The sequence below is a fragment of the Nocardia sputi genome (assembly GCF_023501985.1).
The window spans coordinates 340,381-455,723 of record NZ_JAMFLC010000003.1 but is presented as its reverse complement, the minus strand read 5'-3'; the positions used below and the strand labels follow the sequence as shown (position 1 = coordinate 455,723).

Here is a 115,343-nt window from a genome sequence, read left to right as displayed (position 1 = left end):
CGGCGAACAGCGGCAGGTGCAGCGACACCGACTGCTCACCGCCCGACAGCGCGCTGTGCCTGGCCACGGTGAGCTTGTCCTCGCTGCCGTCGGCGGAGACCAAGGTGAACGAGAACACCCGCCAGGCGCGGTAATCCAGGGTCGCGGCGAGAATCTCGGGATAGGACCGTTCCGGATGCGCGGCCCGCGCCGCACGGATCTCCGACGCGAAGTGCGCCCGGATGGCCGACAGGTCCTCCGGCGTGAGCGCCGAGGTATCCCGGTCGAGCAGCTTGCACGTCGCCCGCGCCGCGTCGGACAGGCTGTCGGCGAGCACCCAGTGCACGCCGATGGTGTTGCCCGAGGACATCCGCCGCTGCTTCATCTCCGCGCCCATCCTGGCGATGAGATCGCGGGCGTCGCTCGTGCGTTCGTGGATCTGCTGGGCCAGGCCGGTCAGCAGAGCATCTTCCAGAATGCGCCGTTCGGCATCGGTGAGTAGCAGTTCCTGGTCACGGCGCGCGCCGTCGATGCGGGTGGCGAAGTCGGCAAGCGCGGAGACGCCGTGCTCGTCGTGCACTTGCACGACGGTGAGGCCGTCGGCGGCGTCCCATTGCAGCCGGTAGTCACGGCCGCAACCGGCGAGCGCGGCGTCGAATTCCTGCAGCGCCGCGGTCACCGCCGTGCGCGTGGACTTGCGCGTCGCCTCGCTCGCGCGCACCGACGCCGTGGCGGCGGCGAGGCTGTCGAACAGCACGGCGACTTCGTCGGGCAGAACGCGCGGCAGCGCCTGCGGTCCCGCCGCGGCGATCCGGTACAGCAGTTGCTCAGGTGTAGACCACGCGGCCTCGCTGCTGGGCCAGCGCTCGTCGGCCTGGGCGCCGAGCAGCCTGAGCAGATCCGGTTGGGCGTACGGCGCAAGGGCTTTGACCTCCGCGAGCACCTCGGTGAGCGCGGTGGCGAGGGACTCGTGCGCGGTGCGGTAGGCGGCTTCGGCGTCGCCGACCGCCTCGATGGCCTCGTTGGCGGCCTTGCGCGCGGCTTTCTGCTCGGCTTTGGTCGCCTCGATCCGGTGTCGGGCCTGCTCCAATTCGCGATCGATGTCGGCCGCGCCCGCGCCGAGCGCCTCACGCAAGGTCTCGAGCTTGCGCACCTGTTCCTGATAGCCCGATCGCGCGGCCTCGGCCTCTTCCGCGAACGCCTCGGCCAAGTCGGCGGCCTCGGTCAATCGGTCCTCGGCTTCGCGTTCGCGCTCGCGTTCCCGCTCGTGATCGCCTCGCAGCCGCAGCAGTCCCGTGCCGATGTTCTCGAAGTGCCGCACGGCGGCGGCGAGGGCGTCGATCTCGGCAGCGGTGCGCGGTGTGGCGTGGGCGGTGGCGGCGGCCCGCAACTTCTTCTCCGCGGCCGACACCTGCGCGACCGCCTGGTCGAGATCCCGCTCGGCGTGGGCGGCGGCTTCCGCACGCGACCGCATCACGCCCGCGGCCTCCGACACCGCCCGCAAGGCGGTGGTCACCGCGGTCGGACGCGGAAGGGCCTTGACGGCTGCGGAGATTCGCGCGAGGTCGGCGGTGGCTTCGGCCTCCTGTTGCTCGGCGGCGCGCAGGTCCTCCTCGGCGGCGGCCGCGGCGGCGGTCAGCTCGGCCGAGCGGATCTCGCGGCGCTTGGCTCGCGCGGTGGTGCCGATGAACTCGGCGTCCGGCTTGCGGTGCCTGCCGATCTGCACGCCTTGCCGGAACGCGCCGTCCGCTCCGATCGCCACCGTGCCGCCCGGCTCGCCCGCGCCCTCGTGCAGCGCGATGGAGGCCAGCACGTCGGCCACGACCTGCCGGGGCACGATCGAGCAGTCCGAATCGTCCTCCACGACGAGCACGTCGGCGAGTGTGCGACCGCTCGGGCGGTCCGGCGGGGGCAACGGCGCCAGGAACTGATCGGATTCGTAGTCCGGCGGCAGCTCGCCGCCCGGGCACACCCAGCCGTCGAGCAGATTCGCCGCCTGCAGCGCGGCCTCGATGCCTGCCGCGGTCTCGGGCGGCACGCCGTCGGCGAAACGGACCAGTCGCCACAGTGCGGCGCCGGGCCGATCGCCGGTCCGGCCGCGGCGCCCGGCGAATGCCGGTGGCGCGTCGTCGCGCTGGGCTGTGACCCGATCACGTTCGGCGACCAGCTCACCGATGCGCGCCGTCGCCGTGGCCGCGTGGGCGCGCGCCTCTTGGCGGCGGGACCGGATCTGTTCGAGCAAGGGTTCCGCGCGCTCGGTCAGCACCTCCGCGACGGTGGGCGCGTCCGAACCGGCCTCGGCCAGAGCCGAGTTCAGCGCCTCGAACAGACCGGCGCGCACCGGGGCGTAGGCCTCGCGGTGTTCGTCCCACCAGGCCCGCAACGCGGCCGCCGCCTCGGAGCGGGACAAGCTGACCGCCGCCTCGGCATGCGCGACCTCCGCCGCGGCCGCGTCGCGCAGTTCCCTGGCGCGCTCGGCGAGCCGCTCGGCCCTGGTGCGTTCGGCGGCGGCGGTGTCCACCGCTCCCACCGCCTTGCGCACGGCGCGCACGTCGGCGTCACGCTCCTCGGCGTGCCCGCGCACCGTGGCGGTGAGCTGCTCGGTTCGCGTCGACTCCGGCAGCGGCGTCCACGCGATCCCCGCCTGTTCGGCCGCGTCGCGCAGCTCTTGCTCGCCGCGGGCCAGCGCGGCGGCGGCGGTACGCACCGCGGTGCGGGCGCGCTCGGCCTCCTGGGTCCGCTGGTCCAGAGTCTGGCGCGCCTTGAGCGCTTTGTCGGCGTGCACGCCCGCCGAGGTCTCCAGTCGCCGCACCGCGTCGGCCAGATCCTCGAGTTGCTGTTTGCCCTCATAGGCGCTGGAACGCTGAAGATTCTCCCGATCGGCCAAGGCCTGTTCGTAGGCGCGGTCGGCATCCTCCGCCCTGGTCTCCGCGGCGGCGCGCTCGCCGTCCCTGCGCTCGCGCAGAGCCGTGGCGGCGAACAGCGCGGTGCTCGCGTGGGTCACCGCGTCGAGCCGCGCACGCACCTGGTCGACGTCCGTCTTCGCCTGCACCGCGAGATATCTGCGGTACACCTCGACGAACGCCCTCGTCGCGGTGTCGGCGTGCACCAAACCCTCCAGGGTGCGGCCGACTTCCTCCATATCGCTGAACGACCGGGCGGCGTCGAGGATCAGTTGCTCGTCGAGCGGGCGCAGACCGTCGGTGAGCGCCTGGGACAGGCCGCGCGGGTCCAGGTTCTTGGCCAGCTGCGGTCTGCGGAGCGTGAGAATCAGGTTGATCAACTGGTCGTAGCGTTGTGCGCCGAGACCGAACATCCGCGCGTCGATGGCGTTGCGGTAGTCCACCGGCCGGTCGACGATCGAATCGGTGCCGATCTGCTCGGCGAGCTGTTTGCGGGTGAACGGACGATCGTCCCGGCCGATGAGGGAGAAGTCCACCCCGACCCGGCCGTCGGCGACGAAGTACCAGCGGGTCACCTTGTCCGAGGAACGGGTGGCGCGCATGCCGATGCCGACGGTGACCGCCTCGGGATCCTCCCAGCGACCCCGTGCGAACTCCATCCACACATAGGAGTAGGCCGAGTCCTGCTTGCGGTAGAGCAGGTTCGACTTCATCGTGCGTTCCTCGCCGGCGAACGGGTTGAGCCTGCGCGGCTCGATTCGTCCGTCCAGGACGAAAGGGAACAGCACCTCCAGCGCTTTGGTCTTGCCCGACCCGTTCGGCCCGCGCAGCACCAATCTGCCGTCGGCGAAGCAGAACTCCTGGTCACGGTAGTCCCACAGGTTGACGATCCCGGCGCGGGTCGGGGTGAACCGCACTCCGCCGTGAATGAGCGACATACGTCAGTTCCCTTCCGTGCCGGTGCCGTCGGGTCCGTAGGTGTCGGCCGCGGTGACGAACAGTTCCGCGGCCCGCTTGGCGCGGACCGTGACCACCGCGCCACGGTAGCGGGCCAGCGCGGGCAGCACGAGCAGCCCCTCGTCGACCACCCGCACCAGCCGCAGCCGCTCGAGCAGGGCCACCACCTCGGTGGTCAGGCGCGGAACGTCGGCCTGCCACTGCGCGGCGAAGGTCGCGCCGTAGCGGTCGGCCAGCGCCCGCACGGTCTCGCGCAGCCAGTCCCGGTCGATGAGCGGATAGGCGGGCGGAGCCGGCCGGTCCCGCTGTTCGTGGGTGTCGTCCAGCGGATCCGTCTCGTCAGCGGGCGAATCCACCGCACGCAGTTCCGCCAGCGGGGCGAACACGGTGGATTCGGGGATGGCTCGGTCGAGCTGGTCGGCCAGGGCCGCGCTGGGGTCCTGGGTGGGGCGCAGCCGCGGCAGCGGGTTGTCGATATCCAGCACCCGGTCGGCGATCTCGCCCGCCAGCAGCAGAGCGACCTGCGCGAGCGTGCCGGTCCCCGGGAAGCGGACGTCCGACAGTCGCCCCGAAGTGTCGATCAGTGCGACGCCCTCGGCTCGGCGCTCGGCGCGCAGCCCGGTGAACAGCTCGACATCCGCGACGACACGGTCCTGGACGAGCACGGGGCGCTCTTCGGGCGCGAGGTCCTCGGCATACACCACCGGCTGCTCGACCAGCGCCCTGCGCACCCGGCGCGCGGTCTCGGCGATGGTCGCCGGGTGCGCGGAACCGCCGGCGGCCGTGGGCTCGTCGGCGAGCAGCCCGCGAACGCTGTGCAGATGTTGCAGCGCCCGCGGCGGCCGGAACAGGGCGAAGACCACCGGCCGGTCGATATCGTAGAGCGCCTCACCGGCCTCCGGATCGCTGGCCCAGCCGCCCGCGTCGCCGTCGGCCAAGGTGAGCGCGCCGCGCACGGTCAGCCAGGCCACCGCGTCGACGAACGCGTCGCGGTCGGCGGCCCGGTCGGTGGCGAGCTCGAGGCCGTCCACCCGGCCTGCGTAGGCGGCGACCTGATCGGCTAGCTCGGACAGTGTGATCTGATCCCCGGCGCGCCCCAGCGCGGCGAGCGCCAAGGCGAGGTAGGCGTAGCGGCGGCGGTCGAAGACGCGCTCGCCGGGTGTACGCGCGGGCCTGCCCGCGTCGAGGCGGTCGGAGACCGGGAACACCCGTGCGGTGGTCTCGGTGACTTCCAGCCGGTAACCGAACAATTCGGCGAGATCTTCGCGGAGTTCGGTGGCCCAGCGGCGGATCAGCGGCAGCGCGATCCGGTCCGGGTAGGTGCGGGTCACCAAGTGATTGGCCAGGATGACTCGGGCGGCGCGCTGATAATTGTCCAGCGCCAGCGCATCGATCGTGCGTCCGTGCATCAGCCGCGCCCCCCGAGCGGCCGGGTCCGGGTCGTCTGCTCTATCTTCAGCGCCCTGTTGTTCAGATGCAGCAGCCCACGGGCGGTGCGCACGACGGTCGGACCTTCGTGCTCGGACACCGTCAGGGTGACGCCGCTGTCGGAGCCGGTGGTGCCCGCCACCCGGCCGCGCACCGGAACCCAGGCGGTGGACGCGGCGTCCAGCAGCCGCAGCAGCACTTCGGTTTCCCGTTCGTCCAGGACCCGGTCGTGCACGTCGCCGGAGGCCAGCGATCTCGCGGCCTCGGCGCGGGCCCGCTGCGCGTCCAGCTGTGCCTCCCGCAGGCGCCGGATGCCCGCGTCGTTGCGGTGGATGCGCGCGGGCGCACCCGCAGAGGGTGGGCGCCCGGTCTCGGCGAGCGTGCGCGAGATCTCCAACGGCGGTGCGTCCCACCAGGATCGGATCGCCGGAATCACGTCGGCGTCCGGATGCTCCATCGCCAGGTGCCGCGGCTTGCCCAGTCCGAACACCGCGTCGAACAGCGCGTGGGCGCCCTCCACCGTCGGCGCCGCGGTGAACCAGCCGGCCAGATGCCGCAGGGCCGACTCGCGGCTGACTCCGCCGCGCCGCGTCTCGGTGACCCGCCGCAGCAGCGACAGCACCGCGGCGATGGCGCTCATGGTGGCCTCGCGCAGCCGCTCGGCTTCCGTCGTCGCCTCCGGCTCCGCGCCTCCGGACGCGACGAACCAGATCCGCAGCCCGTCCCACCTGGCCTGCCAATCCGCCTGACGTTCATCGATACTCAGCAGCACCCGTTCGTCGCAGCGCGCCGCCCGCACGATCAGGTCCTCGACTCCGGTCTCCTCGATCTCGGCGATCGCCGCCGCCAGCCGGGGGGTGAACCTGGCCAGATCGAGGCTGAACTCCCGCATGTGCGCCAGCAGCGCGTCCTTGTGCGCTAGAAACGATTCCGGGGTGATCTCGGTGGTGCGGACCAGGTCGCCGAGTCCCAGGTAGAAGTGCGCGGCGCGGGCGGCGAGGTCGGACAGCGCGGTATCGAGGCGGCGCAGGGTGCGGTAGACACGTTCGGCGTCGCCCGCCCGGTTGGCCTCGGCCAGGGTGTGCAGATCGGCCAGCAACTCGGGCAGGACCAGGCGCGACAACGAGGCTTCGTCGAGGCGGGCGCTGAGCACACCGGCGACCGCCCGGTATGCCTGGAATCCCGCCTGGGAGAACTGGTAGACGTAGTGCCGGTTGCGGTATTCGGCCAGCGTCGCGGCGCGGGTTCCGTCGTAACTGCGTTCCAGCACGCCCCATTGATGGAGCTGGTCGAGCAGCGGGCCGGCCTCGGCGGCGGACAGCCGTGGCGCCGTGGCCGGTTGGTTCGCGGTGTCCGGATCGAGGCTGCGCGGTGTGTTCCTGTCGCGTTCGATCCACTCCGCGACGTCGTCCGCGTGCAGCAACACCACGTACGCCGCCCGCGCACTGTCGAACGCGCGCAGTACCCAGAGGTAATCGGCGCGCCGTTCGGCGGTGGCGAAGGAGAACAGCCGCAGCCGGTCGTCCCAGCGCGGGTCGGCACGGCCGTCATCGGAGTCGGTCACCGGGAACAGGGTAGTAGCGGGCCGGTCGCCGCCTGCGCGACGTTCCGGGGTCGGGCGTGGCCGCGTCCGGTTCGTCATCGTTCGCCGGCGCCGCGCCGCAGGTCGGCTCACTCGGCGGACAACGAACGCAACTGGTCCAGGTACGCGCGGGTGCGCGGGTCACCGGGGTAGCACTCGATGAGCTCGCGCGCGACTTCACCCGCGATCCACAGCAGCGACGGCAGCGAGCGCCTGCTTCCCGCGAACGCGCGTGTGCCCTCGGCCACCGCCAGTTCCAGGTCACGGTTGCGCACCGCGACCACGGCAAGGGTCAGGTGTGCCTCGGCGACCCGCATCGGGTGGCGCAGCGTGCCGTCGGGGCGGGTGGCGTGGCGGATCACCTCGCGCGCGTAGGTCTCGGCGAGCCGATCCTCGCCCGCCACCCGGCAGCAGTCCATCGCGTAGAAGTCGAACTTGTTCGCGTCGATGACGAAATGGTTGTCCAAATTGGCCGGATGGTCGAGTCGCTCCAAGATAGCTCGACCGTCGTCGAGTGCGGCATCCACCTCGCGCGGGTTACCCAGCCTGGCCCAGGCTTTGGCGCGCTGGGCAGCCAGCTGGACGCCGACGCGCAGGTTCTGGCTTACTTCCAGCGTCGGCTGCACGGCCTCGATGACGCCGCGGTAGTTACCCTCGGTGAGCGCGAACCACGCGGTCATTTCCGCTGCCCACGCGGAGATCTCGATGTTCTCCGCCTCCTGGCCCAGCGATTGGGCGGCGCGGCGGGTCGCCTCGGCGGCGGTGCGCCGGCCCAGGTCGTAGTCGACGCAGCCGACCAGCAGCGCGACCCATCCGGCGAGAACGAGGATTTCGCGGTGCTGCGCCAGGGTCAGGCGACCGTCCAGCAACGAGGTGATCCTGCGCAGCCACGCGGTGCCCTCGGCGTGCAGGTCGTGCGGGTCGGCGTAGGAGTATTCGCAGCACAGGCGTTCCGCGGTGATCCGGATTGCCTCCAGCGTCACCGAGGACACATCGGACATGCGCAGTCGTCCGATGAACTCGAGGGTGTCCATGCCCGTCGCCGAGAGCAATTCGTCGTCGCGGTTGGGCCTGGCTTTGGGGAAGAACGCCGCGGTCACCGTGTCGAAGGTGGCGGCGATGATGGGCGCGTAGAAGTCGTCGGGGCGCGATTCGCCCGATTCCCAACGGCGCCAGTTGCGTAGGAGAGTACTGTCGGTCGGCAGATTGTGCGAAGACTTTCCTCGCATCACGCGAACAGCGTCGGCTTGCGACCACCCCCTCGCGTCACGCTCGGAACGCATTCGGACTGCCCAGACGGGTCGATCGTCGGTAGCGGCCACATCTGTAGTATCGCACCAGTTAACGCTCGGTGGCCCCAATAGGGCAGAGGGATGTCCGTGTGTTGACAGCTACATTCGCTCGGCGATGCTGTGCATGCTGGACATGGCGCCGAAAGTTTGCCAGGCCCTCGTGTAAGAGCAACTGCAAGTACATCTGCTCTTGCATGAAGCGCAAATACCCCGTAAAACGGGTGGATCCACATAAGAGAACAGCGATCCCAATCCAACGGAGGTTCGGGTGGAAGCGTTGATCTATGGATACTTGCGTGACGATCTGGCCGATGGCCATGGCAAGGAGCTCGAGGCCGCGATGAGCAGCCTCGCCCGCGAGGAAGGGCTGTGCTTCGCCGCAACGTTCCATGAATCGACCGGAGGTGACGGGACGGCTTTCGCCGAACTCACGGCGGAACTCAAGCGCGCCGACGCGCATCACGTGGTGGTTCCGTCACTCGATCACTTTGCCGGTCAGACGATTCCGCGCGACATCCTGATCGCGAAACTGGCTCAGGAGGCGGCGGCGCGGGTATGGACCGTGGAGAGCTGACCGCCGCGACCGAATTGCCCGGTACCGCACCGGCCCCCAGCGTCGCAACACGGTCGCCGTCCCGGTCACGGCCAGGCCCGCTACCAGGGAAGCGAACAGCCCCGCGAGCCGGTGCTGTTCGAACAGCGGGTACACCTGCCAGTGCAGCAGATAGGCGAACAGCGAGCTGTCGGCCAGCGCCGCAGCACAGACGGCGACCGCGGCGGGAACCCTGATCGTGGACAGCCACACCAGTGCGAGAAGGCCCACCACGATCAATCGTTCCCGATCGGTGACACCGAAATAGCCAGGTACGGCGATCAGTACGACGGCGCTGACCGTCATCCGCTGCCACATCGACGTCGCCTTCGCCGCCGCCCAGCCGAGCGCGAACAGCCACACCGCAAGCGGAGAGAACGGAATGTCCTTCGCCGAATACAGACCGAACGCCTGGTATCGGAAGACGAGGCTCAGCGCGACCAGCGCCATCGCGAACCAGAACGGCTCGGCGCGTTGCCACCGGTCCACCGAGGGAACCCGGATCAGCAGCGCGGCGGCCAGCATGAAGTACACGAGCACCTCGAGAAACCACAGGTGCCCGGCGGTGGCGCTGTCGTGCGGGCCGAGAATCTTGTTCAGCAACAGGACATTTTGCCAGCCGTAGTAGTCGGTGAACGTCAATGTCACCGCCACCCAGAGCGCCGTCGGCGCCGCTATGGAGCCCACGGTACGCAGGGTGTGGCGCAAACGCTCGGCCGGCGGCGCCGTGGTCACGGCGAACCGCCCGAAGTTGAAGCCCGCCACGCCGAGCAGCACGTGCGCCGCGCCCCACAGCACGAACACTCCGGCGTGCGAGCCGATGATGAGCACGATGCCGACAGCGCGTAGCAGCGTCGCGGTGTCGAGCGTCCGCCCGACGCCCCCCGGACTCCCGGGGGTCCGCTCCAGCTCCGCCACGGGCGTATTCGGCCAGTCGGTGGGCAGGCGCCCGAGTGCGCGCTCCAGCCGTGCCGCGGTGGTCACGTAGGTGAGTGAGTTCCCACCGAGATCGACGAACGTGCTGTGCGCGTGGATGCGCGCGGGGTCGATGCCGAGGGCGGAGGCGAACAGGGCGCGGATGTCACGCACCTGCGGCGCGCTACCGGCCAACCGGTGGATGGCCGGATAGTCGGGTTTGCCGTTGGGCAGCCGTGGCATCCGCTCGACCTGGCAGCTCCGGACCGCCGCGGCGGGCAGGCCGGACAGTCGCGCGGCCAGCTCGGTCGGATCGGACCGCGAGGTCTCCACCGCGACGACCAGGTGGGTGTCGTCTGCGGCGCAGCACGCGGTGCAGCCGGCCTCGGCCAGGCGGGATTCCAGACGTTCCAGATCGATGCGCAATCCGAAGATCTTCGCGAATCGGCTGCGTCTGCCGACCACCTGATAGAGGCCCTCGGGCGTACGCCGGGCCAGATCGCCGGTGCGCAGAGCCTCGATCGTGTGACCGAGTGCCAGGCCGTCGGCGGACGTCGCGTACCCCATCATCACGTTGGGCCCGTGATAGACCAGCTCGCGGGGCGCGTCGTCACCGTCATCGTCATCGGCTTCCTCGACCGGTTCGAGGGTGAATTCGCCGCCGGGGATCGGTATCCCGATACAGTCGGGGTGGGCGTCGGCCAGATGCGCGGGCAGATAGGCCATCCGGGCGGTGGCCTCGGTCTGGCCGTACATGACCACGAAGTCCCAGCCGCGTTCGCGGCCGAGTTCGGCGTATGCGCGCACGCGCTCGGGCGCGAGCCTGCCGCCCGCCTGGGTGACGTAACGCAGGTGCGGCAGCGTCATATCGGCGAAACCGATCCGGTCGAGCAGATCGATGGTGTAGGGCACCGCGGCGAAAGACGTTGCGCGGCAATCCCGGAATTCGCGCCAGAATTCCTCGTCCAGTACCGACCGGTCGGTGAGTAGGAGGCTCGCCCCGCGCCATAGGTGGCTGTGCACCACCGACAGCCCGTAGCAGTAGAACATCGGCAAGGTGGTGGCCGCGCGGTCGTCCGGGCCGATGGCCAAGTACTCGGCGATGGCCGCGGCGTTGGAGCGCAGGTTCGTCGTCGAGAGCCGCACCAGCTTCGGCGACCCGGTGGATCCCGACGTGCTCAGCAGCAGCGCCAGATCCGGATGCAGGCGATGCGCCGAGTTCTCCCGGACCACGCGGGTGCGGCCCGCTTCGACGAGGACGTCTGGGTCGTAGGTGTCCCGCAATTCCGCAGTGATCTTCTCGGCCAGCAACACGACGCACCCGGCGCTGAGCGCGCCGAGATAAGCGACGAGCGAGGCGAGGTCATTGCGCGCGGCGAGCGCGACGAGGCGACGGGCCGGCCCCAGCTCGGTCGCGTAGTTCTCGACGAGCGTGGCAAGCCGTGCGTAGGTCACCTGCCGCGCGGAGCGCGCCCGGGCGGCGCCGTCCACGCCCGCGAAGCCGGGGCAATGGACGGCGATTCGGTCGTCGAAGCCGCGCAGACGCTCGACGATCGGATGCACGGTCACCGGCGAAGTGTAGGAGGCGGTCGTTTCCCGGTCCGAAGGTGCCCCCAGCGAACTTCCGGTGAACTCGGCGGCGTCCGGTCGCGGAAGCGAAGGCCCCGCCGCGCAACCGATCAGAGACCGAAGCTGCCCGGACCCCGTCTGCGCAGGTATTTCTCGAATTCGGCCGCGATGGCGTCGCCATCGATCTTGGCCATCGCCTCGTTCACGTCGACGGCGGCGTCGCCGCGCTCCTCCAGCGAGCGCACGTACTCGCTGATCTCCTCGTCACCCACGGTCATCTCGTTCACCGCGATTTCCCAGTCCTCGGCCTGCTTGGGCAGCTCACCCAACGGCACCTCGATGTCGAGCACGTCCTCGACCCGGTGCAGCAGTGCGATGGTCGCCTTCGGGTTCGGCGGCTGGGAGACATAATGCGGGACGGCGGCCCAGAACGACACCGCGGGGACGCCCGCCTTCACGCACTGGTCCTGCAGTACGCCGGTGATCCCGGTGGGCCCCTCGTAGCGCGTCTGTTCCAGGTTGAACCGCTCGGCCGCCTCTTTGCTGTAGGCCGAGCCGGTGACCGGCACCGGTCTGGTGTGCGGAGTGTCGGCGAGCAGCGCGCCGAGGATGACCACGGTCTGCACTCCGAGCTGCTCGATGAACTCCAGCAGGTCGCCGCAGAAGCTGCGCCAGCGCATATTCGGTTCGATACCGCGCAGCAGCACCACGTCGCGGTCGCTGCCGGGCGGCGAGCAGACCGACAGCATGGTCGACGGCCACTGGATTTCCCTGGTCACACCGTCCACCTGACGCACGGTGGGCCGGTTGACCTGATAGTCGTAGTAGTCCTCGGAGTCGAGTTCGGCCAACGGTTCGGCGTCCCAGATCAGTTCCAGATGCTCGACGGCGCCGCTGGCCGCGTCACCGGCGTCGTTCCACCCCTCGAAGGCGGCGACCAGTACCGGATCCCGCAACGTCGGCAGTTCCGGATCGGGAGTTTCACTGGCGTTCACTCGGTCAGCCTACGGTGTGCGGCGATATGGCGTGTCGTATGACGGCCGGAGAGGGTGGCGTGTTTCCGCCCGCGCCCACGGCGGTGTGGCGCCGGACATGTGGTCCAGGCCACCGAGCCTCGATGTGGGGGCCGGATCGTCCGCCCCGCCCACTACGCTGGAACGCATGTCTGCGTCCATCCCCGCCGAGTTCGATACCACGCTACTCGACACGCTGCGCCGCCGTGTCGTCATCGGCGACGGTGCGATGGCCACCATGCTGCAAGCCGCCGATCTGACCCTGGACGATTTCCGCGGGCTGGAGGGCTGCAACGAGATCCTCAACGACACCCGCCCCGACGTCCTGCGCGGCATCCACCGGGCTTATTTCGAGGCGGGCGCCGACGCGGTCGAGACCAACACCTTCGGCTGCAACCTCCCCAACCTCGCCGACTACGACATCGCCGACCGGATCCGCGACCTCTCCGAGCGGGGCACCCGGCTGGCCCGCGAGGTCGCCGACGAGATGGGTCCGTCCTCCGACGGTACGCCACGGTACGTGCTCGCTTCGATGGGACCGGGCACGAAGCTGCCCACGCTGGGTCACGCTTCCTTCGCCGCGCTGCGCGACGCCTACACCGAGGCCGCCCTCGGCATGCTCGACGGCGGCGCCGACGCGATCCTCATCGAGACCTGCCAAGACCTGCTGCAGGTGAAGGCGGCGGTAACCGGCAGCAGGCGCGCGATGGCGAAGCTCGGCCGCCGGATCCCGGTCATCACGCACGTCACCGTCGAGACCACCGGCACAATGCTGGTCGGCAGCGAGATCGGCGCGGCGCTCACCGCGCTGGAGCCGCTCGGCATCGACATGATCGGCCTGAACTGCGCGACCGGCCCGGACGAGATGAGCGAGCATCTGCGCCATCTGTCCAAGCACGCGCAGGTGCCGGTCTCGGTGATGCCGAACGCCGGGTTGCCGGTACTCGGCGCGGGCGGGGCGGTGTACCCGCTCACGCCCGAGGAACTGGCGGTCGCGCTGCGCGGATTCGTCTCCGAATTCGGGCTGGCCCTGGTCGGCGGCTGCTGCGGGACCACGCCCGAACACATTCGCCAGGTCACCGCCGCGGTGCGTGAGGTAGAGGCCGCCCTGCCGCCGATCGCCGAGCGGCGCGCGCCGGTGCACGAGCCGAGCGTGTCCAGCATGTACACCGCGGTGCCGTTCGAACAGGACGCCTCGGTTCTGATGATCGGCGAGCGCACGAACGCCAACGGCTCCAAAGCCTTCCGCGAGGCCATGCTGGCCGAGGACTGGCAGAAGTGCCTGGACATCGCCAAGGACCAGACCCGCGACGGCGCGCACATGCTCGACCTGTGCGTCGACTACGTCGGCCGCGACGGCACCCGCGACATGGCGGAGCTGGCCGCGCGGCTGGCCACCGCCTCGACGCTGCCGATCATGCTCGACTCCACCGAGACCCCGGTGCTGCAGGCCGGGCTGGAACACCTCGGCGGACGCTGCGCGGTCAATTCGGTGAACTACGAGGACGGCGACGGTCCCGATTCGCGTTTCCAGCAGACCATGCGGCTGGTCGCCGAGCACGGGGCGGCGGTGGTCGCGCTGACCATCGACGAGGAGGGCCAGGCCCGCACCGCGGCGAAGAAGGTGGAGATCGCCGAACGGCTGATCGCCGACATCACCGGCAACTGGGGATTGTCGGAGAGCGACATCATCATCGACACGCTCACCTTCACCCTCGGCACCGGCCAGGAGGAGTCCCGTCGTGACGGCCTGGAGACCATCGAGGCCATCCGCGAGCTCAAGCGCCGCCACCCTCGGGTGCAGACGACGCTGGGTCTGTCCAATATCTCCTTCGGTCTCAACCCGGCGGCCCGGCAGGTGCTCAACTCGGTCTTCATGCACGAATGCGTGGAGGCCGGTCTGGATTCCGCGATCGTGCACGCCTCGAAGATCGTCCCGATCAGCCGGATTCCGGACGAGCAGCGCGAGGCCGCGCTGGATCTGGTGTACGACCGCCGCTCCGAGGACTACGACCCGCTGCAGAAGCTGATGGCGCTGTTCGAGGGCGTGTCCACCTCATCGTCGAGGGCGTCGCGGGCCGAGGAGTTGGCCGCGCTGCCGCTGTTCGAGCGGCTGGAGCGGCGGATCGTGGATGGCGAGCGGGCGGGGATCGAGGACGATCTGGACGCGGCCATGGCCGAGGTGCCGCCGCTGCAGATCATCAACGAGACCCTGCTGGCGGGGATGAAGACGGTCGGCGAGCTGTTCGGCTCCGGCCAGATGCAGCTGCCGTTCGTGCTGCAGTCCGCCGAGGTGATGAAGACCGCTGTCGCCTACCTGGAACCGCACATGGAAGCCACCGACGACAGCGGCAAAGGCCGCATCGTGCTGGCCACCGTCAAGGGCGACGTGCACGACATCGGCAAGAACCTGGTCGACATCATCCTGTCCAACAACGGCTACGAGGTGGTCAACCTCGGCATCAAGCAGCCGATTTCCACCATCCTCGACGCGGCGGTGGACAAGAAGGCCGACGTCATCGGCATGTCCGGCCTGCTGGTGAAGTCGACCGTGGTGATGAGGGAGAACCTCGAGGAGCTCAACGCCAAGGGCGTGGCCGAGCAATTCCCGGTGTTGCTGGGTGGTGCGGCGCTCACCCGCTCGTACGTGGAGAACGACCTGACCGAGGTCTACGAGGGCGACGTGCACTACGCGCGCGACGCGTTCGAGGGTTTGCGGCTGATGGGCGACATCATGACCCGCAAGCGCGGCGGCGGGCTCGATCCGGACAGTCCGGAGGCCATCGCCGAGCGCGAGAAGGCCGCCGAGCGCAAGGCGCGTCACGAGCGCTCGAAGCGGATCGCCGCTGAGCGCCGGGCGGCGGAGGTGCCCGTCGTGGTGCCCGAGCGCTCCGACGTCGCGGCGGACCTGCCGGTGCCGGTGCCGCCGTTCTGGGGCACGCGGGTGGTGAAAGGCCTCGCCCTGCACGAGTACTCGGGCTTGCTCGACGAACGGGCGTTGTTCCTGGGGCAGTGGGGGCTGCGCGGGCAGCGGGCCGGCGACGGCCCCAGCTACGAGGAACTGGTGGAGACGGAGGGCAGGCCGCGGCTGCGCGCCTGGCTGGACCGGCTGAGCACGGAAGGCGTGTTGCAGCACGCCGCGGTGGTCTACGGCTACTTCCCGGCGGTTTCCGAAGGCGACGATGTCGTCGTGCTCACCGAACCCGATCCCGATGCGCCGCAACGGTATCGGTTCACCTTCCCGCGCCAGCAGCGCGACCGATTCCTGTGCATCGCCGACTTCATCCGTTCGCGGGAGTACGCCAGGACGACCGGTCAGGTCGACGTCTTGCCGTTCCAGCTGGTCACCATGGGGCAGCCGATCGCGGACTTCGCCAACGAGCTGTTCGCGGGCGACAGCTACCGCGATTACCTCGAGGTGCACGGCATCGGCGTCCAGCTCACCGAGGCGCTCGCCGAGTACTGGCACCGCCGCATTCGCGAGGAACTCGTCCTCGACGGCCACGCCGTCGCCGACTCCGACCCCGACGACGTGCAGGAGTACTTCAAACTCGGCTATCGCGGCGCCCGCTACTCCTTCGGCTACGGCGCCTGTCCCGAGCTGGAGGACCGCGCCAAACTGGTCGACCTGCTCGAGGCCGATCGCCTCGGCGTCGTTCTCTCCGAAGAGCTGCAGCTGCATCCGGAGCAGTCCACCGACGCCTTCGTCCTGCTGCATCCGGAGGCGAAGTACTTCAACGCGTAAGCGTCCGCGGGAAGGCGGTGCGGCATCGCGCCAAGGGCCTTTGCTACCTGCCCGGATGCCGTATCGCACACGGAACGCGGCGCTCATCGGCGCGTCACGGTGCGCGGGCGCGCGGTGTTGACCTGGGCGATCGTCCGTCCCGGGACCGGGAGGTGGATGTGTGTCGGGTGGATGTGCCATTGTCGAAGGCGTTGTAACTGCATCCGGGGCAGTCGGCGGATGCGTTCGCGTCCCTGCTCAGTGGTGCAAAGCAGCTCGGCGCGTACGCCTTCGGAGACCTTCCGGGCTTGCGCGCGGAATGCGGGAACGGCTAGGCGCGCAAGTAGGAGAGGCACACCACCATGACGGCGGATCGATTGATCGCGGGACGGTACCGGCTCACGGATCCGATCGGCACCGGCGCCATGGGTGTGGTCTGGCGGGCCACCGATGTCCGGCTGCAGCGCACCGTCGCGGTCAAGCAGGTGCTGCTCGGTCCCGGACTGTCCGGGTCGGCGAAGCTGGAGGCCAAGCGGCGCGCCATGCGTGAGGGCCGGATCGCGGCGCGGCTGCACCATCCGAACGCCATCACCGTGTTCGACGTGGCCGAGGAGGACGGCCAGCCCTGGTTGGTCATGGAGTACATGGACGCCCCGAGCCTGGCGACCAAACTGTCGGGCGGTCGCACGCTGCCGCCGCTCGAGGTCGCCCGGATCGGCGCGCAGGCTGCGAGCGCCCTGACCGCCGCGCACGCCGCGGGGATCATGCACCGGGATGTGAAGCCGGCGAACCTGCTCGTCGCCGACGACGGCACGGTCAAGATCACCGACTTCGGCATCTCCCGCGCGGTCGGCGACGTGACAGTCACGGCCACAGGCTTTCTCGCCGGTACGCCGGCCTATCTGTCGCCCGAGGTCGCGCGCGGCGAGGATCCGGAACCCGCTTCCGACGTCTTCGCCCTCGGTTCGACGCTGTACGCGGCGGTGCAGGGTACTCCGCCGTTCGGCGAGGGCGACAACCCGCTCGCCCTGCTACACGCGGTCGCGCGGGCCGAGATCCCGCCACCCGAGTCCGCCGGCCCGCTGGGGCCGGCGCTGATGTACCTGCTCGCTCCGGCCGTCGCCGACCGCCCGAGCATGCCGGAGGCTCAGGCGGTCCTCGAAGCCGTTGCGACGGGCCGGGATCCACAATTGCCCGCGCCGGTGACGAAGGTGATTCCCACCTCCGCCACGGCCGCCGCCGAGACGACAGTGCTGCCGAGCCGCGCCGCTGCCGCATCGCCGGAGCAGCCGGGCGACTCCGGCGTCACCGCCGTCGTGCCCGCCGCTGTGCCGGGGCCGCCCGCGCCGCAAGCGGTGACGTCACCGCCGGTGCCGAGGCGCGGGGCCGCGGCGACGTTGCCGGGCGTTCTGAGTGGCCGACGGCGCGGCCGACTGATCGCCGTGGAAGTTGCCGCCGTGGTCGGGGTGTTGATTCTGGTCGGCATCATCGCGATGCTGGCCAGAGGAGACGGCGAGGGTGGCGCCGCGCCGACGTCGTCGATCGTCCCTCCGGCCGCCGTAGGTCCCGAGAACGCGCCGTCACCGGCGGACGCGGCCGGAACCGAGCCGCGACAGGCTCCTGCCCAAGCCCCGGCGCAAGCCCCCGCCTCTGCGGCACCAGTGCCCACTTCCGTGCCCGTGCCGGGGCCCGCGACCACTTCAGCGGTTGCCCCGCCGCCTCCGCCCGCCCCGGGAACCACCGCTCCGGCGCCGACGACGAACCCCGCCCCGAGCGCCACCACCGCGCCTCCCAGCCCCACGCCCCAGCCCACCACGTCGAGCCATGCCCCGACCACCACCGGCCCGGCTACCACCGCGACGACCACTCCGTCCGGTCCGCCGACGCCCGACCGGATCGCCTCGTTCATCCAGGGTTACTACGGCATGCTGCCCGCCAACGTGTCCGGCGCTTGGACGCAGCTGGCCCCCGGATACCAGGCCAGGACCGGTTACGACTCCTACGTGAACTTCTGGGGCACGATCCGCTCGGTAAGCGTGGGCCCGGTCACACAGAACGGTGCGAATCGGGCGGTGGTCGCGCTCACCTATACCCTGAAGAACGGCACGACGACCTCTGAGAACCGATGGATCGAGGTCGTCGGGGACAACGCCAAGCTGCAGATCGCCGCCTCGGGAACATAGGTGCTGCTCGCCTCTGCCGCGGCCCGCGGTGGTGCCGCTCGCCCGGCCGAGCGCGGGATGGTGGCCGCACGTTGTCGCGCGGTGCCGGTCCCGCCGACTGGTCAGCGCCGTCCGTTCCGGCGCGATGGGCGCCGGGCCGCGCTGTTCGATACGGCCGCATCAGCTGGGCGGCGCTACAGCCGGTCTTCGTCCGGCGACACGGTTCGTGCGGCCGTCTCGGACGGGTGATCGGGTTCGCGCCGGGCAGTACGCATGACATGAACGAGATCGAGGAGACGCACCGAACGTGACAGCGCGATTGGCCGGAGTGCTCTGGGACATGGACGGCACGCTGCTCGACTCCGAGAAGCTCTGGGACGTAGCGGTGCGCGAACTGGCGCGTGAGCACGGCCACGAGATGACCGACGCGATCCGGCACGCGCTGATCGGTGCATCGGGTCCGGACGCTCTGCGGATCATGTTCACCGGCCTGGGGATCGAGCCCACCCCCGACTCGCTGCGGGCGGCGGGGGAGTACTTGGAACGGCGGGTGACCGAGTTGATGACCGGCCCCATCCCGTGGCGCCCTGGGGCGAAGGACGCGCTGGCGATGGTGCGCGCGGCGGGGCTGCCGAGCGCGCTCGTCACCAATACCAAGCGGTCGCTCGCGGAGTTCGGGCTCGACACGCTGGGGCGCGACTTCTTCGATGTCTCGGTCTGCGGCGACGAGGTGGCGCACGGTAAGCCGGAGCCGGATGTCTACCTGCGCGCCGCCGAACTGCTCGGGCTCGACCCGCAATGCTGTGTGGCGGTGGAGGACTCGCCCACCGGTGCCCGCGCCGCTGAGGCGGCGGGCTGCGCACTGGTGGTCGTACCGTGCGAGATCCCGGTGCCGCGCACACCGCGACGAGTGTTCCGGGATTCGCTCATCGGCTTGGCCGTCACGGATCTCGAACGCGCTCTGCGCGTGCGCGGTTGAGTCGTCCGGCCCACGTCATCGCGCGACACACCCGACTCCCGTACACCGAGAGTTACTGTGCCGCAAAAGGAGTGCGCGCAGATAGTATGTGTGACCGTGATCACCGGCAATCTCGCCGAATCCCGGGCGTGTCGGCGGGCGCTCCACCAAAATGACGCCATGGCAGCGTTGGGCGTACTCGACGAGATCGTAGATACGGCACGGTATCCTCTCGGGGATCAGGACGGACCAGGGCTGCGGGAAGCGGTGCGACGCGCCCGTGCGGAACTGGCCGACACCGGCTGCACCGTCCTACGGGGTTTCATCCGGCCGGAGCTGACCGAGACACTGCGGGCGCAAGGGGAGCTGATGGCTCCACACGCGCACTACGAGGTCGAACAGGTCAACGCCTACAACATTCCACTGGACGCCGAACTGCCGGAGGATCATCCCGGCCGGATCGTCTTGGAGCGGGGTAACGCCTTCGTGCCCCGCGACCGCATCCCCGCCGACGCGCTGATCCACCGGCTCTACACCGACGAGCTGTTCCAGCGGTTCGTCGCCGACTGCTTCGGCCTGCCCGAACTGCACGAGTTCGCCGATCCCCTCGCCGGACTGTGCCTCAACGTCGTCGCGCCGGGTATGTCGCATCCCTGGCATTTCGACACCAACGAATTCACCGTCTCGATGCTGACCCAGCCCGCCGAGGACGGTGGCGTCTTCGAGTACTGCCCGAACATCCGCACACCCGAGGCGGAACACCTCGACGACGTCCGCGCCGTGCTGACCGGCACCGGCGATCGTTTCGTCCAGCGGCTCGAACTGCGTCCTGGCGACCTGCAGCTGTTCCAGGGTCGCTTCTCGTTGCACCGCGTCTCACCCGTCGGCGGTGCGCGTCAGCGCCATTCGGCCATCTTCGCCTATACCGATCGTCCCGGAATGGTCGGCACGGTGGAACGCACTCGGCAGTTGTTCGGCCGCGTGCTACCCGACCACCTGGCCGCCGCGGCCGCCGCCGTCCGGGGCGATCGACTGCTCGACTGAGCCGAACGGCTCGACTGACCGAGCTCGACCCGAGAGGACCGACAGTGCCAGTGCCGTTACACACGACCGGGAAAGCGTCTTTCGACGACATCTACGACCGCCCCGATCCGCGTGCGTATTACGCGCGCATGTCCGATCTGGACTACCGCATACCGGAACTGGCGAAACCGTTCTTCCAGCAGCAGATCCGGGAGTTCCGTGCCTCCGCGCGGATCGCCGTGCCGACCGTGCTCGACATCGGCTGTTCCTACGGCGTGAACGCCGCGCTGTTGCGTTTCGACACGACGATCGGCGAACTGGCCGGGCACTACGCCGTCACCGACATCGATCGAGCCGGTCTGATCCAGCGCGACCGGGCACGCGTCGCGGCGCGGGCCGGAGCCGACGACGTCCGGTTCCTCGGCATGGACGCCTCCCGCCCCGCCCTCGACTACGCGCGGGAAGCCGGTCTCCTGCACGAGGTCGTGCACGCCGACCTGGAGTCCGGCGAACCGACCGACGAGCAGCGCGCCCTGCTGGCGAGCGCCGATCTCGTCGTCTCGACCGGCTGCATCGGCTACGTCACCGAAAAAACTCTGACTCGCGTGGCCACCGCGCATCCGCGCAGGCGGCCGTGGATGGCACACTTCGTACTGCGCATGTTCGACTTCGCACCGATCGAGGCGGAACTCGCCGCGCTCGGCTACCGGACCGAGCAGGCGCCGGGGTTGTACGAGCAACGCAGGTTCGCCTCCGCGACCGAGCAAGCGCAGGTGCTGAACACCCTGTCCGCCAACGGAATCGACACCACCGGCCGGGAAGACCAGGGATGGCTGTATGCCAACCTGTACGTATCCAGGCCGCTGCCGAAACATCACGCCGACACCGAGGACTCGCATTGACCGAACGCACCTTCGCCGCCGACGACCACCTACCCCGGGTGCCCCTGCCGACGCTGGAGGACAGCTGTGGCCGGTTCCTGCAGTGGTGCGAGCCGCTGCTGACCGCCGACGAACTCGCCGCCACCCGGGGGGCGGTCGAGGACCTGTTGCGACCCGACGGGCCGGGACGCAGGTTGCACGCGGCGCTCGCGGAATACGACGCGACGCCGGGTGTAGGCAGCTGGCTGGACTTGTTCTGGCCGTCGCGATACCTGGGCAGGCGGGACCGGATCGCCCTGAACGCGAACTTCTTCTTCCTGTTCCGGGACGACACCCCGCTGGCCACCTCCACTGCCGCTACCCAGGTGGACCGCGCCGCCGGCATCATCTCCGCCGCGGTCGACTACAAACTGGCCCTCGACCAGGAGGCCGTCCCGCCGGTGACCCAGCGGGGACAGAAGCTGTCGATGTGGCAGAACAAGTATCTGTTCTCCGAGACCAGGATCCCGGGCGAGGAACAGGACTCGGTGCGGGTCCCTTACAGCGAGGAGTGGCCGGGCCCCTCGCAGGCCCGGCACATCGTGGTGTTCTTCCGGGGTAGCACGTTCAGGATGGACGTTCTGGGCCCGGAAGGGGCGCCGTACTCGCCGGAGGATCTCGCCGACGGGTTGCGCGCGGTCTTGAAGGCGGGCGCACGCCCGGCCCGCGCCGACAGCGCAGTCGGACACCTCACCACCAAGCCCCGCGCGGAATGGGCGCGCAGCAGGCAGCGGCTGCTGGACGAGCCTGCCAACGCCGCGGCGCTCGACGCCATCGAGACCGCGCTGTTCGCCGTCTGCCTGGAGGACTTCGCTCCGCGCGACGAACTGCACGCCTGCGATCAGCTGCTGCACGGCGACAGTGCGAACCGGTGGTTCGACAAGTCGGTGTCCTTCATCGTCTTCGGTGACGGACAGGCGGGCATCAATGTCGAACACTGCGGCCTGGACGGCACCACCATCCTCTCGTTCGTGGACAACCTGCTGGAAACCCCGGTGCGGGAGCACGCCACCCGCTCCGGCGCCCAGGCGCAGGGGCTGCCCGCGGTCGAGCCGATCGAGTTCGTGCTGGACGAGGCGCAGCGCGGCGATATCGCCGCGGCGGGCGCGGCCTTCGCCGACTACGCCGCCGCGAACGCCACCCAGACGGTGTCGTTCCCGGACTTCGGCACCACCGAAGCCAAGCAGCTGGGCATCTCGCCGGACGCGTTCGCGCAGCTGAGCTACCAGTTGGCCCATCGGCGCAGCAAGGGGCTCACCGGCGCCACCTACGAGTCCATCGCGACCAGGCAGTACCGCAACGGCCGCACCGAGGCCATGCGGGTGGTCACCCCGGAGATGATCGCGTTCGTGGACACGATGCAGGACCCGGACGCGGGCGTCGAGGCCCGGCTCGCCGCGGCGCGGACGGCTGCGGCCGCGCACGTGGAACGGGCCAAGCAATGTCAGGCCGGAGACGCGCCGGAGCAGCACCTGTGGGAGCTGCAGTGGATCCAGCGCCGTCGCGGGGCGGAGCTGGGTCTCACCGACCCGATCCCGCTCTACGACAGCCCTGGCTGGACGATCATGCGCGACGACTACTTGAGCACCAGCTCGGCGCCCTCGGTGAACATCCGCTACTTCGGTTTCGGCTCCACCAGCTCCAAGTGCATCGGCATCGCCTACGTCCTGCTTCCGGACCGCTGGAATCTCTACCTGGCCACGCCGAAGCCGGTCGCCGACCAGATGTACGCCTTCGCCGACCACCTCCGCACGGCGGTCGCCGACCTGCGGGCGCTGCTCGCCGGAAACTAGGCGCAACCCGCCCGGTTCTTCCGTACCCGGCCGGGTACGGAAGAACCGGGCGGTCGCCGTTCAGGGCCATCGTGGGCCGGAGCAACGGGTCCTCATCCGGGTCTGAAACAATGGCTCATCGTGAAGAACTTCGAATCCCTGTTCGCCGAGCTGCAGGATCGTGCGGTCAACCGCCCCGAGGGGTCCGGAACCGTCGCCGCGCTGGACGCGGGCGTGCACACCCAGGGTAAGAAGGTGCTCGAGGAGGCAGGCGAGGTGTGGCTGGCCGCCGAACACGAGAGCGACGAGTCGCTCGCCGAGGAGATCTCCCAGCTGCTGTATTGGGTACAGGTGCTGATGGTGGGGCGCGGGCTGAAGCTCGAAGACGTGTACCGACATCTGTGACGGCCGTCCGATACCCCGATTCTCCTCCCGAAAGGACTTCCTCCCATGCTGCGCGTCGCAGTTCCCAACAAAGGCGCCCTCTCCGAATCCGCCGTCTCGATCCTCGCCGAAGCCGGTTATCGCAAGCGCACCGATTCGCGTGACCTGACCGTCCTGGACCCGGCGAACCAGGTCGAGTTCTTCTTCCTGCGGCCCAAGGACATCGCGATCTACGTCGGCTCCGGTGAACTCGATCTCGGTATCACCGGACGTGATCTGGCACTGGACTCCGGCGCACCGGTGCAGGAACGGCTCGCCTTGGGTTTCGGCCGCTCCACCTTCCGCTACGCCGCACCTGCCGAGCTGGAGTGGAAGGTCGAGGATCTCCACGACAAGCGCATCGCCACCTCCTACCCGAACCTGGTGCTGAACGATCTGCGCCGCCGCGGCATCGAGGCGGAGGTGATCCGACTGGACGGCGCGGTGGAGATCTCCATCCAGCTCGGCGTCGCCGACGCCATCGCCGACGTCGTCGGCTCGGGGCGGACGCTGCGTCAGCACAATCTGGTGGCCTTCGGAGAATCGCTGTGCGACTCCGAGGGCGTGCTGGTCGAACGCAAGGATGCCGACCAGGGTGACCGGGTGCGCAACCAACTCGTCGCCAGGGTGCAGGGCGTGGTCTTCGCCCAGCAGTACGTCATGCTGGACTACGACTGCCCGAAGGACCTGCTCGACCAAGCGTTCGTCATCACCCCGGGGCTGGAGTCGCCGACCGTGGCCCCGCTGGCCGATACCGGCTGGGTCGCGGTGCGCGCGCTCGTTCCACGCAAGCAGAGCAACGAGTTGATGGACCAGCTGGCGGATCTGGGTGCGAAAGCCATCCTGGCCACCGACATCCGCTCCTGCCGCGCGTTCTGAACGCCGGATGAGCCCGACCGCCTGATCCATTCAGGCTGAGCGCAATCGGTGTGCGCGCAGCACCGCCGCCATTGGAGTCACACGACCCCCACAGACGCTCTACGCTGCCTATGCGTAGACCACTACGCGGATGGGGCTGGGATGATCGTGACGAGGTGGACCGGCGTCGAGGTTCGTGCACTGCGTCAGGCGGCATTGCGTCGCAGCCAAGAAGAGTTCGCCGCGATGACAGGCTTTTCCGATGCCGTCGTGCGCAAGTGGGAGCGGCGCGGCGCGTCCATCACCCTGACAGGCATGTTCGCGGCCGGCATGGACACTGTGCTGGAGAGTTTGGATGCGCGCCAGCTCGCGCGTTTCCGAATGGAGCTGTCGTCGTCCACCGGCATTGCCGATCACAGGCTGAAGTCGGACACTGAGCAGATCTCGGCAGGGGATCGGGCAGACACCGGTGAGTGGACGGGTCCCCAGATCGGCAGCACACTGGTCGATGGTTCCGTCGCCGAGGCGGAGCCGGCTGTGCCGGAGTCGGGAGGTGATCCTACGGACCGTCGGGATGCCCTGCGTGCGCTGGGAATCACCGGGGTTGCTACCAGCGCGGGTTTACAAGCCTTGGTGTTCGATTCCGCTCGCGAATCGGCGCGTCTGGTCAGCGCTGTCGCACGCCCCGGTATCGATCCTGACAGCCTGCACGATGCAGCCGAAGACCTTCATCGGCTGGCAAGCGAATATGCTCTCGCGCCAGACTTGCCCAGGCTTTTTCGCGCCTTGACCGTGTTACGTGACCAGCTGGCGGCGGCAATGCACCACGCGGGCAAGCCGGCGGATATGCGCGAGCTGTATGCCTTGTTCGCCGCAACCTGCATACTGCTGGCGTCGGTGTCGCACGACCTGGCCGAGCCGCAGGCCGCAATGATCCAGACGCGCGCTGCCACCAGGTTCGCGGTGCTTGCCGGACATCGCAGCCTCGAATCCTGGGTTCGATGCACCCGCGCAATGATCGCCTCGTGGTGGGGCCGGCCTGAACAAGTGCTCAGCGAAGTGCGGAATGCCGCCGACGCACACGGCATCTCTCGGATCAGATTGGCGGGGCTCGGTGCCCGAGCTCACGCTCAGCTCGGCGATCGAACTGCCGCCGTTGCCGCTATGCGCTTGGCCCGCGCGGAACGTGAGCGTGTACCGGATGTCGACAGCCTGACCGATCTGGGTCCGGTTTTCGATTTCTCCCATGCGCGCCAGCATTATTACGACGCCATCACCTACGCGACACTCGGTGAATGGACGCAAGCTCAATCGGAAGCCGAGAGAGTGACCGAGCTTTACGCACCTACGAGGTCACAGGCGTGGCCGACGACGCTGACTCTGGCCCAGACCACTCTCGCCCGCGCGCGGTTGCACAGTGACGGACCGAGTGCTGCCCTGGAAGAACTCGGCTCGGTGTTCACGATTCCGGTAGGTCAGCGCATCCCGCAGGTTGTGACGGCACTGCGCGCACTGAAGACCGATCTGCAAGCCCAGTCGGTCGGCAAGAGGTCGGATAGTCGCACACTGGTCGATGCCGTCGATGCTTTCATCCCGGAATTCGCGCATGGCTGATGACAACCCGCTCGGTATAGCGCATCGTCTGTTGGCACCGCGCATTGCCTACCTGATCGGAACTCGTAGCCGAAGCGGCACGGCGAATCTCATTCCGGTCTCCAATTTGACGTCGGTTTCGACTGATCCGCAGCAGATCGCCCTCGCTGTATACAAGCAATGGGCGACTTACGAAAGCCTGCACAGCGCTGCGGGATTCAGTGTGACCGTGCCAACCATCGAACAATTGGATGGGGTGTGGAAGCTCGGTGCCCGATATTCGAAGTACCCGGCTACCGAGCCAGCCGAAAAGCTCTCCCGCAGTGGGCTGGAGATCGATTACGGATTGTCCGACTACGGGCCCGTGGTGCCTGCCGGTCTCGGGTGGCTGAGCTGTCGCACGATCGCTCGATTGGATCTGGGAGGCGACCACGGGATCATCATCGGGGCAGTCGAGACGGTCTGGTTCAACCCACGCCATCTCAACAGTGACGGCACACCGAAGGATGCCACGCATCCGCTGATGCAACAGACCGGGAATCTGTTCACGACCACGGCCGAAGCGCTGACCTCGGTGCGGTACTTCCAGCGTTGAACGGCAGTTGGTGCTCAGTCGGACACCGCTTCGGCCAGGGTCTCGTCCGGAGATTCGGTCGCGCCGCCGCTCGGCCAGCCGGGGTAGGGCGGCGGCGTGCCGCCGAACGCCGGGCACAGGGGCTTGTAGTCGCAGTACGAGCACAGCCAGCTGGTGTTCGGCTGGAAGTCTCCGGTACGGCCCGCCTCGAGGATGGCCGTCCACAGTGCCGAGAGCGTGCGCTCGAAGCGCAGCAACTCCTGCTCGTCGGGCGCGTAGGTGAGGATCTGCTCGTCGGCCAGGTAAATCAGCCGTAGCTGGGCAGGCACGAGGCCGCGGGTGCGCAGCACCACCAGCGCGTAGAACTTCAGCTGGAACAGCGCCTTGGTCTCTTGCGTGGGCCCCGGCGCACGACCGGTCTTGTAGTCCACGACGCGCAGCGCGCCGGTCGGCGCGATATCGATCCGGTCGACGAACCCGCGCAGCAGCGCGCCGTCGGCGAGTTCGACCTCCACCCGCGCCTCGCGCGATTCCGGCTCGAACCGGGTCGGATCCTCCAGCCGGTAGTAGCGCCGCACCAGCGCGCGAACCTCGCCGAGGAACGCGTCGAGCTGCTCGTCGGCGATCAACTGCGCGACCTCCGCCCGCTCGGCGCGCACCCGCGCCCACACCGCCGGGACCAGGGCGTCGGCGCGCTCGGGCACCCGCTCGGCGGCGGGCAGGCCGTAGAGGTCCTCCAGCACCGCGTGCACCACCGTGCCGCGTACGGCGTGCACGGACGGCTGTTCCGGTATCCGATCGATCGCCCGCAACCGGTATTTGAGCGGGCATTGCTTGAAATCCATTGCCCGCGAGGGCGACAACGCGGGCCGGGTACGGCCCGCCGTCATGTCGGGCTCCGACGTCCGCGCGTCGTCGGCAGGGGGCGTGGACACGGGCGAGCACATACCTGGCAGGCTATCCCGCGGCACCGACACGCCGGTGCGCGACAGCAAGGATTCCAACCAGCGGAACGGAGATTCATGACGGCCAGACGGACCGGGCCATTCACCATCGGTGACCGGGTGCAGCTGACCGATGCCAAAGGGCGCCTGCACACGGTGGTCTTGGAGCCGGGCAAGGAGTTCCACACCCACCGCGGCGGGATCAAGCACGACAGCCTGATCGGCGCCGACGAGGGCAGCGTGGTGCACTCCACCAACGGCACGCCGTACCTCGCGCTGCGTCCGCTGCTGGTCGACTACGTGCTGTCCATGCCGCGCGGCGCAGCGGTGATCTATCCCAAGGACGCCGCGCAGATCGTGCACGAGGGCGACATGTTCCCCGGCGCGCGCGTGCTCGAAGCGGGCGCGGGGTCCGGTGCGCTCACCTGCTCGCTGCTGCGCGCGGTCGGGCCGCAAGGCCAGGTGGTCTCCTACGAGATCCGCGCCGACCATGCCGAGCACGCGGTCCGCAACGTCGAGACGTTCTTCGGTGAACGACCGCCCAATTGGTCGCTGACCATCGGCGATGTGGCCGACTACACCGGAGAGCCCGTCGATCGCGCCGTGCTGGACATGCTGGCGCCCTGGGACGCGCTGCCCGCGGTGTCCGAGGCACTCGTGCCGGGCGGCGTGCTGATCGTCTATGTGGCGACCGTCACCCAGCTGTCCAAGGTGGTCGAGGCGCTGCGCGAGCAGGAGTGCTGGACCGAGCCGCGCTCCTGGGAGTCGCTGGTGCGGCCGTGGCATGTGGTCGGCCTCGCGGTGCGGCCCGAGCATCGCATGCAGGGCCATACCGCTTTCCTGGTCAGCGCCCGTAGGCTCGCCGAGGGCACCGTCACCCCCAAGCCGCAGCGCAGGCCCTCCAAGGGCTGAGCGTGGCCAGGGGGAACGACGACGCGGAACTCCCGGCGCCGGGCGCGCGAAGCTCAGGCGGGGACGCAGGGCGCCTGCGCGAAGCCGAACAGCAGGCAGCCGCTCGCGTCCGACAGCTTCCAGGCGCCGTCGACTTTCTCCCAGGTCAGCGGCACGGCGGGGGCCGCGCCGTGCGGGGAGTTGATGGTCACCTGCGCGTTCGCGGTGTCGCCCTGGGTGGTGATGTCGGCGACGGTGAAGGTGAGCGTGTAGCCCTGCAGGCCCGCGTTCATCTGGTCGATGTTGGCGGTGCGCTTCTCACCGTTGACGATCAGCTTGGACTTCTCCGCGGTGGGTACGTTCGGATCGGCGAGCTTGACCAGCACCGCCTGCAAGGTCTCGGCGGTCGGTGCGCCGGTCGCATGGTCGCCGTGACCGTGGGTATCGGACGCGGCGGCGCTGGTGGTGGCCGAGGTCGACGAGGTCGCCGAGGTCGCGGCATCGGTGGTCGAGTCGTCGTCGGAGCCGCACGCCGCCAACGCGCCGGAGATGGCCAGCGCCGCCGCGGCGGTGGCAAGGGAAACGCGCAGGGTTCGCGTGGGAAGGAGCATGGTCGGGCAACCTTTCGGCTCGGGCGGCCAGCAGGCTCGCCAGGGTCTGGTTAGGGCAGGCTAACATGGTGTCCGGCCGCCGATCGCGGCCCAGATGTGATCACCAAGAAACCATGTCGGAAAGCGAGAACGGGTCGCGCCCGGTAGCGTTGATAGACCGGGACTGGGAGGAGCAGCACATGAGCCCCATCGAGAATTCGGATTCGGCGGCCTGGAGAGAGCTCGAGGCAGTACGCGCCGAGGCGGCTGCACTCCGAAGGCAACTCGCCGACTCGCCGGATCGCGCACGGGAATTGGAAGCCCGCATCGATTCGCTGACCATTCGCAACACGAAGCTGATGGACACCCTCAAGGAAGCGCGCCAGCAGTTGGTCGCGCTGCGTGAGGAGGTCGATCGGCTGGGTCAGCCGCCGAGCGGATACGGCATTCTGATCGGTGTGTACGACGATCAGACGGTCGACGTGTTCACTTCGGGTCGCAAGATGCGGTTGACATGTTCCCCGAACATCGAGACCTCCACGCTCGAATACGGTCAGACCGTCCGTCTCAACGAGGCGCTCACGGTCGTCGAGGCAGGGCGCTACGACGCGGTCGGCGAGATCGGCACCTTGAGGGAGATCCTCGACGACGGACGTCGCGCCCTCGTGGTCGGCCATGCCGACGAGGAGCGTGTGGTGTGGCTGGCCGGCCCGCTCGCCAAGGTCGCCGAGATGGACGACCTCGACGATCCCGATTCCCCCATCCGGAAGCTGCGGCCGGGCGACTCGCTGCTGGTCGACACGAAGGCCGGGTTCGCCTTCGAGCGCATTCCCAAAGCCGAGGTCGAGGACCTCGTGCTGGAAGAGGTGCCCGACGTCGACTACAGCGACATCGGTGGTCTCGGCAGGCAGATCGAGCAGATCCGCGACGCGGTGGAGCTGCCGTTCCTGCACAAGGACCTGTTCCGCGAATACGCGCTGCGTCCGCCGAAGGGTGTGCTGCTCTACGGCCCGCCCGGTTGCGGTAAGACGCTCATCGCCAAGGCGGTGGCCAACTCGCTGGCCAAGAAGATCGCCGAGGCGCGCGGTGAGGATGCCAAGGAAGCCAAGTCGTTCTTCCTGAACATCAAGGGCCCCGAGCTGCTCAACAAGTTCGTCGGCGAGACCGAGCGGCACATCCGGATCATCTTCCAGCGGGCACGCGAGAAGGCGTCCGAGGGCACACCGGTGATCGTGTTCTTCGACGAGATGGACTCGATCTTCCGCACCCGTGGTTCGGGCGTCTCCTCGGACGTGGAGACGACGGTGGTGCCCCAGCTGCTGTCGGAGATCGACGGTGTCGAGGGCTTGGAGAACGTCATCGTGATCGGCGCCTCCAACCGGGAGGACATGATCGATCCCGCGATCCTGCGGCCGGGCCGCTTGGACGTGAAGATCAAGATCGAGCGTCCCGACGCGGAGTCGGCGCAGGACATTTTCTCGAAGTACCTCACCGAGGACCTGCCGTTGCACGACGACGACCTGGCGGAGTTCGGCGGCGACAAGAGCCTGTGCATCAACGCCATGATCGAGCGGGTCGTCGACCGGATGTACGCCGAGAGCGAGGACAACCGCTTCCTGGAGGTCACCTACGCCAACGGTGACAAAGAGGTCCTGTACTTCAAGGACTTCAACTCCGGCGCCATGATCCAGAACATCGTGGACCGCTCCAAGAAGTACGCCATCAAGGCGGTGCTCGACACGGGCAGCCCCGGCCTGCGCATCCAGCATCTCTACGATTCGATCGTGGACGAGTTCTCCGAGAACGAGGACCTGCCCAACACGACGAATCCGGACGACTGGGCACGCATCTCGGGTAAGAAGGGCGAGCGGATCGTCTACATCCGCACGCTGGTCACCGGCAAGAACGCCAGCGCCAGCCGCGCCATCGACACCGAGTCGAACACCGGTCAGTACCTGTAAGGTTCCGCCGGACCACGAGGGCCGCGTCTCCCAGGAGGCGCGGCCCTTCGCTTCGGACTCCGGCTGCAGCGAAGTGAATGTGACCTACGTGGCCGCGCTGGTGGACGTCGTGACGAAAGCGCGGTATGCGGAGGGGCGATCCGGGATCCGCCTCCGTTGACGCGGAGGGCGGGCAAGGATGACCGAAGGGCTGGATGTCCGAAGGCGCCCGGCATATCCGGGGGAGCCGCTGCCGCCGTTCGCCCTCGGCGGTGTAGGCGTGGTGGCGGCACTCGGCGCGCTGGCGCTGCTGGTCTCGATCGGACGGTACGGATTCTTCGGCGACGAGCTGTATTTCGTCGCCGCCGGTCGCAGGCTCGCCGTCGGTTACGCCGACCAAGGGCCGCTGCTGCCTGCGATCGCCCGCTCGATGGATATGCTCGCCCCGAATTCGCTGGTGGCGCTGCGTCTTCCGGCGGTTGTGGTAACCGTCGCGGCCGTAGTGGTGACCGCCCAGATCGCCAGGGAGTTCGGGGGCGCCCGTTGCGCGCAGGTGCTGGCCGCCGCGGGCTACGCCACCTCGCCGTTCCTGCTGGTGCAGGGCAGTCTGCTGGCCACCAACACCATCGACACGGCACTGTGGGTGGTGACGAGCTGGCTGGTGGTCCGCTGGGTCCGCACCCGACGCGACGGCCTGCTACTGGCCTCCGGTCTGGTCACCGCGCTGGATATGCAGGTCAAGTGGTTGATCCCGTTCTTCTGGATCGCGATCGCGGTGGGGGTGGCGGTCTACGGACCGCGTGAGCTGCTGCGCCGCCCGGCCCTGTGGTGGGGCGCCGCGATCGTCGCGCTGACCACCGTGCCCAGCTTGGTGTGGCAGGCGGCGCACGGTTGGCCGCAGCTGCGTCTGGGTGGCGTGGTCGCCGCGGAGCAGGCCACGATCGGCGGTCGGGCCGTCTGGCTGCCGCTGGCCCTCGCCTCCGCCGGATTGATCGGCGGCATGCTGCTGGTCTACGGCGTGTGGACGCTGTTTCGCGCCGAGAGCTGGCGGCCGTACCGTTTTCTCGGACTGCTGCCGCTGGTGCTTGTGGTGATCTTCATCGCGACCAACGGACGTCCGTACTACGCCGCGGGCTGCTACGGGGTGCTGATCGCGGTGGGCGCGGTGCGCTGGACGCAGAACCCGCGGCGCCGACGCGTGCTGCTCACCGTCCCGGTGCTGGCGATGTCCGTCGCACTGCTGGTGTTCTCACTGCCGTTGCGTCCGGAGGCGGAGATCGAGCCGGTCGCCACCCAGGCCCAAGCGGGCCTCGAGATCGCGGTCTACGGGCGATTCGGGTGGTCGGAGCTGGCGGCGGGCACGGCGGCCGCCTACCGGACGCTGCCGGAACCGCAGCGGGCGTCGGCCGTGGTGATCGCGGATTCCTATTGGCAGGCGAGCTCACTGGATATCGATCGCGCGGCATACGGCTTGCCCGCCGTGTACAGCCCGAATCGAGGGTTCGGCTACTTCGGCTCCCCGCCGGACACGGCGACCACGGTGCTGTGGGTGGGCGGTACCGAGGACGACGTGCGGGCGCGCTGCGCCGAGGTGGCCGCGATCGGGCGGGTGGACGCCCGGCTCGGATATCCCGGTGTCACTCGCGGCGTCACCGTCTGGCGCTGCGCGCAACCGCGTGCGCCGTGGTCGCAGGCCTGGCCGGCTATGTTGCGGCTGAACTGATCCATCTCACCACCAGCCCAGGATCGGCGACAGATGCCTGCCGAGCTCCGGTGCGAGCGAGCGCGAATAGCTGGCGGTGAGGTGGTGCTCGTCGTGGTAGATCAAGATGTTGCCCTCGGTGACCGCGCACACGTCGCGTTGACACAGCGCGTCGGACAGGTCCAGCGGGAACACGTTCGGAAACGAGGCGGCGAACTCCAGCGCCGGATTGACCTCGTCCAGCGCGACCGCGCGCGGCATCCCGCAGCTGATCCGGTCGCCCTGCTGGGCGAGGCAATCGATCGCCCGGTACCGAACGCCGTCGCGGCGCAGCCACGGGGTGTCGCGGATGGCGAGCACGTTGAGTCCACGGTCGGCCAGGCGGGTCCACACGTCCAGATACTCGGCCGGCGTCTCGTCGCCCGCGCCGTCACGCGGTCGCGTGGCCGTGGTGAAGACCCACTCCGGACGTTCGACACCCAGGCGATCGATCACCTCGACGGACCAGTCCCGGCAATCCGGGATCGCTTCGCCCTTGTACATCGCCTCCGCCGCCACCGTCAGCGGGCATCCCATCTTCAAGTAGACCTCGACCCGGAAGGCGTGTTCGCGGCCCAGCGCGTCCAGAGCGGGCACCCAGTGCTCGGCGTGCGAGCTGCCGGCCACCGCGACGGTGCGTTCGGCATCTGCGTCCCCATAGGTGCAGGTGATGACGTCGCGGGTGTCCCAATCCGCGATGCAGCCGTCACGGGAGGGGTAGGCGGCGTCCGCGGGCCCTTCGTACACGGTGGGGCGCATGGGGGCTTCGGGCGTGCTCGCTCCGTTGACCAGTGCCTCCGCCCCGGGGTAAGGGTCCGGGTCCAGGAATGCCACCGCCTGCGGCGGGTTCGCTCTGGTCGCCACCTGATGACCGACGGCCGCCGCGAGCACCGCTGCGCCGAGTGCCGCGACCAATCGGCCGGTACGCGTGCTGCGCGCGGGCGTCGCTTGCGCCGACCGGTCCGACCGCATCCGCAACGGCTCCTCGACGAACCGGTTCGTAAGGTGGGCCAGCCCTAGCGACGCCCCGACGACCCCGATGCCCACGACGAGTCCGGCTGTCGCGGCTGCGGTCCGCGCCAGCACGAAGATCAGGATCGGCCAGTGCCAGAGGTACAGCGCGTAGGACAACTCGCCCAAACGCACCGCGGCCGGCGCGGCGAGCAGCCGATTGGGCAGCGGATGCCCGGCGGCGGTCAGGTTGTTGCCCGCCACGATCAACGCCAGCGCGGCGCCGACCGGCACCAGCGCAGCCGGACCGGGGAACCGATCGGCTCCGTCGATCAGCCAACCACAGGTGAGCACCCCCACCGAGCCGAGCACGGCAGCCGCCACCCGCACCAGCCGAGGCGGCGACAGCCAGGGAGCGACGACCGCCAGCAGCGCCCCGGCCGAGAGCTCCCAGGCGCGGGCGAAGCTGTCGTAGTAGTTCCAGCCCTGATGCACCGCGGTGCCGTGCGCGGCGTAGAGGAACGAGGCCACCGCGCCCGCGGCCAGAACCACCGCCAGTGCGGGGCGCAGCGCCGCGGGACCGGCGAAACGCAGGCACAGGCGTGCAGCCGCCGCCACGCCGAGCAGCGCCAGCAGATAGAACTGCATCTGCACCGACATCGACCACAGGTGCTGTAGCGGACTCACCGACGGATCGGCGGCCAGGTAGTCCGACCAGGACAGCGCCAGCTGCCAGTTCTGGTAGTACAGCAGCGACGCCAGCGTCTGCGCCGCCATCTCGCCCCAACGGGTGAACGGGCGCAGCAGCAGGGTCGCCGCGACCACGGCGGCCAGCACCGTCACGAGCGCGGGCAACAACCTGCGGACGAGCCTGCGAGCGGTGGTGACGACGCGGACCGCGCCGGTGGCTTCCGCGCCGCGCAGCAGCGAACCGGTGAAGAAGAACCCGGACAGCACCAGGAACACGTCGACCCCGCCCGAGACGCGACCGAACCAGATGTGAAAGGCCACGACCAGCGCTATCGCCACGCCGCGCAACCCGTCCAGATCGTGCCGGTACTCCTGCGCGTCCTCTCGCAGCGCAGCCGCCGTGGCGGTCGTGTCCGGGCGGAGGAACCGATCCAGCAGTCGGGCCACCGTCACCGGACCCGTACGGCGCGGTCGCTGCGGCAACGGAAGGCGACGGCTCGGTGACGAGGAGAGGTGCGGGACACGTCATTCTCTTATCACGGGCGGCGAAGCACGGTCCAACTCGCCCGATCCGTGTGGTGTGCGCAAACACCCGAGGTATACGGACAATTCGGTCACCCTTCGGGCGGGTGATGACGGTGGGTCGATAGGGTGGAGTCGTGAACGTTGAGGTGACACCCCTGCCCGGTATCGGTGTGCGTAAAGATTTCCCGCTGGCCAATACCCGGCGCCGCATAGGAGTGATCAATCATCGCGACGGCACGATGGACCTGATCGTGAGCAAGCTCGACAACCCCGACGAAACCGAACAGGTGCCCCTGTCGGGGAAGGAAGCGGCCGTGCTGGCCAGCCTGCTGGGCGCCCCGCAGCTGGTCGAGCAGTTGCGTGAGGAGCACCGCCAGTTCACCGGCCTGACCACCCGGCAGCTGTCCATCCCCGACCGATCCCGCTACGACGGGCGCAGGCTGGGCGACACCCAGATACGCACCCGGACGAAGACATCGATCGTCGCCGTGGTGCGCAGCGGACAGCCCATTCCCTCGCCTGGACCGGACTTCACCTTCACCGCCGGGGACGTGCTCGTCGTCGTCGGCACCGTGGAGGGCCTGGAGGCCGCCGCCAAGATCCTGTTAGACGGCTGAGCGGCATGGTGGCACACGAGACCGCGCTCGCGCTGATCCAGCTGGGCGCGGTGTTTTTCGGCCTGGGCCTGCTGGGACGAATCGCCGCCCGCATCGGCATGTCGCCCATCCCGTTGTACCTGATCGGCGGCCTGGTGTTCGGCACCGGCGGCCTGGTCGAGTTGCGGCAGGTCGACGACTTCATCCACCTCGCCAGCGAAATCGGCGTCGTCCTGCTGCTCTTGCTGCTCGGCCTGGAATACAGTGCGCCGGAACTGGTCACGGGCATGCGCCGGTCGTGGGCGGCCGGTGTGGTCGATATCGTGCTCAACGCGACTCCGGGTGTGCTCGTGGCGCTCGGGCTCGGCTGGGGGTTCACCGGCGCGATCGCGATGGCCGGGGTGACCTACATCTCGTCCTCCGGCATCGTCGCGAAAGTGCTCAACGACCTGGGCAGGCTCGGCAACCGGGAGACGCCGGTGATCCTGTCCATCCTGGTGTTCGAAGACTTGGTGATGGCCGGATACCTACCGGTGCTGACGGCGGTGCTGGCCGGTGTCGGCTTCCTGGCCGGGCTGAAGACGCTGGCCATCGCGTTGACGGCGGTCACAGTCGTCCTGATCGTCGCGCTGCGCTACGGCCGCTACGTCTCCGCGATAGTCGACAGCGAGGACCGGGAGATCTTCCTGTTGAAGCTGCTCGGCTCCGCGCTGCTGGTGGCGGGTGTGGCCTCCGCGGTGCAGGTGTCCGCGGCGGTCGGCGCCTTCCTGCTCGGCATCGCGATCTCCGACTCCACCGCGCACAACGCCACCAAGATCCTGGAACCGCTGCGTGATCTGTTCGCCGCGCTGTTCTTCGTGCTGTTCGGCCTGAGCACCGACCCGGCGAGCATTCCGCCGGTGCTGGGCTGGGCGTGCCTGCTGGCGCTGGTCACCACGGCCAGCAAGATCGCCACCGGATGGTGGGCGGCCAAGCGAGCCGGTGCGGGCCGCCTCGGCCGGGCGCGGGCGGGCACCGCACTGGTCGCCCACGGTGAATTCTCGATCGTCATCGCAGGCCTGGCCGTCGCCGCGGGCGCGGTTCCCGCGGAATTCGCCGCCCTCGCCACCACCTACGTGCTGCTGATGGCGGTTCTCGGTCCGATCGCAAGCCGCTTCGTCGAGCCGGTCATGGCGCTGGTGCTGCGACGGCGTGCCGAGGTGTCCTGACCGATTCGTTCAAGACCTCCGGCGGGCGGCCGAGTTGTACTGAGGTCGTCGGGATATCGGTCGTGAGTTCGGAGGTGCGGGCCGTGCAGGCGCACATCAGTGTGATCACTCTCGGTGTGAGCGACCTGGATCGCTCACTGCGGTTCTACCGGCAACTCGGCGTGTCGTTCCCCGGGATCGTCGGTACCGAATTCGTCGGCGACGAGCGGGAACCCGGCGGTTCGGCGGCCATGTTCACCTTCGGGAACGGGCTCATCCTGTCGCTGTACGGGCGTGAGGACCTGGCCAAGGACGCCGGAATCCCGGTGGAGCGGGTCGCGGGCTCACCGGTGAGCCTGGGCTGGTTCCTCGGCAGTCGCGCGGAGGTGGACAGCGCTCTGCAACTCGCGCGCGTGGCGGGCGGCGCCATCGTGCATCCGCCGCGGCAGCGGCCCTGGGGCATCTACGCGGGCTATTTCGCCGATCGGACGGTCACCTCTGGGAAGTCGTGTTCTTCAAGGACCGGGCGAGCTGAGTTCCACGGTGGCGGCGCCGACTCGGCGCCGCCACCGGGCTGGTACGGAAGTCAGTTGCGGACGGCCGCGACCGAATCGAGCACGACATCCACGGCCGGTGCGCCGTCGGCCGACCCGTCCTTGACGCCGGCGGCCGCGATGGAGTCGAGCACGTCCATGCCCGCGGTGACCCTGCCGAACGGCGTGTAACTCGGCGGCAGCGGCGCATCACGGTAGACCAGGAAGAATTGGCTGCCGTTGGTGCCGGGCCCGGCGTTCGCCATGGCGACCGTGCCTGCCGGGTAGGTTGCGCCGGCCAGGTTCTCGTCGGGGAAGAAGTAGCCGGGGCCGCCCATGCCGGTCGCGGTCGGGTCGCCGCACTGCAGGACGAAGATGCCCTCGGTGGTCATCCGGTGGCACTTCGTGTGGTCGAAGAACCGCTCACCGGCCAGGAACACGAACGAGTTGACCGTGCGCGGCGCGCGGGCCGCGTCCAGGGCGATGGTCACGGTGCCACACGTGGTGGCCAGCGTCGCCGTGTATCCGGCGTTGGTGTCGATGCTCATGCCGGGTTCGGCGGGCCACTGCTTGCCGTTCGGCTGCCCCGCAGCCGGTGCGGCGCAACCGGTCGGCCCCTGCTCCCGAGCCGGTGCCGGGGTCGCCGAGACGATACCCGCTGTGGAGGCCACCAGCGTCACACCGACGGCGAGAACCCCGAGGATCCGCAGCGATCGCCACGGTAAACTCCGGCGCCCCGCGCGCCGACCGTCGACGAGTTCTCGTGCTTGCACTTCGCTGCTCACCGCTGGAAATCTCCTTCACTCGGGTTTGCGCACCGGACGATGCAGCGCGAATCATTCCATCTCCCCGATCGTGGTGGGGGAATACGGCTCGATCGACCGGGTGCGCGGTCCGATATGTGGGGCCTCGATGGCTGCAGATCGGCCACAAAATGTTTCCGGCAACTTGTTGGACAACAGTATTTGTTCCCGGTGATGTAGAACGAAGCATGGGAATCGTTCGAGCGGCGCTGGTCCAAACGAACTGGACCGGTGACAAAGAGTCGATGATCAAGGCCCACGAGGACTACGCGCGCCGGGCCGCCGCGCAGGGGGCCACGGTGATCTGCTTCCAGGAGCTGTTCTACGGGCCGTACTTCTGTCAGCAGCAGGACACGGAGTTCTACGAGTACGCCGAGTCCGTCCCGGGGCCGACAACCGAGAGATTCGCCGAACTGGCGGAGCAATTGCGCATGGTGATGATCCTGCCGGTGTACGAGCAGCAGCAGCCGGGTCTGCTGTACAACACGGCGGCGGTGATCGACGCCGACGGCAGCTATCTCGGCAAGTACCGCAAACATCACCTCCCGCACGTCCACGGGTTCTGGGAGAAGTTCTACTTCCGGCCGGGCAACCTGGGCTGGCCGGTTTTCGACACCGCGGTCGGCAAAGTCGGCGTCTACATCTGCTACGACCGGCACTTCCCGGAGGGTTGGCGCGCGCTGGGCCTCGCGGGCGCCGAGATCGTGTTCAACCCGTCGGCCACCTCGCGGGGCCTGTCCGGCTACCTCTGGAAACTGGAGCAGCCGGCCGCCGCGGTGGCCAACGAGTATTTCATCGGCGCCATCAACCGGGTCGGCGTCGAGGAGTACGGCGACGACGACTTCTACGGCACCAGCTATTTCGCCGACCCCGAAGGCAGATTCGTCGGCGACGTCGCCTCCGATATCGACCCCGAACTGGTCGTCCGCGATCTGGATATGGACTTGATCAAGGTGGTGCGCGACCGCTGGGCGTTCTACCGCGACCGCCGCCCCGACGCCTATGGGCCGCTGGTGGCCCCCTGAGAAGGGGGAGAAGGAGATGGCGCGCACTTTCATCCACGGCGGCACGGTGGTCTGCGCCACCGGAGCCCAACCGCTCGACGTGCTCGTCGACGGCGAGAGCATCGCCGCCGTTCTCCAGCCGGGTTCCACCGCGCTGGGCGCGGACCTCGCCGCGTCCGCCGATCGGGTATTCGACGCGACCGGCAGATACGTGATCCCCGGCGGGGTGGACGGCCACACCCACATGCAAATGCCCTTCGGGGGGACCGAAGCCTCCGACACCTTCGAGACAGGCACCCGTGCCGCCGCGTGGGGTGGCACCACCACGATCATCGACTTCGCCGTCCAGAAGCCGGGGGAGCGCGTCCAGGAGACCCTGGCCGCCTGGCACCACAAGGCGGCCGGACAGTGCGCGATCGACTACGGGTTCCACCAGATCATCGGCGAAGTCGACGACGAGTCCCTGAAGGGGATGAGCGAATTGGTGGCAGAGGGCGTCACCAGCTTCAAGCTGTTCATGGCCTACCCGGGTGTCTTCTACTCCACCGACGGCCAGATATTGCGCGCCATGCAGTCGGCGGCGGAGCTGGGTGCGCTGGTGATGATGCACGCCGAGAACGGCATCGCCATCGATGTGCTGGTCGAGCAAGCGCTCGCGCGCGGGGAGACCGCACCGTACTTCCACGGCACGACCAGGCCGTGGCAGCTGGAGGAGGAGGCGACCCACCGCGCGATCATGCTGGCCGAGCTGACCGGCGTGCCGCTGTATGTCGTGCACGTATCGGCCGAGCAGGCACTGGCGCAGATCGCCGCCGCCCGCGACGCCGGACGCAACGTCTTCGGCGAGACCTGCCCGCAGTACCTGTACCTCTCGCTCGAAGAGCAGCTCGGCGCACCCGGTTTCGAAGGCGCCAAATGGGTGTGTTCCACCCCGCTGCGGTCGAAAGCCGAAGGGCATCAGGACGAGTTGTGGCGCTATATACGCACCGGTGACGTCACGACGGTCGGCACCGACCACTGTCCGTTCTGCATGAAGGACCAGAAGGACATGGGCTTCGGCGACTTCAGCAAGATCCCCAACGGCATCGGCGGCGTGGAGCATCGGATGGACCTGATGTTCCAGGGCGTCCGATCCGGCCGGATCTCGCTGGAACGATGGGTCGAGGTCTGCTGCACCACGCCGGCCCGGATGTTCGGCATGTACCCGCGCAAAGGGGTGATCAGCCCGGGCGCGGACGCCGACATCGTGATCTACGACCCGGGCGGCCACACCAGCATCGGTCTCGGCAAGACACATCACATGAACATGGACTATTCGGCCTACGAGGGCTTCGAGATCGACGGACACGTCGACACGGTGCTGTCGCGGGGCCGTGTGGTCGTCGATGACGGCGTCTACCTCGGTTACGCGGGGCACGGCCGGTTCGTCGAGCGCGCACTGTCACAGAACCTGATCTGACGCCGCATCTCGATCCTCGGAACGGAGAGTGCCGAATGGACATCGGTCTGGTGCTGCAATGCACGCCCCCTGCCTCGCGCGTGATCGAACTGGCCAGGCTGGCGGAGACATACGGGTTCTCGCACGTCTGGACGTTCGACTCGCATCTGCTCTGGCAGGAGCCCTACGTCATCCACAGCCAGATCCTGGCGGCCACGCGCAAGGTCATGGTCGGTCCGATGGTGACCAATCCGTCCACCCGGGACTGGACGGTGACCGCGTCGACCTTCGCCACGCTGAACGAGATGTTCGGTAATCGCACGCTGTGCGGGATCGGCCGCGGGGATTCGGCTGTGCGCACCCAGGGCGGGAACCCGGCCACTCTCGCCACCCTGCGACAGGCGGTCGAGGTGATCCGGGAGCTGGGTAACGGACGCAGCGCGCGCGTGGGCGACACTCTGGTCCGCTTGCCGTGGGCGACCGGCTCGCGGCTGGAGGTGTGGGTGGCGGGCTACGGACCACGCGCCCTCGACCTGACCGGCGCGGTGGCGGACGGTTTCATCCTGCAACTGGCCGACCCGGACATCACCGCCTGGACGATCGCGCGGGTGCGGGCGGCGGCCGAGCGCGCAGGAAGGGACCCGGCGGCGATCCGGATGTGCGTGGCCGCACCCGCGTACGTCACCGACGGGACGGACGCGGCGCTCGCGCACGCGCGGCAGCAGTGCCGATGGTTCGGCGGAATGGTCGGCAACCACGTGGCGGAGATCGTCACGAAATACGGTACGGCGGGCGACATCCCGGCCGCACTCACCGACTACGTCGAAGGCAGGCGGGGCTACGACTACACCCAGCACGGACGCGCGGGCAACGTCCACGCCGAGTATGTGCCCGATGCCATCGTGGACCGCTTCTGCCTGCTGGGCACGCCCGACGAGCACCTGTCCCGGTTGCGGGAGCTGGCGGGGCTCGGCGTGGACCAATTCGCTGTCTACCTCCAGCACGACGCGAAGACGACGACCCTGGAGGCGTACGGTGAATCGGTGCTGCCTCGTCTCGCCCCTTTCCTGACCGCCGCCCGATCGACAGGGTAGCGATGGTCGGATCTGGCCGCAGTAACCCGTCGATGGCTCTCATAGCGGCCGAAAGGTGCGCTCTTCGCCGGAAACCGCTGCCATGCCGATAACCTCGCCCAGCACCGCGCGCACAGTGGCGACCTGGTCCCCGCCTACCCTGGCGATCAGCTCGCGCTCGTAGGCGGCGTGGAATTCGCGCACCGCGACCAGTAGGTCGCGCCCTCGGGCGGACAGGTGCAGCAACTTGGCCCGCTTGTCGGCCGGATCCGGGCGCCGCTCCACGTACCCGCGCCGCACCATTTCGTCGACGACCTTGGCCGCGCCCTGCGCGCTGATACCGAGCCCCTCAGCCAGTTGACTTGCAGTGCGGGCGTTCTCGGCCAGCGAACGCAGGACGTAGCCGTAGACGCACCGAGTCCGCGATAGCCGCGCTCATGGTTGAAGATTAGGAGACACGCATGCCACACCTCACCGCCGACAGCGCGCCACGCTTCGAGAACGACCACGCGATATTCATCGGCCTGGCCGCACCCAGCCGCGGCTCCACCGAGAACAGCGCCTGGCGACTGACCCTGAAGCCCGGCATCGACGCTCCCGCACACGCCCTGGACCGCGAGGAGATCTTCATCGCGCTGTCCGGAACGATGACCGTCACCATGGGCGACGAAACCTTCACCGTCACAGCCGGAGACGCACTAATCGTGCCCGCATACCAACAGTTCGCAATGTCCACGCCCAGTGATGAACCCTTCGAGGCAATCGTCGTATTACCCGTGGCGGACAGGGACTCATCCCCGGCCCCCCATCGTCGCCCCCTGGGCCCGCTGACCCCCATAGAAATCCAACCCGTCCCCGATTCGCGGTTCAGAGCGAGGTTTTCTTCGCCCGGAGGATCGGCATAGCCAGCGACGATCGGCGGCGACCAGAGGGAGTGTCGGATTGCCGGTGGATCCGACCTCGGTAAGGGGTAGGCATGCTCGGCTCATCGGACCGAGATCAGATCCACCGGAGTTCCGACACTCTCATTCCTCGCTGAATGAGTCTCGGCCGCGCAGGTAGTCATCGTCACAGCTGGCCATCGCGGCGATCCCCGAGATCGCGCTCATATGCGCACCGTGCGACAGACCGCGCAGGGATGGTCCCGCTGAGCCCGATACATCTGGTCAGCGGTCGAATTCGAGCCGTTCCCAGCTCAGTGCTGTTCGCCAGTCTCCGCGCTGGAATGCCCAGTCCTGGACGGCGTTCACCACGGTGTCGAATGCGGGAGAGAAGGCGCTGTCCCACGGAGCGTCGTCGCTGACGGTGGCACGGAAATGCGCATCCGGTCCTCCGTCGCGAAATTCGACGATATAGCCGTGCCCCTGCTCTGGATCCACTTGTTCATCGAGGTGAACCTGAATGTAGTAGTCGCCGGGTTGGGGGCCGTCGAGCCGGTCGACGATCACGAAGGGCGCACTCAGGTTCATGTCCGCGAGGATGTCGTGCAGCTGCGTCTCGGATGGATTCTCGACCGTCCGGTAGGAATCTGTCGCTACGACTCTCGGCGATGCGGTCTGGTCTCGAGTCACTCGAGCAGAGTACGGGGTGTGTCCAGCATCAGTCGAACCACGACATAGTGGCGCACCTGGCCTATGCGGAGTTTCACTGGATAACACTCATAACCCCTGCCACTGCCGAGAGAACACCCATCACGGCGGCCGCGGCCGGCTTTATTCTCGGATCGTTCGCCCGCAGATGGCACACCACTGCTCCGATGGTCAGCCCGACCAACCCTATTGCAGAAACGATTGCCAGTGGTTTCAATGCCAACCCGCCCATCAGGCCCGCGCCACCACACACCTCCAGCGCGCCGATTACCCGGTAAGCCCAGTAGGGGAAGCCAAATCGCGCCGCATCGTCCCTCATCACTTGGAAGCCCACTAGCTTGGCCACGCCTGCCCCCATAAAACTAACCCCCAGCAGCACGATCACTATGACGACCACCTTTACCTACCTTCCGCATGAGGTCTTGATTCGAACGAATTGAGTTTTACCGCTGCTGCCCAGTCCACCAGCGTTCACCAGGACTCTGCTGGCTGTGGGAACGAATCTTGCAGGGGCTGACCGACGGCGTAGGGCGAGGTCGGTTCAGCGTTGAGTTGTGCTGGAGTGAACCCGCCGGTCTGGGCGTACCGGCGGGAGATCTCCCGGAGTTCGTCTATCGAGATCACGTCCTCGACCGCGGTGAAGCCGCCAGGGGCGCGCCGGTGCACGAGGTCGATCGCCTGCTCCGGCCCCATCCTTCGGTTCGCTGCCTGGACCCCGGTCATCTTAGGTCTGCGATCGGCCTCGAACGCCGCCAGCGCCTCACCAGGGTCATCCAAGGTGGCGAGGTAGTACGCGACCGCGCGACCGTCCACGATCGCCTGCGTCGCCCCGTTCGAGCCGACCGGATACATGGGGTGCGCGGCGTCACCGAGCAGGACAACATGGCCGAATGCCCACCGTGGCAGGGGATCCCGGTCCAGCATCGGGTACTCGAGGATGTCCACCGCCTCGGAGATCAGCGCCGGGATGTCCAGCCACGGCTGCGCCCAGCTACTGTAGTGGCGTAGCACGTGGGCGCGTCGCTCGGCGGAATTGGTTCCCCCTGGCGGCAGGGCCGTGGATGGCAGGCCGGTCACCCAGTTGATCAATGAGGGGCTGCCTGAGCTGGCCGGAGGGACGATCGGATAGACCACAATCTTCTGCTGGTCGTCGCCGATGACGATCATCGACCGTCCAGACAGGTATGGCTCGGCCCAAGTGGTCCCTCGCCACATCACGAGACCGTTGCCGCAAGGCTCGCCCTCTGCTGGATAGAGGGCGGCGCGAACCGTCGAGTGCAGGCCATCCGCGCCGATGAGGACATCGGCCTCGTGGACGCTGCTGCCGCCGGCCGCTGGGTGCTGAAGCGCCACCTTCACGCGGTCAGCGCCACGCGGCTCGAAGCCGACAACCCGCGCGTCAGTCACCAACGAATCCTGGCCCAGCCTGTGCACCACCGCGGCCGCCAGCGTTTGCTGCAGGTGACCGCGGTGCACGGACAGCTGCGGCCACCGGTGCCCGGCTGCGACTCCGCGTGGCTCCCGCCAGATGAGGCTGCCGCAACGGTGGTACAGCGAGAAGTCCAGCGTTTTCACCGCGCGGCGGGAGACCGCATCGAACACGCCGAGCCCAGTCAGCTCGCGGACCGCGTTCGGCAGGATATTGAGGCCGACACCTATCGGCTGGATGGAGGGCACCGCCTCGACCACCACGACGTTGGTGAACCCGGCCGCGTGCAACGACAGGGCCGCGCTGAGGCCACCGATCCCGGCCCCGGCGATGACAATTCGGAGATCGCTATCCACCTGAGCCGTCCTTACCGCCGTTGGCGACCCCCTGCAGTCGCGTCGGCCCGCTTGCCCCGCGGCCGTCGGCCCGCGCGACCAGCCACGCGTTCTCCCGGGTGAGATCAAGGATCTGGCGCAGCAGTTCAATGCTCCCGTTGCCACTACCCAGCTCGTACAACCGAATCTCGTCGCGGTAGGCCTTGCGTGCGATCGTCAAGTGCTTGCCGCGGAACAGCGTCAGCGCGCGAAGTGTCATGGACAGCGCCACCGCCGCATCCCGCAGCGCGGGTGGAGGCTCATGCGGGGCCACCGACTGCAACGCTTGGGTGACCTTGGTGACCACCGACGGCGAGCGTCGCCAGGCGTCCACCAACGACCGCCACTGCGGCAGCGTGTGCTGGGCGGCTTCGTCGATGAAGTCGTCGTACGTCAGCGCGCTGTGGTCGGAGGCCCAGACCAACAGATCGACGAGGAACAGCGGGACATGCGCCGCTGCAGGCCCGAGGAATGTCATCTCCGCAACGGTGACCTCCTCGAAGTAGGGCCGCATCTCGCGGGCGAAGAACTCCGGCGTGACTTTCTCCACCACCATGCTGATCGCTTTGTCGAAACAGCCGATATTCTCCGCGATGCTGGCCAGTAGTGCCGGGAATGCAGCATCATCCGGTTCCAGCGCGGCCAGCCGGACGCACTGGTCGACGGCGTCGCCGAGGTGCGGCATCGACATCCGCGGCCCGTTCATGAGGAATCCCTCTTGGGGATCGCCGGTGTACATCCGCTGGCGGCCGTCGGTCGGGTTCCACTCGGTGTAGTGGTGCACGGTGTCTCTCGGAATCATGTCGGTGCGCCGGCCCAGCGCCACCAACACCGGTTCGACCTCGGGCACCGCCTCGACGGGCTGGACGCCGTGGCGTTTCAACGAGCCGAGGAACAGGCCGAGGTCGCGCATCGCGCCCAGCGCCTGCTCCAAGGAGAACGAGGCGACCAGGCCCATATCCGGGACCAACTCCCGCAGCCGCGCGGCCAGGGCCAGCACGTCGGCCGAGGCGTTCATCGCCGGAAGGCTAGGGCAGAACTCGTCAGCGTGCAGCGGGTCCAGCGCGCTGATCACTGTGCAGTCGACGGTGCCTGCCTGGTTGGGTAACCGGGTGAACGGCATGAGTGCGCCTCCTTACTTGGCATGCAACTGGCGCAAGTACTCATAGGTAGACGGCAGGGTCCGCAACAGCTCCTGCTGTGTCTGCTTGATCTCGGCGAACACCGGTTCCGCGGAGGCGGTGTCGTCCGGGCGGTAGGCCAGGGCCGGCACCGGATGGTCCGGCACGAGGCCGAGCCCGGCGAAAATGCAGTAGTAGCTGCTGTTGGTCCAGTAGTTGCGGAACTCGGCCTCGAAGTTGGCGTAGTACGTCTGCTCGTCGGTGACCGGCATATTCACCGCCAGCCCTGCCCGGTACATCGCGATCTTCTCGGTGATGTCGTCGGCGAGCTCCAGCTCCTTGCAGGCCTTCCAGAACGGGGTGTCCTCGCGCGGGGCGAAAGTGAAGTGCGCCTGGATGAAGTCCCGGGAGTCGTCGAACATCGTCTCGATCTCCCGGTTGAACCGGTTGACCAGGACCTGGTCGAACCGCCGGTCGGGGAAGTGCTTGGCCAGCTGGTAGAGCGAGGCGGTGATGAAGTAGATGCCCGTGGACTCCAACGGCTCGAGGAAGCAGCCGGACAGGCCGATACTGACGCAGTTTTTCACCCAGGCGCGGCGGTTGCGGCCGACGCGGAAGCGGATCTGGTTGAGCGGCTGCTCTGCCGGGTCGAGGTTCCACATGCGGCAGAACTCCTCGGTGGCGTCGTCCTGGTTCTGGAACCGGCTGGAGTACACATACCCGGTGCCGAACCGGCCCAACATGGGAATCTTCCAGGTCCACCCTGACGACATAGCGATCGCTGAGGTGTAGGGCTCGATGCCGTTCGCGGCATCGTCATGCGGCACAGCAGTGGCCACTGCGCTGTCGTTCAGCAGGTGCTCGCTCATGTCCAGGAACGGCTCCCGCATCGCCTGATTGATCAGCAGGCCGCGGAACCCTGAGCAGTCGATGAACAGATCGCCTTCGAGCACCCGACCGGACTTGGTCTTCAGGGCCGAGATATAGCCACGTTGGTCGAAGACCACCTCGGTCATCTCGTCCTGGACGTGCACTGCTCCCTGCTTGTTCACTGCGAACCGGCGCAGGAAGTCGGCGACCAGGTTGGCGTCGAAGTGCCACGCGTAGTTCGTCCACCGCGAACCGTCGACGTGGCGGGGAGCCAGGTTCTTGTCCAGAATCGGCGGCTCGCGGTAGCAGGCGTAGTCGAAGGGTTCGTCGGTCTGGCCGGCCAGCTTCTTGTTCACCCAGTAGTGCGACAATGGCAAGTTGGCGTGGTTGGGCAGCAATCCGAACAGGTGGTAGTAATGATCAGTGGCGTCGCGGAAGCGCCGCCCGGTCGCCTCGCCGACACCCGGAGTGCGCCAGTTGATGAATTTGATGCCCATCTTGAAGCTGGCGTTGCACTCACGCATCCAGTCTTCCTCCGTCAACCCGAGAAAATCGAAGAACGTCTTATGCAGGTTGGGTACTGTTGCCTCGCCGACCCCGATCTTGGGGATGGCCGGGGCCTCGAGGACTGTGATGGATACTTCGTCGCCGAGTGCCTTGCCGAGATAGGATGCGGTCATCCATCCGGCAGTCCCGCCGCCGAGTACAACAACTTTATTGATACGGTTATCGTTCATTTGAGTGTTCCTCATTGAGCATCGAAATAAGGTAGCTATGAATAGATGGCGAACCGAAAATAAAAGATAATACTTCTAGTAGGTAGGTAGCCTGTGACCCTGCCCTTGTGACCAGGCGAACTCACGTTTTTATTCAATAGTTCTGTTCGATAGTTCGCAGTCGTGCACATTCTGGTTGCAGGTAGTTCCATTGGCCTCCATCTCCGGCCAGAAGCGGTACTGGCCCAGTCCGTAAAGCAACGGCTCGAGACCAGAGTTCCGGGTGATACTGAGCGTTTCGCCGAAGACGACGGTGTGGTCACCGACCGTGGCGGTGTGGATGACACGGCACTCGGCGATAGCATGCGCGTCGCGGCTCAGACGTGGACTACCGTTCACGGACGATTGCTCCCAGTAGATGAGGTCGAACCGGTTCGGCGCGCCGGAAGCGAACAACTCGGCAGCCGATTGTGCGGCGCTGTGAAGCAGGTTCACGGAGAAGGTGCCACTGCTCACGACCGCCTCGAGCGTAGGGCTCCCGTCGCGCAGGCAGACCAGTAACGTTGGCGGGCGCAGAGTCACGCTGCTCACCGACGTGCAGGTCATACCGCGTGGTGCGCCCGAGACATCAGTGGCAGTGACGATCGAGACTCCGGTGGGAAAGCCGCGCATCATGGCCCGAAACCCCTCGGCTGTCATGTGCCGTATATCGCCGGTTGCCGTGATCGATTCGGTCATGACGGGAAGGTCTCCAACTTGACGAGGTGCGTCGTGGGTTGCCGACGCGACGCACGGTCCGCAAACGGGGTAGCCGGGCGTACACGGCGCTCATACCGTGGTGTTCGCCACGGCGTGTATATGTGGTTGAATGCGGCAGGCAATTTTGATCACCAATTTCACTCGTGGAATACTGGCCCACCCAGATGCGTTAGCGCTGAGGGAATATCGTTTCCCTGTGCTCGGCCACGCCCAGAGTCCGTGTCGTAGCGGCAGTCACGGCAATATTCGACCGGGCCCGTCCCCGCCTCGCTACGCATCCCGCCTGTGCTGGGTTCCGCGCTCGGCATGCTCGGTGCTGTCGTCCGAACCGCCGCTGTCTGTTCGCAGCATTGCGGCTATGGACCGGATCGTGTTGTTCTCGAAGGTGCTGATCGGGGGCATGCGCCTGCCGGTCAGTTCGCTCAGTTCGGCCATCACCTGGACAGCCCGGAGCGATGTGCCACCGAGATCGAAGAAATTGTCGTCCACTCCGACCTCGTCGACACCGAGTACGTGCTGCCACAGATCGACCAGTTTGCCTTCGATCTCATCGTTCGGCCTTGTGGGTGCGGCTTGCCGCGCCGGCCTGCTCCGGATTCGACCAGCGTCGATGGCTGCGACGATGGCATCCAGATCTCGAAGCTCTTCGACGATTCTCGTGTAAGGTATGTCTGAATTCCTGGAATTGGACACGAACCCACGTCCTGTGGGCAGCTTGCGTTGCACGGTGTTCGTCGTGGTTTCCGTTTTCACTCCACGGCTACGATCTATAGATCCCCCAAACGCTATTGAGGCATTGCCTGTCAGGATGAACCGGAACTCCTCCCCTTCTGAATGCGAACTGCTCGATACAGTTTCGAAATACGCGCGAGCCGGTTCGTTTCGTCCCGTCGGTACGAACACGATCTCGATGCGGTCGCGACCATAGTTCCTGGCGATTTCACCGAGTGCGGTCACCATCTGGTCCTCGACACCTCGGCTCAGGGCGCGGCAACTCAGGAAGAATGAATTCACTTGCAGAGCGGTCTCGGTTGGTCGGAACAGCGTCGCGCCGACAAGGCCGTAGTCACCGAACCGATCCTGGACCCGAACCGTGAAGCAATCGAAGGACCCTGAGGTCAGCGCCTCGTTCAGTTGGGCCTCGGTCTGCCGTGCCCCGGTGGTGGTGAACTGGTTGGTGCGCTCGGTGAGCTGGGCAACCCGTGGTAGGTCGCTGGGCTTCCATGGATGTATATCCACTTGGAGATCGAGGCTCGCCAGGAAAGATTCGAAGGTGATGGACTCGGCTCGTGCCGCCTGCCGTTGCTGCTCCTGGCGGTACCGTTCGTTTCGTGCTCGGTCCTCATCGGTGAGTCTAGCCCGATCCAACGTCCAGATATGGTCGAGGAAGCGCGGAATTTCCGATGTAGTATCTGGGATTCGGAGGGTCAATACTTCAGGCAGGTTCGCCTGAACCTCGGCGCACTCGACCGGGTTGTCGTCGAGGAAGACAAAGTCGGAGAGGCTGAGGCCGAGTTCCTCGGCCAGTGAAACGAGATTGGCCGACTTGTGCTGCCAATTCAGCCGGTGTGCGGCAATGTGGTCGAGCTGGAGGGGCATATCGGTCCGCTGGGCGAAGACATCCAGAACGTCTGCTGGATTGTTTTTGCTACACAGGCAGATGAGCACTCCCAAGTCATGCTGGCGGACGACGAATTCTTGGAGTTCTTTCCGGTACGGATCTATGTGCACACCATGCGGGCCATCCTCGCCGCATACACCGGTCCACAGAGTCTGGTCACAGTCCAAGACAAGTACCTTGGCCGGTGGCTGCCGAGTGGTTAGATACCGTCGGGTGATCATGGTGCCGAGGGCTGCGAAGAATCGATTGGTGTAAGGGATACGCCCGAGTCGTTCAGCACGTACGTCAACATAATCTGATACTGCGTAGTAACGTTGAAGTTCGTCGGGCGTGATCACCACAACATCAGGCAAGTCGGTGACCACTTGCACAAGTGCATCGTCGACTGGCGGACACAACACGAAAATGCACGGACCTTCGACACGCTGACGGAAAGCTTCGAATGCGCCGGCCAACTCCTTGCCTAGCGTAGTTGCTGGACCGGGAGTGCCCTCGAAGCGTGCCTTCGGCGACGTTCCGATCGACATGTTATTGTGGTTTTGAGGCCAAGACGACGTATTTCGCGCGTAGACGTTCACGAATCCGGTGCCCATCAGGAGTTCGTCCTGATCATCGACGTGGACGGTGAACCCGTGGTCCGACAGCATCTCCGCGACACGAATCCCGTCTTCTGGAGTATGCACCTCGGCTACGACCTGCCTGATGAGCTGCCAGTGCTCGTCACGGATTCCGGCCAGGATGCCAACTTCACTGCCTTCAGCGTCGATCTTCAATAGATCGACTCGCTCGATGGAGTGCTCGGTAAGCACGCTGGAAAGGGTTCTGGTCTCAACGCGGTGAGTCTCGCCAGCAAGTCTGTCGGCAGTGAATTGCGCTACCAGCGGGTCGAAGTCGGGTGATTCGGCCGGCATGTTCCGGCGTAGCATGTTCCGGACCACAGCCTCCACCGCCCGGCGGTCCCTTGTCTCATTTGCGGCAAACCCCGAGTATGCTGGAGAATTCGGATAAAAAGTGAATTCCTGCACTGAATTCTTGTCCGCGAGGCCATAATTGAATAGTATTGCGTCCGGGCAGTTGCGCAGAAGAATATCGAATGTCGCCGGTGCCGGCTCGAATGCATACACTCGAGCGTTTGGGCATCTACTGCGCACGAACATTGTGAACATCCCGATGTTCGCACCTACATCGAAAACGCAGGGATCGTCGGGAAGTTCAATCCCATGCCGAAGGTACACTTGCCGCTCGAAGATCTCCTTGTACAGGTACTCGGTTTCATATGGCACGAGTTCCGCAATATCTTGCGGACCGCCTCGTAACAGATCTTCCGGGCGAACGAGGACCACATTCAGGCCTTCGGTATTGGTGGACAGCAGGCTGCCTGGATCGAGTAGTTGCTGGAAAACCTGGTTGTACCCGGCGAACTTGATGTCTGCAGATATGCCGAGCGCATCGAACCAGAATTCCAGTGAGTCCTCGAGCGGCTCGGCCGTGAATGTAGCCGCGACTGCGACTTGCAGCGCCTCACTCGCCGAGTGTGACGAGTCCAAACAGCGCAGGCGCATACCCGTCAGTTCAACGATCAGCTGACCCTCATCATCGAGCAGTACCGCATCGCCGGTCACCTCATCGGAGTCTGCTCGCCACCCTGGCCGAAGTTTTGCATATACTTTTCCGATTTGCGGTGAAGTCGGAGTGTCTGTCAGGCGCAGCCGCTCGAGGCCTACAAGTGCGAACGTACGATCGGAAACCCCGGTCGCTGCGGTCAGCGCTTGCATGGCAGTGTCAACGGTAGTCAGGCTCGGGGTCGTCGGTGACTGCCAGGTCGCGACAACTCGGCCATCGCCGACTCGGCACCTCTGGATGCTGCGAAACCTGGGACCGAAATAGTTTCCAGCGGAAGCCATCTGGGCGTACAGTGCCTCACCGCTGATTTCCGTACCCTGTTGCCACAATGGATCCGCGATATCAAGTAGAGGGTCGTCTTGCGCGGACTGAGTGGGGATAAAGGCGGTTGCGTGTTGTACGTCGGTTGCTGCCCCGGTCGCCGTGAACTCCCACCTGTTGTCCTGCCCAGGGATCAGTTCGATCTGGAGTTCACGTGGCGCGTCTGGTGACAGGACCAACGCGTGGTCGAAGGACACATCCTCCAGGACCGATGGTCGGACTCCGATAGTCACGGTCGCTGCGGTCAACGCCAAGTCCAGGTACACCGAGCCCGGAAAGACGACCATATCCTGGAGCTTGTGGTCGGCAAACGAGTCGGCAGTCAGCTCCACTACCCAACGGTTACCGGGTGGTATCGCACGTCCGAGAAGGCTGTCGTACAGTGCCATGCGAACCATCCCGGTCACGATTGGACCCCCTCGGGCGTCGGAGCCGCCACTTCGGATATGCGTGGATCCGGCTCGAGCCAATAACGTTCGGTCTGCCAGGGATAAGTCGGTGCGGGAACGAAACGCGCACCTGGTTCGGCGAGCACGCTCCAATCAATGGGCTGGCCGGTGATGTAGCGCACAGCGACATGATCGAGAGGCAGGTTGGACTGTTGTCCTGCCTGCAGGCGTCGGCCTGTCTGCAGATCGGGATTACTCACGTGGCCGACGGCGAGTCCGGGGGCATTCGTGCGGTCCAGAAAGCAGCCGAGGGCGATAATCAGTGCGTCATGGTCTGCCGCGGTAATCGCCAAGCGGTAGGCGTGATGGTGACGGCGGTTTGCGGCCGTATAGCAGACATCACGGAGCTCGAACTCTCGCCCGATGCCTTCCGGCCCGAGATAGCGAATGTAGGCGCGAGCAAGGTCGTCGAGCGCATTCGATGTATGCGCAGATACGACTAATGTGTGTGCTTGCCCGACCTGGGCTGAAGAACGCGGGGCGACCCACCGAGCGTCAGCTTGTCCGATGACAAGATGGGTATTGGCCGAGGAAATACCTTGCCCACTGATTCCCGCGATCGCGGGACGGTCCACGGTTGGTAAGGACTGGACCGTTGTAGGAACGATCAACGGAAGATCGTCCCACGGAATCGCTGGGTTCGGTGTGTTGTAGTGCAGGCTTGGCACTACCTGGTGATGTTCGAGACACAGGACAGTCTTGATCAGCCCGGCGATGCCGGCGGCCCCTTCAGTGTGTCCGATGTTGGTCTTGATGGAGCCCACGAAGCACGGATGGTCCGGGGAACGTTCTTTGCCGAGAACTGCGGCGAGCCCGGCGAACTCAGCGGGGTCGATCAGCGGTGTCCCGGTCCCATGTGCCTCGATGAAGTCCACATCGGCCGGATCTATGCCGGCGTCGGCGTAAGCCCATCGGAGCATCTCTATCTGTCCCTCGACCGACGGGGTGAGAAGTGAGTTGCTGCTGGCACCATCATTTCCGATAGCGCTGCCCAGAACGACAGCCCGCACCCGGTCGTTGTCAGCGAGAGCCTGGGCGAGGGGTTTCAGCACAACCACTCCTACTCCGTCGGAAGCGGCGAACCCGTCAGCCGAAGCATCACCGAACTTGCATCGACCGTCCGGCGCGAGCGTTCCCGCCTGGGACAGCAGAACATCCTCATCTGCAGTAAGTTTGAGGTTGACACCTGCCGCTATCGCGAGCGTGGTCTCTCCCGCACGCAGACTTTGACATGCCAGATGCACAGCAACAAGGGAGGATGAGCACGCTGTATCCACGGTGATGCACGGTCCACGCAGGTCGAATGTGTAGGCCAATCGACCGGACAAAACACTGCGGTAGTTGTAGATCGAGAATGGTGTGAATTTGCGTAAGCCGCGTTGAGCGATAAGATCCCAGTAGTCCAGATGCATGCTGCCGACGTAAACGCCAGTGCGAGTACCGGCGACCCGATCGGGCGGCATTCCGGCATCTTCGAAAGCTTCCCAGGCCGTCATCATGAGTAGGCGTTGTTGCGGATCCAAGTTTTCTGCTTCTCCTGCGGATAAGCCGAAAAATCGGGCGTCGAACTGGTCTATATCACTAAGGTAGCCTGCGCGACGACTACTCACCTTGCCGAGTGCCGGATAATCGGAGTACAAGTCCTCTGTATTGTAACGGGATGCCGGCGTTTCACTCGTCGCATCCGTGCCGCTGGAGAGGAGCTCCCAAAGTTCGTCCGCGTTATTCGCGCCGGGAAAGCGACACGACATCCCTACTATCGCGATCGGTTGTGGCTGCGTTCTGGGAGTAGTTAGCTGCCCGGCGCCTTGCTGAGGTTGCGTCATGCGCATTCCTTCTTCGTGGTTCGACAATCCCCGACGTCCCGATGTTGCTGGCAGAGCCGTTCCTCGACGTCCCGATGTTGCTGGCAGAACCGTTCAGATTGCCTGTTGCGAGCCGATGGCCAGCGAGTTTTCCCTCACGGCGGCAACCGTGATTTTTCGGTTCAGGACCAGTTATTCTAAATTTTTAGAGGCTGCATAAATCGTTCATGACCGGCGTGCTTCTTTGTCGGAATCATCCATGCGTAGTCCGCTGGGGACCGCACCCAGTGGCACGGTTGCGATGCAATAATCCATACCCGAAGTCCTGAAGCGGATCCCTTGATCGGGGTATTTCGAAATCAAGGCCGCAGAGCGTTTCGTTGTACCTTCAAATAGCGTACCGTTCGTCAGCGGCATGTATCAAGAGCGTGGAACGATTTGAACCTTCAACGAGTTGATCGGGAGTCCGAGCGGTTGGAGGCCGCCGCATCGCTACCTCGGCGACGAACAGCGCAGGATCGGCGCGCGGTCGCGCACCATCGGAGAACATTTTGCAGTCGCGAAACCACTGTTGGTTCCGCTGCCGGACGAGACTCCGGAGACCGCCCGCTGGTTCACACCCCGGGTCGACAAATGATCCCAAGTCCGTGCCGGCGTCGCTGAGGCTTCCTGACCTGCGAGAAATCACAGGCGGGACAGTTCCGTCATATGCCGCGCCTTCCGCCGCGCAGGCGCCCCGATAGGGCTAGGGTGCCAATGTGCTGTTCTATCCAGGTTCGAAGGGGGAATGCGCCCCATGAGCGGGTCAGATCACGTCTTCTATCCGTGGAGCGCACAGGCCGAGTTGAATCCGGCCCCGATCACCGGGGCGTTCGGCTCGTACTTCTGGGACGAGACCGGCAAACGCTATCTCGACTTCTCCTCCCAGCTGGTCAACGTGAACATCGGGCACCAGCATCCGGACATCGTCGCCGCGATCGTCGCCCAGGCACAGCGGTTGGCGACCATCTCGCCGACGGTCGGCAACGACGTGCGCAGCGAACTGGCACGGTTGATCGTCGAGCGGGCGCCGGGGGACCTGAACCGAATCCTGTTCACCACGGGCGGCGCGGAGGCCGTCGAGCACGCGGTGCGCTTGGCGCGAAGCTATACCGGACGCACGAAAATGCTTGCCGCGTATCGCTCCTACCATGGCGGCACGGGTGTCGCGATCGGCCTGACGGGGGAACCGCGCCGCTGGGGCGCGGAGCCGACAAACGTCGACGTGGTGCGCTTCTTCGGGCCCTACCCGTACCGCTCACCGTGGGGCACGACCGGTCCCGAGGAGGAGACCGCCGCGGCGCTGGCGCACCTGCGGCAGGTCATCGAGCTGGAAGGCCCCCAGCACATTGCGGGGCTGATCCTGGAAACGGTCGTCGGCACCAACGGTGTGCTCGTGCCGCCGCCCGGTTACCTCGCGGGAGTACGGGCGTTGTGCGACGAATTCGGCATCGTCTACATCGCCGACGAGGTGATGGTCGGATTCGGCCGCGTGGGCGAATGGTTCGCGGTGCAGGCGTTCGGCGTCGAGCCGGACATCATCACCTTCGCCAAGGGGGTGAACTCCGGCTATGTCCCGCTCGGTGGCGTACTCATGGCGGAACGCATCGCGCAGCGCTACGACCACGTGGCGTATCCGGGCGGCCTCACCTACGCCGGGCACCCTCTGGCCTGCGCGGCGGGCGTGGCCTCGATCGCGGTGTTCGAGCGCGAGGAAATCCTGGATCACGTGCGGACGGTAGGCGCCGACGTACTCGGAAAGGGATTGCACGAACTCGCCGGTCGCCATCCGAGCGTCGGCGAGGTCCGTGGACTCGGCTTCTTCTGGGCGCTGGAGCTGGTTCGCAACCCGCGCACCAGGCAGCCGCTGGTCCCCTTCGCCGCGGCGGGCGCGGACGCCGCACCGATGGCCGCGGTCACCGCGGCGGCGAAAGAGCGCGGGTTGTGGCCGTTCAACGCGGGCAATCGTTTCCAGATCGCGCCGCCGCTGACCACGACGGCCGACGAACTGCGGATCGGGCTGGAAATCGTCGACGAAGTACTCGAGGTGGCCGACGGCTACGTCGAGGCGAGCTGACCCGACCGCTCAGTGCGGCGTCAGTTCCACCACGACGCCGCCCTGCTGCCAGGTCTGATAGATGTCGGCCTTCGAAGGCTCACCGTCGGCGGTGAAGCCGATACCGTTGTATTGCGCGTTCTGCTTGTTGTCCCGTGCGATGACTTCGTAGAGCCGCAGTACGTCGGCCTCGGAGGTGTGGACAACCGGATCGAACGTGCGCGGCTTGCCGCCGAACGAAGCCCGCACGGGCTCGCCCGCCCGGAGGTTCTTCACCCACGGCCGCAGGGCGGTACCGATCAGCAAGGTGTCGCCGTGCCGGGTGTAGGCCACCGGCACGTCGTAGACCGTGCCCGACTTGCGTCCGACGACGTGCAGGACCATCAATCGTTTGCCGACGATGCCGGAGAGGCCCGGGACGCGCAGCAGCGTCCGTACGACCCGATTCACCACGGACTGATACGACGGAATGGGCTCGGGACCGGACGTGGTCGGTGTGCCATAGGGGTTTTCGGACGACGCGTGCTCACTCATGCTCCCAGTATCGAAGCGCGGGCCGCGCTTCGCTGCACGACGTCCGAGATCCGCTGGCCCGCCGCCGGACGGTGGCGGTGTGCGCCCTCGGTATCCTGCGTGCATGACTTCCCGGCAGACCGAGATCTGGCACAACCCGCGGTGCACCAAAAGCCGCAATGCCACGGCGTTCCTGGACGAGGCCGGTGTCGACTACACCGTGCGGAAGTATCTGGACCAGCCGCCGACCGCCGCCGAGTTGCACGAGGTGCTGCGGCGGCTGGGCGCCGAACCATGGGACATCACCCGCACCGGCGAGCAGATCGCCGAGGATCTCGGCATGGCGAGCTGGACGCGGACCGCCGCGGACCGGGAACGCTGGATCGAAGCGCTGGTCGGGCATCCGAAGCTGATCCAGCGCCCCATCGTGCTGACAGCTGACGGCCGGGCGGTGCTGGCCCGCGACGACGCCACGCTGCGCGACCTGCTCTGACGACAGTGCTCGCCGGGCGGGCCGTCCGACGGCCCGCGGGCGACGGTTCCGGCACACGGCGTGCTCGGTGATCCATCCGGTCCTGCGGCGCGGGACATGGCGGTAGGGTCGGCGGACATGAAGGTACAACTGCGCCACAGTCCTGCCTCCGCCGTCGCTCGGTGCTTCCTGGCAAGCGGCGAACCGATGCGCGTCGAGAGCGGCGCCATGGTGGCCCACTCGGCGGGAGTCACCTTGCAGGCCAAGGCCGAGGGCGGCATCCTGGCCGGGCTGAAGCGGTCGGTGCTGGCCGGGGAATCGTTCTTCGTCTCGACCTTCACCGCGCCGGCGCAGGGCGGATGGGTCGATGTGGCGCCCGCGCTCCCCGGCGACATGCTCAACCTGCAGATCACCCCGGACCGGCCGTTCTTCATCAGCCGCGGGGGCTGGATCGCCAATTCGCATGGCGTGCAGGTGGAAAGCAAATGGGGAGGTTTCGCCAATCTGTTCGGTGGCGAGGGCGGGTTCGGCCTGCGCGCGCACGGCGAGGGCGAGATCGTGGTCGGTGTGTTCGGCGCGGTCGATGTGATCGACCTGCAGCCGGGCGAGCCTATCACGATCGACACCGGCCATGTGGTCGCCTACGACCTGGCGATGAATTTCACTATGCGGCGCGCGGTTTCGGGCCGTTCGATCCAGTCGTTGAAGTCCGGCGAGGGCTTCGTCTTCGACTTCACCGGCCCCGGCCGGGTGTTGCTGCAGACCCGCAATCCCGGTGCGTTCGCCGCGTGGGCCGGGTCGTCGGCCTCGTCCAGCTGAGCGCGGTGTCGTCCCGTCATACTTCCGTGTCCCGGTCCGGGGTCAGCAGGTCGGTGATCAGCAGGCGGGTATCGGGAACGAACGGCCAGTCCGGGTCGGCCAGGTGTGCCCGCAACTGTCCGTCGGTCCACCACCATCCGTCGGCGATCTCGTCGGGTTGGTGGCGGACGGGCCCGTCATAGCGCAGTTCGTACGCGAACAGGTGGCAGCGCATCGGTCGGCCCTCCCATTCGCCGTCCCAGGAGAGCGTGGCCACCGGTTCCGCGGAGAGGTCGGCGGGGTCGGGCGTGATGCCCAATTCCTCGGTCAATTCGCGCAGGGCGGTCTCCCGCGGCGCTTCTCCCGGTGCTACCACACCGCCGGCCAGACAGTCGTGCATGCCCGCGAAGACCAGCTTGGTTTCGGTGCGGCGGTGCACGTAGACGCGCTCGCCGTCACCGGATCGCAGGAGCACACCGGCGCTGGCGTGCCACAATCCTTCGCGGTAGACCGTGGCCCGCTCGGCGACGCCGACCGGGTCGCCCGCCCGATCGTAGAGCGCGATCGGTTCGACGCTCGGATCTGCGGAGTAGGGCGTCCCGGGAGGCGGCGGAGCGGACATCGGTCGAGAGTAACGTGCACACCGCACGCCACAGGGAGAGAGGATCGCCGCCCATGGTGCTTCCGCACGCACTGGCGAGATTCAACCGGCATGTCACCAACCCGACCGCGGGGCTGGTCGCGGGACGGGCGCCCGGCTTCGGCATCGTGCTGCACAAGGGCAGGAAGTCGGGGCGGTCCTACCGCACCCCGGTGATGGTCTTCGCACAGGACGACGCCTACCGGATCGCCCTGACGTACGGCCGGAACGTCGACTGGGTCAAGAACATTCGAGCGGCGGGCGGTTTTACGCTGGAGACCCGAGGACGCGCCGTCGAGCTGACCGATCCGGTCGTCCGGCACGACCCGTCCGCGGCGTGGGCGCCGGTGGGTGTCCGGCAGATATTGAAGACGATTTCGGCGGAGTACTACGTCGAGGCCCGTCCGGCGGACTGAACGCGCCGTCGGCCTGCGATTACTGCGCACACCTCCCCGAGCCGCTCTGCTTGGTGGAAAGCGAATCTCAATGTTCGAGCCCGCGGGAAAAAGTAGACGCACATGCTCGGCTTCCTCGTGACCTTCTTCAGCACTTGCTCACACTTCCTTCGCATCACCGCTGACGTCGCCAGGATGTTCTACCGAATCGGCGCCCTATAGCACCGAGACCCCTGCCACTCGAGCTGCTACGGGGTGGGATGTGCGGGCCGTGTGGATGGGTTTGCGTCGCCAGCCGGGATCGCCCGCACGAGCGGGCGCAGCGCTTCGGCGTCATTGGTATTGGCTGCCGAAATACCCACGGCCAGGGGCAGTCTTACGCGGTCGGACAGCACATGAATCTTCGAACCGGACTTGCCTCTATCGACCGGGCTCGGGGCCGGTCAGATCGCCCCTCTTTTCGCTCGCACCGACGCTGCGTCGATCACCGCCCGCGACAAGTCGATCAAGCCCTGGCTACCCAACTCATCGAGCACCGCGCGGTGTAATCGCCGCCAGAGACTGCCTCGGTCCACACGGTGAAGCGCGTTGTGCCGAACTCTGACCGGCGCTCACGCCCCATCCCCTCGCACTCGGATCCGACGACCAACGCCAGCCTGCCACCCAAAAAGCGGCGACCGAGCCCGCAGCCGCTCCGCTTCGGTGCCGAAATGATTTCCTCTGCGCTGCAACGGTTCTGCGCCGATCGGGTGGATATCGTATACTTGCCGCCCGGTACGCCGTGGAACAACGGGCATATCGAATCGTTCAACCGGCGGCTACACAGCGAGTCCTCAACCGCAACCACTGGACGAGCCTGCTCGGGGCCCGGGTTCTCATCGGCGACTTCGAGGACGAACACAATCGGCGGCATCGCCATTCGGCGCTGGGCTACCTGACCCCGGCCGAGTACGCTGCCCGCTGCAACCACACCCATCACCCCGTGGACTGCGGCATCAACTGGAACTGGATCGAATCAACCCCGGACTCCGATGCCGGGTGGTCGCCTTATCGGGACCGGCCACACCCACCCTGCAGGACGCTTCCACCCTGGGGCAGCGGTAGTGATAATACTGATCACTGCACATCAGCCACTGCGGAGCGCATGAAAGGTAGGAGAGCGGGGGTGCTGGGGACAAAGATAGTGCAAGCTCTCCTGCTCGCGACCGAAAAGCTGGACTTCCAGGCGACACGTGTGGCGAGACACCTCGCCGACACCACCCGTGGCAAGCACATTGGCGCGCAAGCCCTCGAAACCGTGAGCCAGACATACACCGATGGCGACCTGTCGAACGCCGCAAAACTGAAACGCTCCTTCGACTTGTGGATGACATCCGGTCGACGGAATGCGGACGGACTGTACTTGGACTCGGACGGACGGCCCATTCCCTGGTCTCTTACTCGCACAAAGATACAACAACTGACCTCGGACGACTGGCAGCTGGATCGAGAGATCGCTCTGAAAGCATTCGCCTCAGCGCCTGAGGAGTACAAGACAACGCTCGATGAAGCGCTTGAGTTTACCGACGACGAGTGGCGCCGAGCCGTGCAGGGATACCATGCCGAGTTCGTCGCCCTACAGGATGGCAAACCGATCGGTATGGTTGCGGCGGCGAAACACGACCGGCCGGATACCGTCATGGTGAAGTCTATGTTCGTAGTACCGGAGGCCCGTGGTAGCAGCGCCGCGGACCGCTTGGTTGAAGCGGTCGTGGATTGGGCCTGGAACAACGGCTACCGTCGTGTGGCTCTCTGGGTACGGGAAGAAAACCTGCCCGCCGAAAGCGTCTATCGCAGGAACGGCTTCGGGTGGACGGGTCGTGAGGAGGAAGGTCCGCGTGGCCTCCGGGTCGAAATGCATCGCTTGTTAGGCGAGTCGAGATGGAGTGCTTACGACTCAAATGGTCCACGGCCTTGAGCCGAGAGGTGGATGGGCAGTCCTGCTCACTGGCCCGGAACAGCCAGCAGCTGTCCGGTTGACGGTATTCACGGACTGGCGGTTGCCGATCAGTTCGAGCAGCAGACCGGCGAGTGGTTTCCTGATCGGTGACGGTGGTTCACCGAGCCACACGAGCACCTGGTCGCCGCGAGAACCGGGTTGCGTCCGGCAGAGTGGTGTACCAGCGATTTCGGAGCGACCGTGTGAGCGTGTCGTAGCCGGATTGTGGGCGGTCACCGCGTGATCCTTCTTGAACCCCCAAGCTCAACGAAGGAGAAGTTCACGCGATGACCTCTGTCGAGCCTATCGACCCGTCGAAGTTGTTGTCCGATCAACTCGCCGTCGCCAGCCCTTGACCTGCTGCGCACCATGCTCTCGATGTTCATCCAGTCGCTGCTGAGCGCCGAAGCCGACGCGGTGTGCGGTGCCGGCTACGGCGAACGCTCGCCCGAGCGGGTCAACTCCCGCAACGGCTACCGGCGTCGCGATTTCGACACCCGGGTCGGCACGATTGACCTGACCCCGTGAGGTCGGTCCGTCGGCTGTGTGAGTCTTGCGGCCCACGCTGTGGGCGGGAAGGCTCGATGGCGATGACACGAGGAAGCGGCACACCCCTGAGCAGGTCGTGCGGAAGTTGACCGAGGCCGATCGGCTGCTCGGCGAGGGCAAGGACGTCGCGGATGTGTGCCGGGCGCTGCAGATCACCGAAGCCACCTACTACCGGTGGCGTAACCAGTTCGGTGGACTGAAAGTTGACGACGCGAAGCGGTTGAAAGACCTCGAACGCGAAAACACGACGCTCAAGCGGCTGTTGGCTGAAGCGGAGCTGGAGAAGGCGGCGTTGAAGGAGATCGCGCAGGGAAACTTCTAGACCCGGAACGCCGGCGGGCGGCCGTGGCGCATCTGATGCGCCTCATGGGCGTCAGCGAACGGTTCGCTTGCCGGGTGACCGGGCAGCATCGCAGTACGCAGCGCCGTGCTCCGGGAGCGCAGCAGCCCACGGATCGGGATGCACCGTTGCGGGCATGGTTGCGTGACTGGGCACGCAACCATCCACGTCAAGGGTTCCGTCGCGCTTATCACGATGCCGGTGCCGAGGGCTGGATGGTGAATCACAAGAAGGTTCAACGCCTGTGGCGTCAGGAAGGGCTACGGTTGCCGCAGCGACGGCGCCGAAAACGAATCGGTGACTCGACGATCACGGCGGTGACCGCGGATGCGCCGAATCGAGTGTGGGCAGTTGATTTCCAGTTCGACGCCACCGACGACGGCCGTCCGGTGCGAGCTGGCAGCGCTGCCGCACCCACTACACGGTCAACCTGATGTCGGTGTGTCCGAAAACGTCGTGGCCGTGGGTGCGGACCCTGCTGCACTCGGTGTTTGATCAAGCAGACCCGGAATCAGTTGCCGCCCAATACGACCGGATGTTCGACGCGTTGACCGAGAAACTGCCGAAAGTCGCCGACCACCTCGACACCGCCCGCGCCGACCTGCTGGCGTTCACCAGCTTCCCCAAACAGATCTGGCGCCAGATCTGGTCCAACAACCCCCAAGAACGGTTGAACAAGGAAATCCGCCGCCGCACCGACGTCGTCGGCATCTTCCCCGACCGCGCCGCGATCATCCGCCTCGTCGGCGCCGTGCTCGCCGAACAACACGACGAATGGATCGAAGGCCGCCGCTACCTCGGCCTCGACGTCCTGGCCCGATCCCGCGCCACCGACACCAACCCAGACCACCAGGAGGAAACCACCACCCCAGCCCTCACCGCCTGACCACCAACCGGATCAGCAGTGACCGCCCCTCCTACACCACGCCCCTGGACTTGACCCAACCCCGGACTCCAATGCCGGGTGGTCGCCTTATCGGGGACCGGCCACACCTACCCTGCAGGACGCTTCCACCCTGGGGCAGCGGTAGTAATAATACTGATCACTGCGCATCAGCCACTGCGGAGCGCATGAAAGGTAGGAGAGCGGGGGTGCTGGGGACAAAGATAGTGCAAGCTCTCCTGCTCGCGACCGAAAAGCTGGACTTCCAGGCGACACGTGTGGCGAGACACCTCGCCGACACCACCCGTGGCAAGCACATTGGCGCGCAAGCCCTCGAAACCGTGAGCCAGACATACACCGATGGCGACCTGTCGAACGCCGCAATACTGGAACGCTGGAACAAGCGGGAGCGCCGGGTCGTGGAGGAGATCACCAACTGCCGATTGGATCGTGACGGTGCTCCCGTGCCTTACTATCCTCTCGCTCTCTCTACCCAGCAGCCTCTCACTCCCACAGAGGTACAACAACTGACCGCAGACGACTGGCAGCTGAATCGAGAGATCACGCTGAAGATGCTCGCCTCAGCGCCTGACGACTACAAGACAACGCTCGATGAAGCGCTCGAGCGTACCGCCGACGAGTGGCGCCGACACACGCAGTCATTCCAGGCGAAGTTCGTGGCCCTACAGGATGGCAAACTGGTCGGTGCGGTGGCGGTGGTGGAACACGACCGGCCGGATACCGTCGAGATGGTGTCGATGTTCGTGGTACCAGAAGCCCGTGGTAGCGGCGCCGCGGACCACTTGGTTGAAGCGGTCGTGGATTGGTCCCGGAACAACGGCTACCGTCGTGTGGCTCTCTCGGTACGAGAAGAAAACCTGCCCGCCGATGGCGCCTATCGAAGACACGGCTTCGGGTGGACGGGTCGTGAGGAGGAAGGTCCGCGTGGCCTCCGGGTCGAAATGCATCGCTTGTTAGGCGAGTCGACATCGACTGCTTACGACTCAAATGGTCCACGGCCTTGAGCCAAGAGGTGGATGGGCAGTCCTGCTCGCCGGCCCGGAACAGCCAGCAGCTGTCCGGTTGACGGTATTCACGGACTGGCGGTTGCCGATCAGTTCGAGCAGCAGACCGGCGAGTGGTTTCCTGATCGGTGACGGTGGTTCACCGAGCCACACGAGCACCTGGTCGCCGCGAGAACCGAAGTCGTTGCCGCAATCGGCAATTGGATCGACTTCGACAACACGATCCGGCGACACGCAGCAATCGGATGCAGAGCTTTGGCAATTCCGAGATGTCACTTCGCGGAATAACCTCGACTAAGACCGTGTCTCACGTCATTGTGACTGGTTGTCGGTGGGTCGCGATGGACTGTGATCGGTTGTGGTGCATGATGTTCGGCCGTGTCGGACAGGTTGTCGAAGCGTCTCGTTCCGGACGAGCTTTGGGCGATGGTGGAGCCGTTGCTGCCGAAGTTCGAGCTACGACCGCAGGGTGGGGGTACCGCTCCGGCCGCCGAGCGCAGCGCTTTGCGCCGTTCGTCGGTGTGGCGTCGTCGCGGAACAACGGCCCCGGACTCGAGACCGAGTTCCCGGAGTTGTAAGACAAGGTCGTCGCCAAGCTCGCGGGTGACAAAGTCCCCGACGGTGACACCAACAAGCTCGACCGCGCGGCCCAAGCGTGGAAAGCCTTCGCCGACAACAACACGATCTTCGCCGCCGGACCCCGCCTGCGAGTCGTCGCCGCCGGACTCGGCAAGTTCGATGCACCCGACATCCCGAACCTGACCGGTCACCTCGAAACACTGGCGAAGAACGCGGACGACATCAAGCTGGTCGCCGACGATCTGGCGAAATCGACAAGCAGCCACCACGCCGCTGTCGTCGCAGTTCGCGCGGACATCAATACTCAGGTGGCCGCAACGCTCGTCGTCGCGTCGGTCGTAATCGCCGTCACCGCCGTGGCAATTCGCAACCCGCGGGCGGCGACGGTGGAGGGCACTGCCCTGGACACCGCCGCGACCGCCATCGCCGGTGCAGTCGGGTCGTTCTTCACAGCACTGGCCGGGATCAAGTTCAGCGCCGCAGCACTCGCCGCAGGTGCACTCGCCACCATCACCGGCCTGGCGAGGCGGAAGGATTCGTGCCTCCCAAGGGTGGTGACCGGTGGGTGCCGAATCCGAGCCCCAAGGGGCCTCGCTTCGGCTGGGAAGATGCCGATGGAAATGTGTGGGTGCCGACCGGGCAGGGTCCTCTCGCCCATGGTGGACCCCACTGGGACGTGCAAGGCAAAGACGGCAAGGATTATGACAATGTTTATCCAGGAGGCAAGCGGCGATGAGCGACACTGAGATCACGCTGGAGGCAACCGGTGTGAGATACGGGTCACCGTTCGACGAAGCGGCCTTTTTTGAATGGCTCGACAAGATTCCTGCCGTGCGGTCATACGAAGGTGAGCTGCGAACGCTCTACATCAAGGTCGAAGCCACAGCCGGTGACGAATCGGTATACGAACTCGTATCCCTGTTCCATCGATACCACGTCGATATGTCGCAGTTGCGGGTGTTCGACACAGAGCGAATCGGGGAATGGTTCCGAAAGCCCAAAAGTTACTGGTACGCGGCTGTGTTCGGTACGTCTAGCTAGGTTGGTTGTTCGCGCACCGGACCTGTTTCGAGCTCGCGTATAGCACTGGAGCTGCCAAAAGGCGATGACTACCGGGTGCCCCGATCTCAGCGGTCGCCGCTACGGCTGGGAGCATGACGATGGAAATGTGCGGGCGCCGACCGGGAGGGCGGTGCTGCACACGGCGGCTCGCATTGGAATGTGAAGTCCCCGAAAGGCGGTTACGGAAACGTTGGACCAGGAACAGGAAGCTGATGGGCGGCGGGTCGACGGTGGTATTGGAAGCGACCGACGTCTGGTACCACTCGCGCGGTGACGAGGCGGCGTTCTTCGAGTGGCTGAATAGCATCCCCTCGGTCCGCTCGTACGGTGGGCGGCTCAGCACGTTGGAGATCGTCGTCGAGACCCCAGTAGACGACGGCTCCCTGCGAGAGCTCCTGGCCCTCTTCTACCGGTACCGCATCGGATTGGCCCAACTACGCCAGCTCGACAACAGTCAAATCGGCCACTGGTTTCGCGACCCTCAGAAGCGCTGGCACCGAGATGTTTTCGGCCCTCCTGCATAGCAGTCCCGCTCGTCAGGGCAACTGAACTCGCTCGTGATTTCAGCAGGCGGCGTCGGCGCAGTCCGCGGGCCAACTCCACCCTCATCTTGCGATCGACCGGGACAGTCGACGGATCGGGGCTGAGCAGCCCGGTGGATCGAATCACGATATTTGTGCCTGATTCAGTACTCACTGGGCGATGGGCGTATGACACGCTCGACTGCGTGAGTGCCATCTTGTTGACCTGGAACCCGAAGATGTGGAACCACTGGCATCCCGACTACGACTCGTACGCCCGGGGCGTGCGAGACAACGGCCCACGGCGATCCGATTGGTCCGTAGGCAACCACCGGAACGGGATCACCCCCGGCACCGAGGCATGGCTCCTGCAGCAAGGCGGTCCCGATGCCCGCTGCCGTGGGATCCTGGGGCATGCCATCGTGAGGTCCATCCCTTTGCCTGACACTCATCACTCGGATTCGAGCAGAACGACCCAATACATCGACATCGATTTCGATTGGCTGCTGCCCGAGGCGGACCTCATCGATATACCCACACTGGAAGGCACTGCTACAGCGACAAAGTGGCGCCAAATCTATAGTTCCGGCACCCGTGTTGATCCCGCAGATCTCCCCGCCCTCCGCACGTTGTGGATAGAGCACGCCCAGCCTACGGCTTATGACCTGGGCGATGAAGAAGTGCCTGGCACCTACCCGGAGGGCGCGACGCGCACCGTCCAGGTCAATAAATACGAACGCAGTCGCGCAGCTCGCGATGCATGTATCGCCCACCACGGCACGGTGTGCATGGCCTGCGGCTTCGACTACGGACAGGTGTATGGCCCGATCGGCGCCGACTACATCCAAGTGCATCACACGGTGCTGGTCTCTCAGATGGGCGAGAACTATGAAGTAGATCCGATAACGGACCTGGTCCCTCTGTGCGCCAATTGCCATGTCATGGCTCACCGTCGGAAACCCAGCCCCTACACGGTTCGAGAACTCGAGGCCCGCGTCAGGCGACGACTGACGAAGTGAGTGCCCGGTTCCTCCGTGCACTGCCCCAGTTCTGGGGCATCACCTTGCCCAGCGGAAGGCTAGTCGCCGTTACCGTCAGCCACCCCGCCACTCGCGCTCGCACCGCCGACTAGTCATAGCCTGCTGGCGAAACGCGGCAGCGGACCTGGTTGGCCAGGTGAACTTGATGGCTCTGCCGACGATGATGAGCAAGGTCTTCTCGTGACCAAGGACAACCCACCGTTCCGGCTGCGGGCGCGGCGTCGATAATGGCGCCGATGTCTTCGCGGAGAAGGCCGCAGCGGTCCTCTCGGATCATGGCGACCTCCATCCTCGGACCCAAGTCACGCTGGCAGTGTGCGCGCCGCCTGTTCTCCCGGCGGCTGCCATCGCGTCAGTGCCCGGCATCCCATCGCGAACTCGTCCGCGTCGCGCAGCGCTCTGCCCGCGACGAGGTCGAGTTCGAACGAGTCGTTGTCGTGTCCGGTCATCGCCGCAATCATCTGCCGGGCGGTGGACCGGATCGCCGACTTGTTCCCGGTCACCGTCCAGCGGTCCACGGCAGGCACGTGGATGAGCCAGCGCGGGCCGCAGCAGTGCACTGTGACGCGGTGATGGAGCGCGGTCACGACCTCCGCGCGCGGACGGCCCTGCATCGGATCACTCGGTCCACGACAAGGCTTCGGTGAGGGTCACCGGAGGCGGGGGAGGGGTCGTCACCCCGCCTCCGGGACGTTCGGGAGCATCGGCCCACTGCCGCAGCGCGACGGCGTAGCGCTCGAGCACGAGCGGCGGCACAGCCTTGTAGGGAGCACGGGCTCGTGGGAACGGAACGCGTTGCGGCAGCGCCTTGGTCATGTGTCCTCCGCTGGTCGAGTGGCGGCGAAAAGGGCTTATGCCGCGCCGATCACGCGGCCAGTGGAGCACAGGATCCGGGCCGCGTGGACATTTCCGAGCGGATTCGCGACACAAAGTGGCAAATGCCCTGGACACCTTCCAGCGACCCTGCACAATGTCTTTCAAGCGGCCGAATTATGGCCTTCCACAATTACTTTGAGGATTATTCCAGTCAGCGAGTGCGGATATTCCACAGAAAGGAGAAAACAGTATGGGGGAGAGGGATGTGGACCCCGATAATCGGCAGCTCAGGGCCGACATTCGCGGGACCGGGGGGGTCCACACCGCAGCCTCGGCCGCTGCCTGCGCGGGATGAGGCAGGAGGCGGGACTGTCCATCGAAGTGGCATCGCGGGCGATCGGGCGCGGGGCGGGGACGCTGCACCGGCTGGAGACCGGCGCGCCGAACGTGGTCGTCAGGGAGGAAGACTTGCGGCGGTTGTGCAAGTTGTATCAGCGAGTGGAAATGCTCCCAGTGCTGAAATCGCTGGCGGCGCAGGGGAGGACGCCGTCGTGGTTGGACGAGTTTCCCGATCAGGTGAATCCGACGTTCAACGCCTACGTGCAGATGGAGGCGTCGGCCTCTCATATCACTGTCTATCGCCCTGATATGGTGCCTGGACTGTTTCAGGTCCCCGACTACGCGCGGGCGTTGGATCGTGTCTACTTTCCGATGGACACCGTAGAGGAGATCGAGCGTCGCGTCCGGGTACGGCGTAACAGGCAAGCGTTGATCACTCGTGACTTCTCGCCACTGACAGCTGTACTGGTCGTGGATGAGGCTGTCACCAGGCGAGTTGTCGGAGGTCCCCGCGTGATATCGACACAGCTGCGTCACCTGGCTGATCTGCCACCGAACGTACGGGTGCAAGTGTTGCCCTTCGGGGTTGGCTTCCCGCTGGGAGTCTCGACCGGTCCTTTCACGATCTTGGATTTCGCCGGTGACGGAGAGGGGCGACCTTTGGAGCCGCCAGTGGTCTACGTCGAGAGCTACACAGGCAACATCTACCTGGAGCGCACCAGCACCGTGCGGCGGTACAGAGCTGGATTCGAGGTGATCCAGCGAGTAGCTTTGGACGTGCCGAATAGCAAACGCCTACTGCGGCAGGTAGCGAAGGAGTTCGACCGTGTCCGTTGACCTATCCGGAGCGCGCTGGTTCAAAAGCACTCGTAGTGCCGCTGGGAACGACTGCGTCGAGATAGCGCATCTGGATGGTGGGCATGTGGGGGTTCGTGACTCGAAGAACATCGGCGGTGGAGTGCTGGTGTTCACGCCCTCGGAGTGGGATGTATTCCTGGCGGGCGCGCGGAATGGAGACTTCGACCGGCTTTGAGCTGAGCGCCAGTCTCGCCTGTGGTACCGATCTCGTCGCAAGGTCGGTAGGCGTGATTACGCCTACCGACATCGATTGCGGTGGAGATTCGTGGCGCGTGTTCTGCGGCCAGGACGACGATCTTGCCAACCTCTCGGGCTGAGGTCTCCGCGAAATCGACGGTGTTTCAGCATCGGCACCGCACCGTTTCAGGGGAGCGCGAGAACCGGAAAACACGATGAGTAGCACACCTATTCAGCCACGGATGCTGACCGATCTCGAAACCAGCGTCGTCACCAAGCTGCTGTCGTCGGGGGTGCCCGGCGCCTCCGAGTACCTGGCGCAGGTGCCGTATTCGCAGGTAGTCGCTACCTGGGGTACGGGTTCACCCAGTGTCGATCTCGCGGTACGGCCCGGCGCGGTACAAGTATCCGGTTCGCCGGAGGGAATCCTGGCCAGCGGAGCGGTCAACGACCACAACGGATCACCGATCGGCGAGGTCATTCTATGGGTGGAGAACGGCTGGCTCAGCGGGATCGAGTACGCCTGGTATACGGACAAACGCCCACACGCACTGCCCGAGCATGATCAGATCGAGCTTCTGTAGAGCCTTACCCGAACTGCACTGACCTACCCCGGAATTTCCCGCCACTATGTGGTCGGCGATTGGGAATCATCGCTGAGGCAGCCGGGGCACCATCTGGTCGTTTGTGAGAGGAGCGCCCGTGCATCCCCTGACTGTATGTGCCGTATACAGTTTTGTGATTTCGGCATATCGCAAACACGTTCGGGACGGCTCTCGAGGAGAGCTGGCGCCGTCGAGCGTGGACCCTACGACGACCAGTTCATGTACTGCCAGCGCCTACTGGCCGAGTGCACTCTCAACCTCGGTTACACGAGCGAGGCCGTCGACAGGTTCCTGCGACTGAAAGAGCATCTGGAGGTGCGGTACGGCCGATCGGATCGCCGGGTGGCAGAACTTGCCGAGATCGTCGGCAACCTCCGACGGTGAGCGCTGCCCGGGGTTGCGTCGATCAATCCGCCAGCCGTCGTAACAATTCACTAAGTGAGCGTCCGGAAACTGTCGTCAGCCGTGGCCGCTTGTGAGTTGTCGGCGGAGTTGGCTGTGCTGGGTTTGGTGGTGCCGGGGTGAGTGAATATTGTTGCGGGTGAATGGCCGTCGGTCTGGTGTGGCATAGCCCGAACATGAAGAACTCCTGGTAGATCACTGGTTGTCGAGACCATGTTCTGCCAGGAGTTCGTGTGCCAGTATTGCCGAGTTGTCTGTGTTCGTCATGCCCAATCCACGGCGAGTCGCCGACACCGTGTCCGGTGTATCCGTCCTCGTGCAGTGACGAGCAGTGGGCGCTGCTGCAACCGCTGCTGCCGCCACCGGGTAACACCGGCGGCAAGGGCGGTCGCGGTGAGAAACATCCACGCCGCCTGGTCCTGGACGCGATCTTCTACCTGGTGCGCGGCGGCATCGCCTGGCGGGCGCTGCCCACCGACTTCCCACCCCCGATGACGGTCTACGACATCTTCTGCCGCTGGACTAAAGCCGGTGTATGGCAACGGATCACCGACGTTCTGCGTGATCGGATCCGGGTACGTGCAGGCCGCAAGTCCACCCCGACAGCGGCGATCATCGACTCCCAATCCGTGCGGGCCGCCGACACCGTGCCCGCAGCATCCCGCGGATGGGACAACGGCAAGAAAGTCGGCGGCCGCAAACGCCATATCGCCACCGACACCATGGGTCTACTGCTGGCGGTCGTGGTCACCGCCGCCAGCACCCAGGACCGCGACGGCGCGGTGCCGCTGCTGGCGAGGCTGCGGGAGCGGTTCTCCACCATCACACCGACCTGGGCGGATGCCGGCTACGCGGGCAGGCTGGTGCGCTGGGCGCACCAGGTCCTGAACCTGGCCGTGACAATCGTCAAACGCACCGATCCCGGCTTCGTCGTGCTGCCGCGCCGTTGGGTCGTGGAACGAACGCTGGCCTGGATCAGCAAACACCGCCGCTGCGTCCGCGACTACGAAACCCGACCCGAGCACCACGAAGCCATGGTCTACATCGCCACCATCATGACCATGTCACGCCGACTCACCCGCACATGACCGGTTGAGGCTGCTCGCGATATCCGGCATCACCTGCGCGCGGATCTCGGCTGCCGTCAGCGCTCGGTCGTAGTCGAGTCGCGGATCTCGACGCCGCTTGTGTGATCGAGAAGCTACAGAGGCGATGGTCACCGGTGGTCTGCGCAGCCGTGCATTTTTGCCCGCAGCACGGGGGACGGAGCATCACGGCGCGTGGGAAGGTGTGATCATGGGCGGATGGTCGACTCCACTGGTTGGGAATCCCACCTGGTATCCGCCGAGATAATGGCCCAACGGCAAGTATTGGCCGAGAAGGTCGTTGCCGAGCTGCGTCTGGCAGGGTTGCCTGCCGGGATTCATACCCGCGAGCGGGTGGGAGCGAACGTCGCGATCGACAAGCTTCCCACAACCGAGGGTGGGGGTGTGTCAGTGCATTGGGGGCCTGACCCGCGAGCAAATCGAGCCGCAATGGGGTTCGATCCCGGTACCGAGCCCGATGATGCTGCTTGGGCGTCTCTCAGGCAAGCGTTGACGGAGGGCCGGTTTCCGGATGATGAGACCAAATTTCATCTCGCTCATCGCGAGGTGATCGAAAAAGCCATGTACACCGCGATCGTCACCATCCTGACTTCAGCGGGAATACCTGCCTGCGAGGTAGACAACTTCGGTACCTACGTCGCGATCGAGTCCCCCTGAAGCCGAGCTTGTGGTACCGGAATTCACCACCAGATCGGGCCGCGAGCAGCCCGACGTTGCCGCAATGCGCGATCAACCGCAATCAGAACTTCACAACCGAGACACACAACCGAAGTTCCCAGACGCTCACTAAGACGCCTATCAGGACCGACCTGCCGTCCCTGATCGCCACGCGCTGCACATCGGTCGATCCCAGCCACGGATCGGGCACGCTTCCCACCGATGGCCGAGTGGACCCGCGACCGTCACCGTCCGGATGAGCTCGCATTCGCGATCCCGTTGTGAGGTCCAGCCGCCGCAGCCCGTGGCAGTCGTCGCGGTGACGACCAGCCTGCCGATCACCCCGAGCACACCCCGGCACACGCGTCCCAAGGCGGCCACGCCCGGTCTCGGCGGCGCATTCGGCCAATGTCACAGAGTTACGAACTGCATTGCCGCGGATGGGCATGTTTGCGGCGCCGTGTCATGGGGTCCGGAGAGGACCCATGACACGGCTTGCCGCGCGGGTCGGCATCTCTGTCAGGCGGCGTCGAGAGCTGCGGTGATCTTGCGGGTCATCTCGGCCAGGGTTAGGCTGGGCTCGCCGGGTGGGTCCGTTGCGCCTCTGACGACCGAGAAACGGTAGGCAAGTAGGCGTGCCGAATGTCGGGCCGTGCTCGCCCGGGAACGGTTATGCGTCCGGAGCGGGATCACCGATGTGGCTCAACGCCGAAGGGGGCAGGCCGAAAGTCCGGCGGCAGGTGCGGGTGAGGTCCGCGCCGTCGGAGAATCCCGCCGCCTGCGCGGCGGCCGTGAGATCGTCCCCGGCCAGCGCGCGGGTCCGTGCGATGTGCAGCCGCAGCCAGAGGATATAGCGGCGCAACGGAATTCCCATCTGTTCGGTGAACAGATGCGACAACCGGGCCGCCGGAATGCCCAATTGCCGTGCGACGTCCGAGCCGCGCACCGAGCCCGTGCGTACCAGCACGGGCAGCAGTTGCAGGGCCGCGGTGACCACCGCGTGCCGCTCGCCTGCTCCGGATGCGCCGTCCTGCGGCAGCAGCTCGTCGACGACCGCGGTGACCTGGGCGGTCAGGGTCCCGCTACCGGCGGTGATGCCGAGGGTGTCCTTGCTGTCGGCCCAGCCGTTGAGGTGGGCCCTGCGGTCGGCCGCGGCACCGGCGGCGGTCTCGGGGTCGAGGTAGACGGCCGTGCCGTGCGCGGAGCCCACGTCGATCCGGTGCGGCGCGTCGGTCGGCACGATGACGTGGGTGCCCTGCCTGCGGACGCCGCTGCCGTCCACCAGCACGATCGGGGTGCTCGCGGCGATGATCTGCACGGCGTGGTGCGCGTGCAACTCCGTCGGGCCGATCGATCCGGCGAAGGCAAGGAGTCCGGGGCGGAGCAGCGCGACACCTGCCTGCGACGGGTCGTCCGCCGCGCCCCCAGGCGACATCGAGAAGCCGTTGGTGACCAGAGCCTTCATCATGGGATGCTCCCGGCTGAGACACTCGCGCTGAAACCTGGGATGAGCGTATCTGTTTCGCGCACGCGGCATTCGTGATTTTCCGATTACCGCTGGCCGCCGAGAATCCGGCGAGCACGCGGCTGCCCGGGTGGCGCACCTATCGGCGGTCGCCGCACGGCAGCGCCGCCAGCCGGATTCCGCTATCGATCACCAGCACCGCTCTGGATTCCTCGTCCCGGAAGGGCTGCCGGTCAGTCGTCGGTCACGTCGACGCCGCGCCAGAACGCGACGTGGTCCTTGATCTGCGCCGCCTTGGTCTTCGGCTCGGGGTAGTACCAGGCGGCGTCGGGATTCGTGTCGCCGTCGACCACCACGGTGTAGTAGCTGGCGGTGCCCTTCCATGGGCAATAGGTGTGGGTCTCGGAGGGCTGGAAATACTCCGGCCGGATCGAGTCGGGCGGGAAGTAGTGATTGCCCTCGATGATGATGGTGTCGTCGCTGGTCGCGAGGACGCGGCCGTGCCAGGTTGCCGTTGCCATATATCGATTCTGCCGCACTATCGGGTGCAGGCGGCGGTCGCGCGTATTCCCCGCGGCTACGAGGTCACACGGGATGATCGGGACGCGACGCCCGCCGGTGGAGTTCGACGGCGAGAGCCACGAGTTCGCTCAGGTGCTCGCCGTCGGATCCGGCGCGCCGCATCGCCTCGTCGACGGGAAAAGTACCCACCTCGAGAATCTGCTCGGCATCGTCGGGATTGGTCGGCGCGGAATCGAGGACCACGTCCGCGGTGCACCAGAGCCACGCCTTGTGCGGATGGGGCTGCCACTCGCGGTGCGGCGCGGGCCGGTTGCTCCTGGCGTGGTGGGCGCCGAACCATCGGATCGGTCCGACCGGGCGCGCTCCCGCCTCTTCGCGCAGTTCGCGGCGCACGCACGCGTCGACGGACTCGCCGCGTTCCCTCGTGCCGCCCGGGATCAGCCAGATGTCGCGCTCGTCGCGGCAGAGCACGATCTCCTCGCCGATGAAGCAGACGACGTGGATATTCGTCACCAGTTCGTCGGACGGGAGCGTGGTGGAGAACCGCACGTCCAGGTCGCCCCACGCCCAGTGGGCCGGTGTGTGCAGCAAGGGGTAGCGGTCGGCGAGTGTCACGGCACGACGGTAGCGGCCGCCGACGGCGGTGTCCGCCGTTTCGATGCGGGCGGTGTCGCACTTCGGTCGCGAAGTGTTCTGCGGCGCAACCTGCTTCGGCATAGCGGGAAGGAAGCGGAGGGTGCGGCCCCACGGCGGTCGTCAGCGTTCCCGGGCCAGTCTCTGGTAGCTGACGTGCCACAACCACTCCACCGGTCCCCGCTCGAACCGGCGTGACCACAGGTGCGCCCCACCGGCGACGATCAGCGCAACCAGCAGGTAGATCCCGACGGTGAACGGAACACGGTCATCGGGTGCGACGCGTGCGGCGAGTCCGAAGCCCCAGCAGTAGCACAGGGCCGAGGCCACCAGGTTCTGCAGGATGTAGCAGCTGAGCGCGGTGCGGCCGATCTCGGTGAGGCGCCGCCCGGCGAACCCGGCGTGCGGACGCCGCACGTACCACTCCGCGACGGCTGCCAGAATCCCGAGAGCGACGAACGGCGCGCTGCCGTAGCGGGTGAACAGAATGACGTCACCGCCGCCCAGGATGCCCGCCGACAGGTCGATCGGCGCGGCGATGCCGAAGCCGATGATCATGAGCCGCTTCCGGAGCGGCGCGCCCGCCGGGGCGAACACTCCCGCGCGCAACAGCCGCGAACCGACCAGGAACAGGGCGACCGACATGGCGAAGACGAAGACCGCCTCGACCCGGAACAGCCCGGCGTTGCCGAGCCGGAACATCGCGAGATCCCAGAACGAGCCCTCCGCGTAGGGGTTGGGGTCCAGCGCCGGGCGCTCCGCGGAATCCTGTCGCGGCGCGAACGCCATGGCGAGCGCGATCAGCGTCAACAGCGCCACGTGCACCGCCGCCGCGCCGACCAGCCAGCGCCGCTGCGCCCGCTCACCGGTGGCCAGCACGAACGCGACGACCAGGCCGGTCACCGCGTAACCCATCAGCACGTCGAACTCGGCGAGGAACACGAAATTCAGCAGACCGTCCAGCAGCAGCAGTCCCGCCCGCCAGGGATACTTGCCCGGCCAGCGGCGCCCGGCCTTGGTCGCGGAGCGTTGCTGGATGGCCAGGCCGATGCCGAACATGATGGTGAGCAGTCCGAGGAACTTGCCCTGCGCCACCTGCTGGAGCACCCGCTCGGTCCACATCCACTCGCCGTCGCGGCCACCCAGGTCGTGCAGATAGCCGACCAGCCCCTCCGGGTTGGTCATGATCCAGACGTTGGTGCCGAGGGTGCCGAGGATCGCGATCCCGCGTAGCACGTCCAACGCGACGAGCCGGGCGGATGCGTGTGGCGGCGCCGCATGGGGCTGCTCGATGGTCTGCGCCCGGGGGTCGGCAATCGATTCGGACATGTCCCCGACTATCGCGCCGACCTGGGCCGAAACGGCTCCTCCGGAAGTACCACCTGCGGTATGACATTCGACTCCGCCGGTCGCGACGGATTCGGCAGGGTGCGTCGCCTAGGCTCGATGCCATGCAGCGCATCATCGGAATAGAGGTCGAATACGGCATCTCGACCCCGACCGAGCCGTCGGCCAACCCGATCCTCACCTCGACCCAGGCGGTCCTGGCCTACGCCGCGGCCGAGGGTGTGCCGCGCGCGAAGCGCACCCGCTGGGACTACGAGGTGGAGTCGCCGCTGCGCGACGCGCGCGGCTTCGACCTGAGCCGGATGAACGGGCCCGCGCCGGTGATCGACGCCGACGAGGTCGGCGCGGCCAACATGATCCTCACCAACGGCGCCCGGCTCTACGTCGACCACGCTCACCCGGAATACTCCGCGCCGGAGGTCACCGACCCGCTGGACGCGGTGATCTGGGACAAGGCGGGCGAGCGGGTGATGGAGGCCGCCGCACGGCACGCCTCGAGCGTGCCGGGGGCCCCGCGGCTGCAGCTGTACAAGAACAACGTCGACGGCAAGGGCGCCTCTTACGGCACCCACGAGAACTACCTGATGAGCCGGGACACCCCGTTCAACCAGATCATCCTCGGGCTCACGCCGTTCTTCGTGTCCCGCCAGGTGGTGTGCGGCTCCGGGCGGGTCGGCATCGGACAGTCCGGCGACCAGGCGGGCTTCCAGCTGTCCCAGCGCTCGGACTACATCGAGGTCGAGGTCGGCCTGGAGACCACGCTCAAGCGGGGCATCATCAACACCCGCGACGAGCCGCACGCCGACGCCGACAAATACCGCAGGCTGCACGTCATCATCGGGGACGCCAACCTGGCCGAGATGTCGACCTACCTGAAGGTCGGCACCACCGCCCTGGTCCTCGACCTGATCGAAGCCGGCGAGGACCTGTCGGATCTGCAACTGGCCCGCCCGGTCACCGCGGTGCATACGATCAGCCACGACCCGACGCTGCGGGCGACCGTCGCGCTCGCCGACGGCCGCGAGCTCACCGGCCTCGCGTTGCAGCGGGTGTACCTGGACCGGGTGATGAAATTCGTCGACCGCACCGGCAACGACGACAAACGCGTGCAGGACATCATCGAGAACTGGGCCATGGTGCTCGACCTGCTCGAACGAGATCCGATGGAATGCGCGCACCTGCTCGACTGGCCCGCGAAACTCCGCCTGCTCGAGGGCATGCGCAGCCGCGAGGGGCTCGGCTGGGCTGCTCCCAAGCTGCACCTGATGGATCTGCAGTACTCCGATGTGCGCTTGGACAAGGGTCTCTACAACCGTCTCGTCGCCCGCGGCTCGATGAAGCGGCTGGTCAACGAGCAACAAGTCCTCGACGCCATGACCAACCCGCCCACCGACACTCGCGCCTACTTCCGCGGTGAATGCCTGCGCCGCTTCGGCGCCGACATCGCAGCGGCCAGCTGGGACTCGGTGATCTTCGACCTGGGCGGCGACTCCCTGGTCCGCATCCCCACCCTGGAACCCCGCCGCGGCACCAAGGCCCACGTCGGCAAGCTGCTCGACGGCGTGGACACCGCCGCCGACCTGGTGGAGCAGCTCACGACGTAGTTCGCGCAGCGCGCCCGCGTCGCTGCCCGTTCCAGGCTTGTTCGCGACTCGTGCCCGAGCCACCGCCATGGCGTCCCGACCTACGCGCCCACACCAGCTCAGCCGCAGGTTTCGAGCGGAGCGAGACCGAGCATGCGTCGGTTCGCGGCCCGGCTCGTGTCCGAGTGGCCGCCGCGTAGGCGACGAAGGAGCAAGCGGCGGTCGCTCGGACGCGAGCCATCGGGGGGCCGCGAACACGCCGCGCCCGCGCGGCCGAGGAGACAGCAAAATAAGCACACTGTCGGTGCTGGTAGGTAGTGTTGAGGGACGAGCACGGACAATGCTCATGATCGGGACCGTGCTCAGGATGGGTTCCGATCATGGTGAGGACAGAGGAGGTCGGCTGCCATGGCACAAGAGCAGACCAAGCGCGCCGGGGGTGGCGACGAGGACGAGGGCCCCGACGGTGTGGACGCCGCGGGTCAGGAGCGCCGCGAGAAGCTGGCGGAGGAAACCGACGACCTGCTCGACGAGATCGATGACGTGCTGGAGGAGAACGCCGAGGACTTCGTCCGCGCGTACGTGCAGAAAGGTGGCCAGTGACAGTCGGTGACCCCTCGCGTCTCCACCTGGGGTACGCCCTCTCTTCCTTCTCCGACTATCTCCGTATGCATGCTCCGGACTTGTTGCCTGCCAACAGGTTCGGGCAAGGTGCCGCCGGAATTCCCGGCGGCACTTCCGCGAAGGAGATCGCTCCGCACGGCACCACCATCGTCGCGGTCAGTTATCGCGGCGGTGTGCTGATCGCGGGCGACCGGCGCGCCACCCAGGGCAACCTTCTGGCCAGCCGGGATATCGAGAAGGTCTACATCACCGACAGCTATTCCGCCGCCGGCATCGCGGGCACCGCGGGCATGGCGGTGGAGATGGTGCGGATCTTCGCGGTGGAGTTGGAGCACTACGAGAAGCTCGAAGGCGTGTCGCTGACCTTCGACGGCAAGGCCAACAAGCTGTCGAAGATGGTGCGCGAGAACCTGCCAGCGGCCCTGCAGGGTCTGGCGGTGGTACCGATGCTGGTCGGCTACGACCTGGACGCCACCGACCCGGACAAAGCGGGTCGCATCGTGTCGTTCGATGTGGTGGGTGGACGCAGCGAGGAACGTTTCGGATACGCCGCGGTCGGTTCCGGCTCGGTGTTCGCGAAGTCCGCGCTGAAGAAGTTGTACGCCAAGGGAATCGATCAGGATCGCGCGCTGCGCATCGCCGTCGAGTCGCTGTACGACGCGGCCGACGACGACACCGCGACGGGCGGCCCGGATCTGGTGCGCGGCATCTTCCCGACGGCGATCGTGATCGATGAGGAGGGTGCGGCCGAGGTGACCGATTCGCGGCTCGCGGACATCACTCGCGGGATCGTCGCCGACCGTGAGGCCGCCGAAGAAGGGAACGCCTGATCATGACGTTGCCGTACTACGCGTCGGCCGAGCAGATCATGCGCGACAAGACCGAACTCGCCCGCAAGGGCATCGGTCGTGGGCGCAGCGTCGTCGTGTTGACCTACGACAAGGGTGTGCTTTTCGTGGCGGAGAATCCCTCCGCGACGCTGCACAAGGTGAGTGAGCTCTACGACCGGATCGGGTTCGCGGCGGTCGGCAAGTACAACGAGTTCGAGAACCTGCGCAGGAGCGGCATCCTGCAGGCCGACATCCGCGGGTATCAGTACGACCGCCGCGATGTCACCGGCCGTGCGCTGGCCAACGCCTACGCGCAGGCTCTCGGCGCGATCTTCACCGATCAGCTCAAGCCGTACGAGGTCGAGATCTGTGTGGCGGAGGTGGGCTATCCGGAGCAGGCCGCGCAGTCGGTGCTGTACCGGATCACCTTCGACGGGTCGATCGTGGACGAGCGGGAGTTCGTGGTGATGGGCGGCACGACCGAGCCGATCCTCACCGCGTTGAAGTCCTCCTACCAGCCGGGTCTCGACTTGGCCGCCGCGATCGGCGTCGCGGTGCGCGCGCTGCAGGCGGGCGTGCCGGAAGGCGCGGAGAAGCGGGCGCTCGGTGTGAGCTCGCTCGAGGTCGCGACCTTGGAGCAGGCTCGTCCGCGCCGGGCGTTCCGGCGGGTGGCCAATACCGCGCTGGAGCGCCTGCTGAGCCCGGCGAAGACGGCCGGGGCCGACGGGTCGGAAGAGAGCGCATCCGGCTCGACGGACGCCGAGCCCTCGGCGAAGGACACTCCCCCCGGGGAGTGATCGGCGAGGGCCGAAGAAGCTGGACGGCCCGCGAACGGCCCCTCGTTCGCGGGCCGCGTCGGCGTGCTCCCGGCCGGTGGCCAACTGTGCATCCTTCGGTCGAAGCGGCGTTTCACCCGGGCAAATTCCGACAAAGCGGGCCAAATCGTTGTGAAGACGTATGCATCCGGGTTCTTCGGTGCACCCCGCAAGTCGCTGACATGGCTGTAATGTCGATGGTGTGCAGCGACGAATTATGGGGATCGAGACCGAGTTCGGTGTGACATGCACCTTCCACGGTCACCGTCGACTGTCCCCCGACGAGGTGGCCCGGTATCTGTTCCGCCGGGTGGTGTCCTGGGGCCGTAGCTCGAACGTGTTCCTCCGCAACGGTGCTCGGCTCTACCTCGATGTCGGGTCCCATCCGGAGTACGCGACCGCGGAGTGCGACAACCTGGCGCAACTGGTGACCCACGACCGTGCGGGCGAGCGGGTCCTCGAAGAGTTGCTGATCGACGCCGAGCAGCGTCTGGCCGAAGAAGGCATCGGCGGCGACATCTACCTGTTCAAGAACAACACCGATTCCGCGGGCAACTCCTACGGCTGCCACGAGAACTTCCTGGTGGTCCGCGCGGGGGAGTTCTCCCGGATCTCGGACGTGCTGCTGCCGTTCCTGGTCACCCGCCAGCTGATCTGCGGTGCGGGCAAGGTGTTGCAGACGCCGAAGGCAGCCACGTTCTGCCTGTCGCAGCGCGCCGAGCACATCTGGGAGGGCGTCTCCTCGGCCACCACCCGCTCGCGGCCGATCATCAACACCCGCGACGAGCCGCACGCCGACGCGGAGAAGTACCGCCGCCTGCATGTGATCGTCGGCGACTCCAACATGTCCGAGACCACCACCATGCTGAAGGTCGGCACGGCCGCCCTGGTGCTGGAGATGATCGAGGCGGGCGTCTCGTTCCGCGACTTCGCCCTGGACAACCCGATCCGTGCGATTCGCGAGGTCAGCCACGACCTGACCGGCCGTCGTCCGGTGCGGCTTGCCGGTGGACGGCAGGCCAGCGCCCTGGACATCCAGCGCGAGTACTACGCCCGCGCCGTGGAGCATCTGCGCAATCGGGATCGCGATCCCCAGATCGACCAGGTCGTCGACCTGTGGGGCCGCACCCTCGACGCGGTCGAGGCCCAGGACTTCGCGAAGGTCGACACCGAGATCGACTGGGTGATCAAGCGCAAGCTGTTCCAGCGCTACCAGGACCGTTACGGCATGGAGCTGTCCGATCCCAAGATCGCCCAGCTGGATCTGGCCTATCACGACATCAAGCGCGGACGCGGCGTGTTCGATCTGCTGCAGCGCAAGGGCCTGGCCAAGCGCGTCACCGAGGACGAAGCCGTGGACGCCGCGGTGGACACCCCGCCGCAGACCACCAGGGCCAAGTTGCGTGGCGACTTCATCACCGCCGCTCAGGAGGCCGGTCGCGACTTCACCGTCGACTGGGTGCACCTGAAGCTGAACGATCAGGCGCAGCGCACGGTGCTGTGCAAGGACCCGTTCCGCTCGGTCGACGAGCGCGTGGATCGCCTGATCGCATCCATGTGAGGCGGGCATGATCGAGGCATGATCATCGCCTTCTCCGTGACGCCGCTCGGGACCGGCGTCGACGTCGGGCGCGCCGTCGCCGAAGCGGTCCGTGTGGTGCGTGCCAGCGGACTGCCCAATCGCACCGATGCCATGTTCACCACCGTCGAGGGCGAATGGGACGAGGTGATGGCCGTGGTGAAACAGGCGACCGATGCCGTCCTCGCCGCCGCACCACGGTGCAGCCTCGTGTTGAAGGCCGACATCCGGCCCGGCGTGACCGACGCGATGACCACCAAGGTGGAGAAGGTCGAGCGTTACCTGTCCGAGGGATGACGCCCTGCGCCAGGCGCAGGCGCCGGCAAAACACCACCGAAACGCGCGCCGCCGCGCGAGGCGGGGGCGACGCAGATTACCCTCTATCGGGTGGCGATATCCAAGGTCGAGCGGCTGATGAATCTGGTCATCGCGCTGCTGTCGACCCGGCAGTTCCTGACCGCGGAGCGGATCCGGGACAGTGTCGCCGGATACGAGGACTCCGCCAGCGACGAGGCGTTCAGCCGGATGTTCGAGCGGGACAAGAACGAACTGCGCGATCTGGGCATTCCGCTGGAGGTCGGTCCGGTGAGCCGGTACTCGACGATCGAGGGCTACCGGATCAACCGCGACGCCTACGAGCTACCCGACATCGACCTGACCGACCAGGAGGCCGCCGCCGTCGCGGTGGCCGTGCAGATGTGGGAATCGCCCGAGCTGGCCGCCGCCGCGGAGGGCGCGCTGCTCAAACTTCGCGCGGCAGGCGTTCATGTGGAGACCGATGTCGCCGTGGCCTCGGTGCCTGCCGTTCCGGCCCGTACCCGCGGCTCGGAACCGGTGCTCGGCAAGCTTCTGGCCGCCATCGACGCCGGACAGGCGGTGCGGTTCGAGCACCGCGGCGCCATCAACGCCCCCTATCTGATGCGCGACGTCGAGCCGTGGGGTGTCGTGACCCATCGCGGCCGCTGGTATCTGGTCGGGCACGACCGGGACCGGGACGCGGTGCGCAGCTTCCGGCTGTCCCGCATCGGCGACGATGTGACGGCGTACGGCGCGCGCAACGTGGTCCGCAAGCCCGAGGGCGTGGATCTGCGCGCCATCGTGGACCAGGTCACCAGCACCGCGCCGGTCAGCGGTTCGGCCACGGTATGGGTGGCCGAGGGCCGAGGACGTGAGCTTCGCAGAATCGGCCAGGTGATCGGCGAGCGCACCGTATGCGGCCGCGCGGGCGCCGTGGTCGAGCTTCCGGTGCGATCCCGCGACTGGCTGGCCCGGCTCATCACGGGCTTGGGGCCGGACGCCGTGGTGCTGGCCCCCGAGTCCCTCCGTGCCGATGTCATCGCGCGGTTGCGTTCGGTGTTCGACCGCACGGAGGTGCGGGCATGAGCTCGCGGCTCTCGGTACGCCTTTCCCGGCTGCTCAACATGATCCCGTACTTCATCGCGCATCCCGGCATCAGCGCCGCCGAGGCCGCCGCCGACCTGGGCGTGACCACCAAGCAGCTGATGAGCGACCTGAATCAGCTGTGGATGTGCGGGCTGCCCGGGTACGGCCCCGGCGACCTGATCGATCTGTCGTTCTCCGAGGAGAGCATCGAGGTCACCTTCTCCGCGGGCATCGACCGGCCGTTGCGGCTGACCTCCACCGAAGCGACCGCGCTGCTGGTCGCGCTGCGCTCGATCGTGGACATGCCCGGCATGGTCGACCCGACCGCGGCCAACGCGGCCATCGCGAAGATCGAATCGGCGATCTCCGGCGGCGCGGCTCCCGCCGAGGAGGGGCAAACGCGAACGCCGCCGCCGGAGGCGCCCGCGGTGGCCGCCGTGCGGTCGGCGCTGGCACTCGGCCGGGCACTGCGGCTGGTGTACTACTCCGCCAGCCGTGACGTGGTGTCCGAACGCCTCGTCGACCCGATCCGCATCGTCCTCGTGGACGACAACAGCTATTTGCAAGCCTGGTGCAGGCAGGCCGAGGGCGTGCGCCTGTTCCGCTTCGACCGGATCGAGGCCGCGACCGAGCTGGACGAGCCCGCTCGGCCGCCCAAGCATGCCACCGAGGCGACGGCGGGCCTGGACCTGTTCCAGGACGATCCGGCGGTCCCGCAAGCGCATCTGCGTATTCACGCCGACTACGCTTGGGTTCTCGATCAGTACCCCATGCATCGGCTGGCGGTGCACCCGGACGGCAGCTTGGAGGCGACCATGCGGTTCGCCACGCTGGACTGGATGGCCCGCCTGCTGCTCGGTTTCGGGGCAGGCGTCACCGTCCTCGGCCCGCCGGAGCTGGTCGCGGCGGTGCGCGAGCGCTCGAACGCCGCGCTGGCCGCCTACGAGGAAGCCGGATATCTGGAGGCCCGATGAGGGACGAAGAGGCGCTGCCGGCATGAACAATCGCGTGCTCGTTCTGGGTGCGGGCAGTATCGGCAACTTCGTCGGCGGCAAGCTCGGTGTGGCGGGCGCGGATGTCACCCTGGTCGGCCGCAGACGCGTGCTGGACGAGCTCAGCGCGTCCGGGCTCCGGCTCACCGACCTCGACGGCGGCGACGACGCGTTACCGGCGGGCCGGTTCCACCTCGCCACCGATCCCGATGACGTCGGATCGGCCGATCTGGTTCTGGTCACGGTGAAATCGGCCGCCACCGCGGAGGCGGTGCGCGACCTGGCGGGCAAGATCCGGCCGGGCACCGTGGTGCTGAGCCTGCAGAACGGCATCGGCAACGACTCGGTGATCCGGGAGATCCTGCCGCACTGCGTGGTGCTGGCGGGGATGGTGATGTTCAACGTCGTGCACCATCCCGGGGGCCGTTTCCACCGCGGCACCGAGGGCGGTCTCGCGGCGCAGGACGATCCGGCGCTGGCGCCGTTCCTGGAGATGTTCGAGCGGGCGGGGCTCGGCTTGCGCCGGTATGCCGACCTGCGACCGGTGCAGTGGGCGAAGCTGCTGCTCAACCTCAACAACCCGATCAACGCGCTGTCGGGGCGCCCGCTGCGGGAGGAGCTCGCCGACCGGGACTATCGGCGCTGCCTCGCGCTGACGCAGCGCGAAGCGCTCGCGGTGATGAACAAGGCGCGAATTCGCCCGGCCCGGCTGACCGCGCTGCCGCCGCGGGTGATGGCCACGCTGCTGACCGTTCCCGATGGCCTGTTCCAGTGGGTGGCCGGGCAGGTGCTGGCCATCGATCCGATGGCCCGTTCATCCATGGCCGACGACCTCGAGCGGGGCCGCACGACCGAAATCTCCTGGCTGTGCGGGGAAATCGTCGGACTGGGCGCGATGGTCGGGATGCCGACACCGGTGAATCAGCGGCTGATCGAACTGATCGTCGCCGCCGAGCAGGGCGATCGGCGCGCGTGGACCGGGGGTGAGCTGCTCGGCCAGTTGCGGGCCGCCGCGGCGGGCGCGCTGCCCGAACGCCGGGCGAACGAGCAGTGACGGCGGCGTTCGCGCACGTCACGGTCCGGTAGCATCGAGACATCACAGTCTTGGGAGGTAGATCATGGGCAGTCTGAGCATCTGGCACTGGCTGATCATTGCGGTGGTTTTCGTGATGTTCTTCGGCGCGAAGCGGATGCCCGACGCGGCCCGCAGCCTGGGCCGGTCGTTGCGCATCTTCAAGAGCGAGGTCAGTCAGATGCAGAACGAGAGCAACGCGCCCAGCAACGGCTCCTCGGCTCAGCAGCCCGCGCCGCAGTTGCCCGCCGCGCAGCAGCCGGCCCCGTCGGCCACCGAGCCCCGCACCGAGCAGAAGTCGGTCTGAGCGGATCCGCTCGCGCCGGAGTGAGGAACGACTCACTCCGGACCTAGTGCTGGTGCCGAGCTGAGCGAGGCACGTCGACCCAGGGGCGATCACCAACAATGCGAATCCCGTTCGATCCGCGGCGCAGCAAGCGCAGGACCAATCCCGACGGCACGATGTCGTTGGTCGAGCATCTGCAGGAGTTGCGTTACCGGTTGCTGGTGTCGATCGCGGCGGTGATCGCGACGACGGTGCTGGGATTCCTGTGGTACGCGCACGGGTTCCTGGGGATCGACAGCCTGGGCGAGATCCTGCGCGGGCCGTACTGTTCGCTGCCCGCGTCCGCGCGCGCCACATTGAGCCCCGACGGTGAGTGCCGTCTGCTGGCCACCGCGCCGTTCGAGCAGTTCACGTTGCGGTTGAAGGTCGGCATGACCGCGGGTGTGGTGTTGGCCGCGCCGATCTGGCTGTATCAGCTGTGGGCGTTCATCACCCCGGGGCTCTATGCCAAGGAACGCAAGTACGCGATCGGGTTCGTGTCCTCGGGCACGGTGTTGTTCGCCGCGGGTGCGGTGCTGGCGTACGTGGTGATCGCGCACGCGTTGAGTTTCTTGTTGACCATCGGCGACAACGTGCAGATCACCGCGTTGAGCGGGTCGCAGTACTTCAGTTTCATCATCCAGTTGCTGGTCATCTTCGGGGTCAGTTTCGAGACGCCGTTGCTGATCATCGGATTGAACCTGGTCGGGGTGCTGACCTATGCGCGGCTCAAGGCGTGGCGGCGCGGAATCACGTTCGGGTTGTTCGTGTTCGCGGCGATCGTGACGCCGCAGGACCCGTTCTCGATGCTGGCGCTGGCGTTCGCGTTGACGGTGCTGTTCGAGGTGGCGATCCAGTTCTCCCGGATCAACGATATGCGCAAGGCGCGCAAGGAACGGGAGCGTTTGGACGCGTTGTCCGACGAAGAGGCTTCCGAGCTGAGCGGGCCGGAGCCGATCGACCCGGCCGAGTCGATCACCACTCCCGCGGAGAAATCCACACGACCGGTGTCGGACTACTCCGATACCCTCTGACAAGTGACAGATGCACGGTCGCAGACGGGCGAGTTGGCCGCATTTTCCGCCGAGCTGAAGTTCCGGCTGGATCCGTTTCAGAGTGCTGCCTGTGCGGCGCTCGAAGAAGGCCACAGTGTCCTGGTCTGCGCCCCGACGGGGGCGGGTAAGACGGTCGTCGGCGAATTCGCCGTGTATTTGGCGCTGGCCGCGGGTGGGAAATGCTTCTACACCACGCCCATCAAGGCACTGTCGAACCAGAAATTCGCCGATCTCACCGAGCGGCACGGCCGCGAGAGCGTCGGACTGCTGACCGGCGACCAGTCGATCAACCCGGACGCGCCCGTGGTCGTGATGACCACGGAGGTGCTGCGCAACATGCTCTACGCGTCCTCCGACTCGCTGCGCGGTCTGTCCTACGTCGTGATGGACGAGGTGCACTACCTCGCCGACCGGTTCCGCGGGGCCGTGTGGGAGGAGGTCATCCTGCATCTGCCGCCGGATGTGCGGCTGGTCAGCCTGTCGGCCACGGTCAGCAACGCCGAGGAGTTCGGCGCCTGGATGGAGACCGTGCGCGGCGACACCGCGGTGGTGGTTGACGAGACCAGGCCGGTGCCGCTGTGGCAGCACGTCATGGTGGGGCGGCGGATGTTCGACCTGTTCGACACCAAATCCACCGAACAGAAGGTGCTCGTCGACGAAGACCTGGTGCGGTTCATCCGTCATCGGGAGGCCGCCGACCGGATGAACAGCTGGGGCGCCCCGCGCAACGGCCGCGGCGGACCGCGCCGGGACTTCCGTCCGCTGCCGCGACCCGAGGTGCTCGCCAAACTGGACGACGAAGGCCTGCTGCCCGCGATCACGTTCATCTTCAGCCGGGCGGGGTGCGACGGCGCGCTCGCGCAGTGCCTGCGGTCGCGGCTGGACCTGAGCCGTCCGGAGGAGCGCGACCAGGTCGACGCCATCATCGACAAGCACACCGGCGATCTGCCCAAGACCGATCTGGAGGTGCTCGGTTACTGGGAGTGGCGCGAGGCGCTGCACCGCGGCCTGGCCGCGCATCACGCGGGGATGCTGCCCGCCTTCCGGCACACCGTCGAGGAACTGTTCGTCAACGGCCTGGTGCGGGCGGTCTTCGCCACGGAGACGTTGGCCCTCGGCATCAACATGCCCGCGCGCACCGTGGTGCTGGAACGGCTGGTCAAGTTCAACGGGGAGTCGCACGCGGAACTCACGCCGGGGGAGTACACCCAGCTGACCGGGCGGGCCGGGCGGCGTGGCATCGACGTCGAAGGCCACGCGGTGGTGCTGTGGCAGCCCGAGGTGGACACCAGCGCGGTCGCAGGTCTCGCCTCGACGCGCACCTATCCACTGCGCAGCTCGTTCCGGCCCGGCTACAACATGTCGATCAACCTCATCGACCGGATGGGCGCCGACGAATCGCGTGCCCTGCTGGAGCGATCCTTCGCCCAGTTCCAAGCGGACCGGTCGGTGGTCGGGCTGGTCCGCGGCATCGAGCGCAACGAGGCCGCGCTGCGCAAGCTGCGCTCGCAGCTCGGCGGCACCGAAGGCGGATTCCTGGAATACCTGTCGCTGCGCGAGCGGATCAAGCAGCGGGAGCGGCAGCTGGCCCAGCAGAGCCGCGCCGACCGGCGGGGCGCCGCGGTGGACGCCCTCGGCGCTCTTCGCCGCGGCGACGTGGTGGCCATTCCGTCCGGCCGCCGCGCCGGGCTCGCGGTGATCTTGGAGCCGGACGCGACGCCCGGCGATCCGCGCCCGCTGGTACTCACCGAGGACAAGTGGGCCGGGCGGGTGTCGGTGGCCGATTTCCCCGTGCCGGCCGAGGCGCTCGGACACATGCGGCTGCCGCGTCGGGTGGATCATCGCACCGCGCGCACACGCCGCGATCTGGCCTCCGCACTGCGCAGCACCGGGATCTCGGTGCCCGGTAGGCCCCGGCGCGGCAGGAACTCCGCCGCCGCCGACGACCGGGAACTCGCCACGCTGCGCCGCAGCCTGCGCGCGCATCCGGCGCACTCCCGGCCCGATCGCGAGCAACTGTCCCGGGTGGGCGAACGCTACAACCGGTTGCTGCGCGAGACGGAAGCGATGCGCCAGAAGGTTGCCGCGACCACCAACTCGCTGGCTCGCACCTTCGATCGGATTCTCGGCCTGCTGGAGGAACGCGGATTCGTGCACGAGAGCGAGGTGACGCCGGACGGGCGCCGGTTGGCCCGCATCTACGCCGAGAGCGACCTGCTGGTAGCCGAATGCCTGCGGAAGGGGCTGTGGCGCGGCCTCGGCCCGGCCGAGCTGGCCGGCGTGGTGTCGACCCTGGTGTACGAATCCCGTCAGGAGGGTGGATATCTCGGCGCGAGCGGACCCACGGCGCCGATCCGGCGGGCCGTGGGCGCGACCATCGGCGTCTGGTCGGAGCTGCGGTCCGACGAAGCGCGGCACAAGCTGCCGCCGACCCGGGAACCCGATCTGGGTTTCGTCGACGGCGTCTACAAATGGGCGCGCGGGGACGGGTTGGCCGAGTCGTTGCTCGCCAGCGGTGACCAGGGTGCTCCGCTGTCGGCCGGTGATTTCGTGCGCTGGTGCCGGCAGGTGATCGATCTGCTCGATCAAATCCACGGCACCGCCGACGATCCCGAGGTCGCCGCCACCGCGGCCAAGGCGGTGCGAGCGATCCGGCGGGGTGTGGTGGCGGTGGACGCCGCCTGAGCGGCCTGGGCGACGGGCCCGGCGACGGCAATATCAACACGGCGGATTCGATTGTGATTTGATTTCTTTCGCGTACCGACCGTGGCGGAGTAGTCGTGTCATGCGACGAGGCCCACGCGGGGGGCTACCGTGTGTACAACGATGCGAGTGGAGGCAAGCAGATGAGCGGCCCGTACGGACCGAACGACCCCGGGGAGGGACGCAACGATCCCACCCAGCAGTGGGGTGGACAGCAGGCGCCGGGCGCGGCCGGTCCCACACAGCAGTGGGGCGGTCAGCCGCAGACCCCGGCCTCGGCCCAGCCGACCCAGCATTGGGGTGAGCAGCAACCGCAGCAGCAGTGGGGACAACCGCAGCAGCAGTGGGGCCAGCAGCCGCAGCAGCCGCAGTGGGGTCAGCAACCCGCCCAGGGGCAGCCGCAGTGGGGCCAACCGCAGCAGGACTGGGGCCAGCAGGGCCAGCAGCCGCAGTGGGGGCAACCGCAGCAGCCGCAGCCGCAGTGGGGCGCGCCGGGCCAGCCGCCGCCGCAAGGCGGCAAGGGCAAAGGCCTGATCATCGGTCTGTCCGTGCTCGGTGTCGCGGTGGTCGGCGCGATCGTCGCGCTCGTGCTCGTGCTGACCGCCAAGGACCAGCTGGACCAGGCGGCGGTGCAGGACGGCGTGAAGAAGGTGCTGTCGGACTCCTACGGCATCCAGGACATCAGCGACGTCTCCTGCCCGTCCGGCCAGGAGGTCAAGGTCGACGCCACCTTCGAATGCAGCGTGAAGGTCAGCGGTGAGGCCAAGAAGGTGAACATCAAGATCACCAAGGACGACGGCACCTACGAGGTCGGCCGCCCCAGCTAGGTCGCGTTCATTTCCCAGCGCTTTGCGGCGCTGGGTGTTCGGGACCTGCTCGGCTCGCGTGCGAGCGGCCACCGCTTGCTCCTTCGTCGCGTACGCGGCGGCTCCTCGGACGCGAGCCGGGTTGTGCTGGTCCAGCCAGTGCTTGCGGCGCTAGGTGTTCGCCGGCTCGGCTCGCTGCCGATCGACCGCCGCCTGCTCCTTCGCCGTTTACGCTGCCGCCCCTCGGGCGCGAGCCGGGCCGCGAACGGACAACGCTCGGCCTCGCTTTGCTCGAAACCGGGAGTCGAGCCGGTGTGTTGCCTGCGGCGATGGTCGCGCTACTCGGGGGTGGTGGCCGGTGTATGCCCGATTCACCGCGAAATCGGCCTTTCGCAGAGGGAGCGGCGGAACTCTCGCGTTCCCGGGTCAGGCGGTGCGCGCGCCCAATGCCGTGATCAATCGCGTGATCGGGCTTTCGGCGTTGTAGGCGGTGGCCAGGGCGCGCAGGCGGTCCGGGTCGGCCGGTTCGGTGGGGAGCGCGTCGCTGCGAGACAGCGCCACCTCGGCGTCGCGGACCACTCGGACGACCGGTGCGGCGGCCTTCAGGTAGTCCTCGGCGGCCCGCATCCGGGCGCGCACGCCTTGTGCCAGGTCGGCGTCGGGATCCTCGACGGCCGCGATCAGGGCCTCCAGTGAACCGAAACGGGATATCAGCGTGGAGGCGGACTTCTCCCCGATACCCGCGACCCCGGGCAGACCGTCGGAGGCATCGCCGCGCAATGTGGCCATGTCGGCGTAGGCCGGGCCCGCATTGCGCAGCGGCACACCGTACTTCGCCGAGACCTCGGCCGGGCCGAACAGTTCCGCCTTGGCCAGCCCCCGTCCGGCGTAGAGCACCCGTACCTGTGGCGCGGGCTCGTCCCGCACGAGCTGCAGCAGGTCGCGGTCGCCGCTGACCACGACCACCTCGTCGGTGCGTTCCCGAGTCGCCAAGGTGCCCAGCACGTCGTCGGCTTCCAGACCGTCCGCGCCGCCGGTCGCGATGCCCGCCGCCGCGAGTACCTCCAGGATCATCTCGACCTGCGGCGTGAGCGTGTCGGGAACGCTCTCGGCGCCGGGTGCGGCCTCCGGCGACGGATCCAGCCGGTGCGCCTTGTAGGACGGCACCAGAGCGACCCGGTACGCCGGTCGCCAGTCCAGATCCAGGCACACCACCAGCCTGCTCGGGGCGAACTTGGTGATCAGCGAGGCAACCATGTCGGTGAAACCACGCAGCGCGTTCACCGACCGGCCGTCGGGCGCGGTGATCTTGTCGGGGATGGCGTGATAGGCGCGGAACCACAGACTGGCTCCGTCCAGCAGCAACAGGGGCCCACCGGCAGCAGAGGTCACGGGCTGAGGCTACTCGCTCGCACCGACACCACCGGGCGAAGTTCGGCGTTCATCGGCCGTGCGGGACGGGTAACGTCGGACGAATGAGCTCGCATACGGATTCCCGATTCGCGGCGGACGTCTACGGTGCACGACTGGAACGGGCGGTGGAACTGATGCGGGCCGCCCACCTCGACGCCTTGCTCATCACTCCGGGGCCCGACCTGCGCTACCTGATCGGCTCGGCGGCCGAATCGTTCGAGCGGCTGACCTGCCTGGTGATCCCGGCCGACGGCGCGCCCGCGTCGGTGGTGATCCCGAAACTGGAGCTGGCGTCGCTGGAAGCCTCGGCGGCGGGGGAGCTGGGCCTGCAGGTACTGGACTGGGTCGACGGCACCGACCCGTACGCGCTGGTGAAGTCGACGCTGCACGTCGGCTCCCGGGTAGCGGTCGCCGACGTCATGCCCGCCCTGCACCTGTTGCCGTTGGCCGAGTCGTTCACCGGTCTGCCGGTATCGGCCACGCCCGTATTGCGGGAGCTGCGCATGATCAAAGATGCGGCCGAGGTGGACGCGCTGCGCCGGGCAGGCGCCGCGATCGACCGGGTGCACGCGCGCATGGGGGAGTTCTTGCAGGTTGGACGCACCGAGGCAGAGGTCGGCCGCGACATCGCCGCCGCGATCGTGGCGGAGGGGCACACCGAGGCCGCGTTCGTCATCGTCGGCAGCGGTCCGCACGGGGCAGATCCGCATCACGCGGTGTCCGAGCGCCGGATCGAGGCCGGGGACGTGGTGGTCGTCGACATCGGCGGCCCGGTCGAGCCCGGCTACTATTCCGACTGCACCCGCACCTACGTTCTGGGCGAGCCGGATCCGCAGGTGGCCGCCAGGTACGCCGAACTGGAGAGCGCACAGGCGGCGGCGGTCGCGGCGGTCCGGCCAGGTGTCACCGCGGCCGCGGTGGACGCCGCCGCGCGGAACCCGTTGACAGAGGCCGGTCTCGGCTCCGCCTTCGTGCACCGTACCGGCCACGGCATCGGTTTGTCGGTGCACGAGGAGCCCTACATCGTCGCGGGCAACGATGTCGTGCTGCGACCCGGCATGGCCTTCAGCGTCGAGCCCGGTATCTACTTCCGAGGCGAGTGGGGTGCGCGCATCGAGGACATCGTGGTCGTCACCGAGGATGGCGGCGAATCGGTGAACAAGCGCCCGCACGGCCTCACGGTGCTGTGACCGACGGCTGACCGCGGCGCGGACCCCTACGCGCCTGTGCCGTTCGCCACGCGCCTGCTCCGTTCGCCGCGGCTCAGCCCTCGGCGGCCGGTGCGACGAGCGTGCTGCTGGACAGCACACGCCGGACCTGGATGGCGATCACCACGCGTGTCGGGTTCTCGCGCGGCACGCGATAGCGACCGGCGTACCGCTCGACCGCTTCGGCGACCTCGTCCGGGGCGTCGAGCACGGTCGCCGGGCCTTCCAAGGTGATCCACCGGATCCCGTCGACCTGACTGACCGCCGCGTACCCGGAGCGGCGCACATTGCGGACCTTCACCGACCCGTCGTTGGTGATCACGCGCGCGATCCCGGCTTCGCCGTCCCAGGTGAACCCCACCGCTACGACATGGGGCGTCCCGTCCGCCCGCAATGTCGTCAGTGTGGCGAGGTGCCGTTCGGCGACGAACTCGAGGGCGGCGGGCGACAACTCAGCGGTACTCGTCGGCATTCCCTGACCGTAGCTCTCGGCGCCTCCGCGCGCCCCATCGGCCCGGGCGGTGACGCGTGCCGCGCCGGTGAGCGATGACGGGCCGCACCCGCGCCAATGACAGACTGGGGCGCATGGGAACGCGTGGATTGGTCGACGGAACCGTACTGCTGCTGGGCGGCCGCAGCGAGATCGGGCTCGAAGTGGCGCGGCGGCTGGCGCGCGGGCGAGCGGTTGTGCTCGCGGCCCGGCGCAGCGACGAGCTGGACGCGCAGTGTGCGGAAATCGCGGCCGCGGGCGCGAGTGCGGTGCACACCGCCGAGTTCGACGCCGACGACACCGCGAGTCATGCGGCGCTGCTGGAGAAGATCGCCGCGGAGCACGGGCCCATCGGCATCGCGGTGCTCGCCTTCGGCGTGCTCGGCGATCAGCAGCGCGCCGAGCGGGATCCCGCCCACGCGGCGGCGATCCTGCACACCGACTTCGTCGCCCAGGCCAGTGTGCTCACCATCGTGGCGAATCTGCTGCGCGCCCGAGGCGCGGGACAGATCGTCGTGTTCGGCTCGGTCGCGGGCGTGCGCGTGCGACGCGCCAATTACGTCTATGGATCGGCCAAAGCGGGACTGGACGGATTCGCGTCCGGTCTCGCGGACGCGTTGCACGGAAGCGGAGTTCGATTGCTGCTGGTCCGTCCCGGATTCGTCATCGGCCGGATGACCGAGGGGATGTCTGCGGCTCCGTTCTCCAGCACTCCGGACCAGGTCGCCGACGCCGTGGTCAAGGGTTTGCGCCGCGGCGCGAGCAGGGTCTGGGTGCCCCGGGTCCTGCGACCGGTGTTCTTCGCGATGCGCCTGCTGCCGCAAGCGATCTGGCGCCGGATGCCCCGGTGAGCGCCGGGCCCGTGACGTGGACCGGCACGCCCATCGCGGTCGTCGGGATCGGCGCCGACGGCTGGGACGGTCTCGGTCGCGCCGCACGGGACGCGGTCGGCGATGCCGAGATCCTGTTCGGTTCCGCGCGCCAGCTCGACCTCGTGCCGTCCACCGTGGCCGCGCGGCGGGTGAGCTGGCCGTCGCCCTTGTTGCCCGCGCTGCCCGGCCTGCTCGGGCAGCACGGCAGTGCGCGGCTGTGCGTGCTGGCCAGCGGCGATCCGATGTTCTACGGGATCGGCGTCACCTTGTCCCGTCTGCTCGGTCCACGCGCCCTGCGGGTGCTGCCGCAGCCGTCGTCGGCCTCGCTGGCCTGCGCCCGGCTGGGGTGGCCGCTGGCCGAAACGCCGGTGGTCAGCGTGGTGGGGCGGCCATCGGCGACGGTGCTGCCCGAACTGGCCGACCGCAGACGGCTGCTGGTGCTCAGTGCCGACGAGCACACGCCGGGAGAGCTGGCGCGTCTACTGGGGCGCCATGGTTTCGCCGATTCCGAGCTCACGGTCCTCGAGCAGCTGGGCGGGTCCGCCGAACGACACCGCACCGGAATCGCGAAGCAGTGGGAACACCCGCCGGGCGACCCGCTGAACATAGTGGCGATCACTTGCGCGGCCGACCCGGGCCGGCCGCGTGCGACGCGCCTTCCGGGCTTGCCGGACGAATTGTTCGGCGGCGACGGGCAGCTCACCAAGCACGAGGTCCGCGCTCTGACGCTGGCGGCGCTGGCGCCCGCTCCCGGCGAACTGCTCTGGGATGTGGGCGGTGGGTCGGGCAGTATCGCCATCGAATGGTGCCGGTCGCATCCGGGTAACCGGGCCGTCGCGTTCGAACGGCTCGAGCACCGGCGGCGGCAGATCGCGGACAACGCCGCCGCCCTGGGGGTCCCGCACATTCTCGTGCGCGGCGAGGTGCGCGCCGAACTCGCCGCCGACACCGAAACAGCCGCTCCCGACGCGATTTTCGTCGGTGGCGGCCTCACGCAGGATGGCGTGCTCGAGACATGCTGGTCGCAGTTGCGTCAGGGTGGGCGGCTCGTCGCGAACGCGGTGACGGCGGAGTCGGAATCGTTGCTGCTCAGCTGGTCGAACGCCCAGGGCGGCATGTTGCGGAAGTTCCAGATCTACCGTGGCGAACCGCTGGGCTCCTTCACCACGTGGCGTCCCCAGCTTCCGGTCACCCAGTGGTCGGTGGTGAAATCCGCGACGGCGTTCCCCGCTGAGGGGTGAACACGTTACCGGTCACGCGGTAGGGTCGGGGCCGAGTTCCGATCGTGATCGGAAATCCGATTCCTATTGGGGAGATAGATGAAGTACAAGAAGTTCGCCGCCACGGCATTGCTGGCAGTCGCCGCCACCGGAGTTACCGCCGGTACTTCCTACGCCGCTCCCGCACCGCCCGCGGTGCAGGACCAGACCGCGGCCGCGCCTACGGTCACGGGCACGGACCAGGGCGTCGGCTACGCGCTGCAGCTCGCCGAGGCGGGTAAGTCCGTGGTCACCAGCGTCACCGGGGGCGCCTTCAGCGTCGACACCGGCAACCAGTCGGTCACCCTGAAGAACTCCGCGGGCGAGACCGTCACCACCATTCCGCTCACCGCGACGGCCAAGGGTCAAGAGGTGAAGATCGCCGCGAACGTCGCCGACGAGGGCAGGCAGCTGACGCTGACCCCGCAGGCGGCGCCGACCGCGAACGCGCCGGTCGCCGCCGAGTTCATCGGCGCGCAGGAGTGGTTCTTCGCCGAGTTGCAGCGCGCCTCGCTCGGCGCCCTGGTCGGTGGCCTGATCGGCGCGGCCATCGGCATCGTGTTCTTCGGTGTCGGCATCCTGCCGGGCGCGGTGCTCGGCGCGCTGATCGGTCTCGCCGTCGCGGGCGGGCCGTCGCTGCTGAACGCGGGCATCGCCTACTTCAGCGGCCAGCCCTGAGAGTTCTGATTCTGGGTGGCACCCGAGAAGCGCGGGAGCTGGCCCACATCGCCACCGGCGAGCGAGGATTCGAGATCGTGTCCTCGCTCGCCGGTCGTGTGCGTGCGCCCTTGCTGCCCGAAGGGGCGGTCCGCATCGGCGGTTTCGGCGGCGCCGAGGGGCTGCGCGTCTGGCTGGCGGCCAACGATGTGACCGCGATGGTGGACGCCACCCATCCGTTCGCCGCGGGTATCAGCGCCAATGCTGCGGCGGCCGCACGGATGTCGGGCGTGCCGCTGGTGCACCTGCGTCGGCCTGGGTGGGTGCGGCAGGCGGGGGACCGTTGGATTCGCGTGCCCGATCTGGCCGCGGCCGCGTCGCAGACGGCGGCTATCGGTGAACGTGTCTTCCTGACCATCGGCAGGCAGGGCGTGGACGCGTTCGCGGGACTGACCAGGCAGTGGTTCCTGATCCGTGCCATCGATCCGCCGGAGGGCGCACTGCCGCCGCGCCACGAACTGCTCCTCGCCCGTGGACCGTATGCGTTCGAGGACGAGTCGCGACTGCTCATCCAGCACCGGATCGACGTGCTCGTCACCAAGGACAGCGGCGGCGATCAGACCGAAGCCAAACTGGTCGCCGCACGCACGGCGCGAATCCCGGTTGTCGTCATCGACCGTCCACCACTGCCAGAGGGGGCGCAGGTCGTGGAATCGGCGGCGCAGGCGCTGGATTGGCTGCGCGAGAGGCCGATTCGTCGCGACTGACCGACGTTCCGGGGTTTCACGCGCTGTCCGGCAGCGTGCTGGATGGTCAGCTGTCGAGTATCTCCGGCAGATGGTCGAACCACTCCAGCACCGCCCGCTCGTAGCGGATTCCGAAATCCAGGGTGGCGCGGGCGAAGGCCGACATCCCCTCCGGATCCTGGGCGAGATACCGCGTGAGCCGCGCCTGATGGATTTCCCGGTTGGCCGCGACGATGCCGTGGAGCCGATCGCGATCGAGATGCTCTCCGAAGGAGAGCGTGAGCAGCAACGGCACCCGGATGGTCTCCCCGCCCGGATCGCGGGCGACCCACTCCAGGAACGCTTCGCGCCCCGCGTCGGTGAGGTGGTAGGGCGTCCGTTCCCGGGCTCCGGTCTCACCCTTCTCGACGAGTCCCGCCGCGTCCATCGTGGCGAGTTCCCGGTAGACCTGACTCTGCGTGATCGTCCAGAAATCGCCGATGCGGTCTTGGGCCTCGGCGACCAGATCCCACCCCGACATGGGCCCTTCGTGCAGAAATCCGAGCAATGACGCCGCTGTCGAGTTCAGTGGCTTGAGTCTGGTCGCGGTGTTGGTCAACGACTGCTCCCTTCGCTCTCAACATTCCATAGTGGAATATTACCTGAACGGTTCGAGTCAGGCGTCGCCGGTCAACTTGCCGAGCTGGGCGAGCACCCGCGCCATGCCCTGCTCCAGCCGCGCCTGTCCCTGTTCGAGCTGTGCCTGTCCTTGTTCGAGCTGCGCTTGGCCGCGCGCCAGCGCCGCCTGACCCTGTTCCAAACGGACCTGTCCTTGTTCGAGCACCGTGACCCTGCGGGTCAGTTCGCCCACGTTCTCACGCAGATCGCCGACATCGCGGCGAAGCTCGCCCGCGGCTTCGCCGATCGTCTCCGCGCGTCGATCGATCCGGCCGATGCCGTCGAGCGCCTTCCTGGTCAGCGCCGCGAGTTCGCCGAGGACGTCGCCCTGCTCGTCGAGTGCTTGTTCGCTCGCGGTGGCCCTGGCCTCCAGGGCGCGGGCGCGCAGCGTCAGCTCCGACAGTGTCGCGGCCAAGGTCCCTCCGATCTTCGGTGCGTCAGGCGATCCTACGCGCCGTCGGTCGCCGCGTCGCGCGCGTGACCGTAGCGCCGGGAGGTGTAGACCCGGATGCCCTGGTCGGTTTCGAGCGCCGTGGTGGTGGACGCGCCGATGATCAGCAGCGTGCGCATGTCCACCTCGTCGGGGTCGAGATCGCCGAGTTGCACCACCCGGACCGATTCGGTGGGTCCGCCGACGTCGCGCCCGACGACGACGGGAGTATCGGGCTTGCGGTGCTCGAGCAACAGGTCCCGCATCGCGCCCACCTGCCAGGTGCGTTGCGAGGACGCCGGGTTGTAGATAGCGATCGCCATGTCGGCCGCGGCGACGGCGGAAAGGCGTTGCGCCACCACCTCCCACGGCTTGAGCCGATCGGAGAGTGAGATCATCGCGTAGTCGTGCCCGAGCGGCGCGCCCACTCGGCTGGCCACCGCGTTGGCCGCGGTGAGGCCGGGCAGCACGCGCACCGGCACGGTACGCCACCGCGGGTCCGCGGATTCCTCGAGCACCGCCGCCGCCATCGCGAAGACCCCGGGGTCACCCGAGGAGACGACCGCGACCCGTGCGCCGCGTCCGGCCAGATCCAAGGCCATGGCCGCGCGCTCGGACTCGACGCGGTTGTCGCTGGCATGACGACGTTGGCCCGCACGCTCGGGGACCCGGTTCAGATAGGTGGTGTAGCCGACCAGATCGGTGGCGTCCGCCAAGGCCGCGCGCACCTCGTCGGTGGTCCACTCCGCTGCGCCGGGACCCAGCCCCACGACCACGACCTCACCGGCGCGGTCGGTCGTGTCCGTCTCGTGAATCCGCTGATCCGCGATGGGATCCGGCTCGAGGCGGGGTAGTGGGGTGGTCGGCTCGGGGCCGGGCACGAGGGTGATGGCGAAGTACGGCACCTCCGTGTCATCGACCGCTCCGGCGTGCAGTACGCGCTGGTCGGTGCTGCTCGCGCGCTCCACATAGTAGGCGCCCGCCAGCCGGCCGGAATCCGAAAGCGCCTGACGCACACCGGGATAGGTGCGTCCCAGTTTCATGATCGCGGCCGCGTCGGTCGTGCGCAGCCGCCGGGTGAGCTCCTCGACCGGCATGGTGCCCGGCAGCACGGTGAGCACCTGTTCGCCCTCGACCAGCGGCGTACCCAGCGCTGCGGACGCCGCGCTGACCGAGGTGACGCCGGGAATGATCTCGGCGTCGAACCGATCGGCCAGCCGCCGGTGCATGTGCATGTACGAGCTGTAGAACAGCGGGTCGCCCGCGGCGAGCAGCGCGACGGAGCGGCCTGCGGCCAGATGCGCGGCCAGCCGCTCGGCGGCCTCTTCGTAGAACTCGTCGATCGCTCCCTGGTAACCGCCGGGGTGGTCGGTGGTCTCGGTGGTGACCGGGTAGACGAGATGCTCCTCCAGCTGGCCCGGCCGCATGTACGGCGCGGCGATGCGGCGGGAGATGCTGCGGCCGTGGCGGGCGCTGTGGAACGCGACGACGTCGGCCGCGCCGATCACGTTGGCCGCCTTGACCGTCACCAGTTCCGGATCACCCGGACCGAGTCCGACGCCCCACAGCTTGCCCGGAGTGCTCATTCCTGTTCGCTCGCAATCGCGTTCAGCGCGGACGCGGTGATGGCGCTACCGCCACGCCTGCCGCGCACCGTGAGGTATTCGACGCCGCCGAACTCGATCAGCGCGTCTTTCGATTCGGCCGCCCCGACGAACCCGACCGGGATGCCGAGCACGGCGGCGGGCCGGGGCGCTCCCGCGTCCAGGAGGTCGAGCAGATGGAACAGCGCCGTTGGTGCGTTGCCGATCGCGACGACGGCGCCGTCGAGACGGTCGCGCCACAGCTCGAGCGCGGCGGCGGAGCGGGTCGTGCCCTTGGCCGCGGCCAGCTCCGGCACGCGCGAATCCGCGAGGGTGCACAGCACCTCGTTGTCGGCAGGCAGTCGTTTCCTGGTCACGCCAGAGGCGACCATGGTCGCGTCACACAGAATCGGCGCGCCCGCGCGCAGCGCCGCTCGTGCCGAGGCGACGACACCGGGTGAGAAGGCAACGTCCGCGGCGAGATCCACCTGACCGCAGCCGTGGATCATCCGCACCACGACCTGTGCCACGTCCGGCGGGAATCCGCTCAGATCGGCTTCGGCGCGGATCGTCGCGAACGAGCGACGGTAGATCTCGGCCCCGTCGGTCAGGTAGCTGGCACGTACGTCGGACATGCGGTCCACCATATGGGTGCGGGTCCGGACAGGTCGGTCCGGGTCGGGCGCGTCGCATGGCCGCCCGAGCCGCCGGATACCGGGCGCCCGAGCGCCGCCGGATCAGGTCCGGGGACGCTCGAGAATCCGTGACATGACGATGGCGCTGCGGGTACGCCCGACCCGCGCGTTCTCCCGGATCCGTTCCACGGTCACCTCGATCTCGGCCATGTCGGTGGCCATGACGTGCACCAGCGCGTCGGCCTCGCCCGCGATCGTCCACACACCGACCACCTGCGGGATCGGGTCCAAGCTGCGTTTGAGTTCGGTAGGGGAGATGTTGTCGCGGTAGTACACCTCGACGTACGCCTCCGTCTTCCAGCCCAGCGCCGCGGGATTGACCAGCGCGGTGAACCCGGTGATCTGTTTGGCGGCGACCAGCCGGTCGACGCGCCGCTTCACCGCGGGCGCGGACAGTCCCACCACGCCGCCGATCTCCTGGAACGAAGCCCGGGCATTCCTCAGCAATTGTTCGAGGATCCGCCGGTCGAGGTCGTCCACGTCACACCTTCTCTCCTCCTCCGCAACGAATCATCGCTTTTCTGGGCAGATGCACAACGAATCGTTGTTTCTGGCGCAATACTAGGCGACTTACCTTCATATCAGCCGAAAGTCCCCGCTGATCTCCGGGAGTTCCGTTGACTTCTGTAGCCACCCTCCCCGCCGAGTCCGCCGTCCGCCGTTCGTCGCCGCGCAAGTTCGTGATGTGCCGTCCCGATCACTTCGACGTCGTCTACTCCATCAATCCATGGATGAATCCCGCCGAGCCCGTCGACCGCGCGCTGGCTGTCGAGCAGTGGGAAACGTTGCGCGCCACCTACGCCGAGTACGGGCACACCGTGGAAGTGGTCCCCGGTGTGGCGGGTCTGCCCGACATGGTGTTCGCCGCCAACGGCGGGCTGATCGTCGGAAACCGCGCCATGTCGGCCCGGTTCACCCACCCGGAACGTGCTGCGGAAGGCCCGGCCTACCACGCCTGGTTCGCCCGATACGGCTTGCCGGAGCTGGTGGCGGCCGAGGAATGCAACGAAGGCGAAGGCGACTTCCTCCTCGTCGGTGATCGGCTTCTGGCCGGTATGGGATTCCGCAGCTCCCCGGCCGCGCACGAGGAGGTGTCGCGGCATTTCGGTCTTCCCGTGGTCTCACTGGAACTGATCGATCCGCGCTTCTATCACCTGGACACGGTGCTGCTTCCACTGAGCGACACCATTGCCTACTATCCGCCCGCCTTCAGCCCGGCGGCACGCGCGGTGCTCGCCGAGTTCTATCCCGATGCGATCGTGGCCACCCACGCGGACGCGGCGGTACTCGGGTTGAACGGAGTCTGCGACGGTTTCAACGTCTTCCTCAGCAGCGCCGCCACCGCCTTGTGCGAAGCCCTGCGCGCGCGTGGCTACCATCCGGTCGGCATCGAGATGTCCGAGCTGCACAAGGCCGGGGGCTCCGTCAAATGCTGCACCCTCGAGATCCATGGCGGGTGAGGTGCCTGGGCAGCGCGGAAGAGTCAGTCGACGCGATAGCCCTCATCTGTCGCGACGATATCGGTGACCTCCCCTTGGGGCCGGCCGCAGCGGCGAGCGCAGCCGGACCAATGCTGACGCCCGGCCACCGCGACGTCTGTTGGGGGCATCGCCTGCGGGACATCTCGGCCCGCGGAGGTTCCGGAAACCGGCGACTCGCCCTGCTCGGTTCGGGCGGGTAGCACGCGGCCCGTGTCGATCGCCGCGGCGACGTCGGCTCGGACGTCGGTGTGCGACTTCGCGCAGCCCGGTTGCCCGGCGCAGGCGCTGACCAGCAGCCACGGCGAGTCGGCGTCGAAGATCAAGCCCATCGGGGCGAGCACGCGCACGACCTGCTCGGCGGCCCATTCCTCCAGGTCGGTGACCACCAGACTGCGCCACGGCGTGAGGAAGACCGGTCGCTCGACCGCCGCGAGGAACTCGGCCGTACGGGCGGGCAGGGACCCGAGGCGCACACCGGCGCCGAGACCGACCAGTCCGTTGTCCTGCTCGAACCATCCGATCGGAATGCTCCGGGGCGGGCAGAAGTGGAGCCGCTCGGCGCCGGGAGACAGGCCGAGGAGATCGACGACGCGTTCGGCGCCCCGTTCGATGTCGCGCAGCCGCCAGCGGCCCGCGTCGTCACCCCGCAGTCGCAGGAACCCGTGGGCGGCGGCGAGCATGACATCGACCGCGTCGGCGGCGGCCACCCGCACGCCGCTGTCACCGCCTGCCAGCAACAACGCGAACTCGTCCCTCCCGACCGCGTGCACGCCGATGTCGGCGCCGAGTCCGCTGACGTCACCGCGCCCGTCGTCGAGGGTGAACAGCACTCGGCCGGGAAGCTGCGCCAGCCGCGGCGCCGCGCGCAAGCCCGCGTCCAGCACGGGAACCAGCGGGTGCACGTCCGCCGAGCCGCCGATCCGGCCGGACAGCGGCGAGGCGATGATATTGCGCACCCGTTCGTGCGTGCTGCTCGGCAGCAGGCCCGCGGCGGCCAGCCGGTCCGTCAGTGCCCCGGCGTCGCGCACCTGGCGCAACTGGACGTTTCCCCGTGAGGTGAGTTCGATGTTCCCGTCCGCGAGATCGTGCGCGGCCTCCGCCAGCGTCTGCACCTGCACGGGCCCCAGGCGCCCGCCGGGCACCCGGATTCGCGCGAGCGGCCCGTCGGCCGCGTCGTGCAACCGCAACACACCCGGGCAGGAATCAGGAGCACGTCGTGTCATAACGATCCCAGCCTACGGACGCGCCGGGCGCGGCGAACGGCCGGTTACGCCGCGATCGTCCGCACCCAATCGATGACGGCGGCCCGATACTCGGCGGTGTTCCGCGCGAGATTGACCGAATGGCCGCTGTCGCGCAGCACATAGGTGCGCAGCTGGGCGGCCGGGCCGAAGAACGGCGCTTCGGCGGCGTGCAGTGTCTCGGCGTTCGCGCAGACCGCGTACCCGGGGCCGCAGGAGAGCCGGTCCAGGCTGCCGTCGACGACCAGGACCGGGACGTCGATGAAGTTGGTCATCGGCGGGATGGTGGAGGTCAGGCCGTCGGGATACTCCGTCGGCGAGAACACTTCCTTGGTCGCCTCGTCGACGGCGAGAACTTCGGGATCGGCCGTCTCGGGCGCGAAGAAATTGCCCGCGCGGGTACCGGGCCGGGTCGTCAGATAACCGGGATCGTATCCGCCCGCGGCGAATCGCGGATCCTGGGCGGCTTGGTGGTAGGTGGAGATCACGCCGAGGACTTCGGCCACATCGAGAGCGTGGGAGAAGCCGGTGAGCAGCACGCCGTCGACGTCCTGGTACGTGCTGGCCTCCAAGACGTCGATACCCGAGCTGAGCGAATGACCGCCGGTGACGACTGTGCCGAACGGCGGCGCGCCCGCCAGCCCTCGGCGCAGGGCCTGAACGATGTCGTGCAGGGCGCGAGCCGAGACCGACGCCGTGACCTGCGTGCTCGGCGGTCTCGTGCTCGCGCCGTTGCCGAGCCGATCGACCACCAGCGTCGCGATCCCCGCGGCATTCATCGCGCGCCGGAAACTGTAGGTCTCGGGTGCGTAAGGGAAGTCCCAGTACGTGTGGTTGTAATTGGATCCCGCGATGAGCACCATGACGGTGTCGGTCGCGTGTGCCGTGGGAGTGCACAGGGAACCGGCCATCACGCCCAGCGGGACGGGGATGGACAACGATTCGCAGCGACCCGGATCATCCTCGGCATAGGCCACGCCGGGTGTCAGGCAGAGCAGGAGCGCCGCCGCGGACGCGGCGATCGACCGTAGCGAGGTTCGCACGCGACGCAGGCTATGCGCGAAAATAATGGCGCGCAATATCTTTCGCCCACGCACATCCCCGCTCGGGTCCTGGCCAGCTGGACCGTCACTCGTTCCCATCAGGCTGTTTCACTATGTTCGCGGGCCGGTGTCGGCATGGCGAGAAGGAACTCGGTGACGTCGTCGATCGCTCCGGTCCGACGACCTCGAACGAGCGGCGTCGAGAGGGCGCAACCCAACTCGGGGCGGCGGCGAAGCGGTATCAGCTGTCGAGACCCGCATTGCTTGTCGAGGTCTTCGGGGGTGTCGTAGATCATGATGGAGAACACGGTGGCCTGCGACCCGCCCGAGCCCGGGGGTCGGTAGCGCGCCTGACTACCCGGCGAACGCCGATACCCCACATAATTTTCCGTGGCTATCACATAGTTGGTGCCGCCGAGCGTGCACTCGGACGCAACGAGATCGCGTCCGGAGGGTGAATGTCCGGGACGAGCGGTGAACAAGGAGCGCGGGGACGTGGGGTCGACGAGACAAGGGGCGGAGACCCGGGCGGTGCATTTCGTCGGTAGTTTTCCGGCCGAGAGCACGGAAGTGGCGATGCGGGCCATGCTCGACAGCGCTGGGGCGCGATTACGTACCCTGCCCACCGGAGAGACGCGCCGTTACGAGTTCTACATTCAGCCCATCATCGAAGACCTGGTCGCCCGAGGTGTCCTGGCGGTGAAGAAGCCCGGATCGTGGCGCTCGAGCCGGGAGCGGACGATCCATCGCGCCCCGCGCGGCACCGAATTGTCCGGCGCGGGCCTGGATCTCGGATATCTCCGCGAGGCCGAAGAGGCGCTGCCCCTCCTCCGTGAGCTCCGCGGCGAGCGGGAGCTGCCCGATCTCGCGCTCCAGATCGGCATGCCGACCGACTTCACGTTGACGTTCATCGCCATGGGGGCATCAGGCGTGCGGCGGCATCGCCGGGCATTCTTCGACGCCACCGTGCGCGACATCACGGCCATGCGGGAGCTGGCAGGCGACGACATTGTCGTGCAGCTCGAGGCCACCGCGGAGCTGGTGCTCATGTCGAAAACGCAACCGCTGCACCGGCTGATCGATCGGGCGCTGGGGCTGGGGGAGGGAATCGCCGCGCTGGCCGCGGCCGCTCCGGAGGGAACCCGTTTCGGGGTCCACCTCTGCCTCGGCAGCTTGCGCAACAAAGCCCGGGGAAGGTTGCGGAACGCGCGGCCCCTGGTCGATCTGGCCAATTCCGTCGTCCGGCATTGGCCGCGGGGGCGCGCTCTGGAATTCGTGCACGGCCCCGTGGCGGCAGGTGACATACCACCGTCGACGAAAGCCGAATTCTATGCGCCCCTGGCGGAGTTGTCCTTGGGTGCGGGCACGGATTTCTATGCCGGGTTGGTGCACGACCTACCCACCGCCTCGCAACAGTCGCACACATTGCGGGTCATCGAGAACGCGCTGGGGCGCCCGGTCGACGGAGTCGCCTGCGCGTGCGGTCTCGGCCGCCGTCCCCGCCCGGTCGCGGACGAACTCATGGCCCGAGCCCAATTGCTCGCGGCGAGCGGGGCGACGGACGATTGAATTCGTGCACCCCTGCGCGCAGTGACATCGGACCTCCTCTCCCGCAACGTCATTCGGTGCGCACGTTTCGTCCCCGGAGCGAATCTGGGCGGCTGGCAATGACTTTTGTTACGATCCCGATCAGCGAGATCGGGGAGGTATGGTGTCCGGCATGGAGCGAGCGCCGCGTGGCGTCGATCCGAACCTGCCGAATTCAGCCCGGGTATACGACTATCTCCTCGGCGGCAAAGACAATTACGAAGTGGACCGGGCGGTCGCGCACCGAATGCTGTCCATCGCCCCGGACACCCGGACCCTCGCCTGGTTCAGTCGCAAATTCCTGGTGCACGCGGTCCAGTTCGCCGCGGAGGCCGGGATCCGGCAGTTCATCGACCTCGGCGCGGGTATCCCGACCTCGCCCAATGTGCACGAAGTCGTCCACGAGATCGATCCGTCGGCGCGGGTGGTGTACGTCGATTTCGACCCGGTCGTGTACGCGCATTGCAATGCCCTGCTGACCGGTGCGGAGGGCGTGACGGCGATGCTGGGTGATGTGCGCCGTACGGACGACCTTCTCGACCGGCTGCGGCACGAAGAGTTCATCGACTTCGATGAGCCGGTGGCGATCACGTTGGTCGGGGTCCTGCACTTCGTGATGGACGGCGAGGGCCCGGCCGACATCGTCGCCCGGCTCCGTGCGGCCATGGCGCCGGGAAGCTATCTGGCATTCACGCACGGCTCCGACGACAGCGATCGGGACTTCATCGACCAGTCGTCGTCGGACACCGCCAACTCCTCGGCCCAGGTGGCGTATCGCTCCCCCGCCCGAGTCGAATCGTTCTTCGAGGGCTTCGACATGATCGATCCCGGCGTAGTCCCCCTGCAACAGTGGCTCGAGGAGGACCTTCCGGCCACCAAGCTGGTGCTCCTGGGCGGGGTGGTCCGCAAGACCTCGGACCGAAGCGACGACTAAGGTCGGCGTATGTCCGAAATCTCCGCCCTCGCAGACCGGCTGGCCATCGTCGATGTGATCACCAAGATGTTCGTCTACACCGATCAAAAACGCTGGGAAGGCCTGTCGGCCGAGGTGTTCACGCCGAAGGTGGATTTCGACGGCGGTTTCGGCGGGCCGGTCGGTGAGCGGTCCGCGGCCGACATCATCGCTGATTGGCGCACCGGCCTGGCCGACCTCGACGAAGTGCACCACCAGTCCGGTAATCACCTCATCGATGTGGACGGTGACACGGCGCGGGTGCACGCCGACGCCATCGCGGTGCACGTCAAGAACGCCGCGGTCGAGGGCAAGACCCGTACGTTCGTCGGCAGCTACTCCCTCGGCGTCGAACGCACCGCGGACGGGTGGCGGGTCAATCGGTTCCACTACCACCTCAAGGTGATTGACGGGAACGCCGACTTGGTGTAGGTCCGGGCATCGCTCGCGACTTCGGATCGTATCGGTGCGCAATGGGCTCGCGATCCGCGATCTGATCGGCGGCGGTGTCGTGAACGACTGGTCGCCTTGTCACCGACGAGCGATCGTCACGGTGCGGTGGCCGGTTCCGCTTCCTGCCGAGCGCGCGCGGGTTTCGTTTTCGCGTGTGAGCGTCCCGGCGCCCACACGCCGATGAGGACTGCGGCGACGAGAGTGACTATGCCCAGCGCCAGCGCGGATTGCTGCGCTCCGTGGACGAAGGCGGTCTCGGCGAACTCGGCCAGCGGTGCGGCTTGTGGCCCCATCCGCTCGGTCACCTGCAACGCCGCGGCCAGCGAGTCGCCGACCGGTTCGCGGATCGGTTCGGGCAACCGGGGCAGGGCAGGCGCGATGCGGTCGCTGTACCCCGCGGCCAAGACGCTGCCCGAGATGGCGATGCCGACGGCCGCGCCGACTTCGCGCGCCGCGTCGTTCACCGCCGCCGCTACGCCGTGCTTCTCCACCGGGGTGCCCGCGATGATCGCCGCCGTCGCCGGCGCGGTGCACAAGCCGACGCCCGTGCTCATCACCAGCAACGACCAGACCAGATCGAGGTAGGTGGTGTGGGTGTCGATCCTGGACATCGCGAGCAGCGCGATGGCGATGATCGCCAGCCCGGAGGCGATCGGCAACCGCAACCCGACCCGCTCGGCGAGCCGCGGCGCGACGACCGAGACCGCCACCATCGGCACCATCATCGGCGCCATCGCCAAAGCCGACGTCAGCGGCCCATACCCGAGAATCAGCTGAAGGAACTGGACCATCAGGAGGAAGGCGCCGAAGGACACCAGGAACTGCACCATCACCGCCGCGGTACCGGAGCCGAACCCCCGATCGGCGAACAACCGCACATCCAGCAGCGGGTGCGCCACCCGTGACTCGACCGTCACGAACACCACCCCCGCCAGCACCGCCGCGACGGCCATGGCGATCACCACCGGATCCAGCCAGCCGCGCTCGGGCGCCTCGATCGCGGCCACGACGAGCAATCCCACCGCGACGGCAGCCGTCGCCGCCCCCCACAGGTCGATCCGCGGGCGAGTCCGGTCCACCGACTCCGGCACAGTGAACCCGGCGATCATCAGCAACAGTCCCGCTACGGCCATGGCGAGAAAGACCGAGACCCAGGACCAGGGCTCCAGCAGCAGACCGGAACCGAGGATGCCGAGCACCGCGCCGATACCGGCGACACCCGCCCACAGCCCCACGGCGTACGCCCGGCGGGATTCCGGGAACCCGGCGGTGATCAGCGACAGCGTCGACGGCATGACCAGGGCGGCGCCCGCACCTGCCGCCGCCCGCGTCGCGATCAGCCAGCCGGGTGTGTCCAGCAGCAGCGGCGCCGCGGAGGCGGCCGCGAACACGAAGAGCCCGATGATCAGCATCGCCCGCCGCCCGTACCGGTCGCCGAGCGCGCCCGCCGGAAGCACCAGGCAGGCCAGCGCGAGGGTGTAGCCGTCGACGACCCAGGTCAGCTGTTGCTGACTGGCTCCGGTCGCGGCGGCGATCTCGGGCAGCGCGGTGTACAGGGCCGCCATCGACGCGACCACCAGGGCCACGGCGGAGCAGGATATCGCCAACATCCACCGCTGGGCGGCGGACAACCGTGTCGCGGTGGATTCCATGACGCCTCCCCAAAAAGGAAACCAACAGTATCGCTACGCTACTATCAGTAGCATAAGTGGGCCAGGTGGCGATAGGCGTCGCGGAAGGAGGAATGTTCGTTCCATGACCGGTGCCGTCGACCCGATGCCGCACGACTCCGCTCGCGACGACGATGTCGATCCGCGCAAGCTGCGTTCCCGAGCCAGGCTGCTCGACGCCGCGACCGCCCTGCTCCAAGCCGGTGGGCTGGAAGCGGTCACCGTCGAGGCGGTCACGACGATGTCCAAAGTCGCGCGCACCACGCTGTACCGGCATTTCGACAACGCCATGCAGTTGCGCGCCGCCACGCTCGAGCGCCTGCTTCCTCCGGTCATCGAGGCGCCGCCCGCCGGTCCGCTACGGCAGCGTCTGACCGAAATGCTCAGCAGGCAGGCCGCGGTCGTCGACGAGGCTCCGCTGCAGACGTCCACATTGGCGTGGCTGGCTACCGGTGAACGCGGCGAGTCCGGCGCGGGCCCGGCGTTCACGTCGCTTCGTCAGCGGCTCATCGAGCAGTATCGCCAGCCCTTCGACCAGCTCTTCGACGATCCGGAGGTGCGCGGGCAACTCGGCGAGTTCGACGTGACGCATGCGTTGACCCAGCTCGTCGGTCCGATCGTCTTCGCTAGGCTGGTCGGCCTCGGCCCCACCACCCCGGCCGACTGTGCGCGGCTCGTGGACGACTTCTTGGCCGCCCGCGCGAGCGACCGTGACCGCCGCGCGGCCGAGCCGGCCGGACACGTGGACGAAGCCGATCGGGACGGCAGGTAGGCTCGGCGTGCTCGGCGGACGACGAGGAAACCGGTGGAAGTCCGGTGCGGTCGCGCCACTGTAGAAAAGCCAGACCCTCCCCGGCGAGCAGCGAACCCCCGATGGGCGCGTCACCCGAGGAAGGCTGCCACCCGTGATAGTGCTGTTGTCCACGTCCGACACCGATCTGCTCAGTGCCCGCGCCAGCGGGGCCGACTACCGATGGGGGAATCCGGCTCGCCTGCTGGTCGACGACCTGCCCGGCCTGCTCGACGGCGCCGATCTGGTGATCGTGCGCATCCTCGGCGGCAAACGGGCCTGGGAAGACGGGCTGGAGGCGCTGCGCGCGAGCGGGATTCCGCTGGTCGCCCTCGGCGGTGAGCTCGCTCCGGATGCCGAGCTGATGGAATGCTCCACCGTGCCGGGCGGCGTCGCGGCCGACGCGCACAACTACCTCGCCGCCGGTGGCCCGGAGAACCTGCGCCAGCTACACAATTTCCTGTCCGACACCGTGCTGCTGACCGGCCACGGCTTCGAGCCGCCGGTCCAGCTGCCCAGCTGGGGCGATCTGGACCGGGTCGCCGCCGATCGGGCCGATGGGCCGACCGTGGCGGTGATCTACTATCGCGCACAGCATCTGGCCGGCAACACCGCCTACATCGAAGCCCTGTGCACCGCGATCGAACAGGCCGGCGCGCGAGCACTGCCGCTGTACTGCGCGTCACTGCGCACCGCCGAACCCGAGTTGCTGGCGACCCTGCGCCGCGCCGACGCATTGGTGGTCACCGTGCTGGCCGCCGGAGGCACCAAGCCCGCCACCGCGTCGGCGGGCGGCGAGGACGAGGCGTGGGACGTCGGCGCACTCGCCGAGCTGGACGTGCCCATCCTGCAGGGACTGTGCCTGACCACCGGCCGCGACCAATGGGAAGCCAACGACGACGGGTTGTCACCGCTGGACGTCGCCACCCAGGTCGCCGTGCCGGAATTCGACGGGCGAATCATCACGGTCCCGTTCTCGTTCAAGGAATTCGACGCCGACGGCCTGTCCACGTACGTCCCCGATCCCGAGCGCGTCGCCCGCGTCGCCGGCATCGCGACACGCTACGCGAGGCTGCGCCACATCCCCGCCGCGCGCAAGCGCGTCGCCGTCATGCTGTCGGCCTACCCGACCAAGCACGCCCGCATCGGCAACGCCGTCGGACTGGACACCCCGGCGAGCGCGATCCGTCTACTCACCGAAATGCGAGCCGCTGGTTACGATCTCGGCGCGCCCGGCGAGGTGCCCGGACTGGACGAACAAGACGGCGACGCCCTCATCCACGCCCTGATCGCGGCCGGCGGCCAAGATCCCGACTGGTTGACCGCCGAGCAGTTGGAAGGCAACCCGATTCGCATCGGCGCGGCGACCTACGCGGCCTGGTTCGACACCCTGCCCGAGGACCTGCGTGCCGCCGTCGTGGCGGCATGGGGCCCGCCGCCGGGTGAACTGTACGTCGACCGCTCGTCCGATCCGGCCGGTGAGATCGTCATCGCCGCGCTGCGTTTCGGCAATGTCGTGCTCATGGTGCAGCCGCCGCGCGGCTTCGGCGAGAACCCCGTCGCGATCTACCACGACCCAGACCTGCCGCCCAGCCACCACTACCTCGCCGCCTATCGCTGGCTCAGCGCGCCCGAGGGATTCGGTGCCGACGCGATGGTGCACTTGGGCAAGCACGGAAACCTGGAATGGCTGCCCGGCAAGACGCTCGGCATGTCGGCCTCCTGCGGCACCGACGCCGCCCTCGGCGACCTGCCGCTGATCTACCCGTTCCTGGTGAACGATCCGGGCGAGGGCACCCAGGCCAAGCGCCGCGCGCACGCCACTCTCGTCGATCACTTGATCCCGCCGATGGCCAGGGCCGAGAGCTACGGCGACATCTCCCGCCTGGAGCAACTGCTCGACGAGCACGCGAACATCTCCGCGCTGGATCCGGCCAAGCTTCCCGCCATCCGCCAGCAGATCTGGACGTTGATGCGCGCTGCGAAGATGGACCACGACCTCGGCCTCACCGAGCGCCCGGATGAGGATTCCTTCGACGACATGCTGCTGCACGTCGACGGCTGGCTGTGCGAGATCAAGGACGTGCAGATCCGCGACGGCCTGCACGTCCTCGGCCAGGCGCCCGCAGGAGAGAGCGAACTCGACCTGGTGCTGGCGATGCTGCGCGCGCGCCAGCTCTGGGGCGGCGAGCGCAGCGTGCCTGGCCTGCGCGAAGCCCTCGGCCTCGACGAGTCCGGCGGCGAGGCGCGCGAGCGCGTGGACGCGGTCGAGGACAGCGCCCGCACGCTGGTCGGGGCGTTGCAGGCGGCGGGCTGGTCGCCGGACGCGGTCGACGGCATCACCGACAACCCCGAGGTTCGGCGCGTGCTGCGCTTCGCGGCCATCGAGGTGGTGCCGCGCCTGCGCCAGACCGGCGTGGAGATCGACCGGGTGCTGCACGCGCTCGACGGCGGATTCATCCCGGCGGGGCCGAGTGGTTCGCCGCTGCGTGGCCTGATCAACGTCCTGCCGACCGGACGTAATTTCTACTCGGTCGACCCCAAAGCCGTGCCGTCCCGGCTGGCCTGGGAGACCGGGCAGGCCATGGCGGAATCCCTGCTGGATCGCTATCGCGCCGACCACGACGAATACCCCCGATCGGTGGGCCTGTCGATCTGGGGCACCTCGGCCATGCGCACCTCGGGTGACGACATCGCCGAAGTCTTCGCCCTGCTGGGCGTCCGGCCGGTCTGGGATGAGGCGAGCCGCCGGGTCAGCACGCTCGAGGTGATCTCGCTCGAGGAACTGGGCCGCCCGCGCATCGATGTCACCGTGCGCATCAGCGGCTTCTTCCGGGATGCCTTCCCGCACGTGCTCGCCCTGCTGGACGACGCGGTCCGCCTTGTGGCGGACCTCGATGAGCCGGAAGAAGCGAATTACGTGCGCGCGCACGCTCGGGCGGATCTGGCCGAACACGGCGACCAGCGGCGCGCGACCACCCGCATCTTCGGCTCCAAACCCGGCACGTACGGGGCGGGTCTGCTGCAGTTGATCGATGCGAAGAGCTGGCGCACCGACGACGACCTCGCGCAGGTGTACACCGCCTGGGGCGGCTATGCCTACGGGCGCGACCTCGACGGCGCGCCCGCCGCCGAGGACATGCGCGGCGCCTATCGGCGGATCGCGGTGGCGGCCAAGAACACCGACACCCGCGAGCACGACATCGCCGACTCCGACGACTATTTCCAGTTCCACGGCGGCATGATCGCCACTGTGCGTGCGCTGACCGGCAAGAACCCGGAAGCCTACATCGGCGACAGCACCCGTCCGGACGCGGTGCGCACCCGGACGCTGTCGGAGGAGACGGCGCGGGTGTTCCGGGCACGCGTGGTGAATCCGCGCTGGCTCGAGGCCATGCGCAGGCACGGCTACAAGGGCGCGTTCGAGATGGCGGCCACCGTCGACTACTTGTTCGGCTACGACGCCACCACCAACGTGGTGGCCGACTGGATGTACGAGAAATTGACGGAGAGCTACGTTTTCGACGACGTGAACCGGAAGTTCATGGAGCAGTCCAATCCCTGGGCGCTACACGGCATTGCCGAGCGTCTGCTGGAGGCGGCCGAGCGGAAACTGTGGGAACATCCCGACCAGGAAACGCTCGATCGGTTGCGTCAGGTGTACCTGGAGGCCGAAGGCGAGCTGGAGTAGCCTCCAGTCGCTCTCCCGTTCTCTTCGATCGGCACGAGATGTGCTGGCGGGCAAGACATTTCGGGCATTTTCAACTGCCGGAAATGGTGATGCAGAACGTCTATAATCGCTAGTGTTTCACGGCTGTACCCAGGTAACGACAGATCGAATCTGCTGAGGATGGGAAGGCTCATGAAGTTCAGGAATTTGGTTGCGACCACGCTGCTGACCATTGCCGCCACCGGCGTGACCGCGGCGACCGCATTTGGGCAAGCCGAGATCGATGGTGCGGCGGTGAGCGAGAACCACAGCGGTGTCGCCTACACCGCGTCCGTCGCGCCGGACCGGTCGAGCGCCGCGGTCACGCTCGCTTCCGGTACGTTCGCCCGCACGCCGGACGGCATCGCGGTGCTGGGGCCCGACGGTGCGGTGGTGACGACGGTGCCGACAACCCTGCAGTCCATGTTCGGCCAGCAGGTCGGGGTGGCTCCCCACATCGATGCGGCCGGGACGACGCTGACCTTGACGCCGGTCGGCACCGCGATTCCGGAGCCGGGTGCGCCGCGGTTCATCGGTGACGCGGCGGCCACGTTGGGCGGTGTGGCGATCGGCTGTGCCGTCGGGGCGCTGATCGGCCTCGTCTTCTTCGTTGTCGGGGTGTTCCCCGGCTGCGTGGTCGGTGGACTCATCGGTGCCGCCGCGGGCGCGAGCCGGTAGGTGCGGGACTGATCCGCCAGTCGGCGGCATCGGCCGCGCTCGGCGCTCGCGCCGGGCGCGGCCGCGTGCTATTGCCGTCCCGCCGCCCGCCGGAAACGCGCTGCGGTGGCGACCAGATGCTCGGCCAGGGCCGGGGAGTCCAGGACCTCGAATTCGACGTCGGCCAGACCGAGATACAGCGTCAGCATCCGGGGCGAATCCGAACCCACATGTGCGACACAGTGATCCGGACCATCCGGTTCGACCTCCACCGCCGCGGGCATGCGGGCCCGGATCACCTCCGCCGGGGCGGCCATCCGTACCCGGGCGCGATAGGCCCAGGTGGCCGTGCCCACTCCGCGCCGGACTCGCTCGGCGATCTCCTCTTCGGACAGGGCACGGGGAGTGAATCGTGGCCCGTTCGGGATCTTCGGGGTGATCCGGTCGACACGGAAAGTACGCCAGTCGCCGCGCTCCACATCCCAGGCGACGAGGTACCAGCGGCGCCCCCAGTGCACCATCCGGTGCGGTTCGACATCCCGGCTGGACGGTGTGCCGGAATGGCTTTCATAGTCGAAGCGCAATCGCTCGCTCGCTCTGATCGCCCCCGCGACCGCGGTGAGCACCGCCGCGTCCACGGTCGACTCCTCGTCGCCGGGCACGTGCACGGTGGCGGCCGTCAGCACCTCGACCCGGTGCCGTAATCGAGACGGCAACACCTGCTGCAGTTTCGCCAGCGCGCGCACCGCCATCTCCTCGATGCCGGTGATCGCCCCGTTGGCGGCGGTGACCAGCCCGATCGTCACCGCGACGGCCTCGTCATCGTCCAGCAGCAACGGCGGCAGCGCCGATCCGGACCCGAGCCGGTACCCGCCCGCGACACCCGGCGTCGCGTGGACGGGGTAGCCGAGCGTCCGCAGCCGCTCGATGTCGGTCCGAACAGTGCGCGTGGACACGCCCAACCTGTCGGCCAGCGCGGGCCCGGGCCAGTCGCGCCGGAGCTGCAGCAGCGACAACAGCCGCAACAGACGTGCGGAGGTTTCCAGCATCGCTAGATCATGACAGCTATCGCGGAAGTGTCGCTTCCGCGATGTACGAACTAGCCAGCCTGTGTCATACACGGCTCGACAGTGAAGTCGAGCCCGAAGTTGTTCAACGCCACCGGCAGCGGTGCGTCCGGGTTGGGCCGCGGCGTGGACCGCAGCCGGAAGTCGGCGGAGGTCAGCAAGTGCGCGAGTAGCGTGCTGGTGACGAACAGCACCAGATTGCGGCCGGGGCAGTCGGCCGGACCCGCGCTGAACGGCACGAGTTGTGGGTACTGCTCCGCGCGGCCGTCCAGCCAGATCTCCGGGACGAATTGGTCGGCGAACGGCAGCAGATCGGGATCCCGGTGGAACGCCGGGACCGCGATCATCAGGGCGGCGCCCGCCGCGATGGTGAAGCGCTCGTCGCCGTCGCGCCACTGGGTGTCGGCGGTGATGTCCCGCAGCAGCATGGGCGTGGTCGGCCACAGCCGCACCGATTCGAGCACGCAGGCGCGTAGGTAGCCGCGCAGGTCGGCACGCTCCGGGTCGACGGCGTCGGCGAGCGCCCTGGCGTGATGCTCGGGATGGGTGGTCAGCACGGCGAGCGCGCGGCTGAGCGCGATGCCCGCCGCGTCGAAGGCGAACAACCAGTGCGGTATCTGCCCGACCGGATCGGTGGCGCCGCCCGCGGGCACCGCGGCCAGCGCACCGGCGAGGCTGTCCGGCGGAGCGGACTCCACGTGGCGATATAACCGGTTGGTGAACTGATCGCGCTGCCTGCGATGCGCAGGCGCCAGGAACGACCAGTTGCCCGCCGAGCGGAGCCGGGACAACTCGTCGGTGAGGACGGTGTCGTCGCGTCCCCGCAGCCCGAGCACGATCCGCCGAACCAGCCGCCACCACTGCGTGGTGAACTGCCGCGCGTCCAGGTGGCCGCGGTGCAGGGCCGACACGATCATCTCGCGCGCCTCCTCCGCGATGGCCTCCGCGAACGGCCCGGCCAGACGGTGCAGCGGCTCGGCGGAGTCCAGCGCGGCCTCGTTCACGGCGCGGCGCTGGTCGCGGATCGGCCCGTCGGACAGCAGGACGCCGTGCGGCTGGAACTGGCGCAGCGAGGCCCGCTTCTCACGATTGGCGGGATGAAAAGGGGCCGGCGCGTCGGCCAGCACCCGCCCGACGTCCTGCGGGTCGAGAACGACGACGATCCGGCGGCCTGGCACCACGAGCTCGACCGGTCCCGCCCCGAACTCGCGCCGCAACTGCCGCACGCGCTCGATCGCCCGGGAATCGGCGCCGGTGCGTTCGAGCAAGCCGAGCACCG

At 67.5% G+C, this 115,343-nt stretch carries 100 protein-coding genes and 7 pseudogenes (2 of these 107 only partly in view); 67 read left to right on the top strand and 40 right to left on the bottom strand.

Annotation, left to right across the window (positions count from 1 at the left end; all coding sequences use genetic code 11):
• The 4 genes from M8859_RS06865 to M8859_RS06850 form a co-directional block, all read right to left on the bottom strand.
• Positions 1-3,820 carry the 5' portion of a TIGR02680 family protein gene (locus tag M8859_RS06865; protein ID WP_249643997.1) on the bottom strand. Its footprint begins 371 nt before the window's first position, so 3,820 of the gene's 4,191 nt are visible here — the first part of the coding sequence; it begins with the start codon at positions 3,818-3,820; its stop codon lies beyond the left edge, outside the window.
• A gap of 3 nt (positions 3,821-3,823) precedes the next feature.
• A complete protein-coding gene (locus M8859_RS06860) occupies positions 3,824-5,248 on the bottom strand; it encodes a TIGR02678 family protein (RefSeq protein ID WP_159925538.1) in 1,425 nt (474 codons plus the stop codon).
• Positions 5,248-6,783: a TIGR02677 family protein gene (locus tag M8859_RS06855; RefSeq protein ID WP_308221169.1), complete on the bottom strand. Its 1,536-nt coding sequence runs from the start codon at positions 6,781-6,783 to the stop codon at positions 5,248-5,250. The genes M8859_RS06860 and M8859_RS06855 overlap by 1 nt, the downstream gene beginning before the upstream one ends.
• Before the next feature lie 155 nt (positions 6,784-6,938).
• Positions 6,939-8,078 (bottom strand): XRE family transcriptional regulator, encoded by a 1,140-nt coding sequence (locus M8859_RS06850; protein WP_159925590.1) that lies wholly within the window; start codon positions 8,076-8,078, stop codon positions 6,939-6,941.
• Between the two features lie 331 nt (positions 8,079-8,409).
• On the opposite strand from M8859_RS06850, the gene M8859_RS06845 reads away from it, so the two are divergent.
• Positions 8,410-8,715: a hypothetical protein gene (locus M8859_RS06845; RefSeq protein ID WP_159925534.1), complete on the top strand. Its 306-nt coding sequence runs from the start codon at positions 8,410-8,412 to the stop codon at positions 8,713-8,715.
• On the opposite strand, the gene M8859_RS06840 is transcribed toward M8859_RS06845, so the two are convergent.
• On the bottom strand, positions 8,617-11,217 hold the full coding sequence (locus M8859_RS06840; RefSeq protein ID WP_159925532.1) for an AMP-binding protein: 2,601 nt from the start codon (positions 11,215-11,217) through the stop codon (positions 8,617-8,619). The two genes, M8859_RS06845 and M8859_RS06840, sit on opposite strands and share 99 nt — an antisense overlap.
• A gap of 110 nt (positions 11,218-11,327) precedes the next feature.
• Positions 11,328-12,212 carry a PAC2 family protein gene (locus M8859_RS06835; protein WP_062972754.1) on the bottom strand — a complete coding sequence of 295 codons (885 nt, stop codon included), beginning with the start codon at positions 12,210-12,212 and terminating at the stop codon, positions 11,328-11,330.
• A 166-nt stretch (positions 12,213-12,378) separates the two neighbouring features.
• Here M8859_RS06835 and metH point away from each other — a divergent pair, with 166 nt between their 5' ends.
• The 10 genes from metH to M8859_RS06785 all read left to right on the top strand — a co-directional run bounded on the left by metH (position 12,379) and on the right by M8859_RS06785 (position 26,258).
• The gene (metH, locus tag M8859_RS06830; RefSeq protein WP_159925530.1) at positions 12,379-15,975 is read left to right on the top strand and encodes a methionine synthase; all 3,597 of its coding nucleotides are present in this window, start codon (positions 12,379-12,381) and stop codon (positions 15,973-15,975) included.
• 341 nt (positions 15,976-16,316) lie between these two features.
• On the top strand, positions 16,317-18,137 hold the full coding sequence (locus M8859_RS06825; RefSeq protein ID WP_159925528.1) for a serine/threonine-protein kinase: 1,821 nt from the start codon (positions 16,317-16,319) through the stop codon (positions 18,135-18,137).
• 286 nt (positions 18,138-18,423) lie between these two features.
• Positions 18,424-19,095 (top strand): HAD family hydrolase, encoded by a 672-nt coding sequence (locus tag M8859_RS06820; protein ID WP_321212605.1) that lies wholly within the window; start codon positions 18,424-18,426, stop codon positions 19,093-19,095.
• 159 nt (positions 19,096-19,254) lie between these two features.
• Entirely contained in the window at positions 19,255-20,118 is an 864-nt protein-coding gene (locus M8859_RS06815; protein ID WP_159925526.1) for a HalD/BesD family halogenase, read from the top strand.
• Between the two features lie 44 nt (positions 20,119-20,162).
• Positions 20,163-20,999: a class I SAM-dependent methyltransferase gene (locus tag M8859_RS06810; RefSeq protein WP_195071393.1), complete on the top strand. Its 837-nt coding sequence runs from the start codon at positions 20,163-20,165 to the stop codon at positions 20,997-20,999.
• Positions 20,996-22,810: a choline/carnitine O-acyltransferase gene (locus M8859_RS06805; protein WP_159925524.1), complete on the top strand. Its 1,815-nt coding sequence runs from the start codon at positions 20,996-20,998 to the stop codon at positions 22,808-22,810. Before M8859_RS06810 ends, M8859_RS06805 begins: the two co-directional genes overlap by 4 nt.
• Before the next feature lie 102 nt (positions 22,811-22,912).
• Positions 22,913-23,194 (top strand): phosphoribosyl-ATP diphosphatase, encoded by a 282-nt coding sequence (locus M8859_RS06800; protein WP_174315390.1) that lies wholly within the window; start codon positions 22,913-22,915, stop codon positions 23,192-23,194.
• Between the two features lie 45 nt (positions 23,195-23,239).
• Positions 23,240-24,091 carry an ATP phosphoribosyltransferase gene (gene hisG / locus M8859_RS06795; RefSeq protein ID WP_159925522.1) on the top strand — a complete coding sequence of 284 codons (852 nt, stop codon included), beginning with the start codon at positions 23,240-23,242 and terminating at the stop codon, positions 24,089-24,091.
• Positions 24,092-24,232: 141 nt separating this feature from the next.
• Positions 24,233-25,684 carry a helix-turn-helix domain-containing protein gene (locus M8859_RS06790; RefSeq protein ID WP_195071394.1) on the top strand — a complete coding sequence of 484 codons (1,452 nt, stop codon included), beginning with the start codon at positions 24,233-24,235 and terminating at the stop codon, positions 25,682-25,684.
• On the top strand, positions 25,677-26,258 hold the full coding sequence (locus tag M8859_RS06785; RefSeq protein WP_249643995.1) for a flavin reductase family protein: 582 nt from the start codon (positions 25,677-25,679) through the stop codon (positions 26,256-26,258). The genes M8859_RS06790 and M8859_RS06785 overlap by 8 nt, the downstream gene beginning before the upstream one ends.
• Positions 26,259-26,272: 14 nt before the next feature.
• Here the strand turns inward: M8859_RS06785 and M8859_RS06780 are convergent, their stop codons facing one another.
• Positions 26,273-27,184, bottom strand: a complete 912-nt coding sequence (locus M8859_RS06780) for a RecB family exonuclease (protein WP_372492866.1) — start codon at positions 27,182-27,184, stop codon at positions 26,273-26,275.
• 75 nt (positions 27,185-27,259) lie between these two features.
• Here M8859_RS06780 and M8859_RS06775 point away from each other — a divergent pair, with 75 nt between their 5' ends.
• Entirely contained in the window at positions 27,260-28,093 is an 834-nt protein-coding gene (locus tag M8859_RS06775) for a tRNA (adenine-N1)-methyltransferase (RefSeq protein WP_159925514.1), read from the top strand.
• 53 nt (positions 28,094-28,146) lie between these two features.
• Here M8859_RS06775 and M8859_RS06770 read toward each other — a convergent pair whose 3' ends face one another.
• Positions 28,147-28,683 carry a WKL family lipoprotein gene (locus tag M8859_RS06770; RefSeq protein ID WP_195071398.1) on the bottom strand — a complete coding sequence of 179 codons (537 nt, stop codon included), beginning with the start codon at positions 28,681-28,683 and terminating at the stop codon, positions 28,147-28,149.
• A gap of 179 nt (positions 28,684-28,862) precedes the next feature.
• Between M8859_RS06770 and arc the strand changes: the two genes are divergently transcribed.
• Positions 28,863-30,623, top strand: coding sequence for a proteasome ATPase (gene arc / locus M8859_RS06765; protein WP_159925510.1), 1,761 nt, complete (start codon positions 28,863-28,865; stop codon positions 30,621-30,623).
• Between the two features lie 178 nt (positions 30,624-30,801).
• Positions 30,802-32,325: an ArnT family glycosyltransferase gene (locus M8859_RS06760; RefSeq protein WP_195071399.1), complete on the top strand. Its 1,524-nt coding sequence runs from the start codon at positions 30,802-30,804 to the stop codon at positions 32,323-32,325.
• Positions 32,326-32,331: 6 nt separating this feature from the next.
• Here M8859_RS06760 and M8859_RS06755 read toward each other — a convergent pair whose 3' ends face one another.
• The gene (locus M8859_RS06755; RefSeq protein WP_321212607.1) at positions 32,332-34,437 is read right to left on the bottom strand and encodes an acyltransferase family protein; all 2,106 of its coding nucleotides are present in this window, start codon (positions 34,435-34,437) and stop codon (positions 32,332-32,334) included.
• Positions 34,438-34,643: 206 nt separating this feature from the next.
• Between M8859_RS06755 and M8859_RS06750 the strand changes: the two genes are divergently transcribed.
• The 3 genes and pseudogenes from M8859_RS06750 to M8859_RS37565 all read left to right on the top strand — a co-directional run.
• Positions 34,644-35,126, top strand: coding sequence for a cation:proton antiporter regulatory subunit (locus M8859_RS06750; RefSeq protein WP_159925506.1), 483 nt, complete (start codon positions 34,644-34,646; stop codon positions 35,124-35,126).
• Positions 35,127-35,131: 5 nt separating this feature from the next.
• Entirely contained in the window at positions 35,132-36,313 is a 1,182-nt protein-coding gene (locus M8859_RS06745) for a cation:proton antiporter (RefSeq protein WP_159925504.1), read from the top strand.
• 62 nt (positions 36,314-36,375) lie between these two features.
• Positions 36,376-36,768: pseudogene (locus M8859_RS37565) on the top strand (VOC family protein); the annotation flags it as partial.
• 110 nt (positions 36,769-36,878) lie between these two features.
• On the opposite strand, the gene M8859_RS06740 reads toward M8859_RS37565, so the two are convergent.
• Positions 36,879-37,610: a peptidylprolyl isomerase gene (locus M8859_RS06740; RefSeq protein ID WP_236565496.1), complete on the bottom strand. Its 732-nt coding sequence runs from the start codon at positions 37,608-37,610 to the stop codon at positions 36,879-36,881.
• Between the two features lie 206 nt (positions 37,611-37,816).
• On the opposite strand from M8859_RS06740, the gene M8859_RS06735 reads away from it, so the two are divergent.
• The 3 genes from M8859_RS06735 to M8859_RS06725 are packed head-to-tail and all read left to right on the top strand — an operon-like array spanning position 37,817 to position 41,164.
• Positions 37,817-38,653 (top strand): nitrilase-related carbon-nitrogen hydrolase, encoded by an 837-nt coding sequence (locus tag M8859_RS06735; RefSeq protein ID WP_159925502.1) that lies wholly within the window; start codon positions 37,817-37,819, stop codon positions 38,651-38,653.
• Positions 38,654-38,669: 16 nt separating this feature from the next.
• Positions 38,670-40,091 (top strand): dihydropyrimidinase, encoded by a 1,422-nt coding sequence (gene hydA, locus M8859_RS06730; RefSeq protein WP_249643994.1) that lies wholly within the window; start codon positions 38,670-38,672, stop codon positions 40,089-40,091.
• Positions 40,092-40,126: 35 nt separating this feature from the next.
• Positions 40,127-41,164 (top strand): TIGR03842 family LLM class F420-dependent oxidoreductase, encoded by a 1,038-nt coding sequence (locus tag M8859_RS06725; RefSeq protein WP_159925498.1) that lies wholly within the window; start codon positions 40,127-40,129, stop codon positions 41,162-41,164.
• A gap of 39 nt (positions 41,165-41,203) precedes the next feature.
• Here the strand turns inward: M8859_RS06725 and M8859_RS06720 are convergent, their stop codons facing one another.
• Complete coding sequence (locus M8859_RS06720) at positions 41,204-41,539, bottom strand: MarR family winged helix-turn-helix transcriptional regulator (RefSeq protein WP_372492878.1); 336 nt, start codon at positions 41,537-41,539, stop codon at positions 41,204-41,206.
• Positions 41,540-41,604: 65 nt separating this feature from the next.
• Here M8859_RS06720 and M8859_RS06715 point away from each other — a divergent pair, with 65 nt between their 5' ends.
• Complete coding sequence (locus tag M8859_RS06715) at positions 41,605-42,048, top strand: cupin domain-containing protein (protein ID WP_236565495.1); 444 nt, start codon at positions 41,605-41,607, stop codon at positions 42,046-42,048.
• A 261-nt stretch (positions 42,049-42,309) separates the two neighbouring features.
• Here M8859_RS06715 and M8859_RS06710 read toward each other — a convergent pair whose 3' ends face one another.
• The 8 genes from M8859_RS06710 to M8859_RS06675 form a co-directional block, all read right to left on the bottom strand.
• Complete coding sequence (locus tag M8859_RS06710; protein ID WP_249643993.1) at positions 42,310-42,714, bottom strand: hypothetical protein; 405 nt, start codon at positions 42,712-42,714, stop codon at positions 42,310-42,312.
• Positions 42,715-42,787: 73 nt separating this feature from the next.
• Positions 42,788-43,117, bottom strand: a complete 330-nt coding sequence (locus tag M8859_RS06705) for a DoxX family protein (RefSeq protein ID WP_201295241.1) — start codon at positions 43,115-43,117, stop codon at positions 42,788-42,790.
• Positions 43,118-43,203: 86 nt separating this feature from the next.
• Positions 43,204-44,517, bottom strand: coding sequence for a flavin-dependent oxidoreductase (locus M8859_RS06700; RefSeq protein ID WP_195072382.1), 1,314 nt, complete (start codon positions 44,515-44,517; stop codon positions 43,204-43,206).
• The gene (locus M8859_RS06695; protein WP_159925490.1) at positions 44,510-45,658 is read right to left on the bottom strand and encodes a monodechloroaminopyrrolnitrin synthase PrnB family protein; all 1,149 of its coding nucleotides are present in this window, start codon (positions 45,656-45,658) and stop codon (positions 44,510-44,512) included. Before M8859_RS06695 ends, M8859_RS06700 begins: the two co-directional genes overlap by 8 nt.
• 12 nt (positions 45,659-45,670) lie before the next feature.
• Positions 45,671-47,263, bottom strand: a complete 1,593-nt coding sequence (locus tag M8859_RS06690; RefSeq protein ID WP_159925488.1) for a tryptophan halogenase family protein — start codon at positions 47,261-47,263, stop codon at positions 45,671-45,673.
• A 129-nt stretch (positions 47,264-47,392) separates the two neighbouring features.
• Positions 47,393-47,980: a flavin reductase family protein gene (locus tag M8859_RS06685; RefSeq protein WP_201295240.1), complete on the bottom strand. Its 588-nt coding sequence runs from the start codon at positions 47,978-47,980 to the stop codon at positions 47,393-47,395.
• Positions 47,981-48,271: 291 nt separating this feature from the next.
• A complete protein-coding gene (locus M8859_RS06680) occupies positions 48,272-51,955 on the bottom strand; it encodes an FkbM family methyltransferase (RefSeq protein WP_249643992.1) in 3,684 nt (1,227 codons plus the stop codon).
• A 14-nt stretch (positions 51,956-51,969) separates the two neighbouring features.
• Positions 51,970-53,841 (bottom strand): type I polyketide synthase, encoded by a 1,872-nt coding sequence (locus M8859_RS06675; protein WP_249643991.1) that lies wholly within the window; start codon positions 53,839-53,841, stop codon positions 51,970-51,972.
• Positions 53,842-54,607: 766 nt separating this feature from the next.
• Here M8859_RS06675 and M8859_RS06670 point away from each other — a divergent pair.
• Positions 54,608-55,936: an aspartate aminotransferase family protein gene (locus M8859_RS06670; protein ID WP_195072385.1), complete on the top strand. Its 1,329-nt coding sequence runs from the start codon at positions 54,608-54,610 to the stop codon at positions 55,934-55,936.
• Positions 55,937-55,945: 9 nt separating this feature from the next.
• On the opposite strand, the gene M8859_RS06665 is transcribed toward M8859_RS06670, so the two are convergent.
• Positions 55,946-56,449, bottom strand: coding sequence for a nitroreductase/quinone reductase family protein (locus tag M8859_RS06665; protein WP_159925480.1), 504 nt, complete (start codon positions 56,447-56,449; stop codon positions 55,946-55,948).
• A gap of 103 nt (positions 56,450-56,552) precedes the next feature.
• Here M8859_RS06665 and M8859_RS06660 point away from each other — a divergent pair, with 103 nt between their 5' ends.
• Together M8859_RS06660 and M8859_RS06655 are read left to right on the top strand one after the other, a co-directional pair.
• Positions 56,553-56,921: an arsenate reductase family protein gene (locus M8859_RS06660; RefSeq protein ID WP_159925470.1), complete on the top strand. Its 369-nt coding sequence runs from the start codon at positions 56,553-56,555 to the stop codon at positions 56,919-56,921.
• A gap of 117 nt (positions 56,922-57,038) precedes the next feature.
• Entirely contained in the window at positions 57,039-57,719 is a 681-nt protein-coding gene (locus tag M8859_RS06655; RefSeq protein WP_159925468.1) for a TIGR00266 family protein, read from the top strand.
• Between the two features lie 16 nt (positions 57,720-57,735).
• Here M8859_RS06655 and M8859_RS06650 read toward each other — a convergent pair whose 3' ends face one another.
• Positions 57,736-58,320 (bottom strand): NUDIX hydrolase, encoded by a 585-nt coding sequence (locus M8859_RS06650; RefSeq protein WP_195072386.1) that lies wholly within the window; start codon positions 58,318-58,320, stop codon positions 57,736-57,738.
• Between the two features lie 53 nt (positions 58,321-58,373).
• Here M8859_RS06650 and M8859_RS06645 point away from each other — a divergent pair, with 53 nt between their 5' ends.
• Positions 58,374-58,754: a nitroreductase family deazaflavin-dependent oxidoreductase gene (locus tag M8859_RS06645; protein WP_159925464.1), complete on the top strand. Its 381-nt coding sequence runs from the start codon at positions 58,374-58,376 to the stop codon at positions 58,752-58,754.
• 275 nt (positions 58,755-59,029) lie between these two features.
• On the opposite strand, the pseudogene M8859_RS06640 reads toward M8859_RS06645, so the two are convergent.
• Positions 59,030-59,319, bottom strand: a pseudogene (locus M8859_RS06640) (transposase); the annotation flags it as partial.
• A gap of 124 nt (positions 59,320-59,443) precedes the next feature.
• Between M8859_RS06640 and M8859_RS37560 the strand changes: the two are divergent.
• The 12 genes and pseudogenes from M8859_RS37560 to M8859_RS37215 all read left to right on the top strand — a co-directional run bounded on the left by M8859_RS37560 (position 59,444) and on the right by M8859_RS37215 (position 66,689).
• Complete coding sequence (locus tag M8859_RS37560; protein ID WP_369412156.1) at positions 59,444-59,671, top strand: integrase core domain-containing protein; 228 nt, start codon at positions 59,444-59,446, stop codon at positions 59,669-59,671.
• A gap of 227 nt (positions 59,672-59,898) precedes the next feature.
• Positions 59,899-60,690, top strand: coding sequence for a GNAT family N-acetyltransferase (locus M8859_RS06635; protein ID WP_159925460.1), 792 nt, complete (start codon positions 59,899-59,901; stop codon positions 60,688-60,690).
• Positions 60,691-60,998: 308 nt separating this feature from the next.
• A pseudogene (locus M8859_RS06630) lies at positions 60,999-61,230 on the top strand (transposase); the annotation flags it as partial.
• Between the two features lie 46 nt (positions 61,231-61,276).
• Positions 61,277-62,025, top strand: a pseudogene (locus M8859_RS06625) (transposase); the annotation flags it as partial.
• Positions 61,992-62,486: pseudogene (locus M8859_RS06620) on the top strand (transposase); the annotation flags it as partial. The pseudogenes M8859_RS06625 and M8859_RS06620, both read left to right, overlap by 34 nt.
• 206 nt (positions 62,487-62,692) lie before the next feature.
• Positions 62,693-63,508, top strand: coding sequence for a GNAT family N-acetyltransferase (locus tag M8859_RS06615; protein WP_249643990.1), 816 nt, complete (start codon positions 62,693-62,695; stop codon positions 63,506-63,508).
• A 378-nt stretch (positions 63,509-63,886) separates the two neighbouring features.
• A pseudogene (locus M8859_RS37555) lies at positions 63,887-64,009 on the top strand (IS5/IS1182 family transposase); the annotation flags it as partial.
• Between the two features lie 154 nt (positions 64,010-64,163).
• Positions 64,164-64,823, top strand: coding sequence for a polymorphic toxin type 37 domain-containing protein (locus M8859_RS37550; RefSeq protein ID WP_195071206.1), 660 nt, complete (start codon positions 64,164-64,166; stop codon positions 64,821-64,823).
• Positions 64,820-65,128 (top strand): hypothetical protein, encoded by a 309-nt coding sequence (locus M8859_RS06600; RefSeq protein ID WP_159925452.1) that lies wholly within the window; start codon positions 64,820-64,822, stop codon positions 65,126-65,128. Before M8859_RS37550 ends, M8859_RS06600 begins: the two co-directional genes overlap by 4 nt.
• A 141-nt stretch (positions 65,129-65,269) precedes the next feature.
• A pseudogene (locus M8859_RS37920) lies at positions 65,270-65,362 on the top strand (polymorphic toxin type 37 domain-containing protein); the annotation flags it as partial.
• The gene (locus M8859_RS06595) at positions 65,362-65,673 is read left to right on the top strand and encodes a hypothetical protein (protein WP_159925450.1); all 312 of its coding nucleotides are present in this window, start codon (positions 65,362-65,364) and stop codon (positions 65,671-65,673) included. The pseudogene M8859_RS37920 and the gene M8859_RS06595, both read left to right, overlap by 1 nt.
• 203 nt (positions 65,674-65,876) lie before the next feature.
• Positions 65,877-66,689, top strand: a complete 813-nt coding sequence (locus tag M8859_RS37215) for an HNH endonuclease (protein WP_159925448.1) — start codon at positions 65,877-65,879, stop codon at positions 66,687-66,689.
• A 323-nt stretch (positions 66,690-67,012) separates the two neighbouring features.
• Here the strand turns inward: M8859_RS37215 and M8859_RS06585 are convergent, their stop codons facing one another.
• Positions 67,013-67,297, bottom strand: coding sequence for a hypothetical protein (locus M8859_RS06585; protein WP_159925446.1), 285 nt, complete (start codon positions 67,295-67,297; stop codon positions 67,013-67,015).
• A gap of 31 nt (positions 67,298-67,328) precedes the next feature.
• Entirely contained in the window at positions 67,329-67,526 is a 198-nt protein-coding gene (locus M8859_RS06580) for a hypothetical protein (RefSeq protein WP_249643988.1), read from the bottom strand.
• A gap of 342 nt (positions 67,527-67,868) precedes the next feature.
• On the opposite strand from M8859_RS06580, the gene M8859_RS06575 reads away from it, so the two are divergent.
• The 5 genes from M8859_RS06575 (at position 67,869) to M8859_RS06555 (ending at position 71,670) form a co-directional block, all read left to right on the top strand.
• On the top strand, positions 67,869-68,702 hold the full coding sequence (locus M8859_RS06575) for a helix-turn-helix domain-containing protein (RefSeq protein WP_283779432.1): 834 nt from the start codon (positions 67,869-67,871) through the stop codon (positions 68,700-68,702).
• Positions 68,692-68,898: a DUF397 domain-containing protein gene (locus tag M8859_RS06570; RefSeq protein WP_159925440.1), complete on the top strand. Its 207-nt coding sequence runs from the start codon at positions 68,692-68,694 to the stop codon at positions 68,896-68,898. Before M8859_RS06575 ends, M8859_RS06570 begins: the two co-directional genes overlap by 11 nt.
• Before the next feature lie 217 nt (positions 68,899-69,115).
• Entirely contained in the window at positions 69,116-69,484 is a 369-nt protein-coding gene (locus tag M8859_RS06565) for a hypothetical protein (RefSeq protein ID WP_195071205.1), read from the top strand.
• A 725-nt stretch (positions 69,485-70,209) separates the two neighbouring features.
• Positions 70,210-70,995 carry an IS5 family transposase gene (locus tag M8859_RS06560; RefSeq protein WP_159931022.1) on the top strand — a complete coding sequence of 262 codons (786 nt, stop codon included), beginning with the start codon at positions 70,210-70,212 and terminating at the stop codon, positions 70,993-70,995.
• A gap of 216 nt (positions 70,996-71,211) precedes the next feature.
• Positions 71,212-71,670, top strand: coding sequence for a hypothetical protein (locus M8859_RS06555; RefSeq protein WP_159931024.1), 459 nt, complete (start codon positions 71,212-71,214; stop codon positions 71,668-71,670).
• 670 nt (positions 71,671-72,340) lie between these two features.
• Here the strand turns inward: M8859_RS06555 and M8859_RS06550 are convergent.
• The 4 genes from M8859_RS06550 to M8859_RS06535 all read right to left on the bottom strand — a co-directional run bounded on the left by M8859_RS06550 (position 72,341) and on the right by M8859_RS06535 (position 75,619).
• Positions 72,341-73,138 (bottom strand): AraC family transcriptional regulator, encoded by a 798-nt coding sequence (locus tag M8859_RS06550; protein ID WP_308221168.1) that lies wholly within the window; start codon positions 73,136-73,138, stop codon positions 72,341-72,343.
• Positions 73,139-73,368: 230 nt separating this feature from the next.
• Complete coding sequence (locus M8859_RS06545; protein ID WP_195071204.1) at positions 73,369-73,656, bottom strand: DUF427 domain-containing protein; 288 nt, start codon at positions 73,654-73,656, stop codon at positions 73,369-73,371.
• A 64-nt stretch (positions 73,657-73,720) separates the two neighbouring features.
• Positions 73,721-74,374: an NUDIX domain-containing protein gene (locus tag M8859_RS06540; RefSeq protein WP_195071203.1), complete on the bottom strand. Its 654-nt coding sequence runs from the start codon at positions 74,372-74,374 to the stop codon at positions 73,721-73,723.
• Positions 74,375-74,413: 39 nt separating this feature from the next.
• A complete protein-coding gene (locus M8859_RS06535) occupies positions 74,414-75,619 on the bottom strand; it encodes a DUF418 domain-containing protein (protein ID WP_249643986.1) in 1,206 nt (401 codons plus the stop codon).
• A gap of 122 nt (positions 75,620-75,741) precedes the next feature.
• On the opposite strand from M8859_RS06535, the gene dop reads away from it, so the two are divergent.
• From dop to M8859_RS06470, 13 genes are all read left to right on the top strand, one after another.
• Positions 75,742-77,241, top strand: coding sequence for a depupylase/deamidase Dop (dop, locus tag M8859_RS06530; RefSeq protein WP_159925434.1), 1,500 nt, complete (start codon positions 75,742-75,744; stop codon positions 77,239-77,241).
• Positions 77,242-77,628: 387 nt separating this feature from the next.
• On the top strand, positions 77,629-77,823 hold the full coding sequence (locus M8859_RS06525) for a ubiquitin-like protein Pup (protein ID WP_014986166.1): 195 nt from the start codon (positions 77,629-77,631) through the stop codon (positions 77,821-77,823).
• On the top strand, positions 77,820-78,674 hold the full coding sequence (prcB, locus tag M8859_RS06520) for a proteasome subunit beta (RefSeq protein WP_195139383.1): 855 nt from the start codon (positions 77,820-77,822) through the stop codon (positions 78,672-78,674). The genes M8859_RS06525 and prcB overlap by 4 nt, the downstream gene beginning before the upstream one ends.
• A 2-nt stretch (positions 78,675-78,676) precedes the next feature.
• Positions 78,677-79,471, top strand: a complete 795-nt coding sequence (gene prcA, locus M8859_RS06515; RefSeq protein WP_159925430.1) for a proteasome subunit alpha — start codon at positions 78,677-78,679, stop codon at positions 79,469-79,471.
• Positions 79,472-79,691: 220 nt separating this feature from the next.
• Positions 79,692-81,050 (top strand): Pup--protein ligase, encoded by a 1,359-nt coding sequence (gene pafA, locus M8859_RS06510; protein ID WP_174186519.1) that lies wholly within the window; start codon positions 79,692-79,694, stop codon positions 81,048-81,050.
• 18 nt (positions 81,051-81,068) lie between these two features.
• Positions 81,069-81,365, top strand: coding sequence for an MTH1187 family thiamine-binding protein (locus M8859_RS06505; RefSeq protein ID WP_159925428.1), 297 nt, complete (start codon positions 81,069-81,071; stop codon positions 81,363-81,365).
• Positions 81,366-81,455: 90 nt separating this feature from the next.
• Entirely contained in the window at positions 81,456-82,451 is a 996-nt protein-coding gene (locus M8859_RS06500) for a helix-turn-helix transcriptional regulator (RefSeq protein WP_195071200.1), read from the top strand.
• The gene (locus M8859_RS06495) at positions 82,448-83,425 is read left to right on the top strand and encodes a helix-turn-helix transcriptional regulator (protein ID WP_159925424.1); all 978 of its coding nucleotides are present in this window, start codon (positions 82,448-82,450) and stop codon (positions 83,423-83,425) included. The genes M8859_RS06500 and M8859_RS06495 overlap by 4 nt, the downstream gene beginning before the upstream one ends.
• A 22-nt stretch (positions 83,426-83,447) precedes the next feature.
• On the top strand, positions 83,448-84,497 hold the full coding sequence (locus tag M8859_RS06490; RefSeq protein ID WP_159925413.1) for a 2-dehydropantoate 2-reductase: 1,050 nt from the start codon (positions 83,448-83,450) through the stop codon (positions 84,495-84,497).
• Between the two features lie 64 nt (positions 84,498-84,561).
• Positions 84,562-84,822, top strand: coding sequence for a Sec-independent protein translocase subunit TatA (gene tatA, locus M8859_RS06485; protein ID WP_159925411.1), 261 nt, complete (start codon positions 84,562-84,564; stop codon positions 84,820-84,822).
• Positions 84,823-84,920: 98 nt separating this feature from the next.
• Positions 84,921-85,874 (top strand): twin-arginine translocase subunit TatC, encoded by a 954-nt coding sequence (gene tatC / locus M8859_RS06480; protein ID WP_159925409.1) that lies wholly within the window; start codon positions 84,921-84,923, stop codon positions 85,872-85,874.
• A gap of 3 nt (positions 85,875-85,877) precedes the next feature.
• A complete protein-coding gene (locus tag M8859_RS06475) occupies positions 85,878-88,580 on the top strand; it encodes a DEAD/DEAH box helicase (protein ID WP_159925399.1) in 2,703 nt (900 codons plus the stop codon).
• A 161-nt stretch (positions 88,581-88,741) separates the two neighbouring features.
• Positions 88,742-89,425 carry a DUF4333 domain-containing protein gene (locus M8859_RS06470; protein ID WP_159925397.1) on the top strand — a complete coding sequence of 228 codons (684 nt, stop codon included), beginning with the start codon at positions 88,742-88,744 and terminating at the stop codon, positions 89,423-89,425.
• A 405-nt stretch (positions 89,426-89,830) separates the two neighbouring features.
• On the opposite strand, the gene M8859_RS06465 is transcribed toward M8859_RS06470, so the two are convergent.
• Positions 89,831-90,796, bottom strand: coding sequence for a 5'-3' exonuclease (locus M8859_RS06465; protein ID WP_159925395.1), 966 nt, complete (start codon positions 90,794-90,796; stop codon positions 89,831-89,833).
• Positions 90,797-90,879: 83 nt separating this feature from the next.
• Here M8859_RS06465 and M8859_RS06460 point away from each other — a divergent pair, with 83 nt between their 5' ends.
• Positions 90,880-92,007: a M24 family metallopeptidase gene (locus M8859_RS06460; RefSeq protein WP_249643985.1), complete on the top strand. Its 1,128-nt coding sequence runs from the start codon at positions 90,880-90,882 to the stop codon at positions 92,005-92,007.
• Positions 92,008-92,080: 73 nt separating this feature from the next.
• Here the strand turns inward: M8859_RS06460 and M8859_RS06455 are convergent, their stop codons facing one another.
• Positions 92,081-92,497, bottom strand: a complete 417-nt coding sequence (locus tag M8859_RS06455; RefSeq protein WP_159925391.1) for a PPOX class F420-dependent oxidoreductase — start codon at positions 92,495-92,497, stop codon at positions 92,081-92,083.
• A gap of 113 nt (positions 92,498-92,610) precedes the next feature.
• On the opposite strand from M8859_RS06455, the gene dprE2 reads away from it, so the two are divergent.
• The 4 genes from dprE2 to M8859_RS06435 all read left to right on the top strand — a co-directional run bounded on the left by dprE2 (position 92,611) and on the right by M8859_RS06435 (position 96,070).
• A complete protein-coding gene (gene dprE2 / locus M8859_RS06450) occupies positions 92,611-93,366 on the top strand; it encodes a decaprenylphospho-beta-D-erythro-pentofuranosid-2-ulose 2-reductase (RefSeq protein WP_159925389.1) in 756 nt (251 codons plus the stop codon).
• A complete protein-coding gene (gene cbiE / locus M8859_RS06445) occupies positions 93,345-94,628 on the top strand; it encodes a precorrin-6y C5,15-methyltransferase (decarboxylating) subunit CbiE (RefSeq protein WP_195139430.1) in 1,284 nt (427 codons plus the stop codon). Before dprE2 ends, cbiE begins: the two co-directional genes overlap by 22 nt.
• A gap of 78 nt (positions 94,629-94,706) precedes the next feature.
• A complete protein-coding gene (locus tag M8859_RS06440; protein WP_249643983.1) occupies positions 94,707-95,324 on the top strand; it encodes a DUF8020 domain-containing protein in 618 nt (205 codons plus the stop codon).
• On the top strand, positions 95,321-96,070 hold the full coding sequence (locus tag M8859_RS06435) for a cobalt-precorrin-6A reductase (protein ID WP_249644014.1): 750 nt from the start codon (positions 95,321-95,323) through the stop codon (positions 96,068-96,070). Before M8859_RS06440 ends, M8859_RS06435 begins: the two co-directional genes overlap by 4 nt.
• 46 nt (positions 96,071-96,116) lie before the next feature.
• Here the strand turns inward: M8859_RS06435 and M8859_RS06430 are convergent, their stop codons facing one another.
• The 5 genes from M8859_RS06430 to M8859_RS06410 form a co-directional block, all read right to left on the bottom strand.
• Positions 96,117-96,647, bottom strand: a complete 531-nt coding sequence (locus M8859_RS06430; protein WP_159925385.1) for a PadR family transcriptional regulator — start codon at positions 96,645-96,647, stop codon at positions 96,117-96,119.
• 57 nt (positions 96,648-96,704) lie between these two features.
• Positions 96,705-97,121: a hypothetical protein gene (locus M8859_RS06425; RefSeq protein WP_195071197.1), complete on the bottom strand. Its 417-nt coding sequence runs from the start codon at positions 97,119-97,121 to the stop codon at positions 96,705-96,707.
• 32 nt (positions 97,122-97,153) lie between these two features.
• Complete coding sequence (gene cobJ, locus M8859_RS06420) at positions 97,154-98,722, bottom strand: precorrin-3B C(17)-methyltransferase (protein ID WP_159925381.1); 1,569 nt, start codon at positions 98,720-98,722, stop codon at positions 97,154-97,156.
• Positions 98,719-99,354 carry a precorrin-8X methylmutase gene (locus M8859_RS06415; RefSeq protein ID WP_159925379.1) on the bottom strand — a complete coding sequence of 212 codons (636 nt, stop codon included), beginning with the start codon at positions 99,352-99,354 and terminating at the stop codon, positions 98,719-98,721. The genes cobJ and M8859_RS06415 overlap by 4 nt, the downstream gene beginning before the upstream one ends.
• A 102-nt stretch (positions 99,355-99,456) precedes the next feature.
• Positions 99,457-99,894 (bottom strand): Lrp/AsnC family transcriptional regulator, encoded by a 438-nt coding sequence (locus M8859_RS06410; protein WP_159925377.1) that lies wholly within the window; start codon positions 99,892-99,894, stop codon positions 99,457-99,459.
• A 137-nt stretch (positions 99,895-100,031) separates the two neighbouring features.
• Between M8859_RS06410 and ddaH the strand changes: the two genes are divergently transcribed.
• On the top strand, positions 100,032-100,874 hold the full coding sequence (ddaH, locus tag M8859_RS06405; RefSeq protein WP_249643982.1) for a dimethylargininase: 843 nt from the start codon (positions 100,032-100,034) through the stop codon (positions 100,872-100,874).
• Positions 100,875-100,897: 23 nt separating this feature from the next.
• Here ddaH and cobG read toward each other — a convergent pair whose 3' ends face one another.
• Positions 100,898-102,124, bottom strand: coding sequence for a precorrin-3B synthase (gene cobG / locus M8859_RS06400; RefSeq protein WP_372492874.1), 1,227 nt, complete (start codon positions 102,122-102,124; stop codon positions 100,898-100,900).
• 38 nt (positions 102,125-102,162) lie between these two features.
• Positions 102,163-103,179 carry an alpha/beta fold hydrolase gene (locus tag M8859_RS06395; protein ID WP_249643980.1) on the bottom strand — a complete coding sequence of 339 codons (1,017 nt, stop codon included), beginning with the start codon at positions 103,177-103,179 and terminating at the stop codon, positions 102,163-102,165.
• A gap of 495 nt (positions 103,180-103,674) precedes the next feature.
• On the opposite strand from M8859_RS06395, the gene M8859_RS06390 reads away from it, so the two are divergent.
• From M8859_RS06390 to M8859_RS06380, 3 genes are all read left to right on the top strand, one after another.
• A complete protein-coding gene (locus M8859_RS06390) occupies positions 103,675-104,748 on the top strand; it encodes a hypothetical protein (protein ID WP_249643979.1) in 1,074 nt (357 codons plus the stop codon).
• Between the two features lie 151 nt (positions 104,749-104,899).
• Positions 104,900-105,700: an SAM-dependent methyltransferase gene (locus tag M8859_RS06385; RefSeq protein ID WP_159925371.1), complete on the top strand. Its 801-nt coding sequence runs from the start codon at positions 104,900-104,902 to the stop codon at positions 105,698-105,700.
• 9 nt (positions 105,701-105,709) lie between these two features.
• Positions 105,710-106,150 carry a nuclear transport factor 2 family protein gene (locus tag M8859_RS06380; RefSeq protein WP_159925369.1) on the top strand — a complete coding sequence of 147 codons (441 nt, stop codon included), beginning with the start codon at positions 105,710-105,712 and terminating at the stop codon, positions 106,148-106,150.
• 116 nt (positions 106,151-106,266) lie between these two features.
• On the opposite strand, the gene M8859_RS06375 is transcribed toward M8859_RS06380, so the two are convergent.
• On the bottom strand, positions 106,267-107,823 hold the full coding sequence (locus M8859_RS06375) for an MFS transporter (RefSeq protein WP_159925367.1): 1,557 nt from the start codon (positions 107,821-107,823) through the stop codon (positions 106,267-106,269).
• Positions 107,824-107,926: 103 nt separating this feature from the next.
• Between M8859_RS06375 and M8859_RS06370 the strand changes: the two genes are divergently transcribed.
• The 3 genes from M8859_RS06370 to M8859_RS06360 all read left to right on the top strand — a co-directional run bounded on the left by M8859_RS06370 (position 107,927) and on the right by M8859_RS06360 (position 113,018).
• Complete coding sequence (locus M8859_RS06370; protein WP_249643978.1) at positions 107,927-108,613, top strand: TetR/AcrR family transcriptional regulator; 687 nt, start codon at positions 107,927-107,929, stop codon at positions 108,611-108,613.
• A 133-nt stretch (positions 108,614-108,746) separates the two neighbouring features.
• Positions 108,747-112,322, top strand: a complete 3,576-nt coding sequence (gene cobN, locus M8859_RS06365; protein ID WP_249643977.1) for a cobaltochelatase subunit CobN — start codon at positions 108,747-108,749, stop codon at positions 112,320-112,322.
• Positions 112,323-112,493: 171 nt separating this feature from the next.
• Positions 112,494-113,018: a DUF8020 domain-containing protein gene (locus M8859_RS06360; RefSeq protein WP_159925363.1), complete on the top strand. Its 525-nt coding sequence runs from the start codon at positions 112,494-112,496 to the stop codon at positions 113,016-113,018.
• Positions 113,019-113,086: 68 nt separating this feature from the next.
• On the opposite strand, the gene M8859_RS06355 is transcribed toward M8859_RS06360, so the two are convergent.
• Both M8859_RS06355 and M8859_RS06350 read right to left on the bottom strand, forming a co-directional pair.
• Positions 113,087-114,046: a helix-turn-helix transcriptional regulator gene (locus tag M8859_RS06355; protein ID WP_195071190.1), complete on the bottom strand. Its 960-nt coding sequence runs from the start codon at positions 114,044-114,046 to the stop codon at positions 113,087-113,089.
• Between the two features lie 50 nt (positions 114,047-114,096).
• Positions 114,097-115,343, bottom strand: the 3' portion of a protein-coding gene (locus M8859_RS06350; RefSeq protein ID WP_159925359.1) for a cytochrome P450. 106 nt of this gene lie beyond the right edge of the window; only the last 1,247 of its 1,353 coding nucleotides appear in the window; its start codon lies beyond the right edge, outside the window; its stop codon occupies positions 114,097-114,099.

Bases quoted from the DNA above. Each gene is read 5' to 3' on its own strand.
- M8859_RS06860 (WP_159925538.1), bottom strand. From the start codon at position 5,248: ATGCACGGACGCACGATCGATGCGCTGGCGCTGGACAATTATCAGCGC.
- M8859_RS06850 (WP_159925590.1), bottom strand. From the start codon at position 8,078: ATGCGAGGAAAGTCTTCGCACAATCTGCCGACCGACAGTACTCTCCTA.
- metH (WP_159925530.1), top strand. From the start codon at position 12,379: ATGTCTGCGTCCATCCCCGCCGAGTTCGATACCACGCTACTCGACACG.
- M8859_RS06825 (WP_159925528.1), top strand. From the start codon at position 16,317: ATGACGGCGGATCGATTGATCGCGGGACGGTACCGGCTCACGGATCCG.
- M8859_RS06815 (WP_159925526.1), top strand. From the start codon at position 19,255: ATGGCAGCGTTGGGCGTACTCGACGAGATCGTAGATACGGCACGGTAT.
- hisG (WP_159925522.1), top strand. From the start codon at position 23,240: ATGCTGCGCGTCGCAGTTCCCAACAAAGGCGCCCTCTCCGAATCCGCC.
- M8859_RS06790 (WP_195071394.1), top strand. From the start codon at position 24,233: ATGATCGTGACGAGGTGGACCGGCGTCGAGGTTCGTGCACTGCGTCAG.
- M8859_RS06785 (WP_249643995.1), top strand. From the start codon at position 25,677: ATGGCTGATGACAACCCGCTCGGTATAGCGCATCGTCTGTTGGCACCG.
- M8859_RS06780 (WP_372492866.1), bottom strand. From the start codon at position 27,184: ATGTGCTCGCCCGTGTCCACGCCCCCTGCCGACGACGCGCGGACGTCG.
- M8859_RS06775 (WP_159925514.1), top strand. From the start codon at position 27,260: ATGACGGCCAGACGGACCGGGCCATTCACCATCGGTGACCGGGTGCAG.
- M8859_RS06770 (WP_195071398.1), bottom strand. From the start codon at position 28,683: ATGCTCCTTCCCACGCGAACCCTGCGCGTTTCCCTTGCCACCGCCGCG.
- arc (WP_159925510.1), top strand. From the start codon at position 28,863: ATGAGCCCCATCGAGAATTCGGATTCGGCGGCCTGGAGAGAGCTCGAG.
- M8859_RS06760 (WP_195071399.1), top strand. From the start codon at position 30,802: ATGACCGAAGGGCTGGATGTCCGAAGGCGCCCGGCATATCCGGGGGAG.
- M8859_RS06745 (WP_159925504.1), top strand. From the start codon at position 35,132: ATGGTGGCACACGAGACCGCGCTCGCGCTGATCCAGCTGGGCGCGGTG.
- M8859_RS06735 (WP_159925502.1), top strand. From the start codon at position 37,817: ATGGGAATCGTTCGAGCGGCGCTGGTCCAAACGAACTGGACCGGTGAC.
- hydA (WP_249643994.1), top strand. From the start codon at position 38,670: ATGGCGCGCACTTTCATCCACGGCGGCACGGTGGTCTGCGCCACCGGA.
- M8859_RS06725 (WP_159925498.1), top strand. From the start codon at position 40,127: ATGGACATCGGTCTGGTGCTGCAATGCACGCCCCCTGCCTCGCGCGTG.
- M8859_RS06715 (WP_236565495.1), top strand. From the start codon at position 41,605: ATGCCACACCTCACCGCCGACAGCGCGCCACGCTTCGAGAACGACCAC.
- M8859_RS06695 (WP_159925490.1), bottom strand. From the start codon at position 45,658: ATGCCGTTCACCCGGTTACCCAACCAGGCAGGCACCGTCGACTGCACA.
- M8859_RS06690 (WP_159925488.1), bottom strand. From the start codon at position 47,263: ATGAACGATAACCGTATCAATAAAGTTGTTGTACTCGGCGGCGGGACT.
- M8859_RS06685 (WP_201295240.1), bottom strand. From the start codon at position 47,980: ATGACCGAATCGATCACGGCAACCGGCGATATACGGCACATGACAGCC.
- M8859_RS06680 (WP_249643992.1), bottom strand. From the start codon at position 51,955: ATGGCACTGTACGACAGCCTTCTCGGACGTGCGATACCACCCGGTAAC.
- M8859_RS06675 (WP_249643991.1), bottom strand. From the start codon at position 53,841: ATGACGCAACCTCAGCAAGGCGCCGGGCAGCTAACTACTCCCAGAACG.
- M8859_RS06670 (WP_195072385.1), top strand. From the start codon at position 54,608: ATGCGCCCCATGAGCGGGTCAGATCACGTCTTCTATCCGTGGAGCGCA.
- M8859_RS06665 (WP_159925480.1), bottom strand. From the start codon at position 56,449: ATGAGTGAGCACGCGTCGTCCGAAAACCCCTATGGCACACCGACCACG.
- M8859_RS06660 (WP_159925470.1), top strand. From the start codon at position 56,553: ATGACTTCCCGGCAGACCGAGATCTGGCACAACCCGCGGTGCACCAAA.
- M8859_RS06655 (WP_159925468.1), top strand. From the start codon at position 57,039: ATGAAGGTACAACTGCGCCACAGTCCTGCCTCCGCCGTCGCTCGGTGC.
- M8859_RS06650 (WP_195072386.1), bottom strand. From the start codon at position 58,320: ATGTCCGCTCCGCCGCCTCCCGGGACGCCCTACTCCGCAGATCCGAGC.
- M8859_RS06645 (WP_159925464.1), top strand. From the start codon at position 58,374: ATGGTGCTTCCGCACGCACTGGCGAGATTCAACCGGCATGTCACCAAC.
- M8859_RS37560 (WP_369412156.1), top strand. From the start codon at position 59,444: ATGATTTCCTCTGCGCTGCAACGGTTCTGCGCCGATCGGGTGGATATC.
- M8859_RS06600 (WP_159925452.1), top strand. From the start codon at position 64,820: ATGAGCGACACTGAGATCACGCTGGAGGCAACCGGTGTGAGATACGGG.
- M8859_RS06595 (WP_159925450.1), top strand. From the start codon at position 65,362: ATGGGCGGCGGGTCGACGGTGGTATTGGAAGCGACCGACGTCTGGTAC.
- M8859_RS06580 (WP_249643988.1), bottom strand. From the start codon at position 67,526: ATGACCAAGGCGCTGCCGCAACGCGTTCCGTTCCCACGAGCCCGTGCT.
- M8859_RS06565 (WP_195071205.1), top strand. From the start codon at position 69,116: ATGAGTAGCACACCTATTCAGCCACGGATGCTGACCGATCTCGAAACC.
- M8859_RS06555 (WP_159931024.1), top strand. From the start codon at position 71,212: ATGGTCGACTCCACTGGTTGGGAATCCCACCTGGTATCCGCCGAGATA.
- M8859_RS06550 (WP_308221168.1), bottom strand. From the start codon at position 73,138: ATGATGAAGGCTCTGGTCACCAACGGCTTCTCGATGTCGCCTGGGGGC.
- M8859_RS06545 (WP_195071204.1), bottom strand. From the start codon at position 73,656: ATGGCAACGGCAACCTGGCACGGCCGCGTCCTCGCGACCAGCGACGAC.
- M8859_RS06540 (WP_195071203.1), bottom strand. From the start codon at position 74,374: ATGCCGAAGCAGGTTGCGCCGCAGAACACTTCGCGACCGAAGTGCGAC.
- M8859_RS06535 (WP_249643986.1), bottom strand. From the start codon at position 75,619: ATGTCCGAATCGATTGCCGACCCCCGGGCGCAGACCATCGAGCAGCCC.
- dop (WP_159925434.1), top strand. From the start codon at position 75,742: ATGCAGCGCATCATCGGAATAGAGGTCGAATACGGCATCTCGACCCCG.
- M8859_RS06525 (WP_014986166.1), top strand. From the start codon at position 77,629: ATGGCACAAGAGCAGACCAAGCGCGCCGGGGGTGGCGACGAGGACGAG.
- prcA (WP_159925430.1), top strand. From the start codon at position 78,677: ATGACGTTGCCGTACTACGCGTCGGCCGAGCAGATCATGCGCGACAAG.
- M8859_RS06505 (WP_159925428.1), top strand. From the start codon at position 81,069: ATGATCATCGCCTTCTCCGTGACGCCGCTCGGGACCGGCGTCGACGTC.
- M8859_RS06495 (WP_159925424.1), top strand. From the start codon at position 82,448: ATGAGCTCGCGGCTCTCGGTACGCCTTTCCCGGCTGCTCAACATGATC.
- M8859_RS06490 (WP_159925413.1), top strand. From the start codon at position 83,448: ATGAACAATCGCGTGCTCGTTCTGGGTGCGGGCAGTATCGGCAACTTC.
- tatA (WP_159925411.1), top strand. From the start codon at position 84,562: ATGGGCAGTCTGAGCATCTGGCACTGGCTGATCATTGCGGTGGTTTTC.
- tatC (WP_159925409.1), top strand. From the start codon at position 84,921: ATGCGAATCCCGTTCGATCCGCGGCGCAGCAAGCGCAGGACCAATCCC.
- M8859_RS06470 (WP_159925397.1), top strand. From the start codon at position 88,742: ATGAGCGGCCCGTACGGACCGAACGACCCCGGGGAGGGACGCAACGAT.
- M8859_RS06460 (WP_249643985.1), top strand. From the start codon at position 90,880: ATGAGCTCGCATACGGATTCCCGATTCGCGGCGGACGTCTACGGTGCA.
- M8859_RS06455 (WP_159925391.1), bottom strand. From the start codon at position 92,497: ATGCCGACGAGTACCGCTGAGTTGTCGCCCGCCGCCCTCGAGTTCGTC.
- dprE2 (WP_159925389.1), top strand. From the start codon at position 92,611: ATGGGAACGCGTGGATTGGTCGACGGAACCGTACTGCTGCTGGGCGGC.
- M8859_RS06440 (WP_249643983.1), top strand. From the start codon at position 94,707: ATGAAGTACAAGAAGTTCGCCGCCACGGCATTGCTGGCAGTCGCCGCC.
- cobJ (WP_159925381.1), bottom strand. From the start codon at position 98,722: ATGAGCACTCCGGGCAAGCTGTGGGGCGTCGGACTCGGTCCGGGTGAT.
- M8859_RS06415 (WP_159925379.1), bottom strand. From the start codon at position 99,354: ATGTCCGACGTACGTGCCAGCTACCTGACCGACGGGGCCGAGATCTAC.
- M8859_RS06385 (WP_159925371.1), top strand. From the start codon at position 104,900: ATGGAGCGAGCGCCGCGTGGCGTCGATCCGAACCTGCCGAATTCAGCC.
- M8859_RS06380 (WP_159925369.1), top strand. From the start codon at position 105,710: ATGTCCGAAATCTCCGCCCTCGCAGACCGGCTGGCCATCGTCGATGTG.
- M8859_RS06375 (WP_159925367.1), bottom strand. From the start codon at position 107,823: ATGGAATCCACCGCGACACGGTTGTCCGCCGCCCAGCGGTGGATGTTG.
- M8859_RS06370 (WP_249643978.1), top strand. From the start codon at position 107,927: ATGACCGGTGCCGTCGACCCGATGCCGCACGACTCCGCTCGCGACGAC.
- M8859_RS06360 (WP_159925363.1), top strand. From the start codon at position 112,494: ATGAAGTTCAGGAATTTGGTTGCGACCACGCTGCTGACCATTGCCGCC.
- M8859_RS06355 (WP_195071190.1), bottom strand. From the start codon at position 114,046: ATGCTGGAAACCTCCGCACGTCTGTTGCGGCTGTTGTCGCTGCTGCAG.